This window comes from Vibrio vulnificus CMCP6, assembly GCF_000039765.1.
Taxonomy (GTDB): Bacteria; Pseudomonadota; Gammaproteobacteria; order Enterobacterales; family Vibrionaceae; genus Vibrio; species Vibrio vulnificus_B.
On sequence record NC_004459.3, the window covers coordinates 2,017,545 to 2,132,887 of the forward strand.

At 45.0% G+C, this 115,343-nt stretch carries 93 protein-coding genes (2 of these 93 cut by a window edge); 50 read left to right on the forward strand and 43 right to left on the reverse strand.

Annotated features, from left to right (window positions below; all coding sequences use genetic code 11):
- The 3 genes in view from VV1_RS09580 to VV1_RS09590 are tightly spaced (each overlapping or abutting the next) and all read right to left on the reverse strand, a layout consistent with a single transcriptional unit that may run on beyond the window.
- Positions 1–181 carry the 5' portion of an SAVED domain-containing protein gene (locus tag VV1_RS09580; protein ID WP_011079919.1) on the reverse strand. Its footprint begins 941 nt before the window's first position, so 181 of the gene's 1,122 nt are visible here — the first part of the coding sequence; its start codon is at positions 179–181; its stop codon lies off the left edge, out of view.
- Positions 181–672, reverse strand: coding sequence for a type II CBASS E2 protein (locus VV1_RS25580; RefSeq protein ID WP_011079920.1), 492 nt, complete (start codon positions 670–672; stop codon positions 181–183). The genes VV1_RS09580 and VV1_RS25580 overlap by 1 nt, the downstream gene beginning before the upstream one ends.
- A complete protein-coding gene (locus tag VV1_RS09590) occupies positions 673–1,929 on the reverse strand; it encodes a nucleotidyltransferase domain-containing protein (RefSeq protein WP_043920957.1) in 1,257 nt (418 codons plus the stop codon).
- A 173-nt stretch (positions 1,930–2,102) separates the two neighbouring features.
- Here VV1_RS09590 and VV1_RS09595 point away from each other — a divergent pair, with 173 nt between their 5' ends.
- Positions 2,103–3,005, forward strand: coding sequence for a BrxR family helix-turn-helix transcriptional regulator (locus VV1_RS09595; RefSeq protein ID WP_011079922.1), 903 nt, complete (start codon positions 2,103–2,105; stop codon positions 3,003–3,005).
- A 265-nt stretch (positions 3,006–3,270) separates the two neighbouring features.
- Here the strand turns inward: VV1_RS09595 and VV1_RS09600 are convergent, their stop codons facing one another.
- Together VV1_RS09600 and VV1_RS09605 are read right to left on the reverse strand one after the other, a co-directional pair.
- Complete coding sequence (locus VV1_RS09600) at positions 3,271–4,953, reverse strand: restriction endonuclease subunit S (protein WP_011079923.1); 1,683 nt, start codon at positions 4,951–4,953, stop codon at positions 3,271–3,273.
- Positions 4,953–6,443 (reverse strand): N-6 DNA methylase, encoded by a 1,491-nt coding sequence (locus tag VV1_RS09605; protein ID WP_011079924.1) that lies wholly within the window; start codon positions 6,441–6,443, stop codon positions 4,953–4,955. Before VV1_RS09605 ends, VV1_RS09600 begins: the two co-directional genes overlap by 1 nt.
- Before the next feature lie 163 nt (positions 6,444–6,606).
- On the opposite strand from VV1_RS09605, the gene VV1_RS09610 reads away from it, so the two are divergent.
- Positions 6,607–7,005, forward strand: a complete 399-nt coding sequence (locus VV1_RS09610; RefSeq protein WP_011079925.1) for a hypothetical protein — start codon at positions 6,607–6,609, stop codon at positions 7,003–7,005.
- A 167-nt stretch (positions 7,006–7,172) separates the two neighbouring features.
- Here VV1_RS09610 and VV1_RS24905 read toward each other — a convergent pair whose 3' ends face one another.
- Positions 7,173–7,322 (reverse strand): hypothetical protein, encoded by a 150-nt coding sequence (locus VV1_RS24905; protein WP_017790133.1) that lies wholly within the window; start codon positions 7,320–7,322, stop codon positions 7,173–7,175.
- A gap of 75 nt (positions 7,323–7,397) precedes the next feature.
- Here VV1_RS24905 and VV1_RS09615 point away from each other — a divergent pair, with 75 nt between their 5' ends.
- A complete protein-coding gene (locus VV1_RS09615; protein WP_025612556.1) occupies positions 7,398–7,766 on the forward strand; it encodes a translation elongation factor Ts in 369 nt (122 codons plus the stop codon).
- 82 nt (positions 7,767–7,848) lie between these two features.
- On the opposite strand, the gene VV1_RS09620 is transcribed toward VV1_RS09615, so the two are convergent.
- The 4 genes from VV1_RS09620 to VV1_RS09635 form a co-directional block, all read right to left on the reverse strand.
- Positions 7,849–9,177 (reverse strand): MATE family Na+-driven efflux transporter, encoded by a 1,329-nt coding sequence (locus tag VV1_RS09620; RefSeq protein ID WP_011079927.1) that lies wholly within the window; start codon positions 9,175–9,177, stop codon positions 7,849–7,851.
- A 3-nt stretch (positions 9,178–9,180) separates the two neighbouring features.
- Positions 9,181–10,467, reverse strand: a complete 1,287-nt coding sequence (locus tag VV1_RS09625; protein WP_011079928.1) for a nucleotidyltransferase domain-containing protein — start codon at positions 10,465–10,467, stop codon at positions 9,181–9,183.
- A 56-nt stretch (positions 10,468–10,523) separates the two neighbouring features.
- Positions 10,524–12,968 carry an EcoAI/FtnUII family type I restriction enzme subunit R gene (gene hsdR, locus VV1_RS09630; protein WP_011079929.1) on the reverse strand — a complete coding sequence of 815 codons (2,445 nt, stop codon included), beginning with the start codon at positions 12,966–12,968 and terminating at the stop codon, positions 10,524–10,526.
- Positions 12,969–13,158: 190 nt separating this feature from the next.
- A complete protein-coding gene (locus VV1_RS09635) occupies positions 13,159–13,389 on the reverse strand; it encodes a helix-turn-helix domain-containing protein (RefSeq protein WP_011079930.1) in 231 nt (76 codons plus the stop codon).
- Positions 13,390–13,530: 141 nt separating this feature from the next.
- On the opposite strand from VV1_RS09635, the gene VV1_RS09640 reads away from it, so the two are divergent.
- The gene (locus tag VV1_RS09640) at positions 13,531–14,055 is read left to right on the forward strand and encodes a hypothetical protein (protein WP_011079931.1); all 525 of its coding nucleotides are present in this window, start codon (positions 13,531–13,533) and stop codon (positions 14,053–14,055) included.
- Positions 14,056–14,595: 540 nt separating this feature from the next.
- On the opposite strand, the gene VV1_RS09645 is transcribed toward VV1_RS09640, so the two are convergent.
- Together VV1_RS09645 and VV1_RS09650 are read right to left on the reverse strand one after the other, a co-directional pair.
- A complete protein-coding gene (locus tag VV1_RS09645) occupies positions 14,596–15,387 on the reverse strand; it encodes a hypothetical protein (RefSeq protein WP_011079932.1) in 792 nt (263 codons plus the stop codon).
- Positions 15,388–15,400: 13 nt separating this feature from the next.
- Positions 15,401–15,703, reverse strand: a complete 303-nt coding sequence (locus tag VV1_RS09650; protein ID WP_419445054.1) for a helix-turn-helix transcriptional regulator — start codon at positions 15,701–15,703, stop codon at positions 15,401–15,403.
- On the opposite strand from VV1_RS09650, the gene VV1_RS09655 reads away from it, so the two are divergent.
- Positions 15,698–16,882: a helix-turn-helix domain-containing protein gene (locus VV1_RS09655; protein WP_011079934.1), complete on the forward strand. Its 1,185-nt coding sequence runs from the start codon at positions 15,698–15,700 to the stop codon at positions 16,880–16,882. The two genes, VV1_RS09650 and VV1_RS09655, sit on opposite strands and share 6 nt — an antisense overlap.
- 1,247 nt (positions 16,883–18,129) lie before the next feature.
- Here the strand turns inward: VV1_RS09655 and VV1_RS09665 are convergent.
- Together VV1_RS09665 and VV1_RS09670 are read right to left on the reverse strand one after the other, a co-directional pair.
- Positions 18,130–19,437 (reverse strand): HNH endonuclease, encoded by a 1,308-nt coding sequence (locus VV1_RS09665; protein WP_011079936.1) that lies wholly within the window; start codon positions 19,435–19,437, stop codon positions 18,130–18,132.
- Positions 19,438–19,445: 8 nt separating this feature from the next.
- A complete protein-coding gene (locus VV1_RS09670; protein WP_011079937.1) occupies positions 19,446–21,254 on the reverse strand; it encodes an AAA family ATPase in 1,809 nt (602 codons plus the stop codon).
- Positions 21,255–21,846: 592 nt separating this feature from the next.
- Here VV1_RS09670 and VV1_RS09675 point away from each other — a divergent pair.
- Both VV1_RS09675 and VV1_RS09680 read left to right on the forward strand, forming a co-directional pair.
- Positions 21,847–22,086, forward strand: a complete 240-nt coding sequence (locus tag VV1_RS09675; RefSeq protein WP_011079938.1) for a helix-turn-helix domain-containing protein — start codon at positions 21,847–21,849, stop codon at positions 22,084–22,086.
- The gene (locus VV1_RS09680; protein WP_011079939.1) at positions 22,080–23,408 is read left to right on the forward strand and encodes a type II toxin-antitoxin system HipA family toxin; all 1,329 of its coding nucleotides are present in this window, start codon (positions 22,080–22,082) and stop codon (positions 23,406–23,408) included. The genes VV1_RS09675 and VV1_RS09680 overlap by 7 nt, the downstream gene beginning before the upstream one ends.
- A gap of 191 nt (positions 23,409–23,599) precedes the next feature.
- On the opposite strand, the gene VV1_RS09685 is transcribed toward VV1_RS09680, so the two are convergent.
- Positions 23,600–24,922, reverse strand: coding sequence for a tyrosine-type recombinase/integrase (locus VV1_RS09685; RefSeq protein WP_011079940.1), 1,323 nt, complete (start codon positions 24,920–24,922; stop codon positions 23,600–23,602).
- Positions 24,923–25,729: 807 nt separating this feature from the next.
- Here VV1_RS09685 and VV1_RS09690 point away from each other — a divergent pair.
- From VV1_RS09690 to VV1_RS09720, 7 genes are all read left to right on the forward strand, one after another.
- The gene (locus VV1_RS09690) at positions 25,730–26,365 is read left to right on the forward strand and encodes a magnesium transporter (RefSeq protein WP_013571359.1); all 636 of its coding nucleotides are present in this window, start codon (positions 25,730–25,732) and stop codon (positions 26,363–26,365) included.
- Positions 26,366–26,502: 137 nt separating this feature from the next.
- A complete protein-coding gene (locus VV1_RS09695; RefSeq protein WP_011079943.1) occupies positions 26,503–27,555 on the forward strand; it encodes a GGDEF domain-containing protein in 1,053 nt (350 codons plus the stop codon).
- A gap of 202 nt (positions 27,556–27,757) precedes the next feature.
- On the forward strand, positions 27,758–28,222 hold the full coding sequence (locus tag VV1_RS09700; protein WP_011079944.1) for a DUF2846 domain-containing protein: 465 nt from the start codon (positions 27,758–27,760) through the stop codon (positions 28,220–28,222).
- A gap of 219 nt (positions 28,223–28,441) precedes the next feature.
- Positions 28,442–30,313, forward strand: a complete 1,872-nt coding sequence (locus tag VV1_RS09705; RefSeq protein ID WP_011079945.1) for a methyl-accepting chemotaxis protein — start codon at positions 28,442–28,444, stop codon at positions 30,311–30,313.
- 304 nt (positions 30,314–30,617) lie between these two features.
- Positions 30,618–32,192 (forward strand): lysine decarboxylation/transport transcriptional activator CadC, encoded by a 1,575-nt coding sequence (gene cadC / locus VV1_RS09710; protein WP_011079946.1) that lies wholly within the window; start codon positions 30,618–30,620, stop codon positions 32,190–32,192.
- An 805-nt stretch (positions 32,193–32,997) separates the two neighbouring features.
- Positions 32,998–34,335 (forward strand): cadaverine/lysine antiporter, encoded by a 1,338-nt coding sequence (gene cadB / locus VV1_RS09715; protein ID WP_011079947.1) that lies wholly within the window; start codon positions 32,998–33,000, stop codon positions 34,333–34,335.
- A gap of 113 nt (positions 34,336–34,448) precedes the next feature.
- On the forward strand, positions 34,449–36,584 hold the full coding sequence (locus tag VV1_RS09720) for a lysine decarboxylase CadA (RefSeq protein ID WP_011079948.1): 2,136 nt from the start codon (positions 34,449–34,451) through the stop codon (positions 36,582–36,584).
- 114 nt (positions 36,585–36,698) lie between these two features.
- Here the strand turns inward: VV1_RS09720 and VV1_RS09725 are convergent, their stop codons facing one another.
- Positions 36,699–37,685 (reverse strand): sensor domain-containing diguanylate cyclase, encoded by a 987-nt coding sequence (locus VV1_RS09725; RefSeq protein WP_011079949.1) that lies wholly within the window; start codon positions 37,683–37,685, stop codon positions 36,699–36,701.
- Between the two features lie 195 nt (positions 37,686–37,880).
- Between VV1_RS09725 and VV1_RS09730 the strand changes: the two genes are divergently transcribed.
- The 3 genes from VV1_RS09730 to udp all read left to right on the forward strand — a co-directional run bounded on the left by VV1_RS09730 (position 37,881) and on the right by udp (position 41,767).
- The gene (locus VV1_RS09730; protein WP_011079950.1) at positions 37,881–38,297 is read left to right on the forward strand and encodes a CBS domain-containing protein; all 417 of its coding nucleotides are present in this window, start codon (positions 37,881–37,883) and stop codon (positions 38,295–38,297) included.
- Positions 38,298–38,444: 147 nt separating this feature from the next.
- Complete coding sequence (locus VV1_RS09735; protein ID WP_043920959.1) at positions 38,445–40,757, forward strand: zinc/cadmium/mercury/lead-transporting ATPase; 2,313 nt, start codon at positions 38,445–38,447, stop codon at positions 40,755–40,757.
- A 251-nt stretch (positions 40,758–41,008) separates the two neighbouring features.
- A complete protein-coding gene (udp, locus tag VV1_RS09740; protein WP_011079952.1) occupies positions 41,009–41,767 on the forward strand; it encodes a uridine phosphorylase in 759 nt (252 codons plus the stop codon).
- Between the two features lie 109 nt (positions 41,768–41,876).
- Here udp and VV1_RS09745 read toward each other — a convergent pair whose 3' ends face one another.
- Together VV1_RS09745 and VV1_RS09750 are read right to left on the reverse strand one after the other, a co-directional pair.
- Positions 41,877–43,037, reverse strand: a complete 1,161-nt coding sequence (locus VV1_RS09745; protein WP_011079953.1) for a DUF1887 family protein — start codon at positions 43,035–43,037, stop codon at positions 41,877–41,879.
- Positions 43,038–43,201: 164 nt separating this feature from the next.
- Positions 43,202–45,193 carry a methyl-accepting chemotaxis protein gene (locus VV1_RS09750; protein WP_086016920.1) on the reverse strand — a complete coding sequence of 664 codons (1,992 nt, stop codon included), beginning with the start codon at positions 45,191–45,193 and terminating at the stop codon, positions 43,202–43,204.
- Between the two features lie 240 nt (positions 45,194–45,433).
- Here VV1_RS09750 and hinT point away from each other — a divergent pair, with 240 nt between their 5' ends.
- The 7 genes from hinT to VV1_RS09785 all read left to right on the forward strand — a co-directional run bounded on the left by hinT (position 45,434) and on the right by VV1_RS09785 (position 51,592).
- Positions 45,434–45,784 carry a purine nucleoside phosphoramidase gene (gene hinT / locus VV1_RS09755; RefSeq protein WP_011079955.1) on the forward strand — a complete coding sequence of 117 codons (351 nt, stop codon included), beginning with the start codon at positions 45,434–45,436 and terminating at the stop codon, positions 45,782–45,784.
- A 65-nt stretch (positions 45,785–45,849) separates the two neighbouring features.
- Positions 45,850–47,244 carry a COG3014 family protein gene (locus VV1_RS09760; RefSeq protein WP_165386340.1) on the forward strand — a complete coding sequence of 465 codons (1,395 nt, stop codon included), beginning with the start codon at positions 45,850–45,852 and terminating at the stop codon, positions 47,242–47,244.
- The gene (locus tag VV1_RS09765) at positions 47,244–47,633 is read left to right on the forward strand and encodes a YcfL family putative periplasmic lipoprotein (RefSeq protein WP_011079957.1); all 390 of its coding nucleotides are present in this window, start codon (positions 47,244–47,246) and stop codon (positions 47,631–47,633) included. Before VV1_RS09760 ends, VV1_RS09765 begins: the two co-directional genes overlap by 1 nt.
- 18 nt (positions 47,634–47,651) lie before the next feature.
- A complete protein-coding gene (gene lpoB, locus VV1_RS09770) occupies positions 47,652–48,242 on the forward strand; it encodes a penicillin-binding protein activator LpoB (protein WP_011079958.1) in 591 nt (196 codons plus the stop codon).
- 17 nt (positions 48,243–48,259) lie between these two features.
- Complete coding sequence (gene thiK / locus VV1_RS09775; RefSeq protein ID WP_011079959.1) at positions 48,260–49,135, forward strand: thiamine kinase; 876 nt, start codon at positions 48,260–48,262, stop codon at positions 49,133–49,135.
- Between the two features lie 180 nt (positions 49,136–49,315).
- Positions 49,316–49,858 (forward strand): alpha/beta hydrolase YcfP, encoded by a 543-nt coding sequence (gene ycfP, locus VV1_RS09780; protein ID WP_011079960.1) that lies wholly within the window; start codon positions 49,316–49,318, stop codon positions 49,856–49,858.
- 444 nt (positions 49,859–50,302) lie between these two features.
- Positions 50,303–51,592: an NAD(P)/FAD-dependent oxidoreductase gene (locus VV1_RS09785; RefSeq protein ID WP_011079961.1), complete on the forward strand. Its 1,290-nt coding sequence runs from the start codon at positions 50,303–50,305 to the stop codon at positions 51,590–51,592.
- 85 nt (positions 51,593–51,677) lie between these two features.
- Here the strand turns inward: VV1_RS09785 and VV1_RS09790 are convergent, their stop codons facing one another.
- The 4 genes from VV1_RS09790 to VV1_RS09805 form a co-directional block, all read right to left on the reverse strand.
- Positions 51,678–52,226 carry a GNAT family N-acetyltransferase gene (locus VV1_RS09790; protein WP_011079962.1) on the reverse strand — a complete coding sequence of 183 codons (549 nt, stop codon included), beginning with the start codon at positions 52,224–52,226 and terminating at the stop codon, positions 51,678–51,680.
- Positions 52,227–52,340: 114 nt separating this feature from the next.
- Positions 52,341–53,108 carry a peptidoglycan binding protein CsiV gene (locus tag VV1_RS09795; RefSeq protein ID WP_011079963.1) on the reverse strand — a complete coding sequence of 256 codons (768 nt, stop codon included), beginning with the start codon at positions 53,106–53,108 and terminating at the stop codon, positions 52,341–52,343.
- 7 nt (positions 53,109–53,115) lie between these two features.
- A complete protein-coding gene (gene mfd, locus VV1_RS09800; RefSeq protein ID WP_011079964.1) occupies positions 53,116–56,577 on the reverse strand; it encodes a transcription-repair coupling factor in 3,462 nt (1,153 codons plus the stop codon).
- Positions 56,578–56,586: 9 nt separating this feature from the next.
- Complete coding sequence (locus VV1_RS09805) at positions 56,587–57,156, reverse strand: hypothetical protein (RefSeq protein WP_011079965.1); 570 nt, start codon at positions 57,154–57,156, stop codon at positions 56,587–56,589.
- A 265-nt stretch (positions 57,157–57,421) separates the two neighbouring features.
- On the opposite strand from VV1_RS09805, the gene lolC reads away from it, so the two are divergent.
- From lolC to lolE, 3 genes are read left to right on the forward strand one after another with little or no spacing between them, the layout of a single operon-like run.
- Positions 57,422–58,627 carry a lipoprotein-releasing ABC transporter permease subunit LolC gene (gene lolC, locus VV1_RS09810; RefSeq protein ID WP_011079966.1) on the forward strand — a complete coding sequence of 402 codons (1,206 nt, stop codon included), beginning with the start codon at positions 57,422–57,424 and terminating at the stop codon, positions 58,625–58,627.
- A complete protein-coding gene (lolD, locus tag VV1_RS09815; protein WP_011079967.1) occupies positions 58,620–59,303 on the forward strand; it encodes a lipoprotein-releasing ABC transporter ATP-binding protein LolD in 684 nt (227 codons plus the stop codon). The genes lolC and lolD overlap by 8 nt, the downstream gene beginning before the upstream one ends.
- A gap of 11 nt (positions 59,304–59,314) precedes the next feature.
- Positions 59,315–60,559, forward strand: a complete 1,245-nt coding sequence (lolE, locus tag VV1_RS09820; protein ID WP_011079968.1) for a lipoprotein-releasing ABC transporter permease subunit LolE — start codon at positions 59,315–59,317, stop codon at positions 60,557–60,559.
- Between the two features lie 195 nt (positions 60,560–60,754).
- Here the strand turns inward: lolE and VV1_RS09825 are convergent, their stop codons facing one another.
- A complete protein-coding gene (locus VV1_RS09825) occupies positions 60,755–61,264 on the reverse strand; it encodes a DUF2062 domain-containing protein (protein ID WP_011079969.1) in 510 nt (169 codons plus the stop codon).
- 83 nt (positions 61,265–61,347) lie between these two features.
- Between VV1_RS09825 and VV1_RS09830 the strand changes: the two genes are divergently transcribed.
- The 6 genes from VV1_RS09830 to VV1_RS09855 all read left to right on the forward strand — a co-directional run bounded on the left by VV1_RS09830 (position 61,348) and on the right by VV1_RS09855 (position 68,188).
- Positions 61,348–63,522 carry a DNA internalization-related competence protein ComEC/Rec2 gene (locus VV1_RS09830; protein WP_225480605.1) on the forward strand — a complete coding sequence of 725 codons (2,175 nt, stop codon included), beginning with the start codon at positions 61,348–61,350 and terminating at the stop codon, positions 63,520–63,522.
- 32 nt (positions 63,523–63,554) lie between these two features.
- Positions 63,555–65,306, forward strand: coding sequence for a lipid A ABC transporter ATP-binding protein/permease MsbA (msbA, locus tag VV1_RS09835; protein ID WP_011079971.1), 1,752 nt, complete (start codon positions 63,555–63,557; stop codon positions 65,304–65,306).
- Complete coding sequence (gene lpxK, locus VV1_RS09840) at positions 65,306–66,313, forward strand: tetraacyldisaccharide 4'-kinase (protein ID WP_011079972.1); 1,008 nt, start codon at positions 65,306–65,308, stop codon at positions 66,311–66,313. Before msbA ends, lpxK begins: the two co-directional genes overlap by 1 nt.
- Positions 66,294–66,473, forward strand: coding sequence for a Trm112 family protein (locus tag VV1_RS09845; RefSeq protein ID WP_011079973.1), 180 nt, complete (start codon positions 66,294–66,296; stop codon positions 66,471–66,473). The genes lpxK and VV1_RS09845 overlap by 20 nt, the downstream gene beginning before the upstream one ends.
- Complete coding sequence (gene kdsB, locus VV1_RS09850) at positions 66,473–67,228, forward strand: 3-deoxy-manno-octulosonate cytidylyltransferase (protein ID WP_011079974.1); 756 nt, start codon at positions 66,473–66,475, stop codon at positions 67,226–67,228. The genes VV1_RS09845 and kdsB overlap by 1 nt, the downstream gene beginning before the upstream one ends.
- 171 nt (positions 67,229–67,399) lie before the next feature.
- Positions 67,400–68,188 carry a GGDEF domain-containing protein gene (locus VV1_RS09855; RefSeq protein WP_011079975.1) on the forward strand — a complete coding sequence of 263 codons (789 nt, stop codon included), beginning with the start codon at positions 67,400–67,402 and terminating at the stop codon, positions 68,186–68,188.
- A 35-nt stretch (positions 68,189–68,223) separates the two neighbouring features.
- On the opposite strand, the gene VV1_RS09860 is transcribed toward VV1_RS09855, so the two are convergent.
- The 6 genes from VV1_RS09860 to pflA form a co-directional block, all read right to left on the reverse strand.
- Positions 68,224–69,756 carry a SpoVR family protein gene (locus VV1_RS09860; protein ID WP_011079976.1) on the reverse strand — a complete coding sequence of 511 codons (1,533 nt, stop codon included), beginning with the start codon at positions 69,754–69,756 and terminating at the stop codon, positions 68,224–68,226.
- A 9-nt stretch (positions 69,757–69,765) separates the two neighbouring features.
- The gene (locus VV1_RS09865) at positions 69,766–71,037 is read right to left on the reverse strand and encodes a YeaH/YhbH family protein (protein ID WP_011079977.1); all 1,272 of its coding nucleotides are present in this window, start codon (positions 71,035–71,037) and stop codon (positions 69,766–69,768) included.
- Between the two features lie 43 nt (positions 71,038–71,080).
- Positions 71,081–73,015, reverse strand: coding sequence for a PrkA family serine protein kinase (locus tag VV1_RS09870; RefSeq protein ID WP_011079978.1), 1,935 nt, complete (start codon positions 73,013–73,015; stop codon positions 71,081–71,083).
- 364 nt (positions 73,016–73,379) lie between these two features.
- On the reverse strand, positions 73,380–73,880 hold the full coding sequence (locus VV1_RS09875) for a YfbU family protein (protein ID WP_011079979.1): 501 nt from the start codon (positions 73,878–73,880) through the stop codon (positions 73,380–73,382).
- A gap of 126 nt (positions 73,881–74,006) precedes the next feature.
- Complete coding sequence (locus tag VV1_RS09880; RefSeq protein ID WP_039469661.1) at positions 74,007–74,672, reverse strand: energy-coupling factor ABC transporter permease; 666 nt, start codon at positions 74,670–74,672, stop codon at positions 74,007–74,009.
- Positions 74,673–74,737: 65 nt separating this feature from the next.
- Entirely contained in the window at positions 74,738–75,478 is a 741-nt protein-coding gene (pflA, locus tag VV1_RS09885) for a pyruvate formate lyase 1-activating protein (RefSeq protein ID WP_011079981.1), read from the reverse strand.
- Between the two features lie 230 nt (positions 75,479–75,708).
- Between pflA and VV1_RS09890 the strand changes: the two genes are divergently transcribed.
- Positions 75,709–77,589 (forward strand): methyl-accepting chemotaxis protein, encoded by a 1,881-nt coding sequence (locus tag VV1_RS09890; RefSeq protein WP_011079982.1) that lies wholly within the window; start codon positions 75,709–75,711, stop codon positions 77,587–77,589.
- Positions 77,590–77,671: 82 nt separating this feature from the next.
- Here VV1_RS09890 and VV1_RS09895 read toward each other — a convergent pair whose 3' ends face one another.
- The 3 genes from VV1_RS09895 to VV1_RS09905 form a co-directional block, all read right to left on the reverse strand.
- Complete coding sequence (locus VV1_RS09895) at positions 77,672–78,652, reverse strand: lipid A deacylase LpxR family protein (protein ID WP_011079983.1); 981 nt, start codon at positions 78,650–78,652, stop codon at positions 77,672–77,674.
- Positions 78,653–78,879: 227 nt separating this feature from the next.
- Positions 78,880–81,156 carry a formate C-acetyltransferase gene (gene pflB / locus VV1_RS09900; protein ID WP_011079984.1) on the reverse strand — a complete coding sequence of 759 codons (2,277 nt, stop codon included), beginning with the start codon at positions 81,154–81,156 and terminating at the stop codon, positions 78,880–78,882.
- 288 nt (positions 81,157–81,444) lie between these two features.
- Positions 81,445–82,992: a DUF3360 family protein gene (locus tag VV1_RS09905; protein ID WP_011079985.1), complete on the reverse strand. Its 1,548-nt coding sequence runs from the start codon at positions 82,990–82,992 to the stop codon at positions 81,445–81,447.
- A 547-nt stretch (positions 82,993–83,539) separates the two neighbouring features.
- On the opposite strand from VV1_RS09905, the gene VV1_RS09910 reads away from it, so the two are divergent.
- The 6 genes from VV1_RS09910 to VV1_RS09935 all read left to right on the forward strand — a co-directional run bounded on the left by VV1_RS09910 (position 83,540) and on the right by VV1_RS09935 (position 91,311).
- Entirely contained in the window at positions 83,540–84,919 is a 1,380-nt protein-coding gene (locus tag VV1_RS09910) for a flagellar sheath protein A (protein WP_250698498.1), read from the forward strand.
- Positions 84,920–85,149: 230 nt separating this feature from the next.
- Positions 85,150–85,920 carry an ABC transporter ATP-binding protein gene (locus tag VV1_RS09915; protein ID WP_011079987.1) on the forward strand — a complete coding sequence of 257 codons (771 nt, stop codon included), beginning with the start codon at positions 85,150–85,152 and terminating at the stop codon, positions 85,918–85,920.
- A gap of 237 nt (positions 85,921–86,157) precedes the next feature.
- Positions 86,158–86,928, forward strand: a complete 771-nt coding sequence (locus tag VV1_RS09920) for an ABC transporter substrate-binding protein (RefSeq protein WP_013571389.1) — start codon at positions 86,158–86,160, stop codon at positions 86,926–86,928.
- A 90-nt stretch (positions 86,929–87,018) separates the two neighbouring features.
- Positions 87,019–87,759 (forward strand): ABC transporter permease, encoded by a 741-nt coding sequence (locus VV1_RS09925; RefSeq protein WP_011079989.1) that lies wholly within the window; start codon positions 87,019–87,021, stop codon positions 87,757–87,759.
- Positions 87,760–87,765: 6 nt separating this feature from the next.
- A complete protein-coding gene (locus VV1_RS09930; protein WP_043921090.1) occupies positions 87,766–88,443 on the forward strand; it encodes an ABC transporter permease in 678 nt (225 codons plus the stop codon).
- A 147-nt stretch (positions 88,444–88,590) separates the two neighbouring features.
- Entirely contained in the window at positions 88,591–91,311 is a 2,721-nt protein-coding gene (locus tag VV1_RS09935; RefSeq protein ID WP_011079991.1) for an ImpA family metalloprotease, read from the forward strand.
- An 86-nt stretch (positions 91,312–91,397) separates the two neighbouring features.
- Here the strand turns inward: VV1_RS09935 and xthA are convergent, their stop codons facing one another.
- Positions 91,398–92,204, reverse strand: a complete 807-nt coding sequence (gene xthA, locus VV1_RS09940) for an exodeoxyribonuclease III (RefSeq protein WP_011079992.1) — start codon at positions 92,202–92,204, stop codon at positions 91,398–91,400.
- A 215-nt stretch (positions 92,205–92,419) separates the two neighbouring features.
- On the opposite strand from xthA, the gene VV1_RS09945 reads away from it, so the two are divergent.
- A complete protein-coding gene (locus tag VV1_RS09945; RefSeq protein WP_011079993.1) occupies positions 92,420–94,537 on the forward strand; it encodes a methyl-accepting chemotaxis protein in 2,118 nt (705 codons plus the stop codon).
- A gap of 62 nt (positions 94,538–94,599) precedes the next feature.
- On the opposite strand, the gene rsmS is transcribed toward VV1_RS09945, so the two are convergent.
- Genes rsmS through dinG form a run of 4 tightly spaced genes read right to left on the reverse strand, consistent with a single transcriptional unit; the run spans position 94,600 to position 98,212 of the window.
- The gene (gene rsmS / locus VV1_RS09950) at positions 94,600–94,767 is read right to left on the reverse strand and encodes a pleiotropic regulatory protein RsmS (RefSeq protein WP_011079994.1); all 168 of its coding nucleotides are present in this window, start codon (positions 94,765–94,767) and stop codon (positions 94,600–94,602) included.
- Positions 94,767–95,312: a primosomal replication protein gene (locus VV1_RS09955; protein ID WP_011079995.1), complete on the reverse strand. Its 546-nt coding sequence runs from the start codon at positions 95,310–95,312 to the stop codon at positions 94,767–94,769. Before VV1_RS09955 ends, rsmS begins: the two co-directional genes overlap by 1 nt.
- Positions 95,309–96,091, reverse strand: a complete 783-nt coding sequence (locus VV1_RS09960) for a TSUP family transporter (protein WP_011079996.1) — start codon at positions 96,089–96,091, stop codon at positions 95,309–95,311. The genes VV1_RS09955 and VV1_RS09960 overlap by 4 nt, the downstream gene beginning before the upstream one ends.
- Positions 96,092–96,136: 45 nt before the next feature.
- Positions 96,137–98,212, reverse strand: coding sequence for an ATP-dependent DNA helicase DinG (gene dinG, locus VV1_RS09965; protein ID WP_043921091.1), 2,076 nt, complete (start codon positions 98,210–98,212; stop codon positions 96,137–96,139).
- A 514-nt stretch (positions 98,213–98,726) separates the two neighbouring features.
- Between dinG and VV1_RS09970 the strand changes: the two genes are divergently transcribed.
- Together VV1_RS09970 and VV1_RS09975 are read left to right on the forward strand one after the other, a co-directional pair.
- Positions 98,727–99,674 carry a porin gene (locus VV1_RS09970; protein ID WP_011079998.1) on the forward strand — a complete coding sequence of 316 codons (948 nt, stop codon included), beginning with the start codon at positions 98,727–98,729 and terminating at the stop codon, positions 99,672–99,674.
- 73 nt (positions 99,675–99,747) lie between these two features.
- Complete coding sequence (locus VV1_RS09975) at positions 99,748–100,371, forward strand: YccT family protein (protein ID WP_011079999.1); 624 nt, start codon at positions 99,748–99,750, stop codon at positions 100,369–100,371.
- Positions 100,372–100,408: 37 nt separating this feature from the next.
- Here the strand turns inward: VV1_RS09975 and VV1_RS09980 are convergent, their stop codons facing one another.
- A complete protein-coding gene (locus tag VV1_RS09980) occupies positions 100,409–101,113 on the reverse strand; it encodes an rRNA large subunit pseudouridine synthase E (RefSeq protein ID WP_011080000.1) in 705 nt (234 codons plus the stop codon).
- A 300-nt stretch (positions 101,114–101,413) separates the two neighbouring features.
- Between VV1_RS09980 and VV1_RS09985 the strand changes: the two genes are divergently transcribed.
- The gene (locus VV1_RS09985; RefSeq protein ID WP_011080001.1) at positions 101,414–103,639 is read left to right on the forward strand and encodes an NADP-dependent isocitrate dehydrogenase; all 2,226 of its coding nucleotides are present in this window, start codon (positions 101,414–101,416) and stop codon (positions 103,637–103,639) included.
- Between the two features lie 86 nt (positions 103,640–103,725).
- On the opposite strand, the gene cspD is transcribed toward VV1_RS09985, so the two are convergent.
- Positions 103,726–103,947, reverse strand: a complete 222-nt coding sequence (cspD, locus tag VV1_RS09990) for a cold shock domain-containing protein CspD (RefSeq protein WP_013571399.1) — start codon at positions 103,945–103,947, stop codon at positions 103,726–103,728.
- Positions 103,948–104,487: 540 nt separating this feature from the next.
- Here cspD and clpS point away from each other — a divergent pair.
- Both clpS and clpA read left to right on the forward strand, forming a co-directional pair.
- The gene (clpS, locus tag VV1_RS09995) at positions 104,488–104,808 is read left to right on the forward strand and encodes an ATP-dependent Clp protease adapter ClpS (protein ID WP_011080003.1); all 321 of its coding nucleotides are present in this window, start codon (positions 104,488–104,490) and stop codon (positions 104,806–104,808) included.
- A 47-nt stretch (positions 104,809–104,855) separates the two neighbouring features.
- Entirely contained in the window at positions 104,856–107,132 is a 2,277-nt protein-coding gene (clpA, locus tag VV1_RS10000) for an ATP-dependent Clp protease ATP-binding subunit ClpA (protein ID WP_011080004.1), read from the forward strand.
- A 150-nt stretch (positions 107,133–107,282) separates the two neighbouring features.
- On the opposite strand, the gene infA is transcribed toward clpA, so the two are convergent.
- The 3 genes from infA to aat form a co-directional block, all read right to left on the reverse strand.
- Positions 107,283–107,501 (reverse strand): translation initiation factor IF-1, encoded by a 219-nt coding sequence (infA, locus tag VV1_RS10005; protein WP_001040192.1) that lies wholly within the window; start codon positions 107,499–107,501, stop codon positions 107,283–107,285.
- Positions 107,502–107,580: 79 nt separating this feature from the next.
- Entirely contained in the window at positions 107,581–108,279 is a 699-nt protein-coding gene (locus VV1_RS10010; protein ID WP_011080005.1) for an arginyltransferase, read from the reverse strand.
- Entirely contained in the window at positions 108,276–108,989 is a 714-nt protein-coding gene (aat, locus tag VV1_RS10015; protein WP_011080006.1) for a leucyl/phenylalanyl-tRNA--protein transferase, read from the reverse strand. Before aat ends, VV1_RS10010 begins: the two co-directional genes overlap by 4 nt.
- 30 nt (positions 108,990–109,019) lie before the next feature.
- On the opposite strand from aat, the gene VV1_RS10020 reads away from it, so the two are divergent.
- Both VV1_RS10020 and aroA read left to right on the forward strand, forming a co-directional pair.
- Positions 109,020–109,481, forward strand: a complete 462-nt coding sequence (locus VV1_RS10020; RefSeq protein WP_043921092.1) for an outer membrane lipoprotein — start codon at positions 109,020–109,022, stop codon at positions 109,479–109,481.
- Positions 109,482–109,605: 124 nt separating this feature from the next.
- Positions 109,606–110,892, forward strand: a complete 1,287-nt coding sequence (gene aroA, locus VV1_RS10025) for a 3-phosphoshikimate 1-carboxyvinyltransferase (protein WP_011080008.1) — start codon at positions 109,606–109,608, stop codon at positions 110,890–110,892.
- A 201-nt stretch (positions 110,893–111,093) separates the two neighbouring features.
- Here the strand turns inward: aroA and VV1_RS10030 are convergent, their stop codons facing one another.
- Positions 111,094–111,342: a YciN family protein gene (locus tag VV1_RS10030; RefSeq protein WP_011080009.1), complete on the reverse strand. Its 249-nt coding sequence runs from the start codon at positions 111,340–111,342 to the stop codon at positions 111,094–111,096.
- Between the two features lie 414 nt (positions 111,343–111,756).
- Here VV1_RS10030 and topA point away from each other — a divergent pair, with 414 nt between their 5' ends.
- Positions 111,757–114,381: a type I DNA topoisomerase gene (topA, locus tag VV1_RS10035; protein ID WP_011080010.1), complete on the forward strand. Its 2,625-nt coding sequence runs from the start codon at positions 111,757–111,759 to the stop codon at positions 114,379–114,381.
- A 482-nt stretch (positions 114,382–114,863) separates the two neighbouring features.
- Positions 114,864–115,343, forward strand: the 5' end (the start) of a protein-coding gene (gene glgC, locus VV1_RS10040; protein ID WP_011080011.1) for a glucose-1-phosphate adenylyltransferase. It continues 738 nt past the right edge of the window; the window shows 480 of its 1,218 coding nt (coding positions 1–480); it begins with the start codon at positions 114,864–114,866; its stop codon lies beyond the right edge, outside the window.

Consider the following 115,343-nt stretch of genomic DNA (forward strand, 5'->3'; position numbering starts at 1 on the left):
AACCAGCAACGTCAAGGCTAATGAGTTGGCTAGCTGTTACGTATTGAACATTGAATGCTACGCCTCCCATCAATGTTATCGGGAAGAAATAGGCTCCTGTCCTGAAAATTAACAAGGCAGGAGAGCGTTTTCTGAATAGCCAGTTGATGGTCTGAACAACGATATAAGTCAAAAGGTTCATTACTTTCCTTTGTTTGCTGGTTGATGGTGAGAGTTGTTGATTTGATCCATATATTGCTCAATAGTTAGTTCACCAGGGTGAACACCACCACCACGCCATTCTCCATCTGATAACCAAAGCTCCCAGTACCACAGCCATTCTTGCGTCCATGGGATGATTGATTCAGCGATTAACATACTAGGCACCCAGTCTTTGGAGCTACCGTTGTTAAACATTAGGCAGGGTTTAGTATTCCCTTTGGAGAAGAACTCATGAGGTGAGCGCTTCCCTCCTGCTAGATCTCTTAGATTCGGGGACAACACCTCGACCTCAGGAATACAACCTAACCCAGCCCATTTAACAAGGATTAGGTATTCTCGGGTAAGTCGAGAAGGTTGTAGTACTTGTCTCCATTCCAGTTTTAGACCTGTTTTACCTTTGAGTATTCTACCTTTGCCACCATGGTAACGTTTTTGTAGCGCGTTAAGCTGCCTTTGAAGGTGATGGCACATCTATACATCACCGTAGAAGTTGTGTTTAGGAACGGGGGTGGCAGTGGCTGCATTGGATACTCCTAAACCAATAGAAGAAACTACCGCACGATTTTTCGCTCGTCGTTCAGTCAGAGTGTCCGCAAGTTTGGCTTGGATGCCTCTTGCTGCTTGAGAACCAAACATTTCTCTTGAGCGCTCAATGGTTTTATCAAGCCCTTGATCTAATTCAAGTAGTTTTGCTAGGTCTTCAGTAACCTGCGTATACCACGCTTTAAATGCTTGGGGTAACATCGGTTTCTCATGCCATTTATCTGCAAAATTCTCCGTAGGAAGTGCTGGGTTACGAATAGTGTACTTTAAAGTACCGTCAGACTGATATTGATGGGAAATGAAGTTTGGCATTTCTTCAAGTACATCTAACATCAGATCAAATGGGTTGTGGTATTCCTTGTTAGAGTTTGAGCACTTTTCATAAGCTAGACCTGCTAGAGTCGTAATAATTATGCTTATTGGTGCGCAATCGCCATAAGCGTTCTGCTTATTTTGTTTCCACATGTCTCTATGTCGCTTGAGAAGCTGAACTACAATCTGAAGTACAGTCTTTCGACCCTGACCAGGTAACGGTTCTACTGTCCCCGCATGTATATCATTATTAGATCTGTAGTTGCTTTTTCTATTCCAGCGAATCTCTTTACTACACGCGCTTCGGAACCACTTCCTATATCCGTATGGATGAGAAGGACTATTGGCATCCTTGATGTCTGCAACTCTCACTTTGCTCTTATGGTTTGGCGAGTCCATATCTTCAGGCATGCTAGGGGTGATGTCCATGTGGAACCCCTGGCCTTCGATACCTCCATATTGCAGAGTGACACATCTGCGTTTTGGCATATTCTCTATTTTGTCACCGTATCGTTGAGAGTCTTTCAGCACTCGTATCAAATTGAAGAGTAGCTCGTTGGCTTCATCAGTAGTTGTTGGATAGTGCTGACTTGGTAAGTGGAGCACCAGATCTATATCCATGTCTGAGTCTTCATCAATCGGTTTTACGGATGTGCCAATACCAACACTACCTTGAGCATAAATGTGGCATTCCGCTAGCTTGCCCCCCTGGTTTGCCAAGTAGGATCCGATTGCTCGGTAAGCCGTCTTCAATTGAGACAACTGTGTTTCGGTCAAGTCTAGGTTCGATGTGATATGAGAGATCATCTCGAAACAAAATTCTTTATCGCTTGCACTTAGTTGTCTTAGTGATTTGAAACCTTGATCTTGCACAGCTATCTCCTAGTGGTTTTGGTTGGTTAATAACCGATTATACCGATTGAGATTATTATGATAGATCGAAATGATACGTGTCAATGATCTTTTTGTGTATTTGTTTTGTGTTGTAATTACACGTGATGATTTTTTTGCTACGATCTGGCTAGATTGAACAATGGATACGCATCATGGAAAACAGTTCTCAAGCAGACATCACATCAGAGACAACCTCTATTAACGCTCGTTTAGCTTATATTGACTTTAAGTTGTTTTTTACAGGGCGTGTTAGTCGGGCTGATCTTAAAGATGCGTTTGGAATTGCAGAAGCAGCCGCTTCCCGAGTTCTTACTGAATACTCCAAACGTAGGCCAAACAACAAAACTCAAAAAACGAATACGATTATCAGGAAATCCTTCGAACCATTGACAGATATAGATGGTGAATTGGCGCTTGGCATGCTTGCCAATGGATTTAATAGCAACAAGATCTTCGGTGTTACTGAGCTTGCCTATGAAAAGATTGGCAAGTTTCCCAACCAAATGAATACCAATGAAGTCGCTATGATTACTAGGGCGATATCGGGTAAGTATGCGATTTCCTGCAACTATCTTTCTGAAAACAGCTCTAATCATCAAACTAGAACCTTAGTTCCGTTGGCAATTATGTATGATGGAACCAGTTGGATGTTCAGAGCATTTGATCGTTCAGAAGTCAAAAAGAATAAATTTAAAAACTTCCATTTTGCTCGTGTTAGGAATGTGGTTGAAGAACATGAATCTAAGGAGTCTAGGCAGCATGATCATGAGGCTTTAGCTCAAGATAAGCTGTGGAACTTAAGGTTACCTTTGATCTTAAAACTCCACCCCTCGTTGTCAGAGATGGACAAGCAAAAAGTAAGAACTGACTTTGGTATACCTGAAGATAAAGATGAGGTTTATGTTACAGAGAAAGCTGCATTTAGATGGATTGTTGAGAAAAAGTGGTATATCGATGCTCGGTCAAATGAAGAAAAGCGAGAGGATAAGCAAAGTCGTTTTTATAAGTTCGAGCTAAGCAACTTGGAAATGATAAAACAAATGGAACAGGCCTAAACCTAAACCACACTAATAAATTTGAATCCGATAACTTGAGATTGTTCGGTTAAAAACAACTTTTCGACCTGTTGATTGAATTTCTTTTTACTTCAATGGCTTTGGACTGGTTTGAATCTGTAAAAGCGTGATGCTGACTACTTTGTATCGGGGAATAGAGACGGTGGTATTGTTGCTAGATAGAAGTCTCTTGCAGCCGAGGGCTGCAAGAGTTGTCGATGTTAGCTTGAGAGGTTTTTGTTGGCGATATTGTAGAGACTCATAGTTATACTGCTCGCTCAACAATTGCATCGGTGAGGTGTAATTGGGTGATTTGAGACTCTCGAAGTCTGACTTTTAAGCGCTCACATATACTGAGCAAGTCACTAACTTTTTCTGTGATACGGACTTGTTCATTTAGAGGAGGAAGCGGTAAGTGCATTTCACCAACATCACTCAACCTAAAGCTATTTTTAATACCTCGTTGTGGAGCATCAAACTGATATTTAGCTAGTGGAGACCTCATAAAATCAGGGAAGTATTTTCCTTGGCATTCTGGCATAAATCGTAATAAGCACGTATGTTGGTTTATGTATGCTTCACCAAACTCTTCAGGAATTAATCCCAAGTTACCGACATCACCTGTTATGGAAATTAATAGATCTCGCGCCTCCAATTTAGTTCGAGAGCCTTCGCCCCCTTTAGGTGGGCGTACAAACCTTAAATTGTCTAAACGCAGCTCGTAGCTGCCTCGGGATAAATTGCCCATGGTGACAAATAGAGCACCAGAGTCAGAGTAATATTTAGCCCAATCTCGAGAACCCGATGTAGTAAATAGAGCTACATCTTGAATTCGACACCACTCCCAGCCACTCGGCAGTTCAAACGGCTTTTCATCTTCAGCAATCGGCGGCAGCGCTTTTTGCTTCTTGATTTTCTTATCTTTGACTAACTGCGCTTTTTCATCCGCAATTCTTTTCAGTAACTCAGCAGCAGGCTCATCGCTTGGATCTTGTGGAACCAACTTACCCATTACCGCCAGTTGTAAGATGGTTTGTTTAAGCTGGTCGATACTCTCTTCAGTGCTGAATAAGGTATCGAAATGCTCACTGATTCGCGCCCAGTTTTGCATTAACTCGTCAGCATCGGCAGAGTTGGTGAGTGTGTCCAACAGTGTTGTTACCAGCAATTGATGCGCTTCAATACTGGCTTCGGTTTGCTGCTCTAGTTGGTCGCAGAGCGCCATTAGCTCATCGACTTTGGCGACGATGCGGTGTTGCTCGTCGGAAGGGGGGATACAAACTACTAGCGCGTTAGCTTCATTTCTATTTAAGCCTGGTTTTATACCCTTTCCGAGTGAGTCTAACCCTAAAGTTTGTAAATGTAGAAAACAATACTTAAGGCTTATACCTACAGGTGGTATTAAGCTGTAGGCTACATCTGTAACCCAGCAAGGTTGGTCACTTAAATTAATTGCACCCGCAGATCCTTTACGACCGATAACGAGACAAGGGCTACCAACAGAAAAAAGATTGTGAGTCCCTACAGAACCATTAGAGCCATAGACTAAAAATTCACCACTTTCAGTACGTTTTGCTTTTGGGAGATTATCCCCATAAACCAAGCTATAAATATCACCAAAATAACAAGCTTGCCAACCTTCTGGTAAAGCAAACGTTATATCTTGTTTTTTAATAGCAGGGAGCTTTTTGGGCTTTGTAATTTTTTTTTCTTTAATTAACTGCGTTTTTTCCTCTGAAATCCGTTGAAGTAAAAAAGATGCAGGTTCATCGTTTGGGTTTTGAGGAACGAGTTTGCCGCGAACTGCTAGTTCTAAAATTAGCTCACGCAGCTTCTTAACACCGTAAAGCTCTAGTTTCTTGCTGCTACCGCGACCAGAGGTCGATTTGGTCTTTACTGCCGAAGTCCAGATATCAATATGCTCGGTAATCAGGTTTTCGACTGCCATTATTGTTCTCCACCTTGCTTTTTACCTTGAATGGTAGAGCTAAGAGCATCACCGAGAATGCTTTTCAGTTGGTCACGCAGTGCTTTGATGTCTTGTTGTTGCTGCTGATAGTTCGCCAGCAACTCTTCAGGGTCATGGCTGACGACTTCGTCCTGATACGGGTTTTTAATATCAAGGTTAAAGTTGCGCTCGATAATATCTTCAATCGACACTTTCCAAGCTTGCTTGGTCTCGATGCGGCTAGCGAATCCATCTGCCTCGTTGCCCCACCAATCGATCTCTTGCTGGAACTCCTCAAACTTCATCGGTTTGGTTTTGCTGTAGTTCTTCACGCCTTCTGGGTAAGGGTGCTCATAGAACCACACTTCTTTGGTCGGTTGGCCTTTGGTAAAGAACAGAATGTTGGTCTTAATACCTGTGTATGGGTTGAACACGCCATTAGGTAAGCGAACAATCGTGTGCAGGTTACACTCTTCCGTCAGCATCTTTTTGATTTTGGTTTTTACACCTTCACCAAACAAGGTGCCATCAGGCAACACTACACCTGCGCGACCCTCTTTATCCAATACTTCGACAATAAGTTGCAAGAACAAATCGGCCGTTTCACGAGTTTGCATTTCGGCAGGGAAGTTCTTTTCAATCCCGTCCTCTTCTGTACCGCCAAACGGTGGGTTAGTCGCAATCACGTTGATATTGCTATCCCAACTTGAAAGCGGCTTATTGAGCGTGTTGCCATGCTTAATCTGCACAGGGACTTCGATGCCGTGGAGCATCATATTGGTGATACACAGCAAATGTGGCAGTTGTTTCTTCTCTACACCATGAATTTGCTTTTGCAGTGTTTGGTGGTCGGCTGCGCTTGTCACGTAGTTCTCTTTGACGTGATCGAACGAGCAAGCTAAGAAACCGCCCGTGCCGCAAGCGGGATCCATAATTTGCTCACCTAGCTTTGGATCCAGTCTGTTGACGATAAAACGAGTCACCGCGCGAGGGGTATAGAACTCACCCGCATTACCTGCACTTTGTAGGTCGCGTAGGATTTGTTCATAGATATCACCAAACAGGTGGCGTTCTTTAGAGTCAGTAAAGTCGATTTCGTTGAGCTTGTTAATCACTTGACGAAGCAGTGTGCCATTTTTCATGTAGTTGAAGGCATCACTAAAAGCTTCTTTCACCACAAAACCGCGTGGGTTGGTGTCTTTCGGTGCGGTTAGGTTTTTTAACGTCGGGAATAGGTCATCATTGATAAATTCCAGCAGCTCGTCACCTGTAATGCCTTGGTTATCTGCCGCCCAGTTACGCCAAAGGTACTTGGCTGGGATGGGTTCGCGGTAATCATCTAACTCGAACTCTAGCTCTTCCTCTTGGGCATCAAACACTTTAAGGAATAAAAGCCACGACATTTGGCCTAGACGCTGCGCGTCACCATCAACACCCGCATCTTTACGCATGATGTCTTGAATAGACTTGATAACTGAACTGATTGACATGGAGTTCTACTGCTAATTGACTGAAAAAATTGGGGCTGATTATAGCAGAAATGGGTCGAAGAAAATGAACTTATCGCTATGAAACTATGTTTGTAATTGTGGTTTAATAATGAATCAGTGATATAAATTAAATAATAAAAAATATAATCAGGTTGTCTAGAAAATGAAGGTTGAGTGTCCCCATTGTCACACTGACAATGTTATTGAATATGCAGAGAATATCTCGTGTGAGAAGTGTGAAAAAAGCTTCAAAGGCTTTAAATTTAGTAAACGGAAACTGGTGTCTGCCAGTACGGCATTGGTCGTGGGCGTGGTTGGTGGTTATAAGGTGAATGGTGCTTTTGATGAAGAGCGTTACCCATTAGAAGTAGAGTATGCCATCGTTGATACCTGCATAAACTCGTCAAAAAATATGGTGTCGGTGAGTTGGTATGAGAGTAAGCGAGAAACGTGTTTATGCGCTCTTTCACAAACGGAAAAGTCTGTGCCGTATTCCGATTACAAATCTGATCAAAACTTGTTTTTGAGTAACTTCAAGCTGAATGCGAGAAGTTGTTCATAATAGAAAAATGAGGCAGCTAGACTGCCTCATTTATATCTAATGTGCTTAGCGTTTAGGTGTGTTGCCTCGACCTTTGCCTGAAGGCTTGCCAGTTGTGCTTGGGTAGTTTGGATTACCTTTCGGCGCAGTCTTTGGTGCAGAACTTGGTTTTGCCATGATGGTTACTCCTATTTACCTTGTTTTTGGTTGTTGGCAGCAGCGCGTTGAGCGCGAGCCGCGAATGAATCTTTAGAGACTTGTCCGCCATTTTGTTTTGCTTGATTCGCTTGAATACGAGCAGCGGCTTCAGGAGTCATTGGTGCTTTGTTTTTAGACATAGTATTTTCCTTTTCATTAATTGAATGCTTGTCTCCGCTGAGACCATTGCATAGTAACTAGTAGGGTAGGGACAAATGGGGACAACCCAAAAACAAAAGCAAATTCGAACTATGTTGGATGCGTTAGGCTGGAGCCATAAGCAACTGGCCGATGTTCTTTACGAAGAACTTCAGTGTTCTGAATATGAAGACATAGAAGATGCTTCCCCTCAGGAAATTCGGAAGTTTAGAGAGGTTCTCAAGAAGCAGTTACAAAGGGAATCTACCCCAGAAAGTCGGCTTGAACAGTACGTGAAAATCATTTCGGAACATCCAGATTTTGTTGCATTGGGGTTGGATGTCGTGGTTCCAAAATACGTTAACCATAGATGCTTGAATGAGGATTCGCTTGCAGGGCTAGCAGAGATATCCAGTTGGCTGGATGATAGGGAGCAGGTAGGTTAAAAAACGGCTAAATAGCCGTTTTGTTCTAATTTCTTGAGTTTGTTGGTTGGCCCAGTGAAGTCGAAAGTTAGACAAACTGTTGTCACGATTGGATTTCAGCAGCTTGTATATCATCCGCTTTGCTACGTAGAGCTAGGTACAACACCCAAGTGATTAGCGCATCAGCAGTAATGCCCAAGCCGAACATTATGGCGATTCGTTCAAGCGTAGGTACAAAGATACCGATTTGATAAAGCACAAAAGCACAACCGTAAAACAAGGTGTTTACGATAAGTGATTGATACAGCATTAAATCCGTGCGTCCAATACCATAAAAGTAACTGTCGATGACATTGTTTAAACTGAAAATGACATAGAACCCAACCATTAGCCAAACTAGACTGGTGATTGATTCTGGGTTCTCTATCCCCATGACATCGGCTATAAAGCTGTTCCAAAGCGGTGCGGTTAGTATCCAAATAGCAATAATTCCCAACGTTATCCAAAGGTAGCAATTGACTCGCTCCGATGTTAATCCATTATTTGTTGCAGCATCTTGCTTAACCAGTTGCCCTAATGTCAAAACGGGAAGTAGTAGCCAGCCCCAAATAAATTGATTAGCAACCCAGAATGTTCCCGCTTGTTGTACTTGGTTAATAAGCTGAAGAATCATGACAATAAAGGCAGTATTTCGCACGAGTGACTCAAGCCCTGACTTCCATCCAATCTTTGCCCATTCTTTGAGCCATTGCGACTGCTCTCCTTTAGAAAACTTGAAGCTCAGAGTGATCCCTGATTTAGATAAATAAATCAGGGCAAACAGTGCGAGAAGACTATTGACTACGATATTACTCAGAGCAATACCATTCACTCCAAACTGAAGGGAGTAAGGTAGTTGACTGACGAAGACGCTGTCACAAAGGACAGTCATGAGCATTTGTACTATTAGAAGGCCATACAGCGCCTTTCGTTCATTTCTTAGGACGAGAACCAAAGACAAAAAAGCATAGAAGCTGGAGAGCAAAATAGCGGCAGATTCCAATCGAATGTATTGGATCGTTTGGGTCAATAATTCAGCCTGTTGCTGCATAGCATCTACAAAATTCGGGGCTAGCCACAATACCATTAAGGTCACCACAAAGTAGCAAATTAAGGTAACCAAAAGAGATAGACTGGCTCGTTCGCGAAAAGCTTCATTACTATGAATAACTCTGCCTAGAATAAATGCTAGAGGGATAAGTAATGCTTCGCTGAGGACTTCATATCCTACATTTAGCCATGCAACTTGTGCTGCAATGCTAAAAGTCCATGGGCTAGGGATGCTGCCCAAGAAATGGATTCGTGTAGTTGAGTAGATTAATGGTATTAAGCTTGTCAGAATCAGCACTAGCCACAGTTGGTAGTTGATTGTTTTTATTTGATGATGTTTCAATTTTTAAGCCTTGTTATCTTCACTAGGGATCTCGTGGAGAAAGCAACTCTCCACAGAGAAATAGCCATTACTTTTAATCAGTTGTTTCTTTCTAAGCCGTTCGAACAGTGTGATTAGGTACTGATAAAGCTCAGTATATTGCGCTGTACTGATATGAGTTGCTGAGCAGTTAAATACTTGCCATGGGAAATTAATCAATGTTGTAGCGGCATGTTTGGGAAGGTAGTTGTGTTTAAACTCACTTAGCAATAAATGTTCTAGCTGAACACAATAGTGCTGGATGATAGAGCAGTGAAAGTGGTACTTGTAACTGTCGTTGTTAGCGATAAGGTTCGGTAAGGAGCAAAATAAAAAGTAAACCTGAGCGGCCAACTCTTTGGCTTGCTTTCGCTCGCTTGTATGTGTTTTGGTAACGGCGTCTAATTGTTCTGCAAGACCAAGCTCACCCTTTAAAATAGTGAAATGAACGTTGTAGATTTGTGACTCACGATAATAAAGAGAAATGTCAGACAGCGATTGGCCTATAACGATTTCTATAAGCAAACGGTCTTGTGTCCTAAGAGTGATTTTCGACCCCAAAATATCGGTATGAGCCACTTGTTCACCGAACAATCTAAGGAGTCTTTCATGCCAACCTTGAACCGAAATCGATGACTGAATAAATAAATCGATATCAGAGCGCTTTGTTAACTGATTAGCCCCCAAGCTTCCGTAAAGTAGAGCTATAGGTACGCTTGTATCTGTGCTCAATACTTTATTCAGCTTACTGACCCAAGTGTGTTGAGATAATGGGAAGGCCGTCCAGAAGGCATCAAAGTTATCAGAGAAGTCAAAACTGTAAGACTGCCAAATCTGTCTTTGCCAGTGAGTTTCTAGCTCTATCGGTATGATTTTATCTTCCAAAAATCTAATAGTTTCATCAACAGCTTGCAGTTTTTTGTAGGATGATGGGTAAGGGATTTCTGAGTATTTCTCGTCATCAATTGCATTGATGCTCTGCTCAATATCTCTAGTGCAACAGATTAATATGCCTGTTTTCCTATCTAATTGATTGGTAAGAAGGCTAGCTGTTTGACCGTATCCTGTAAATTCAACAATAGCGTTTTCCTGTTGTTTAACCGCAGCAAGGAAATGCTCACAAGCAAGTTGCTCACCTTGCTCGGTTCCATCGCCAAAGCGAATTCGATACTCATCTAAAGATAAATAAGGGAACTCAGGCAAACGTCCTTGTATTTGTTTACTTAACGTTGTTTTACCTGAATTTAGGTTACCAAAAATATAGATATGCATTGTGACTTGAGGTCGTTAACCAAGCTAAAGAAACTCTAGCTTGGTTTAAATGGTGATTAGGCTGATTGATAAATCTCAGCTTCCAACTCAGAAATTGCTTCTAAATACTGCTCTTTACCACCAAAGCACTTTTTGACGATTTCAGCAGGGCGTCCCATCTCGTCAAAAGGCTTAACTTTGAGTACATGAATATTTTCAATCTCTTGAACGCCTTCGTCTGCGTACTTGTCTAGTAAGTTGTTCAACACCTGCTGAGCCGTTTCACCGTACTTAGTGAAGTAGTTGCGCTTTTTGACGTTGTCAGCGCGTTCTTTTCTGGTGAGTGCTGGTTGGTCATACACGACATGACAAATCATGTCGAATGGGTCGAGATCTTTGCCTACTTCCAGCTCTAACGCTTCCCAGATAATGCCTTCCTCTGCCAGTTCATCAATGATTGCTTGCTTTTTATCGGCATCTTGCCAGCGCTTAACAAAGTCATCCATTGAGGTGAACTGTTTTGCCATCGTCTTGCGGGTATAGTCTTTGAACGATTCGGTTACGAGTTTACCGTCGGAATCGTAGTATTGAACACGTTCGGCAATGGCTTTCACCGTTACACCGTTGACATGGAACTTTCTAACTCGGTTTTCATCCTGCCAATCATCATCGGAATTGCTACCGTCAGAAGGAGATGAACCTGAGTCGTATGAAGCCTCTGGTTCATGGATGCTTTCAGGGTCAATATCATCCCCTTCAAATGGATTATCTTGTTCAAGTTCATCCTCATCATCGATGATCTCATCGAGTCCTTCATTGGTATCGAAGTCTTCTGGTTTTGTCTCTTTAACTCGCTCAGGTACACCATCAAAGCGCTCATCAGCGAACAGTTCAGTCGCCTTTTTGAAGTCGAGAATGGTAAACCATAGCTTTCCGTAACGATCATCAATACGAGTGCCGCGACCGATGATCTGCTTAAACTTAGTCATCGACTGGATGCCTTGGTCAAGAACAACCAGTTTGCAAGTTTTGGCATCGACACCTGTTGTCATTAGCTCTGAGGTGGTTGCGATAACAGGGTAAGCCTTTTTGGGATTAATGAAGTTATCAAGCTGAGCTTTGCCGATTTCATCATCACCTGTAATTTTCATTACGTATTTTTCATTTTTAGCAACTTGCTCAGGATTGCAGTTGATTAGCGCTCGACGCATACGCTCTGCATGGTCAATATCATTACAGAACACAATGGTCTTAGCCATAGGGTCGGTACGCTTGAGGTAGCTGGTTATGGTCTTTGCAACAAGCTCTGTTCGCTCATCGATGACCATGGTTCTGTCGAAGTCTTTCTGGTTGTAGATCCTGTCTTCGATAACTTCACCATGTTTATCGACTTGCCCTTTGGTTGGTCGCCAACCTTGTAAATCTACATCGATATCCACACGCACAACTTTGTAAGGGGCTAAGAAACCGTCTTCAATGCCTTGCTTTAGAGAGTAGGTATAAATGGCGTCGCCAAAGTACTCGGTGTTAGACACGATATCGGTTTCTTTCGGTGTCGCGGTTAGTCCTATTTGAGTCGCTGAACCGAAATACTCAAGAATCTCGCGCCATGCGCTGTCCTCAGCGGCACTACCACGATGGCACTCGTCAACGACAATAAGGTCAAAGAAATCTGGATCGACTTGTTTGTATGCTTTTTGGTGCTCTTCTGGGCCAGTCAGAGCTTGATACAGAGCTAGGTGGATTTCGTAAGCGGGATCGACGCTTCTCCCTGTGACTTTGGTCATAGCGGTGCCAAACGGTTGGAAGTCGTTGGTCTTGGTTTGATCGACCAGAATGTTTCTGTCCGCCAAAAACAGGATGCGTTTTTTGGCTCGGGACTTCCATAGTCGCCAAATAATCTGGAATGCAGTGTAAGTTTTGCCCGTACCCGTTGCCATAACCAAGAGTACACGGTTTTGTCCTGCTGCGACCGCTTCCACGGTTTTGTTTATCGCTTGTAGCTGATAGTAGCGCGGAGACTTACCGCTACCATCATCATGGTAATCTTGAGTAATGACTGGAAGGTGCTCGGTTTTGTAGCCTTTCCAAACGCAGTACTTGTCCCATAGTTGCTGAGGTGTCGGGAAGTCTTCAAGTCGAATTTCAGTTTCGAGTTGAGCTGGGTTGGTTTTGTCGTGGAAGATAAAACCGTCGCCATTTGAGGCAAAAACAAAAGGGACTTCAAGTAGGCTGGCGTAATCTAGTCCTTGTTGCATACCTTTGCCGACTTCATGCTTGTTCGCTTTTGCTTCGACAACGGCTAGAGGCATGCTCGGTTTATGGTAAAGGACGATGTCCGCAGACTTAACTTTTTTCCTCGCCGCTGCCTGACCACGAACAATGACCTTACCGTCACGTAGTTTTACCTCTTGACGGATTTGAGACATATCATCCCATCCAGCATCTTTGATAGCAGGAAGAATGAATTTCGTGATGATGTCGGTTTCAGATAGCTTTGATTTATTGATTGTCGATTCCATGCGATTAGCCAGCTCAGTACAAATGCATTTCATGACTATACCAAAGGATGCATAAAAGCAGAAAAGATACTGACTTATCAGTGAAGTGGATGGTGTTTTCTAAAATTGGCAAAGGAAATACACAGGTAGAAATCTACACTGCGAGAGCAGTGTAGTTGTTCGTGAAAAAGCTTAAGGGCTTAAGCTTCTCCTAATCCAGTAAGTCAGTTCGATCTTTGGGTAAAAGATCAGTCACTTCACAATCGAGGACTCGAGCTAGCTGATAAAGCTTTTCAACTGTGATTCGAACGCCATCTCTTTCTACCTTACCTAAGTAACCTCGACTAAAGCCCGCCTTGATACTCGCATCGGAGCTTGATAGTCCGATTTTTGTTCGTTTATCAATGATATTTTGAGCTATTTCTTTTGCTAAATTATTCATATCGTTACATGACGAAGTTTCTTTTCAGTTTACATCAGTGATTGAATTGACTCCATGATAATCACTTGACTTAAACACGGGCGGGTAATATATTACCCAATATGGATTGGATAATATATTATTCATTTGATAAGGAAGTATATGAGAGTAGGTACTAAAGAGTTGTACAAAATCGGTTTGGAAACTCTTCAGCATTATGAGCAAGAAGAGTACTTCAGCTTGTTTAGTTACCGAAAGCTTTTGAGGCCTTTTCTCGAGACGCATTACTGCATTGATGAACATATTGAGCGTTTTAATAATCAGTCTTATCGAATTTTGAAAATACTAGAACAGGAAGGGAAGGTTGTGCGATTAAGTCCCCCTCGAATAAATAACGCTCAATTTGTTGCAGTCGGAGGCACAAAAGTCACACAAGAAAAGCATAGAGTAGGCCAAGGGTATTTAGAGTCTGAGCTAGTTAGCGAAGAGCGACAATACCAAGATCAGTTGAACACTAAACTTGTTGAAATTAATGACCAAATAGTTGCGCATAAAGAACTGCTGGATCTATTTCCAGTTCATGGTGAACATTTGAACAACGAAATAGAAAAGCTAGAGCGTGAAGCATTACTTACTGAATATAAGAAAGAAATTATGGGGAAGATTATTAATCAAGAGAAACGCTAATCGTACATAAGGGTGGTTCTCGACCTGCGGTCCGCACTATAGGAACTAGCACCAGGTTCGGAATTGGACTCTCTTTGTAGTCATTCCCATGCGTGGGAATGAGCCAGCGGTTCGATAGTGATTTGTGAGATGTTATGGGATCTTGCTTTAGTGTGTGGGGTAAATTTCGCAACTTTCAATAAATAAGCTTTGTTCGGCTGCAAACTCTTCGAGAATTGAGTCGACGATGTTGACGTAGTTGGAATAGCGACTGAAAAAAACGAAACATGAGTCTTCTCACTGTTGAGCATAGCGCGAACCTTGTTCATTCCGTTGTCTACATAAAATTGACCTTTGCGATCTCACTGGACGACATTTTGTCCATTAAACTTCGTCCTAGATAAAACGTTCAGTATTTCACTTGTGTCCATCTGCGGGGGTGGGGCTAACTTCTTACGGCATTGAGGCATTGCTAATTTCAGTTATCTCGAATAGATAAGAAGATATCATACCTATTCCCAATCGTGGGAATAGGTTATCGTGATGCAAAGTGTATTATTTTTAGCTTGGATGCCGTTTGTTGGTAGTTTTAGAAAACTCGCCGCGCTCTTCTAAGCGACCTTCTAAGTTAGCTTTCTTGATAAGCGTTTCTTGCAAGAGGGCAGCAGTTCGCTCAAGTTCTTTTCTCATATTCTGATTTTCAGATTTAATCTTCGCATTGTTGTCTTCTAAAATCGCGTTTTCACGCTGTAAGGCAAATGAAGAGTCTGAACTGGCTTGCAAAGTTGAGGCTCTGTTTTCAAGTACGCTCACTTCGGTTTTTAAGCGCTCATTGTCGATCTTTAGTTCACTAAGTTGCGCAGGTAGTTCTTTCAGCTCATCAAGTTTGTCTTGAAGCTCTTCGACCAGCTCACTGGATTGTAATGCTTGTAGGCGTTTCTGTTCAGAACAGTGTTCAGCTATCTTTACTCGACTTTCTACAATACTAGCAATGTCACTCTCTACAGCTTGCCACAAAGCCGCTATGTCGAGTTTTAGTGCAGTTTCTAGCGGGCTGGAAAACCACTGGGGAACTTCTCGATTATATCGATTCGCATTAGGTTGAGCAGAATCGAGTATTTGAAATGCTATTTGAGCTTTTACATACCTCCCACCAACCGCGGCTTGTAATTGGGCTGGGTTCTCAAAACATTTTCCTTCCGCTTTTGCAGCTTCGTAAGCGTCAAGCATCACGTCGAAGGTAATGCCTTTATCGGGATCTTTGTTCGCGTTATGCATCTCTTGAATAAATTGCTGTTTAAGCTTGGTACGTAAGTCTGTAATGTAAGTGCGTTCGTTAGTTTGTATGTTCATTCACTTACACCCCTTAGTACGGTAGCTCTGTTGTTTGTTCTTCGAGCCATCTTTCAATAGTCTCTCGTTCCCAGCCCACAATTCGCGTGCTGATTGCACGAGCTGGCGGGAGACGACCTTCTTTGCGCCAGCGCCACACAGTCACTTTACTTATATTTAGGTACGTAGCTAAGTCGCTAACTCTTATAAATTTTCTATCTATCATTTTTATTATTCTCATTTTTGTTTTTATGTTTCTGTCTGATGTAATCGTATGAAAACAAACGCAAGTGTTGTAGATTAAAGAAAAGACACAATAGGGTTTACACTGATGGATAAGGTAGCTGCGGTAGTACTTGAAAAGAAACTGGAGGACAACCTTAAGAAACTTGAAGCACGATCTAGAAGTGAAAACAAAAAGCTAACTCAAAAGAAGAGTCCAAATGGTATATCTGTTATTGAAGCATTTGATGTTGATTTAGAGTTAGAAGTGTCTGAAGTGTTAATGTTAAATCTTCGTTTTCTTAAGACTTTTGCGGATCGAAAGCCGAATACCATTAAGGAGTTCGTTCGTTTTGCAGGAGGGTTGTCTGCATCAATTGATAAGCTTATTAGCTTCAGAACCCCAACATCGAATCTCTCACCAAAAGGATTACTTCAAGATCAAAACGATGAAGTTATCGAATACATTGATGTGATTGAGCAAATGCTCGTTAAAGCGAAGGGATTGACACCTCAAAGGCCATCATCTGACAATACTCAAACAAAACACACTACTTTGGCTTTACCTTTCTGTGCGCTTTGCTACAAACGAGTGAATCAGTCTCCATACTATTGTCGAGATCATCACTCTTCTAGGAGTGCTTTAGCATATAAGAAAGCCACAAGAAGATTGATTTCTGCCGTCTATCGCCATAGTGATGATGAAGATGCGCAAAGTAAGCTAGAAGACTATAAACAAGGTAAAGAACGCTTGGATGCAAGAACTCTTTATTCTTGGCTTAACTTATTCTCAGTAGAGCCGCGATTGGTGATGTCTGAGCTACTCAAACTGGATCGAGATAATGCAGGCTGGCAAAGCTATGCTGAAGCTGTACTTACATTTACACGGGAGCATTACCCCCATGCTTACGAGCAAATTAATGATATCGACAACATTACTTCTTGCTACGACGATTGGATTGTAAACGTTGCAAGGGTGCTAGGAGGGGACGTTGAGGCAAACTTGTGGAAAATTAAGGATGCTCTGATCTGGTTAAAGAGTGCGAATAACATTCAAAAATCGTTGACACTCCTAAACTGTATACGCAGATATGAAGCGTTTATGATAGTTAATAATTTCCCCGTTTTAAGCGGAGCGAAACAAGGCACCAATCCTAACATAGCGAAGCGTGAACAGTTGAAACAGCTATTAAAAGAAAGAGATGATGACCCATCTCTTACGATGAATGAGATTGCGAGAATATTAGGTGTGTCACGAACTGCTGTATACAAATTGAAGAATAAAATTATTTAGCACTAGAGGGTCAACTATAATAATTTGATTGCCAAATAGGTAAATAACTAAATGTATTCATGCTGGCAAGCAGCATGATTTTTCGTGGAATAGTGTCTCTATTAAATGCCTTGAGTTTTCTTGTTTGAATAATAATTGTTTTTATATTGTCGTTTTTATTCAATGGATTATTAATCCTTGGACCTAAATAAGGCTACATTCCCTCAAAAAAATATGTTATAACCATTATGACTGTTATAACTATTATGACTGTTATAACTATTATAACGGTTATAGCTTTAATATAAGGAGCAAGACTGAAAAATTAAAAACAAATGAGCAAAGTTTGCTCTTGTTGATTTTTTTTCGTTGTCGCAGAGAGCAATTGCTGTGTCGCAAAAGACAGTTTTAGTGCTTCGTGTGACACTTCTTTATTTGTTCGCACGTAGCGAAAGCTTTCGTGCAGAGACGTTTGTCTGCTTCGTCTGCAATGTAATTTTCGTGCATCAAAAAATTTCGCTTTGTAATTCAATGATTTTTTGGTTCGCTGTGGCTGTTTTCTGCTTCTAGAAAGCATTCATCCTGCCGATCGATTTGTATTGTTGTGGGGGATATAAAGGTTAAACTCAGGACTAAAATTTTCAGAACAGTGTTCAAACATAACTTGTTTTTTCATATTTAAAAAACAAAAAACAAAAAACAAAAAACAAAAAACAAAAAACAAAAAACAAAATTTAATGTAGTTATGAATTTATGAGAACAGTGTTCTTGATAACCGCGATAATTATTTAATCTGACCTTATCTTCACGGAATTTATTGAATGCATATACCCCATCATTTCAAGTGATACCATATCTATTTAAGAGAGCGGTTAGCTAGGCTACAGAGCTGTGCTCTGTAGATTTTCTATTAAGAGTGAACATTGCTCTACTTCGTTAGTCAGTTAATCCTAGCTTAGATTCAAACTCTTTTTTGGACAAAACCTTGTTAGATCATCTGCCCTAATATCGATAACTCGAATAATTTGAGGCATCATGAATGACTTACGATATCCCATCTCTAATGCATCTCTCACGCTTGATTTGGGTAGAAGCATGTATTCAAATAATCAGTTTAGTCATCTAAAACATTCATAAATATCGACATTTTATACGCCATCACAATCCGATTTCTTTGCGGACTTATCGCGTTTTTGGAAAAAATGCACTAAAGTACTATCGTCTAATTGAGTTAGTAAAATAGTTAATACAATTCCATTTTCATATCATCATATAAGATGCATAAGTAGTTCAGTGAGTATATCTTTTTTCAACTTTCCCAAGGTCTCTTCTTTTGCGTTTTCTGGAATAACCATTTGTAGCAATGAGCGTTTTAAATTTCCAATTGATTGAGGTGTTATAATCTGTTGTTCTCCTTTAAACAATTTAACGATAGACTCAATGGCAGTATCAGGGTACTTTCTAACCATATTTAGGCTGGTGATAAGCTCTTTATCATGATGACTATAATAACCTTCAAGCCCATTTTCAGTTGCCACGGCTAACTTATATATAGACAGGGAGTTAGTAACTTTGAAGGGTAAGTTAGGCTCAAGAGCTATCTGTAATTTTTCTTGAGAATTGTAATCAAAAAATATACCAATATCTTGGGCCTTATTTTTTATAGTAAATACTTTCCTTTCGCTAAGGTCATCTTCTACCAAATACGGATGTGATATGTTATAAGACAAGTTTCCTCGAGCGTCGATATTGATCACATTGTAGTTACCTTTGGTATGATTACAATTGTGGCAAGCAGGTATCAGGTTATAAAAAGAAACAGCAAACATCGGAAACAGTGACTTAGGAATAAAATGATCAAGCTCAGGTCTTGCCTCATCATTTTTATCTATGACAACAACTGGAGTAAAATTCCGATTACAATAAGGGCAAATCCTAGGCGCTACATACTTGGTCAATGAGTACGCACACCATTCCAAACTTTTTTCTCTAAACAGATCGTAATCAAACACTGCCTTACATTCCACATAGCAGGTAATTAGCCTTTCATTAAGGTAAGGATTTAATTTTGACGCAAGAATTGTTACTGTTTTTCCAGATCTAAGATTCTTACTTTTCCTCTTATATTCACTGAGTTTTTGGCGATTTAAAGTATGTATATCTAAGTGACATTTCAATTGATAATCAATGTTATCTAAAGCTTGAATAGCATAATCTATGTTGGCATTAGTTCCAAGATGGTTGTCCAGCGCATCCCAAAATGATCTTAGTGATATAGGGCATTCAAAAGTAAGCTCAACATCAATAATTTTTCCGCTTTTTTTCTTGATACCACTAATATGAACATATTTGTGTTTAAGTTGATCTGAGATAGGTAAACTGACTAAGTCATCTTTAATTTTGTCAAAAAAACCATTAAGAATTTTCAATAAAGTTTCAGGCGTGCCAGTTATTATTTCTTCAAAATTTCTAGATAAATAAACCGTATAGATATTTATTTGAGATGGTCGTTGATTAAAATGCGCTTTGTGTTTTTTTATTGCATCGATAATGGTTGCATTGTTAATAAGAAACATGATTATATTTATTCATCTATTGATTTGATACGAGCTAAAAGTTGCCTTTCGTCTAAGCCTTCATCCAGAAGAGATAAAATACGCCCTTTAATAGATCTAGGATGTATTTTAACTCGATCGAGTCGGGATTGTAATTCCCTTTTTAGCAGTGGGTCTCCGACTTGATCCACTACTAACTCTATCGTTTTAATAGTTTCTAAGTTGTACTCTTCACAACTGTTAGTATCTAAATCTTCTAATTGAACGGCTATCTTTTTTATAATATTTGCCGCATGCTCTCCGATTGAACGCTGTAAAATAAATTGAGACTTTAATATGTCATGAATATTTGCTGCAAATGTATTTACATTGATATCATTATGATTCCCTAATGAAAGTGTCTTTTTATTTAGGATGTCAGATAAAATAAACGGAGAATGCGTAGCTAACACCACCTGAGGTTGTACTCTCTTATTTTCGAACACTTTAATAAGTGTATTTATTAATAAGCGTTGCCACTCTGGGTGAAACGTGTGTTCAACTTCGTCAAAAATCACAATAGGCTGAATATTAGTAAAATAGTCGAGTTTCTCCTCAAGATTTCCAATGAAGTTGATGATATTCATTTCACCTGAACTCAAACCATCGATACAGACAGAGGAGAAAATATTATCACCGCTGATCTCGTAAGTTCCTAACTCTTCTAACTCATTTCCATCAACTAGGTGTTTAAGTAAATCAAGCTTTCCAGGCTGATTGAAGGGGATAATGATACAACCACCATAAACTTCGTTTTCTTGAAAACAATCAGAAATGAGATCTAATTTATGTCTAGTTTGGCCTACATACTTATGAAACTCAATATAATGGCTTTGAAGGCCGAGATCTTCCAAAAAAGATTGAGCTTTATCTTGGGCATTTTTAATATTATCATTATTAATACCAAATCTAAGTATTGTAAATAATAATGAAATGTCATCTTTGTGATATTTTAACTTAGTTCCATTAATTTGTTCTCTTTCAATGAATTTTGTAGCGAAAAGGAAAAAATAACAAATATAAAAGTAGTTAATGCTAAACTTATCATCATCTAATATTTTTCTCGTCTCCGTTTTGAGTTCTCTAAACCACTTATGTCTTATCGCATTGCCCCCAATCCCCATTGCAGATAAGTATGAACTAACCTTATTTTTAATTTCCTCATATTGCAGTACATAACTTGCGTGAGAGTTCTTGAAAATCTGTTCAAATATGTCGTAATTACCAATACTTTCTTTAAAACTTGCGAATTGCTTTACATTGTTTGTGGTACTAGAATTTTTGAACTTATTATGTACGGGATCACCTCCAATACGATATAGGTTTCTTCCATCTATCTTTATATTTATTGGCCTGTGATTTTCATCTATTGGATTGTAATAAATGGCTTTTTTTTCTGTAAAATTAATGTTATTTGAAATTTCACCATTCTTAAATGTGTAATCATTGTTATTAGTTATCATAACGAGATCCGAGTCACACCCAGAGTTATACCGTTCAATGATCAGAAAACCTGAGGCATTGTTCCCGTCTGAGGGGAACTCATTTAGACAAACTAAATGCGTAAGTACTTCTAAAACGTTAGATTTTCCTGAGCCGTTAGGCCCAACTATCGCACTAAAACCATCCAAACCTGAGAGCGGATTTTTGACAGGATCGCTTGAACCAAAGTCACTGGAGGTTACAGTGACACAGTGTTGGTCAATTTGGATGTTGTAGTCGAGTGTAAAGCGAATACCTTTGTTTTGAACATTTTTATACTGATCAATCCGAAGATAAATAAGTCGGTAGTCATTCATGTGAATTTTATTATTTATAGAGGTTAAGCCAATAAGGTAATATACCCAAATTTTTGTTTGTAGCCCAACAAAACAAATACCGTTGACAGACTATCAGCTCTACTACAGTGGGTAAAGAAGCACAAATATAGTTCAAATAGTGACTACTTGTCATTGCGCAATGTTGGCTCTCAAGCCCACCATCACTACATAATTTTAGGCATGACAAATCAACATGAACAGCCTATGAATGAGTCCCAACTCTAAACGACTTTGGGGCAAAGGTGATTTAGGCAACTAAGAAGGATCTCTTCTGAGTTGCGAACGATAGTGCGCTCTTGAGTTTTAGCATTACACCAGATATCGCAAACAATGTAGTTGACCTATTTACGACTGATCTATTTCACTAAGTCGTTTTACTTAAAACTCTTGGATGATATGTGCTCTGGACAGAGTTCTGACTAACTTCTGCTCATATACTGTTTAGAGTATAAATATTAAATATACTCTGTGAAGTATATTGCTTTAATATACCCCATAGAGTATATTTTTACTGTATACTCTATAGGGTATACAATGCACGCTGTCTCCATATCTAACTAAGGGTATCATAATGCTAGTTAACACACCGACAGTCCTCGGCAATGCGTTACGCGAAGCCCGAAAGGACAATGGCCTAAAGCAAACAGATCTTGGTCTGCGACAAGCAACAGTATCTAATTTTGAAAGCAACCCTGAAAAATCCACGATAGAAACATTGTTCAAGCTCCTGTCTATCAATGGACTAGAAATGCATATTGTGCCGAAAGGCAAGCACATTACTGAAACTAAAGGGGCTGTTGACGAATGGTGAATCGACTTCATGCTTACATGAATGGCGTAAAGGTTGGGGTACTTGAAAAGCGCACAAACGGCGCACATGTTTTCACTTACGATTCGGGTTGGGTTTTAGCACCAAATGGTCGTCCTATCTCGCTTTCTATGCCTCTCAGGAAGGATGCGTATACTGGCAGTGAGGTTATTAACTTCTTTGATAACTTACTGCCAGATAATCAGCAGATACGAGATAGAATAGCTGCTCGCTATAAAGCAGATACTAAACAGCCATTCGACCTATTAGCTAAGGTTGGTCGAGATGCTGTAGGTGCTATCACGCTAGTTCCAGAGGGCTTTGATGTAGATGATCATCGAACCATAACCGCAAAGGCGTTATCCGAAAAGGAATTGGTTAGAATCCTAAAGGGATATATGGAGGACGCTCCTTTGGGGATGCTGAAAGAGGAAGATGATTTTAGGATCTCGATAGCGGGAGCGCAGGAAAAGACAGCCTTACTGTTTCACGATGGAAGATGGATGCTACCACAGGGAATGACTCCAACTACGCATATTATCAAGCTGCCAATAGGTGAAATTGTTTCTCAGAACAATGTTATTGATTTGTCTGCTAGTGTAGATAATGAGTTGATTTGTATGAGGCTAGCAAAGGCGTTCGGCATTCAAACGGCAAACTGTGACATTATTCGTGCTGGTGATGTTCGTGCCTTGTCTGTTGAGCGATTTGACCGAAAATTATCTTCTGATAACAGCTATTACTTGCGCTTGCCCCATGAGGATTTTTGCCAGGCAAAAGGGATTCCCTCAGCTAGAAAATATGAAATTGACGGTGGTATCGGCATAGAAGAATCTATTGATATTTTGCGATACTCATACGAAATCAACGATACCGTTACTTTTGCACGTTCTCAGATATTGTTTTGGCTACTAGCTGCCATTGACGGGCATGGAAAGAATTTCTCTGTAAGTATAGCCGCATCTGGTCGATATCAGCTTGCACTACTGTATGACATTATCTCGGCACATCCACTGACAGGTGGGCGTGGTTTGAGTGAGCGTAAGATCAAGATGGCAATGAGCTTACGTGGCACTAGTGGGCGAAAATGGAAGTGGCACCAACTTCAACCGCGCCATTTCGAAGATACCTTTCACACTATGAACGTCCCGAACATAAGGCGAGAAAAGGTTCGCTTATTGCTTGATGAGTTTGAATCGACGGCAAGGGCGGTGATTGATTCTGTCGGAAACTCGCTACCACCTGATATTAATGAAAGCGTAAGAGATAAGATATTTAACGGTGTCTTAAAGACAGTTAAGAAGATTCAATTGACAAAAAAATAAATCAGTATTTAAAGAAAAGCCTCACAGTCGTGCAAGTTATTGCACGACTGTTTTGATATTTTTGGGGATGGTCAAGCTACCGCTCGCTTTGTTAGTTGTCAGCCACGCCTGTAACTCGAAAGGGCAATGGCTTGGTTGTGATTGAGCTATCGAGTCTTTCTTGGCAGTTATCGTAGATAAAATTAGTTGTATTAGGAGGTAAGGCTCTTTTTCTTCCAAGGAAGCTCTCTCTCAAAAAATACTAGCTTATAATCTTCAAGGCGTGAATTGAGCGCCTTTTCCCATAGTTCAAGTCCCAATCGTTTTTCATCAATGTACTCATACATATCATAGTGCCTACCAGATACATCATTGATAGCATGCCCCTGTATACGATCACGGTACTCTTTGGGAATCTTGATTTCCCCTCCCAATGTTTTTACTGTTCTCCGAAAGTCCCTAGCGACAAAAGGCCTAATTTTTGTAACTTTTTTGTAAGTTAGCAGTGCTTGAGCAATAGTGTTGGTAGGCATATGTTCATTTGAATTTGTTTTCTTAAAGAAAACAAATGGGCTACCAATAGTAGCCGTTTGTTCTCTGATTTCTTCTAGTATTTGGATTGCAGAGTTAGTCAGAGGAAGCATGTGATTTTTCTTTGTTTTTTGGAAAGCTTCGCTGACAAGAACAGTTTTTTGATCAAAATTTATGTGCGACCATTTGATCGTTACCACTTCGTGAGGTCGTTGCCCTCCCAAGTAAAAACAAAGCCTTAGCACTTGTCTGGTTTGGTATGCAAGGTTTAAATCATCAAATCTATGTTCCATGTCATAAAGTAATTGGGTTACTTCATTCCAAGATAGGAAGTGTGAACCAATTTTTTCAGGTTGTTTTGGTATTTTCGATATCGGATTGTGGTCAAGAGCGAATTTGGTTTCTCTTTTTCTGAATTTAGGGTTATTTTCGTACCCTAAAGCGAAGTTGAATGCCGCATGCAGAATGGAGCGAATTTTATTACTCTTGTCCACAAATCCTTCTTCAATTGGGATTGCTAATATGTCCAAAAAATCTTCAGTTTCAAAATCTTTCGCCTTTCGATGTATGTCGAGATGAGGGAACACATTTTTCACTATGAGCTGATATTCGTCTTCGTGACTACGATTTCCATTATCTTGTTTGTTCTGCTTATGGAACTCAATAAGTTGCTCAAAGGTGCCTAATTGATCTTTTTCACGTTCTGCTGTTTTCTTCTCTTCAGACTGCCTTTCTAGCTCATTTTTTGGATCTAATCCTTTAGAGAGCATTTCACTGTACTCGTTAGCTAGATCACGTGCTTTAGATAAAGTTAGAGCAGGGAACTTACCCAAAGCGATGAAAACTTCTTTCTTCTCTTTATGGTATTTGAACTTGAAGATCTTAGAGCCAGCAGGAGTGACTTGGACAGTTAAGCGGCCTGTGCCTCGCTCACCTGTATTGTCTGGCTTGTAGTAAGCGGTTTTTTTGGCAGGAAGCGCTTTGATTTGATTTACAGTTAACATATGGATCACCTTGGATGAACCGCTACTAGCTATATTTTGTAGTCGGCTACGTAGTCGGGTTACTGTTTAGTCCAGTGTAGCTAAATGTAACTATAAGTGATACAGTTATTTCATTGCTCATCATCAAGTTGTTGATTTTACATGGTAATGTAACTTTAGGTAATTGAGTGTAATTATGTAACCATATCACTTCTAAGGATGTGGTCGTAGGTTCGAATCCTACAGGGCGTGCCATTTATTCTAAGGCCTCAGCATCTCATGGTGCTGGGGCTTTTTCGTTTTGGTCATTTTTCCTTTCATATGGATTGTCCGGGCTTTGTCAGTAATGTCACGATGGTGTCAAAGCGGCCAGCTCATATTGACTTTACCGCGTCCAAAAAATAGCATGCCGCTCGTTTTTATAGCGCGATGGGCAGCACTCATCGTTTCCTTTTCATTTATTGAGGTACAACAGAAACCTATGGACTCGTCGAGTAGTCGAATATCACAAAATGGTTTTTTCGAGCCTTCGAAAATGCCAACGGTTTTCTGCTAGCCTGCCAATCTACACTGTTAGCTTGTGCTGGGTAGTCGATACCTATTGGCATAAGCGAATACTACTTTTCCTCGTTAATACCATCTCTTTATTGATATATGCCTTCGGCCGTTTGCCGCAGGAACGATACGCTTATTGATTTGCCTTAAGTGCTTTGTCGCATCGAGAGCAATAAGCGACGACATGTCATGCGTACAACTTTGCGTCCAATGAAAGGGCGGAGGTGGCTGCGTGGGTTTCTTTGTCCTGAGCGACACTCAGGAGAGATAACCATGACTCTATTACAGACACAAAAAATCGATAACGCGAACGCACAAGGCGTTTGTGGCGGTCACGCTGTTCACATCGATACTCACACTAACTTAAAAGATGCGTCTATTTCGATGATGTATCGCAAGCGTGTTTTCTGGTTGGTGCTGCTGGTTTTCGGCAACGTTTTTTCAGGCGCTGGGATTGCTTATTTTGAGGAGATCATCCAAAGCCATGTGGCACTTGTGTTTTTCTTACCCTTGCTTATCGACAGTGGCGGTAATGCGGGTTCGCAATCGGCCACTTTAATGGTACGCGCGCTAGCAACAGGAGAAGTGATGGCGAAGGATTGGGCGAAAATGCTCAGTAAAGAGCTTTGCATCGCCGCTCTTCTTGGTATCACTATGGCTGGTGCGGTGTCACTGCTGGGCTTTGTGAGAGGGGGGTATCACATCGCGCTTGTGGTGGCGATCACCATGCAGATTGTGGTGATTGTTGGATCTGTGGTGGGCATGTTGCTGCCGTTTCTGCTCAGCAAACTTCGATTTGATCCCGCCTCTGCAAGCGCGCCGTTGATCACGACCATTGCCGATGCGATTGGGGTGATGATCTATTTCTCTGTGGCAAGCGTGTTATTGGATTTACCTACCGTGGGTTAACGACCAAACGCCAGTGCAACGATTGAGTTTTTTCTGAATTTTCGACAAATTTTGCACGGTTAATAGGAATGTTGCATCAAGTTGAGTAGATTATTGGCTTAACTACTTTGGCTTGATGTAACAACCTGGACGTACCTGTGATCATTCGAGTAATTGAGAAGTGGCTTAACCTGAGCCGCTGGCATGAAGATTTTAGGGAGAGCTCATTTGTTTTTATTGCGCTCTCTTTTTTAACGGCGATATTTTCGTTTTTTCTCTACTACAACATTTTTATTGTCCCTTTTCCTCCGATGATTTTGCTCGATGGCCTAGGTGTGTTGGGCTGTTTGGTTGGCTTCTATTTTCTTAAAGATAATCGGCGTTCCCGTTTAGCGGGCATCATTGCGGTGGTTGTGATGATGGTGATCAGCTTGCTTTATATCGCTGATACGGGAAATGAGGAATTTGCCCTTGCATTTACTTTAAGTATTCCAGTGATCTCCATTTTTGTTGTCGGTTATCGCTTGGGGGCGACGTTTAGCGTACTCAATTTTGCTATCATCGCTTGGATCTGTTTTAGCCAAATGCCGAACTGGACGGCAGTGCCTTTCGACAACATCAGTTTTATCCACTTAACGGTCATCTATTTTACTTTGTTTGCTATCGCTTATTTTTACGATTCCGGCCGCAGGCAAACCATGGCGTTGCTCAAAGAGTCCAATGCAAAACTGCAGCAGATTTCAGTAACGGATGCACTCACTCAACTACCTAACCGTTTGTATATTGAAGAGTTTCTCATCAACTCAAACCAAGTGCATTGGATTGTGATTCTCGATATCGATGATTTTAAGAAAATCAACGATCGCTATGGGCACGATGTTGGTGACAAGGTATTGCAGATTGTGGCGCAGAAAATTGAAAGCTGTGTTGGTGGCAATGGCGTGGCTTGTCGCTGGGGAGGAGAGGAGTTTCTCATGGCTTTTTATCTGCAAGAGATTGACGTCATAGAGGGCAAGATTTTCCGTCTGCAGCAAGAGATCGCGACGTTTGAGTTTGGTTTACGTAGCCCGATCACCTTCAGTTGTGGCGGGGCGCCGCATCAGCCTAAACATTATCGCAAAGCGTTTCGTCAAGCGGATGAAGCACTCTATCGAGCCAAAAAAGCAGGGAAAAACAGCTTTGTTTACGATGTGATTGCCAGAGTTAGTTAGTGTATTGCGCTAATTTTTAGCGAATGGCGTAGTGATTTATCTTGTTCTCCAATATTTTTGCTGAACAAATTTGGTTTTTTTGTTGTTTTTTTAGTCCGATTGTTTTATAAATAATTGCGATGCGTCTCATTTATAAAATATGAAATTGTTATGAATTGATTGCATAAGCTATTCTCCAGCTTTATTTGGCTAGAGTAACTTTATGAAAACTAAAATCATTTTATGTTCAGCGGTACTAGCAGTACTTTCTGGTTGTGCGTCAGTACCTATGGTTGATTCTGAACTCTCCGATCAAGCGAAACAGTTTGAAGCGCCAACCGAAGGTAAAGCGGGTGTTTACGTTTATCGCCCAGAATCTGGCATTGGTGGTGCGCTGAAAAAAGATGTGCATATTGATGGTGAATGCATTGGTGAAACGGCACCGGGTGTTTTCTTCTACCACGAAGTGGATGGCGATAAAGAGCACATTGTCAGTACCGAATCTGAATTTTCTCCAAATGAAGTCACCTTGTTTACTGAGCAAGGACGTCTCTATTTTGTTCAGCAATACATCAAAATGGGGGCATTTGTTGGCGGTGCGGATTTAGTGGTTGTCGATGAGTCAACGGGTAAATCTGACGTTTACAAAACAAAAATGGCGATCAAGGGCAACTGCTCAGCCAAGTAATTCGACGCTCTCGTCTACAGACCCAAGCTTTGTGCTTGGGTTTTTTCTATCTACGATAAAGAGGCCATAGGTTCAGAGTTTATAGGCGAAGAGGTTATTTCTGTCGCATTCCGTCGCTTTTGTTTGTTATTCCTACTGTTTTTTATGTCTGGTTATTAAATCTTTTGCATTTGTTGCCGATAACAAGGTTTTCTAAGTGTCTGTTATATGGGGTAAGTTATGAAGTTTAGTCAAAAAGTCATACTGGCTTCTTCTGTGTTGTTGCTTATCAGTATCGTATTGCTGTCCGTTCAACAATCGCTATTGGTCAAAGACAAAGTCGAAAAATTGGTCGAAAGCAGCCTGATGGAGCTGGAGCAAGGGGTGCGAGATGCCGTCAGTGCGCAGATGGAAAGTAAACGCGCTTTGGCAAAATCTACGCAAGAAATCATTGAACTTGCGCCACTTGATCAAGGCTATGTGGCGGATGTGCTTGAAACCTCCGTCGTAAAACAAGGTTTTATCGCCGTGGGGCTTGGCTACGAGCGTGATGGTTTGGTGGTTGAAAATGACGATGCATGGGAAGTGGAATCCAGCTATGACCCAAGAACTCGCCCTTGGTATCAACAGGCAAAAGCACAAAATCGTTTGGTCGTCACAGAGCCCTATGTAGACTCAACCACGAAACAAGTGGTGATTTCTATCGGTGCCCCTGTGCGATCTCAGGGGCAGTTCATCGGTAGTTTGTTTTACGATGTGGATTTAGGTGGCTTAGCAAAATTGGTCAATCAAACCAATCTGTTTGATGCGGGTTACCTCTTCATTGTTACCCCAGACGGCACCACCATTGCGCACCCAGACGTCAACAAAAATGGTGAAAATATCTCCAGCTACCTTCCTCAGGTTCGTATTCAAGAAGGAGAGCAACGCTTTGAAAAAGAAGGCGTGTCCTACCTCGTGCGTTTAACCAAGGTTGGCAGTGAAGGTTGGTTTGTTGGCGCTGTGCTCAATGAATCGACGGTTTATTCAGCGATCAGCGAAATGCGCAGCAGCTCCTTGATTTACGTGGTAATCGCAGTGGTACTGAGTGTGTTGGCTCTTTCTGTGTTAATGAAAGCGTTAATGCGTCCTTTAGGGGCGTTGAACGCCGCCATTCAGGATATTGCCAGTGGCAATGGCGATTTAACTAAGCGCCTTGATACCAATACCGATCCAGAATTTGCGGAAATGGCGTGTGGTTTTAACCGCTTTACTGAAAATCTTCAGCAGCAGGTGATTCAATCGAAAGCGATCAGTGCCGACATTCTCAATGGAACCGAAATGTCGGTGATGGGGGCTGAGCGTGCTTCTTCCGCCGTTGGTAGCCAGCTTCAAGAACTTGAACAACTGGCGACAGCCATGCATGAGATGTCGGTCACGGCGCTCGAAGTGGCAAACAATGCACAAAGCGCGGCACATGCCGTGAAAGAAGCAGATCAAGTGACGTCGGCCGGGTCGAAAGTGGTCAGTGATACAACCAATGCCATCAGCCAACTGTCACTGAGAATCGATCAAGCGGTAGAGGAAGTGCAGGGCTTAGAAAGCGCGACCACCAATATCGAAACCATCTTGAAAGTGATTAATGAAATTGCCGAACAAACGAACCTCTTGGCCTTAAACGCCGCGATTGAAGCCGCGCGTGCGGGTGAGTCGGGACGCGGTTTTGCGGTGGTGGCTGATGAAGTTCGCACTTTGGCATCACGCACGCAAGAATCCACTACGCAAATTCGCAGCATGATTGAACAGTTGCAAGCAGGGGCGAGTTCAGTCTCTTCTGTGATGGGCGAGAGTAAAGCTACTACGGATGTGGCAGTGACGCACGCACAGCAAGCTGATCATGCCTTACAAGAAATCCGCGAGATCATGCAACGCATTACCGATATGAACCTGCAAATCGCGTCTGCCGCAGAAGAGCAAAGCCTTGTTGCGGAAGAGATCAACAGCAATACGGTGAGAATTAAAGATCTCTCAACCGAAGTGTCTCAGTTGGCGGCTCAATCGAACGACGCCATGGCGCAGCAAACGGTGTACGTGCGACAGCAAGATGCCCTGTTAAATAAGTTTATTGTTTGATGTCATTCTGAATCACTCTTTTGAAGATATGCCCAGCCCATAGCGGCTGGGCTTTTTTTGAAATCAAGTTTGGCTGAGTACGTTGGATAGCCAATGCCGGCCAAGTTCTTTCTCTTTAGCCATTTGCACATTTCGTCTTTGCGCTACGTCGCTTTTTCGCCTGATTAAACCGCGAAACTTAGTTTACGTTTTTCGCGGCTATCATTCTTAGGTGAACAGGCGTATCGGGCTTATAATCTCGCCCTCATTGGGTGAGAGAGCCTCTCTGTATCCAATGCTATCTGCCTGATACAAAGAGCGTTCTATGATTGGAATCTATTTTCAAATCAATGACTGGGTTTTGTGCATTGATGAGAACAAGCTGTATCGACAAGATAGGGAAGTCTCCGTCGAGCCACGTCTAATAAATTTACTGCATTTCCTTGCTGAACACGTTGGAGAGGTGTTTGGTCGCGAGGAACTGATCCAGCACGTTTGGGATGGGGCCATTGTCACCGACCAAGTGGTGACGCAATCCATTTTTGAGCTCCGCAAATTACTGCGTGATGGGCGAGAAGAAAATCTCAGCTATGTGGTGACCGTACCAAAGCGCGGTTACAAGCTGGTGGCCAATGTTGAGCGTTTAACGGCCAATCCTTATTTGTTGCGTCAGGCAGAACCTGCCGAGGTTGAATTGTTGGAGCCAGCAATGACCGAGCCATTAATCGCGGTGCCAGAAGCCCCCAGCGCAAATGAAATGGTTTTTCCAGCAGGGCCGCTCACACGCGCCATGTGCCACAGTCAGCAACAGAAAAAGCCGAATCGACCCAATATCTCTCGTTGGCGTGTGAACGCATTCAACGCGCTGTGGATTGGTTTGGTGATCATTGCGATGGGCTTTTTTACCATCAAACAATCACAAGTGCGCATTACGCAAGTCGTGGATACTCATCTGATTGAATTCATGTTTCAAGATGACTATCACGCCCAAGCGTTAAGCCACGATCTGGCCGATGGTATTGCACAGAAGCTGATGGCCGACATCACTCAAGTGACCGACTATCGCGTGATGTTGAGTAAAACCGCGTTTACGTCTGGCATTTTGCCCGGTAAATCGATCATGGTTCGAGTGAGCGATAAAGAAGGTCACGCCTTTATTGAACTGGAGTTAAAAAACAACTCCTCGGGCGCGGTGTTGTTTAGCCGCCAATACCCTTTGGACACCTCGCATCTTGCGTCGGTTTTGCACCGAGCGGAAGTCGACATTATGCAGGCGTTACGTTTGCCAAACGCAGAGCAACAAGCGCAAATCTTGTTGGTGGATTTTCCTCAGCAGCCAGCGGCGTTGGCCTTGTATGTGCGAGCGAATCACTACCTCAATCTCTCTGATCAACAGCAGGTACAAAAGGGGATTGATTTGCTTGAACAGGTGCTTAACTTAGAGCCGAACAATCATTACGTTCAGGCGGAGCTCTTGATTGCTTACCATGTTCAGCAAGCCTTGTCTGACATGCCGACGTTAAACCAAGAACGCATTTTATTGCTGAGCAGCAAATTGCAAAGCGCCAGTGAAGCACTGGACGCAGTGGTTCAACCCAGAATTTACGAAGCGTTAGCGCTGCAAGCGACGGTGGATGAAGATCTGCCCTCGGCTGAGCGGTATTTAGCCAAAGCGCAGCAATTGCGTGAGTCGGTGCTCTCTTATGTACTGCAAGGAAAACACGCTGAATTGCGTGGTGATCTTGATGGTGCCAGTGATGGTTACAGCGAAGCTTTTTATATGGACACATCACTAGAAACCTATTTGTTGTGTGAGAGGCTGGTATTTCAATCGAATCTAAAATCGATTGACTACGCCATGTATCGCTCAGTGCATCCTTCGGTGGTGCGTTTAATGTAGCGACCCAGTTTGGGTTTGCCTTTCACCTTTGCTCTCAGACATCGCTGCGTCTGAGAGCGGTTCATTTTCTTATCTTTCCCTTCTTTGCGTATGAACCTCATTGTGAGTTGTACGTCTTGTTCCATCGTCTATACCCTTTCTACTTGAAGCTGCAGCGGTGTTGGCTACGCTCGTTCACTGGCACGCCAGCCCGGCCCAATCACATAGTCTGTCTATGTTCATGGGGATGACCTCACTTGCCGCCTACCTGCAACTCCAAGTAGTTTGGGTATATTCTCTTATTCTTTTCCTATTTTACTCTTTTACTCTTTTACTCTTTTACTCTTTTCCTAGCTTCCTAGCTTCCTAGCTTCCTAGCTTCCTAGCTTCCTAGCTTCCTAGCTTCCTCGCTTCCTCGCATTTCGGCTTGGATAAATTCGATATCAACGCATTATCAACTTCCCCCTTAATGGCAAGTTGATTGACTTGATGGCTAACGAAAGAGCAGGTTGATAATTTTATTGCTATGAGTTTATGTTTTTAGGTTTTTTCTTAACTATCTGAAAACGTTGATTTATGTATTGGGTGTTTATCACCTTGATATCAAGAAACTCATTTTTGTCTCATCATTTTATTGATAATCGTAAGTTTATTTTTTTTATCTGCTTTGGGCGTAATCTCCACTTCGAACATTAACGGGGTCACGGAGAAAGTTTTCTCTCTATCGCGTTAATAACATCAAAAGAGCAGCGACAAGGTTGCTTCGCGTTGCGGTTATTTATTCGTTTGAGTTTTGTAACTTAAGTTGAATCGAGTTGGAGATGTTATGTCATCTAATACTAAGAAAATCGGCCTAATTGCCTGTACAGGTGTCGTGGCTGGTAACATGATGGGCAGTGGTATTGCCTTACTTCCTTCTACACTGGCGAGTGTAGGTTCTATCTCTATTTTTAGTTGGGCGATTTGTATTGTTGGTGCATTGAGCCTGGCATTCGTGTTTGCTCGTTTGGCAACCAAAAACCCTCAAGAGGGTGGCCCTATTGCGTATGCAGGTGAGGTGTCACCAGTGTTTGGTTTCCAAACGGGCGTGCTTTACTACCACGCGAACTGGATTGGCAACTTAGCCATTGCCATTACCGGTGTTTCTTACTTATCGGTTTTCTTCCCAGTACTGAATGACCCAATTCCAGCAGGCCTTGCGACCATCGCTTCTGTTTGGGTGTTCACGCTGGTTAACTTGCTCGGTGGTAGCTGGGTAAGCCGACTCTGTACCGTTGGTTTGGTACTGATTTTGGTTCCAGTATTAGGTACAGCGCTCTTTGGTTGGACGCACTTCGACAGCGCTATTTACAGCCAAAACTGGAACGTTTCTGCAGGTAGCGATGGCCATGCGATCATCACTGCGGTACTTATCTGTCTATGGTCTTTCGTGGGTGTGGAATCTGCGGCGGTATCATCAGGTATGGTTGAGAACCCAAAACGCACAGTACCACTTGCGACTATGCTAGGTACTGCGATTGCCGGTGTGATTTACGTGCTGTCTACTCAAATGATCAGCGGTATGTTCCCAGCTTCTGAAGTGGCTGCATCAGGTGCACCATTTGCGTTGGCGACCACTGAACTGTTCGGTAGTTGGACTGCGCCATTTGTCTCTGCGTTTACTGCGTTGGCGTGTTTCACCTCTCTTGGCTCTTGGATGATGTTGGTGAGCGAAGCGGGTAAACGTGCCGCAAACGACGGTAACTTCCCTAAAGTGTTTGGTGAAACCGACAAAAACGGCGTGCCTAAGAAAGGTTTGGTTATCGCGTCTAGCATGATGACGATGTTGATGTTGGTACTGATGTTCTTTAGCTCAGAAACCGCGCACGCTTCAGACATGTTTAACCAATTAACCACTGACGCAGTACTACTCACCATGCTGCCTTACTTCTACTCAAGCATTAACTTGATTCGCTTCGAAGGTATGACAACTCGCAATACATTCGTGATGTTGTTCTCGGGCATTGCTAGCTTGTTCTGTATGGTTGCCCTAGCAGGTGCAGAAGGTTCAACCCTCACCGCAACCTTCATCATGTCTCTCATCATCTTGATGTTCTACAGCAAGAAAACAGGCTTGGCACAATACATGGCTGCCCATCCTGAAGAAGCTTCGGCTCAACACTGATTGATTCCGCTGGCGGACTGCCACGCCAGCGCTTCCTAATTTCATCACGGCGCTCGTCTTACTCACTGTGACTAATCACAGAGAGCGCCCTTTTTCGTCTTGGAGATGTCCAAATGAATATTTTCGCTATCTTGAACCACATGGGTGTGTTCTTTAAAGAAGAGCCAGTTCGCCAATTGCATGCAGCACTTGAAAAAGCCGGTTATGAAGTTGTTTATCCAGTGGATGACAAAGATTTGATCAAGATGATCGAAATGAACCCGCGCATTTGTGGTGTGCTGTTTGACTGGGATAAATACTCGCTTGAGCTTTGTGAGCGTATTAGCCAAATCAACGAAAAACTGCCAGTACACGCGTTTGCTAACGAGCAATCAACGCTGGATATTTCGCTTACCGATCTACGCCTAAACGTGCATTTCTTTGAATACGCATTGGGCATGGCGGACGACATCGCCATCAAGATCAACCAAGCGACACAAGAATACAAAGACGCAATTACACCACCATTCACCAAAGCGCTGTTTAAATATGTGGAAGAAGGCAAATACACCTTCTGTACTCCAGGTCACATGGGTGGTACGGCTTTTCAAAAAAGCCCAGTCGGCAGCATTTTCTACGATTTCTACGGTCCAAATACTTTCAAAGCGGACGTGTCGATTTCTATGCCAGAGCTAGGCTCACTGCTTGACCATTCAGGTCCACACAAAGAAGCGGAAGAGTACATTGCGCGTACGTTCAACGCTGACGCATCGTACATCGTGACGAACGGTACTTCGACGTCAAACAAAATTGTCGGCATGTTCTCTGCGCCAGCGGGCAGCACGGTATTGGTTGACCGTAACTGTCATAAATCATTGACTCACCTAATGATGATGACGGACGTAACACCTATTTACTTCCGCCCAACCCGTAACGCTTACGGCATTCTTGGTGGTATTCCACAAAGTGAATTCAGCCGTGAAGTGATCGCAGAAAAAGTGGCTAAAACACCAGGTGCGAGCGCGCCAAGCTACGCGGTGATTACCAACTCAACTTACGATGGTTTGTTGTACAACACACAATTCATCAAAGAGTCTCTCGACTGTAAACACATCCACTTTGATAGTGCGTGGGTGCCTTACACTAACTTCAACCGTATTTACGAAGGCAAATGCGGCATGAGTGGCGAAGCGATGCCAGGCAAAGTGTTCTACGAAACACAATCCACTCACAAACTGTTGGCGGCGTTCTCGCAAGCGTCAATGATTCACGTAAAAGGTGAATTTGACCGTGAGTCGTTCAACGAAGCCTTTATGATGCACACTTCCACCTCGCCTCAATACGGCATTGTGGCATCAACAGAAACCGCGGCGGCAATGATGCGTGGTAACACGGGCCGTAAGTTGATGCAAGATTCAATCGACCGTGCGATTCGTTTCCGTAAAGAGATCAAACGCTTAAAAGGTGAAAGTGACGGTTGGTTCTTCGATGTTTGGCAACCAGAGAACATTGAGACAACCGAATGCTGGAAACTTGACCCTAACCAAGACTGGCATGGCTTCAAGAACATGGACGATGACCACATGTATCTTGACCCAATCAAAATCACTTTGCTGACTCCTGGAATGAGCAAAGATGGTGAGTTGGAAACCAGTGGTATTCCTGCTTCATTGGTGGCGAAATATCTTGATGAACGTGGCATTGTGGTAGAAAAAACAGGCCCTTACAACTTGTTGTTCTTGTTCTCAATTGGTATCGACAAATCAAAAGCGATGCAATTGCTACGTGGTTTGACTGAGTTCAAACGTGGTTACGATCTGAACCTAACGATTCGCACCATGCTGCCTGCGCTGTACCGTGAAGATCCTGCGTTCTACGAAGGCATGCGTATTCAAGAGCTGGCACAAGGCATTCACGATCTGACTCGTAAGTATCGTCTACCAGAATTGATGTACAAAGCGTTCGATGTGCTACCAGAGATGAAAGTCACGCCACACGCAGCTTGGCAACAAGAGCTTCGTGGTCAAACCGAAGAGATCTTGCTGAATGATATGGTGGGCCGCGTGAGTGCCAACATGATCCTTCCTTACCCTCCAGGTGTGCCTCTAGTGCTACCAGGTGAAGTGGTGACAGAAAGCTCTCGTCCAGTACTGGATTTCTTGGAAATGTTGTGTGAAATCGGCGCACATTACCCAGGCTTCGAGACCGACATCCACGGCCTATACCGCCAAAAAGATGGCCGTTACACCGTAAAAGTACTGAAAGACTGATTTGCCTGAAATTAGGTCAATGATTTAACGCAACGTGACTACCCCAATAGACGCGTGACCCAAAGAGAGCCAAACAAATGGCTCTCTTTTTTTTTGCACGGCAGATCCCAACGATTAATGAGAGAGGAAGTGAACGGTGCCTCGTTGGGTGTTTTTGGCGTTAAACAGCGCTTTATCCGCTTTGGAAATAAACTGCTCGAGGTCTTGGCTATCGCCCGTTAGGCTGGGATAAAACTGAATGCCGATGGTGAGGGTTAGGGTGTCGGCCACATGAGAATGTTGATTAGGAATGGCCAGTTTCTGAATCGACTGTTGCAGTGAATGCGCCCTAGACTGGCATTCCTCTTGCGAAATATCTTGGATGAAAACCAAGAACTCATCGCCGCCATAACGAAAGCAAATGCCATTGTGACCACTCCAGTTTTTTAGCGCCAGCGAGACCATGCGTAATGCTTTGTCGCCAGTAAGATGACCATAGGTGTCGTTGAGATCTTTAAAACAATCAATATCAACCATAAAGAGCGCGGCACTTTTGCCAGATTGTGCGGTATTGGCAATGGCGCTAGGAAGGTGCACTTCAAGTGCATAGCGATTGTAGAGTTGAGTTAAATGATCAAGGCAGGAGAGTTTCTCCAACTCCAGTTGTTGCCGTTCCAGTTTCTGCAGCGCCGTTTTGTATTCAGTGATGTTGCGCACGGTCCACAGCACCTTGTTTTCTCCAAATACCGGAATGACAAAGGCACTAAAATATTGCAACTCAGTCGGCCCCGCGACACCTTCAAAACAGTTGAGATCTTTCGGATGCAGCGCGTACTCCAACTCTTGTGGAGCTTGGGATTCGATCACTTGCGCGATCACGTCAGAAAACCATCGAGCTTTATCGTGAGGGAGCACTTCGAACTGATTTAAGCCAATCACATTGGCTGGGTCGTGGTGACGAGAAGTGTCGGTACCACCCCAAGCCTCAATGTAATAGCCATCGCCATTGATTAAGAAGGTTGGTTCAGGAAGCGCATCAAAAATGTGGTGAATGACCGCCGGGTTGTTGGCGATAACACGCGAAAAAATGGACTGTTCTACCATGCAGCGTACTCCTACCATTTCATTAACTTATAGCTCAATAGTGTGAGCGCCGCGTGACGGGGAACAAAATATTTGTCTTATTTGTAGTACAAGCTCGATCTAATCATTGATAGGTGAGGCCAATAAAGAAAATTGCCGATTCCTATTTAGTAAAAACAAGAAATTAGACGACACTTAAAGAAAGGGCAAAATGACACCGCAAAGGAGCACGCGATGAACTCACTCAAAGTAAAAGATTACATGACCCTACAAGCCGTCACCTTCACAGTTGACATGTCTTTAAGTGCCGCATTGAACAAAGTCATGAAAAGCGTGGTCATGGGTGGTCCGGTGATCAATGAAAAAGAAGAAGTGATAGGTTTCCTTTCAGAGCAAGACTTGCTGGATAAACTGGTGAAAGCCAGTTATCACTGCCAAGATTCGTACACCGTTGGTGAGTGCATGCACAGTGATGTGTTATCGGTTTCGTCTGATATGTCGATCATCGAACTGGCCGACATGATGAAAGTCGGCAAACCGAAAATGTATCCGGTGGTCGACAACAAAAAATTGGTTGGGGTGATCACCCGTCGCGATGTGTTAAAAGCGATTGGCCAAAGCCTCGATGATTGCTTCAAACATCCGGTTTAACCTTCATCTTAACCTTCCTTCTTACGATGAGCCCTCTAACGAGGGCTTACTTTTATAGCCGATTCCTTGCGGAGTGAAATAACGCTTGACCTTGGAGCTGACTCTAAGGTTTATGCTTACGCTGTACTCACCAATAAGGAAAATGTTATGTGCTCAAAACATACTGCTTGTCAGTCAAATAAAATCATTGCCAAACCGGCTGCGGTATCGAGCTGCAGCCCGAGCTTAGCCGCTAGCAAAATGACCGCAATTTCATCGGTAGCAGACAGTTGTTGCAGCTCAGATGCGTGCTCAAGCTCAGATCCGAATGAAGAGAGTGAGCGGCGAGAGGCCCCCTTAGCTCAAAGCGCGTCGGAGCGACAAAGTTGGCTCATCTCCGGTATGGATTGCCCGTCTTGCGCTCAGAAATTGGAAAAAGCCGTCTTGGGTGTGGCCGGAGTTCAGCAGGCGAAAGTGTTGTTTGCCACCGAGAAGTTGGTGGTGGATTTCGCTTCTACGTCATTAATGGCAGAGATTGAACAAGTCGCGGCAAAAACAGGTTTTCCAATTACGCTCGTTGGTTCATCGGCAGCGAAGGCAACTACGGCGCCTCAACCTCAAGGTTGGCTCGGTTTTGTTTACGCCAACTGGCACATTTTAGCCATTGCCTTTTCCATGGCTATCGCCGCTCTATTGGCGACGGTTTCCGAACCGTTAAGTAATGGTTTATTTGTTCTAACCTGTTTGGCGGGTTTATACCCTGTGGCGAAGAAAGCCGTGCGCCTTGCTCGCAGCGGAACCCCTTTCGCCATTGAGACGCTGATGAGCGTGGCGGCCATTGGTGCACTTTATCTTGGTGAAAGCGTGGAAGCGGCCATGGTTTTACTGCTGTTTTTAATTGGTGAGAAATTGGAAGCGTACGCCGCCTCAAGAGCAAGAAGTGGCGTTCAAGCGTTAATGGCCTTAGTGCCGGAAAACAGCATTAAAATTGTCGATGGTCAACGAGTAGAAGTGGCGGCAAGTGAGTTGATGCCAGGTGATGTGGTTGAAATTGCGCCCGGTTCTCGTTTGCCTGCGGATGGCTTGCTCCTTACGCTAACGGCCAGTTTTGATGAAAGTGCGTTGACGGGAGAATCGGTGCCCGCAGAGCATACCTCTGGTGCGAAGCTGATGGCGGGTGTGGTGGCTGTCGATAAAGTCGTGCGCATCGAAGTCACCTCAAAACAAGGTGAAAATGCGATAGATCGTATTTTGCATCTCATCGAAGAGGCGGAATCGCGCAAAGCACCACTGGAGCGTTTCTTAGACAAATTCAGCCGTTGGTACACACCATTAATGATGTTGGTGTCGTTGGCCGTGATCGTCGTACCGCCAATGTTCTTCGCCCAGCCTTGGGAAACGTGGGTGTATCGCGGTTTGGCTTTGCTACTGATTGCTTGTCCTTGTGCTTTGGTGATCTCAACGCCGGCAGCAATTACTTCTGGCCTTGCTGCGGCAGCCAAACGTGGCGCCTTGATCAAAGGTGGCGCGGCGTTAGAACAGCTTGGTAAAGTCGAAGCGGTTGCCTTTGATAAAACCGGCACACTTACACAAGGCAAACCGCAAGTGACAGATGTGGTGTCATTCCTCTATGACGATGAAACCTTGTTGAGTTTGAGCGCAGCGGTGGAAGTGGGTTCGAGTCACCCTTTAGCGGTTGCGTTGATTAATCACACCGAGAGTTTGGGTTACACCATTGCGGAAGCAACGGACAAAATGGCTCAAGTTGGGGCGGGCGTTTCCGGTTTCGTTGATGGTAAAAGCGTGGAGCTGGTGGCCCCTTCACGAGCCCAATTTCCACTCTCCTTGCAACTAGAAAGAGAAATTGTCCGCTTAGAAGGGCAAGGGAAAACCGTGGTGATTGTGCGTCATGATAGTGAGGCCATCGGGCTCATCGCATGGCAAGATACATTGCGCAAAGACGCAGCTCAAGCGGTGGTCGCGCTGGGTAAACTGGGCGTTTCTGCGGTGATGTTGACAGGTGATAACCCTCGCAGTGCTCAAGCCATTGCTCAGCAGATTGGCATTGATTACCAAGCGAGCTTATTGCCAGCAGACAAAGTCCACTATGTGGAGCAGTTTGCCGCAAGCAAGACCGTTGCCATGGTTGGAGATGGCATCAACGATGCGCCTGCCATGAAAGCGGCGAGTATTGGTATCGCCATGGGCGGAGGAACCGACGTCGCCCTTGAAACGGCGGATGCTGCGCTTACGCATAATCGCTTGGTTGAGTTGCCAAGCATGATAGAGCTCTCACGCGCCACAATGAGCATCATCCGTCAAAATGTCGCGTTGTCATTGGGTCTAAAAGGGGTGTTTCTTGTCACCAGCTTGCTTGGCATCACCGGGTTATGGGTGGCGGTATTAGCGGACAGTGGCGCAACGGCATTGGTCACACTAAACGCACTGCGATTGTTACGATTCCGTTCCTCAAATGAATAATAGACAGTGTGAATCTATAGAGCCCGCATTTATGATGCGGGCTTTTTGTTGGCATTTCTTATGCAATTTGGCTGAAAATTGCAGACAAAGTGTGATGCAAACCGGTTTTTCTAAGTAATAAGTTTTTGTTACATTCTTTCATTGTGACTCTGATCACTCCAAGTTGTGGGGAGGTTGAGTAAAGTGCATTTTTAGACCCCTACAAATTTATCTGAGCTTATTTTCAAGTAAGCCGCAATAAGGAGTGACTTATGTCTCAAGCTGTTTTCCACTTAGGTGTTACTGAAGCAGATCTTAACGGTGCAACGCTAGCGATCATCCCAGGTGATCCTGCGCGTGTACAAAAAATTGCTGAAGAAATGGAAAACCCAGTATTTCTAGCTAGCCATCGTGAGTACACCTTGTACCGTGCAGAGCTAGATGGCAAACCAGTGGTTGTTTGTTCAACGGGTATCGGCGGTCCTTCTACTTCTATTGCGGTTGAAGAGTTGGCTCAACTGGGTGTGCGTACTTTCCTACGTGTTGGTACAACGGGTGCGATCCAGCCGCATGTTAACGTGGGTGACATGATCGTCACGACAGGCTCTGTTCGTCTAGATGGTGCGAGCTTGCACTTTGCGCCAATGGAGTTCCCTGCAGTAGCTGACTTCGACGTGGCAACGGCAATGAAAGCGGCAGCACAAGAGAGTGGTGCAACGGTTCACACTGGTGTTACTGCGTCAAGTGATACCTTCTACCCAGGTCAAGAGCGTTACGATACCTTTACGGGGCGCGTAGTGAGCCGTTTCCAAGGCTCAATGAAAGAGTGGCAGGACATGGGCGTACTGAACTTTGAAATGGAATCAGCGACGTTGTTGACCATGTGTGCAAGCTCTGGTCTACGCGCGGGTTGTGTTGCGGGTGTTATCATCAACCGTACACAAAAAGAGATCCCAGATCACGCGACGCTAAAAGAGACGGAAGCTCGCTCTATCAAAGTGGTTGTCGAGTCTGCACGTAAAATGCTGTAATCACATTGCACTGATTGAATGAAGAAACCCCGAGGCAATCGCTTCGGGGTTTTTGTTTGTCGGTTGAAAAAACAATTGGTCTTTTAAGCCCCTCCAAGCAAGACGGGAATTAGATCCCGTCGCTACCACCTGCTTGTGCAAACCACTCTGTGAGATGCTTTTTCAAATCTTTCAATTCATCAGGGCCGATCAGCGCTAAGCCAAGATCCTCTGCACGGGTAATATCGTTGTGACGCAGTGGACGGAAGCTTACCAACATGGCTCTTGCTTGTAGGCCACCGAGTAGGTCACGCAGTGATTCAAGCTTATAAAGCGTATCGTCGCCGTCATCACGCATGCCCTTCGTCTTACATTCAATGATGTGCAGTTTATTGTTAACCACAGAGGCGACATCAAGCTCATTACGCACTTCGCGCTCACCAAGTTGACGATAGACCTGAACATTGAGCGAGTGGTCTTGAATGGTGGGCATGTCATCTTGGATCTGTTTGACGGTGCTGTGAACCAGTGTCTCTAACCATTCGCCATTGGAGAAACGACGAGCGTCTTCATTGGCAAAGGTAAGAATGCCGTTTTCGTAAGTGGCGATCTGCGCTTCCACCAAATCTGCCAGCAGCATATTCAGCTCGCGATAGCCTTGCTGCTTTTCAGATAACTCTACATCCAGCTTTTGCTCTTTGCGGCATGTCGTAGCGAGATAGTTTAAAGTCGCCAAACCAGGGCCTAATTCCAAAGCGTGACTGGCCCAACGCTCGCCGAGTTCATGCAATTTTTGGTCAAGTTGAGGTGGCAGTTCGACCTCATTGAACTCACCGCGCGCACCAAAGATAGTGAGATAATCAGCAACGGTAATGCGGTCTTGTACTTGAGTGTCTTCACGGCCATCAGGATAGAGCCAGCACAGTTTGTCGCTGTTTGGTTCAACCACAAAAATTGGCCAATGGTAAGTGCGGAATACCTCATAAACAGAAAGAAGGCGATGACGCAGGCCACAACTGGCGTTCAGTTTGACATCTTCCCCGCGGCTTTTGAGATCTTCAGCTAAGGCCTGAATAGATTGTTTGATCAAACGAGTATCGACGACAGAGGGGATGACAAACAGTTCGGAAGTGATATCACGCTGAGCAAGCACAGAATGAAGTCTTTGATACATATCGCGTTGAGACTCATCACCGATAAACACGATATGAGTGCTGACGGTACGCAGATCGAGGAGAGGAGTCACCAGTCTGACAGGGTCCTGATCAATGATACCAACGTGTACAGCCATAACATTTCCTTCTCAGTACGGCTTGCAAAAAATGAGGATGTGAAAGAGAGTGCAAGCGCCTGATCTCCATATGTAGACACAGCGCATAAAAAACAAGGGCAACTTTGTCAAAAGTTGCCCTTACCGGATGACTTTCCCCCGTTTGAGGGGATTTCTGTTGAAATTTAGAGCTTAAAGCGATGCACCAATTCAGTCTGTTGACTCGCTAAGCTAGAGAGGCTCTCGCTGGTGGCTGCGATTTCCGCCATCGCATGGTAACTACGGTCTGCGATGTTATTGATGTCTTCCAAGCTACGTGCAATAGAGGTTGACGTTTCGCTCTGTTCTGCGGCCGCTTGTGAAATGTGCGTACTCATTTGGCTGATTTCGATGATCAACGCCTGAATCTCTTCCATCGCGCCGTTGGCTTTCGAGGCTTGCTCTACCGACATCTCCATATCACTCATGCAACTTTGAATCACATGGCTTGCCGACTGCGAGCTAGACTGCAGATTGCTGATCATCGATTCAATTTCAGTGGTTGATTGGGTGGTCTTCGATGCGAGTACTCGAACTTCGTCTGCAACCACCGCAAAGCCGCGGCCTTGCTCGCCCGCACGCGCAGCTTCAATTGCCGCGTTGAGGGCAAGGAGGTTGGTTTGCTCTGCAATGTTGCGAATCACATCGAGAATCGAGCCAATTTGACCACTCATGCGTTGCAATTCAGAAACCGCGCTGACCGACTCGTTTAGGCGAGTCTCCAATTGATTGATGGTGGAGATATTGCTACTCATGATGGTACGGCCAGATTCAGATGCCGATTCCACTTTTTGCACCATTTCCAACGAACCTTGCGCGCTCTGGGCCACTTCTTGAACGGAGTGACTCATTTCGGTCATTGCAGTGGCTACGCTGGCGGTTTGCTCGCGTTGTGCATTCAGTTGGTTTTGCGCGTTGCTCGAGGTACGTTCATTGTTTGCTGCGGTGTCGGTCAGATTTTCTGCCGCATCATTCAATTTCACCAAAATGTCGTGCAGGCTATCTGCCAGTGTATTGATGTGGCCACTCACTCGACTGAACTCGTTGTTGTAACGAATTTCGATACGCTGCGTCATATCACCGTTGGCAAGCCCTTCCAAAGTGGAAAGAATACGTGTTAACGGCTCACGAACGCTGTGGGCAATGTGATAGCCCACAGCGGCGGCAAAAATGGTCACCGCAATGCCAATCACAATCGCTTTGAGCAAGCCTTGGTCGTACACTTCGCCTGCTTCAACCAAAGAGGTGTTGAGGTTGTCGGTTGCTGTTGTAGTAAAGGTTTCCAACAATCGCATCGCAGAGTCAACTTTGACCGCTAGGTTGGCGATGTTGTCATACAAAGCAGCTTTGGCTTCAAGGTAGCTGGCGTGTTTATCCAACACCCCGCCTTTTTGGCCCACGTCCTGAGTGAACTGCTCGACAGATGCATTGAACACATCTTTCAGTGATGGCAGTTGGGTAGTGAGGCCACGATAAGCGTAATTAAGGTGAGTGACCGCTTTCTTGTTTTTGTTCACTGCCTTTTTCACAAACTCAAGGTCTGAGCTAGCCAAGGCGTCTGAGGTGATCACTTCAGCATCTTTTAACTTAATGAAATAGCTTTTTGCCATCACTTTGACAGAAATGCTGGATTGGTCATCGACGTACTCTTTCATACCAACCGTCAGTTCGGTGTGAAGTTTTTGGAAGCGACGTGACGATTTTTGCACTTCTGCTTGTGCAGCAAACATCGCTTCATAGTTGTTCATTGCTTCATTGGCTTCCGCAAAGTAGCTGTTTTCAATTTCTCTGAGTTGAGCTAAAGACTCTGCGAGTGCAGGGTAGGCCTTGCTCGCGTTTTCCAGTTCGTTGAGCGTTTGGTTAAACTCAGTTTGCGATCTACCAAATTCGCTGCGCATCTGCGTCATGCGATCTTGGTTCTGCGTGGTGAGAAAATCTTTAAAAGATTTATCCGCAGATAACAACTCAACACTGGTTTGGTTGGATAACGAAACCAAAGGCAGTGAATTTTTCGAAACGGTTTCGAAGTTGGAATGAATTTGATTCATGCCATTGGTCATAATGGTGACTGTAACGGCAAACAAGACGATTATCAGCGCGAAGCCGGCATACATCCTTTTAATGACTGAGCCTTGCATACTTTGAGCCCTCTCCCACATGTAACAAAAGAAAAAAAGAAACGGAACCCGTCTCAAAAAACTAACAAAATTGTCATCATTGTATTGAGATTGAGATGAGCATTTTGTGGCGAGGGCTGCAAAAAAGACTTTATAGCAGGATGTTCTGTTGATAATGTTACGTGAACACTGTTTTTTATTGAGATGCACACAACGTTGGCGCATACTTATCCGGTTAAACAGCGACGTTATGGAGTACACATGGCCGAAGAAACTATCTTTAGCAAAATCATTCGCAAGGAAATTCCTGCTCAGATCCTTTTCCAAGATGATCTTGTCACCGCATTTCGTGACATCAACCCACGAGCACCGAAGCACATCCTAATTATTCCAAATAAACTCATTCCGACAGTGAATGATGTTGAGGCGGATGATGAAGCGATGATGGGCCGCATGTTCACTGTCGCAAAACAGTTGGCCAAAGAAGAGGGCATCGCGGAAGAGGGCTACCGTCTCATCGTGAACTGTAATGCGCATGGTGGCCAAGAGGTTTATCACATCCATATGCATTTAGTGGGTGGTAAGCCACTGGGTCCAATGTTATTGGGCTAAATGTCAAACAGCGGCCAGTGATTATCTGGCCGCTTTATTTTCGATGCATTCTCTTGGAGTTACATGTGAAGCAATACCGGAAATTAGTCGGAGTATTTGCCGCGACCCTGATCATGTCGGGATGCGCCAATATGTCCGCCGGTAACCTTTTCAGCCACTATAGTGAACAAAACCGCTCCGTCTATCAGGCTGTAAAAAGCGGCGATTACGCGCAAGCGCAAGAATTGCAAAGTGAGGGTGTTGCTGGCGACATTCTCGATAATATGGAAAAAGGACGCATTGCGTTCTTATCGGCAGATTACCCCGAAAGTAAGAAAGCGCTAGAAGCAAGCGACATGGCGGTGAGAAAGTGGCAAGATTTGGCCAAAGTGTCTTTATCACAAACGGCAACCAGTGTGGGTTCGCTGGCGGTCAACGATAATCTCAACAACTACACACCGGCAGATTACGAACTGGGCTTTCTCCATTTGTATCTCGGTTTGAACTACCTTCAGCAGAACAGCTTGGAGGGTGCATTGGTTGAAATGCGTCGTGCCAACCAAGTTCAGGAAGCCGCGCGTAAAGCGCGTGAAGACGATCTCCAGTCTGCTGAGCGTGATATGCAAAAAAATGGCATGTCGACCAACTTGGGCAGCGTGTTGGCGAATTACCCCGATGCGGGGAAAACCTTACAATCGGTGCAAAATGGCTATCTGTTTTTCCTCTCGGGTCTTTTGTATGAAGCCTCAAAAGATCTCAATGGTGCTTATGTTGACTACCGCAGAGCCTTGGCGGTGAGTCCTAATAACCCTGCGGTTATTGAAAGAACCATGCTGGTGGCGAAAAAGCTGGGCATGCGTGAAGATTTGGCCAAATTAGAAAAACGCTACGGTAAGCAAAACGACACCTTGGCGGGTGAACAAGGCCGCGTGATTGTTATTGAAGAACAAGGGGTTGTTGAAGCGCTCCAAGGCTGGCGAATAGATTTACCTGTCTATGACAGTCGAGGCGTTGGAGCGCTGTATTCTCTCGCGCTACCTTATTACCCAAGCCAAAATTATCAGCGCTTTTCCCCATTACGTTTGAATCAACAGAAACTGGAAAGCCAGTTGTTGGCCGATGTCGATCAGATGGCGAAGTACGACTTAAGTAAGCGTTTGCCTTCGATGGTGATTCGCCAGGCATTGCGTGTGGTGGCCAAAGATCAATTGCGTAAAGAAGCCGCCAAGGGCGATGACGTCGGCAATCTGTTGTTTAATGTTTGGAACGCGTTAACAGAGCAACCGGATACTCGTAGCTGGCAAACTTTACCAGCAAGAGTCAATGTAATGAGTGAAGTGGTCTCATCGGGTGAGCAAACATTGACATCCGGTGACAAAGATTACCAGTTCATGGTCGCAGACAAACAGACGACTTTGGTCTGGATTTCCCGTCAGGGAACTCACCAAACCATATGGCACAAACAATTAGGGAGGCTGTAATGAGAGCTTGGATTATTTCGGCATTGGTTTTGCTTGGCTTAGCAGGCTGTGCAGAGAATACGGCGGGAATGCGAGTCGATGGTGAAACGCAACACGTCTTTTTCCATGACAATGTATTGGGTGGCAGACTATTGGTCGATGACATCGCCACGACGCAAGTGGATGATCGCGCCCGTGCGGTTGTGCGTCTAACCAGCAATTTTAAAGGCGATCAGAACATCCTTTATCGCTTTGCTTGGTACGATGACAACGGCCTAGAAGTGAACACCAAGCCAGGCCCTTGGCGTCAAGCCATTGTGCGTGGTTTTGAATCTATTACCCTTTCGGAAGTAACGGTGAATCCGAATGGCACTCAATATCGCTTGCAAATCCGTGCAGCAAATGAATAAAAAATGTGAGGACTAAAAATGAATAAAGGTGTTGTCGCCTTACTAGGCTTAGCTGTTTTACTGGGTGGTTGTTCTAACCGAGTTTCTTATGGTGATGCGCAAGCTACTGAAACCACTACCATCGACTTTGGTTCGACGGACTTACAAACCATCGCCGGTCAAATGGTGGATAGTATGATGATGTCTGGCTCTGTGGCGGCGATTACGCGCGACAGTCGCCCAATTGTGTTTGTTGAACGCATTAAAAACAAAACCAGTGAGCATATTGATACGGAATCCATCACCGACACTATTTCAACCAAAATGCTTAACTCAGGTAAGTTCCGTTTTGTCGACATGGATCGCGTAGAAGCGGTACGTGAACAACTGAACTTCCAAAACAATGATGAGCTTGTGAACCAATCTACCGCGATTCAGTTTGGTAAAATGGTTGGCGCTCAGTACATGTTATACGGTAATTTGTCGAGCATCGTGAAAAACGACGGTAGCGACAAAGACGTGTACTACAAAATGACCATGCGCTTGATGGATCTGGAAACCGGTTTAATTGAGTGGGCGGATGAAACTGAAATCCGTAAGCAGCAGTCTAAGAGCTTGTTAGGACTATAAACAATGTGAGGTCACCTATGGCATGGTTTTCTTGGCAACAGGCAAAACAACTGGATCCGAGTTTAAACGCGGTAGGTGACTTTTTTGTACCCGCACCCATGCAGGTACAAACAGTGACTGGTGGTTTAACCAACCGATGTTGGAAAATCAACGATCACGCAGGCAAATCTTACGTTTGGAGGCCGGCAAGCAAAGTTTGTCAGGCCTTTTCTATCTCTCGCTACAGTGAATACCAAATTCTCAATGCCATTGCCGATTTAAAACTCGGCCCCAAGCCTGTGCTGGTCAATGAGCATGGCGTCTTAGTGGAATGGCTAGAAGGTGAGACGATGCGTGATGGGGTTGCGCCCGACACCTTACTCAAAACCGCGATCAAAATTCATCAGTTTGATGCTCACACCTTACCTTTAGCACCGTTTAGTTATACCGCTCGAGTGGATCACTATTGGATGCAATTGGAAGGGAAATATCTGGGCAGCGAATATGAAAACCTTTACCAACAGTGGCGCAGTGCTCCATCTGTCACTCCACTTCCCGTTGCCCTTTGTCATTTCGATTTAGGTGGATACAACATGGTGAAAGGGCCGGACGGGGTAAAAGTGATCGATTGGGAATACGCGGCATTGGCGGATCCTCGCTTAGATTTAACTCTGACGATTCAGCTATCCGGTGAAGATTGGTTCGAAATGGTCTGCCGTTACTGCCAACTTCGCGAGATTGACGAGGTTGAGGTGTGGATTGAGGGGGTTAAAGCATGGCAACCAAGAACCACTATGATGGCCATGTTGTGGTATCTGCTTGCACACAAAATCTGGGGTGATGATGAATATTTGCTCACTGCCAAACAAATGCTTCACTCATTATGCCATGAGGATCACTGTTTGCACGGTTGAGACAAGTTCGCACTTTAAACCCTTGTAATTCGTGGTAGATTGAAAGCATTAATCAAGTCACTCCAAGATGCACTGTTTGCGCTGCGTGTTATCGCCCGTTGCCCACACTGTGTTGCTGTTTGCGAAGGTATGTTGAAGTCACTTGGGATAAGTACCAAGAATAGTTAGGGAGAGGTACACATGATTATCTACCTTCACGGTTTCGACTCAACAAGCCCAGGTAACCACGAAAAAGTATTGCAGCTGCAGTTTATCGATCCAGACGTGCGTTTCATCAACTACAGCACGCTTCATCCGAAGCACGATATGCAGCACTTGTTAAAAGAAGTTCATAAAGCGATTGAACAATCAAACGATCCTGAACCGATTATTTGTGGCGTTGGTCTCGGTGGTTATTGGTCAGAACGCATCGGTTTTCTTTGCGGTATCAAGCAAGTCATTTTTAACCCTAATCTTCATCCAGAAAACAATATGGCAGGTCGCATTGACCGTCCGGAAGAGTATGAAGATATTGCAACCAAATGTGTCGAACAGTTTCGTATGAAGAACAAAGGGCGCTGTTTAGTGATCTTGTCACGTGATGATGAAATCCACGACAACAGTAAAACAGCACAAGCGCTTGAGAATTACTACGAAGTGGTTTGGGATGACAAAGAAACCCATAAATTCAAAAAGATATCTCAGCACTTGCAGAAGATGAAAGCATTTAAAGAAAACAACTGAGCGCTTTTATCGCCTCATTTGAACCTCTAAATCCGACACACAAGCACCTAGCGATAGGTGCTTTTTCTTTATCTGTTATAGGGGCTACAAAAGCGCCATGCGATGTCGATGCTTTGTTTTGAGGTGAGAGCAGTAGAAAACATCACCATTCCGTATGGGTAGTAAGGATTTTTGTTGCGGTTGTGATTTCGCGCTATATAATGAACCACTATAAAATAATTTGATAAATATCAAAAAAAATTGAGAGCGAGTAAAAAAACTTGCCCAATTCGTATTGTCGAGGTGATCTCCAATACGCTTTTATCCAAACGTTAAATGCCCTTTGATAACCCTGAACAGAACGTTCACAAGCACAAGATTTCTCTGTAGGACGCGTTACTGGTGATAACACCGAATGACCCGTCGTGCAGGACCCTTTTTATTATTTTGTAGAGGATTATCACTGTGACACGAATTATCGTTGTTGGTGGCGGTGCTGGTGGCCTAGAGTTGGCAACCAAATTAGGTCGCACATTAGGTCGTAAAAGACGTGCTCAAATCACCCTAGTGGATCGCAAGGCGAGCCATTTATGGAAGCCATTGCTGCATGAAGTGGCGACAGGCTCTCTGGATGAAGGGGTTGATGCGCTAAGCTACCGTGCTCATGCCAAAAACCACTGTTTCGATTTCCAAATGGGCAGCCTAGAGAACATCGACCGTGAACGTAAGGTTGTGATTCTAAGTGAATTAAAAGACGAGCACGGTGAGCTATTGATGCCAAGCCGTGAGCTCGAATACGATCTCTTGGTTCTCGCGATTGGCTCAACATCAAATGACTTCAACACCCCAGGTGTACGTGAGCACTGTATCTTCCTTGATAGTCCAGAGCAGGCGCACCGTTTCCGTCATGAAATGAACAACGAATTCCTTAAGCTGCACGCCAAAAATGGCCATGGCACCGTCGACATCGCGATTGTTGGTGCTGGCGCGACGGGGGTTGAGCTTTCTGCGGAATTGCACAATGCCATTAAAGAGCTGCGCACTTACGGTTTTGGCGATCTCGATTCCAGCAAACTAAACGTCAACCTTGTCGAAGCGGGCGAACGAATTCTTCCTGCATTGCCACCGCGCATTTCCTCCGCGGCACACAGTGAATTGGTGAAGCTCGGGGTGAATGTTCGTACCGCAACTATGGTGACAAAGGCCGAAGCGGATGGCTTGACCACCAAAGATGGAGAGAAGATCCCAGCGCAAATCATGGTTTGGGCGGCGGGTATTAAAGCGCCTGATTTCATGAAAGACATTGCGGGCTTGGAAACCAACCGCATTAACCAGCTCGTAGTGAAAAATACGCTGCAAACTACGCGCGATGACAATATTTTCGTGATCGGTGATTTGGCTCAGTGTACTCAAGCGGATGGCAAGTTTGTGCCGCCACGTGCGCAAGCTGCGCACCAAATGGCGAGCCATGCGTTTAGCAACATCATCGCCAAACTCAATGGCCGTGAGCTGAAAGATTACGTGTATAAAGATCATGGTTCATTGGTTTCACTCAGCCGCTTCTCTACCGTGGGCAGCTTAATGGGCAACCTGACCAAAGGTTCAATGATGGTGGAAGGCCGTATCGCGCGCGTTGTGTACATTTCGCTGTACCGCATGCATCAAATGGCGCTACACGGTATTTTCAAAACGGGTTTGATGATGTTGGTTGGTCGTATCAACCGCGTATTACGTCCAAACTTGAAACTTCACTAATTGAAATACGAAGTGACGAACTGACCCAAAAGGAGCCAACGAGCTCCTTTTTTAATGGCTGATATTTCTCCCATTCGTGTCAGTATTAATGCATATCTTGGGGAATCAATGAATAGACCAAACCATCTTGTGGTTTGTCGTGGAAAACAAAGCGATTACGGGCGATGGTCTCTTGTTTGGCATGGCAAGATTCAATCAGTTTCTGGCTAGCTTGGTTATCAATTGCGCACACAATTTCCAATCGAGTTAGTTTGAGTTTGGCAAAGCAAAACTCCGCCAGCGCCCACATGGCTTCTTTGGCTAGCCCTTGGCGCTGATGATCGTCGGCGATCCAATAACCGAGACTGGCCATGTTGAAGGTGTGGTAAAGCTCATTGATGGCCACCATGCCAACCAGTTCATCACTGCCTTTGAGAAATATGCCAAACCCATACGCGTCAGCTTTCACCCAGTTCAATCGGGTCATGAGAAGAAAGCTTTGCGCTTCTTTTTCGCTGTAATTCGGGTGACACCAATCGATCCATTGATGGAGAGAAGTTGAACGACGAATTAACCTCGCCAACTCACTCGCACGCTCGGCTTCGATTAAACGTAAGGTCACTCGTTGGGTTACGATATGGAAATCGGGACTCATGGCAATTCCGTTATAAGCATTTGAGTTAAGTATAAATGATAACTTTGTGAATTGGTTGAGAAAAACAAAGCCCCCGACACAGTCGAGGGCTTATGAGCAAAGGGCGTGTAGAGGTTATTCTACGCGACGCACTTGAATCACCATTCCAAGCAGTGGGTGATCGAGGTAGTGAGTTTCACCGCTACGCATACGGCGTTTTTGATCCATTCGATAGCTCTTTAAGAACTGCTCAACCGTCACTGTTGGTGTTACTTCGGTTAAGTTACCCAGCTGGACGTTGCCATCAACTTGACCTAACTGTTCGGCATTTTCTTCAAGCGGTGTGGCCTCTAGCGTAATTTCACGCACGCTTGGCTCTTTAAGATCCAACGCGGTTTCGATGAAAAGATAATGCTGAACATAAACCTGTAGCGTGCCGTCTAACTCGTAAAGCGGGTTGTCGATGCTCACTTCTGTAATGCCATCTAACGGTGCTTGCACAGCGGCCTGTTTTTCAGAACCGTCTGGGTTGTACTCTTTTGAGTAGTCTTTTCCTGCGCGAATACGGAAGATCGGCGCTGAACCTTTTCCTCGGTCACCTTGACGCCACGCTTTGTGCAGCAACACTTGGAAGCCAGCATGCTTCTCTAGTGCTTCTTTCTGCGATAACAGCTGGTAGCTAGAGTAAGGCAGCATAGAAACGCCTTTGCTCTGGCGGAACTGGGCATCCTGAAAATCGCCGGCATAAGTCATGGTGATCTCTGGCAATTGATTCGGCCAGGACTCATTAGTTTGCTCTGCATCTACGGCGCGTTTAAAGATGATCACTTCAACATCAAATTGTCTCTGTGCCCAAGAAGGCATTGAAACACAGAGTAGTAACAGAGGAATGAGAAATCTCATGGAATAACTAGCTCACTGGTAATAAATTCTGGTTAAACTCATTCAGCAAATCTTGGATAAACTGAATACGTTGGCGTCTGTCCGTCAATGGTACGCTAAACTTAAACTTAGTTGGACCTTCCATTGCAAATTTTTTCGGCTGAGATTGCAGTAGTCTAACCAAATAAGCTGGGTTTATGTCAGCGTGTGGATAAAACTCGATAAATCCACCTTTGTCGTGAGCCTCGATCTTCTTCGCCTTGATTCGGTGGGCACTCAGTTTGAGCTCCGCGACAGCAAGAAGATTTTTCGCCGCCTCCGGTAGTAAGCCGAATCGGTCGATGAGCTCGACTTTGACTTCGTTTAGCTCTTCTAAATCGGCCACACTGGCGACGCGTTTATACATCGACAAACGTGTGTTGACGTCTGGTATATAATCGTCTGGCAGCAAGGCTGGGATACGAATTTCCACCTCAGTTTGCTCGCGAAGTAGATCATCCAGCGCAGGTTCTTTGCCTTCTTTCAATGCTTGCACGGCTTGCTCAAGCATCTCCATATACAGCGTAAAACCGATCGATTGAATTTGACCACTTTGCTCATCACCGAGCAGTTCACCCGCACCGCGAATTTCTAGATCGTGCGTGGCGAGGGTGAAACCGGCACCCAGATCTTCCAAAGAAGCGATGGCATCCAAGCGTTTAATGGCATCTTTGGTCATGGATTTCGGGTGTGGCGTGAGCAAGTACGCGTACGCTTGGTGGTGCGAGCGACCCACACGCCCACGGAGTTGGTGCAACTGAGCAAGCCCGAGATTGTCTGCGCGATCCATGATGATGGTGTTGGCGGTTGGCACATCGATGCCCGTCTCGATGATGGTGGTACACACCAATAAGTTAAAGCGCTGATGGTAGAAATCGTTCATCACACGCTCCAACTCGCGTTCTCTCATTTGACCGTGAGCGATGGTGACGCGTGCCTCTGGCACCAGTTTGGTCAGGTCCTCTGCAACTTTCTCAATGGTTTCGACTTGGTTGTGTAAGAAGTACACTTGTCCACCACGCATGATTTCACGCAGAATCGCTTCGCGGACCACCGCATCGTCACTTTCGCGGACAAATGTTTTGATGGCTAAACGGCGAGCGGGTGGGGTGGCAATAATCGACAAATCGCGCATGCCACTCATCGCCATGTTGAGCGTTCGCGGAATTGGGGTGGCCGTGAGGGTGAGAATGTCGACATCGGCTCTCATTGCTTTCACTTTCTCTTTTTGGCGCACACCAAAGCGATGTTCTTCATCGACGATCAACAATCCAAGATCACTGAACTTGAGGTCGGAAGAGAGCAGTTTGTGCGTGCCCACTAAGATATCGACCTTGCCGTTGGCCACATCTTCCATGATCTGCTTTTGTTCTTTTGCCGACTTAAAACGCGACAGTACTTCGACGCGAATTGGCAGGTTGGCAAAACGATCACGGAAGTTTTCGAAATGCTGTTGAGCAAGCAGGGTGGTCGGGACCAAAACCGCCACTTGCTTGTCGTTATCGGTGGCAACAAACGCAGCGCGCATCGCCACTTCGGTTTTACCAAAACCTACATCACCACACACTAAGCGGTCCATGGCTTTGGCTTGACACATGTCAGACAGCACCGCGTTGATGGCCATTGATTGGTCATCAGTCTCTTCAAATGGGAAACCCGATTTAAAGGTCGCATATTGGCCACGATCCAAAACAAATTTGTAACCCGGTTTGAGTTCACGTTTGGCATAAACGTCCAAAAGCTCAGCGGCAACGTCTCGCACTTTCTCAGCGGCTTTGCGACGTGCTCTGGTCCAAGCATCGCTGCCCAGTTTGTGAATCGGCGCGCTCTCTTCTGCACCACCAGAGTATCGACTGATTAAGTTAAGGGAAGCAACGGGCACGTAGAGCTTAGCTTCGTTTTGGTACTCAAGCATCACGTATTCAGCCTTGATCCCGCCAGCTTCAAGGGTTTCCAGGCCAATATAACGACCAATACCGTGGTCGATGTGTACCACAGGTTGCCCAGGTTTCAGCTCCGCCAGATGACGAATCACGGTATCGCTGTTGACGTTGCGCTTATCTTTTTTGCGACGTTGGATAACGCGATCGCCAAGCAAATCGCTTTCACAAATAAAGGCGAAGTTCAGCGTGTTGTGAATAAAACCGTGCTCACTGGCGCCAATGACCAAAGTGAATTTATGGTTATGTGCAAGGGCTTCACTGACTGAGGCACAAGCGTGTGGCTTGAGCTTAACGCCCTGTAGCAACTCACTGAGCGCTTCGCGACGCCCTTCCGATTCAACGGAAAAGATGATTTTGCCTGAGAAACTTTCACTAAACTGACGCAACTGCGCCAAAGGCTCTTTATTTTGCTGTTGCACCGCGAGAGTCGGCAGTGGGCTCAATGGCTGGTTGGAACGCCCGGCTTTTTCGTCGATGGCGTCAACACACAGCCAGGTTTGGCCAAAATTTTTCAGATGCGCATACAGTTCATCTTTTTTAAGCCAAAGTTGCTCTGGTTTCAGCAGTGGGCGCAGCGGGTCGACTTTTTTCTGATCGTAGCGGTAATCCACATCCTTTAGGAAATGATCGATGGTGGGTTCGATATCCCCCAACACCAGCAGTTGTGAATCACGATTGATGTAGTCAAACAGCGTTTCCGTTTGTTCAAAGAAAAGGGGTTGCCAGTATTCAATCCCCGCAGGCCAAACGCCTTTGCTCACCTGCATATAGACCGATTCTGGCTCACGGCGGGCATCAAATTGGCTGCGCCAGCGGATACGAAACTCTTCTATTGCCGCCTCGGTGGTTGGGAACTCGTGCGCAGGCAGTAGGCGGATCTGCTGGATCTCTTCAATTGAACGTTGATTCTCAGGGTCGAACGTGCGAATGGTGTCGATTTCATCATCAAAGAAATCGATACGGTAAGGGTCACGACTGCCCATCGGAAAGAGATCAAGAATCGAACCGCGGCTAGCGTATTCCCCAGGGCCAAATACTTGATCAACATGACGGTAGCCAGAGTTATCAAGTTGTAGGCGCAGTTTTTCGAGCGAGTAGCGATCACCAACATTGACCATCAAAGTATGTTGCAGCAGAAAATCGCGTGGAGATTGACGTTGCAGTAGCGTGCTCACCGGCACAATGGTAATGCCATCGGTCTGAGAGGGAAGCTGATATAACGTGGCGATACGATCGGAAATGATCTCTTGATGAGGAGAGAAGTTATCGTATGGCAGCGTTTCCCAATCGGGGAAAATCGTCACGTGAGCGGTGTAAAACTGCTCGATCTCGCTTTGCAACTTCAGCGCGGTTTGAGGATCTGGAACAATGAGAACCGTGTGGTTGGCATGGGTATTTGCCAGTTCGGCCACAGAAAGGGCCAGTGAGGCGCCAGGCAACTGGCCCAAGTATTTTTTGTCTCCCGCCCCTTTGGGCGTGGAGACTTGTAAAATCGGTTGATAAGTCATAATCGAATGTTATTTGGTATCTCTTTCTAGCGAACGTTGACGCAATAGACGTTGTTGTTGGTGTAAGGCCGCTTTGATTAATAGGTCTTGGTCTGAATCGCGAAGCAATACGTACTTCATTGTTACTTCATGTTGTTGATCTTTGGCTTCGCAACTGGCGACTTGCGCGTAGCAATAAATAGCCGCAGCGGGGCTTTCTAAGAACAGTTTCACACGTGTAGAGCGACCAATCGCCATAGTGTCGGTGGACAAAAACGAAACCTGACTGGCACCAAAACGGGTGGTTTTGAAGCGAAGGTTTTCTTGGTCTTGCTGCGATAACATAAAGCTCAACAGCAAATTGAGTTTCGAATTTTGCGCATCCAGCAGGTTGATGACGTTTTTGAGATCGCTATTTTTCAGTTCAAGTCGTGCGCTTTCGGCTAACTGATCTAATTGGCTAAATTCACTCGCCACAATAAAAGGGGCTGGAATTTCCGCTTCAAAGGCCTCTAGGGAAGGCAGCAAATAGTGTTCAGGTAACAGCTCAACGTTGATCGTCAGCGTTGAATTTACGGTAAAAAACTCTTGTTCTGTCATGCTGTTATTCCCTTTTTGCCGATGGGATTCTAAATAAGAATCTACAAGCTGTTGATTATCGCCAACTGGCGACGCTTGGCAAGCGATGTTATTTCGCACACCGTGATTTTCGCAAATTCGTTTTTTAAACCGAGAGCCCTATACGTTCTGTAACACGTAAATGGGCAAATTTGCTGTTAAATCTCAGACATATGAAATATTTTAGCTATATTCGTGCCAGTTTTCTGGTTACATTAGCCCGCTGAACTTATTGACGGTTTTTAGAATGTTTCATCCTGTCTCTATATTTATTGGATTGAGATACCTGCGCGGACGCTCCGGTGACAGGTTTAGCCGATTTGTCTCCTATATGTCGACAGCTGGCATCACGGTTGGCGTGATGTCATTGGTCACGGTGTTATCGGTGATGAACGGCTTTGAGGCGCAATTGAAAGAGCGCATTTTGGGTGTGTTGCCGCAAGCGGTGGTGTCGATGGATGGTGGAAAAACGCCGCACACCACGCCGCCTGACTTTGTACGTGCCTTGTCTCCTCACTATCAACCCACACCTTTGGTACGCAGTGAAGCGGTGATTCAAAGCCCTTCACAACTTTCTGTGGGTTACTTGATCGGTATTGAGCCTTCGGCAGACGATCCGATTGAAAACCATCTCATTGCCGGCCGCTTAAGCCAATTGGAAGCCGGCAAGTATCAAGTATTTCTCGGCCACTTTTTAGCACGATCATTAAATGTTTCAATGGGCGACAAAGTCCGTTTGATGGTGACCAGTGCCAGTCAGTTTACGCCATTAGGCCGCATTCCAAGCCAACGAAATTTTACCGTTGCAGGGATGTTTAATACCGGTTCGGATATTGATGGGCAGTTGATGGTGACGCACATTGAAGACGCGGGGCGTTTATTGCGTCTTCCGTCAAAGACCATTTCTGGCTGGCGACTCTATTTTGATGATCCTTTCCAAGTGACCGAAGCGGCCAATACGCCATTGCCTGATGGTTGGCAATGGAGCGATTGGCGAGCGCAACGTGGAGAGCTTTTCCAAGCGGTAAAAATGGAAAAGAACATGATGGGCTTAATGCTTGGACTCATTGTTGCTGTGGCGGCCTTTAATATCATTTCAGCGTTGATCATGGTGGTGATGGAGAAACAATCTGAAGTCGCGATCTTAAAAACTCAGGGTATGAACAGCTTTGGCATTATGGCCATCTTTATGGTGCAAGGTGCCAGCAGCGGTATAATTGGTTCGCTCTTCGGTGGAGCCGTTGGTGTGCTCTTATCGCAAAATCTCAATACTATTCTCGAAACCGCAGGGGTTGCTTTGTTCACCTTTGGTGGTAGCTTGCCTGTGCTGATTCAACCATTTCAAATTGTCGCTGTGGTTGTGTTAGCCGTTTTATTGAGCCTGTTGGCGACGCTTTACCCTTCTTACCGTGCATCTTCTGTTAAACCTGCTGAGGCCCTCAGATATGAATAAGCTTTTACAATGTCACCAAGTTAGCAAAATCTATCGAGAAGGGGAGTTTGAAACGGAAGTCCTCAAAGGGGTTGATTTCGAGCTAGAGCAAGGCGAGTTGGTCGCGATTGTCGGTACATCGGGGTCAGGCAAAAGTACTCTGCTGCATATTTTAGGTGCGCTTGATGATGCCACTCATGGTGAGGTCGCGTTTCTTGATTATCAGTTGTCTGCGTTAAGCGGTAATAAACAAGCACAAGTGCGCAATCAGCATCTGGGTTTTATCTATCAGTTTCACCATCTACTGGCGGATTTTACTGCAGTGGAAAATGTGGCGATGCCGTTACTGATTGGAGGGAAAAGTCCGAAGCAAGCGAAGTTAGCCGCCGAGGCATTGCTGGAAAAAGTGGGTTTGCAACATCGTATGCATCATCGTCCGTCAGAGTTGTCTGGTGGCGAACGTCAACGTGTCGCAATTGCGCGGGCATTGGTCAATAAGCCTGCATTGGTGCTGGCGGATGAGCCTACGGGCAATTTGGACCACAAAACCGCGTTGCAAATTTACGATTTGATGCGCGAGCTCAATCGAGAATCCGGCACCGCGTTTTTAGTGGTGACGCACGATAACGAGCTCGCGGCAAAAATGGATAGAATCCTGTATATGCAAGATGGTGTGCTTGCGTCGGACAATCGTTAGGAGACGGGTCGATGTTTTCATCTTTGGCACTGTTGATTGGCCGTCGCTTTAGCCAAGCCAAACAACGTAACAAAATGGTGTCGTTTATTTCTCTCTCCTCGACCATCGGTATTGCGGTGGGCGTGGCGGTGATTATTATTGGTCTATCGGCAATGAATGGCTTTGAGCGCGAGTTGCAATCTCGCGTGCTGTCGGTCATTCCACACGCGGAGCTGGAAGGCGTTCGTGCACCGGTGGAAAATTGGCAATCGGTGATGACTCAAGCGGTGGCCAACCCCAAAGTGGTGGCTGCGGCTCCTTATGTCAAATTTACCGGTTTGGTTGAGCGGGGCAACAAGCTCAAAGCGGTGGAAGTGAGAGGTGTCGAGCCAGATTTTGAACAAGCGGTCTCGACCATGTCTCAATTTATTGACCAGCAAGCGTGGAGTCAGTTTTTACCGGGGCAAAATCAGGTCATTGTCGGGCGAGGCGTAGCAAACGAGCTGGGTGTGGACGTTGGCGATTATGTCACCTTGTTGATTCCTCAAACCGGTGAAAGCACTAAAGTTCAAGCGCCTAAACGCGTTCGAGTCAAAGTGACGGGTATGCTGACACTCAATGGTCAAATTGATCACAATTTAGTGTTGCTGCCGATGGCGGATGCACAGCAATACAATCATCTGGGTGAAGGTGTCACTGGCATTGCGCTGAAAACCAATGATGTGCTTAATGCACAAGCGATTGTGCGAGAAGTAGGACGACAGATTGACGTTTATGTCTACCTTCGTAGCTGGCAACAGCAGTTTGGTTTTTTGTATCGAGACATTCAACTCGTCAGAACCATCATGTACTTAGTCATGGTGCTAGTGATTGGGGTGGCGTGCTTTAACATTGTTTCCACCTTGATGATGGCGGTGAAAGATCGTGCGAGCGAAATTGCCATTTTACGCACCATGGGGGCTGGCGATGGTTTGATTAAGCGCATTTTTGTCTGGCAAGGGGTGTTTTCTGGCGTGCTTGGCAGTGTGTTAGGCAGTGTTGTCGGTGTCTTAGTGGCGCTGAATCTTACCACTCTCATTAAGGGCCTTGAGCGAGTCATTGGTCATCAGTTTTTATCCGGTGACATTTACTTTGTCGATTTTTTGCCTTCTCAACTGCGTGTAGATGATGTGTTATTGGTGTCTGGCACGGCCATTGTTCTGAGTATTGTTGCCACTTGGTACCCAGCAGCACGGGCGGCAAAGCTTAAACCTGCCGCTGTACTGAGCAGCAAATAGCCGACAACAGAATGATAGATAAACAAAAGGACCAGAATGGTCCTTTTGTTTTAGGTGTCCGGTTAGCGATTGGCAACCTTGGTGTTTTTTCGTGGTCCACGAGATAAATCAAACTTTGATTACCCGACGTTGCAATGGAAGTGGCATTTCTATCGGAAAATCACACTGACTCTCTGCAATGGAGGGTGAAGATCGTTATCTTGTTTGACGCTTTTGCCAACTTCTTACCACGGAATAACGCCACAAGCCTCGTATGCCAAAGTAGCCGACGATGGCAGAGACAACACCACAAATGGCGCAACCCAATAAAAATGGAGGACCAATGGTACTCATTTGGTCGAGAATGAAATCCCAAGAGAGCTCAAAGTGAAATGGCTGCGGAGGCACGTTCATCACAAAGGCGCCGAGCTTATACGCAAAGTAGAACAGCACGGGCATGGTGACTGGGTTACTTACCCACACGAGAGCGACAGACAGTGGCAAATTTACGCCAAGAAAAATGGCTAACCCAGCAGACATGATCATCTGGCTCGGCAGAGGGACAAACGCCATAAACAAACCAACGGCAAACGCACCCGCAGCGGAGCGACGATTCAAACACCATAGATTAGGGTTGTATAAAACATTGCCGAACACTTTCAGCGCTTTTTGGCGTTTGATTACTTCATGGTCAGGCATAAAGCGTTTAATTAGCTTTCTAGGCATGGGACAACATGACTCTCTTAGGTAACAATTGGTTATTGGCTTCTTTTTCAGCAACCCTTATTTCGGCAAGCTACTGGCCGCTTATGCCTTCCTGGCCTTGGTTAATGCTAATTGTTGTTGCCATCTTTATCATTATTGTGCGCAAAACGTGTCGTTACTTGCTGGGGGTGACCATCGCACTTTTGATTGCCATTTCGGCTGGTAACCTTATGCAATGGCAAGTAAAGACCCTATTTCAGGCAGGGGAGAATATTACCATAAATGGCGCCGTTGACAGCCCTTTTAAGCAAATAAGTCACGGTTATGAAGGTGTTGTTAGCATCACAGCAATAAATAATAGTCATTTAGTGTGGACCCTGCGACCTAAAGTGCGTTTGATCTCACCCATTCCTCTTGGGCAGGGGGATCAAATCGTAGCGCATGTGACTCTAAAACGAGTCTATGGGTTACTCAATGAAGCAGGGTTTGATGCCGAACGTTTTGCTGTCAGCCAAGGCATCGTTGGACGGGCAACTATTGATGATTCTCGCTCTTGGCGTTTGGTCTCCGTGAAGGGAGGGCGACAAGCGCTGATCGAAAAAGCTCAGCAGCTACTGGTTCGTAGCGATCATACCGGTTATTTACTTGGCTTAAGCTTTGGTCTTCGCGACGACATTACCGACGAGCAATGGCAGCAACTCAAGCAAAGTGGTTTGATACATCTACTTTCTATCTCAGGGCTGCACATTGGTATGGCTTTTGGTATCGGTTACTGGCTCGGGCATTGGTTGCGTTTTGGACGGCTTACTCTTGTTTGGCTGCCGTTGGCTATTGGACTGAGTCTCAGTTGGAGTTATGCGTGGCTGGCTGGTTTTACTCTGCCAACGCAAAGAGCCATTGTCTTTGTCACGTTAGTCGCCTTGTTCTCGTTTACGTCGGGGCAAGTCGGTCGTTGGACAGTCTTGCTGTTGGCACTGGCCTTTTGTCTTGCGATGTCGCCATTTTCTGCCCTTTCTACCAGTCTCTGGCTCTCGTTTCTTGCTGTCAGTTGCGTCTTTCTGGTGGTTGATCTCCGTGAGTCGTCTTCATCTTGGATTGGCAAAATGAAAAGCGTATTTTGCATCCAAGGTATGCTGCTGCTTTATCTCGCACCTGTGACTGCTTACTTCTTTTCCGGTTTGAGTCTGGCCGCCTGGCTGTATAACTTCCTGTTTATTCCCTGGTTTAGTTTGGTGGTGGTGCCTGTTATCTTTGTTGCACTCGTGCTGACTGCGCTGGATATGATGCCTGTAGCCAGTATGCTATGGCAGTTAGCGGATTTAAGTTTATGGCCATTAACTTACGCTATGCCTTACGCCCACTTAGGTTGGTGGGGGCTGTCTTCTTTTCAGGTGGTGTTGGTCGCGTTGTGCGCGCTCGCTGTGATGCTGAGACATTTTATTCGCTGGCAACTTTCTGTTGTTCTGATCATTTTGCTCAGCATTTCTTCACTATCGGTTCACTCTCTTTCTCGCACCCGAATTGACGTTTTAGATGTTGGCCATGGGCTCGCCGTATTGATTGAGAAAGACGGTAAAACGCTGCTTTATGACACTGGAAAGTCTTGGCATGGTGGAAGTATTGCGCAGCAAGTGATTGAGCCTATTTTATTGAGTCGGGGTAGTAGAAGCCTTGATGGGGTGATCATCAGCCATCAAGATGACGATCATGCAGGCGGCTTGCCCTATTTGCAGCAAAACATGCGCCCACAATGGGTAAGGAGTAGTCATTACTTGAGTGATTTTCCGTGTGTTAAAGGTCATGACTTTGAGTGGCAAGGGCTTAAAATGACCGTGCTTTGGCCGCCAAGGCAAGTGACTCGTGCCTACAATCCCCACTCCTGTGTGATTCGTATGGAGGATGAGGAAAATCAGTTTTCATTTTTGATGACTGGTGATATTGACGCTTTGGCTGAGTGGATTCTGATTCGTGATCCTGAACAGCTAAACAGCGATGTGGTATTGGTGCCGCATCATGGCAGTCAAACTTCGTCGATTGAGCCTTTTGTGAACGCCGTCCAGGCAGGTGTGGCAATCGCCTCGTTGGCAAAAGGAAATCAGTGGGGGATGCCACAACCGAAAGTGGTCGAGACTTATCGACGACATCGCACGCAGTGGTTTGATACTGGTGAGCTGGGTCAGATAACGTTGTATGTGGAACAGAGAAACTGGCGAATCGTCTCAAGACGCGACACTTTCAACGCTTGGTATAGGCAGATGCTGCGTAACCAAGTAGAATAGCGGCCTACTTGAAGAAAAAGAATCATTCATTTATGTCAATTAATACCGATGAATCGACTTGGCGTACCTTTAAACGCTTGTGGACTTTTATCCGACTGTACAAATCAGGATTGGCCGTTGCCGTTGTGGCATTGATCATCAATGCGGTTTCAGACACCTACATGGTCTCTTTATTAAAACCGCTTTTAGATGAAGGATTTGGCAGCGCTGAATCTGATTTTCTCCGCACTCTGCCTCTCCTCGTTTTTGGTTTGATGTTCATTCGAGGTATCAGTAGCTTTGTTTCTACTTACTGTTTGAGCTGGGTTTCTGGCAATGTCGTAATGCAAGTACGTCGCATGGTATTTAACCACTACATGCAGATGCCTGTTTCTTACTTTGATAAAGAAAAATCTGGCAGCTTACTCTCTCGCATCACTTACGATTCCGAGCAGGTTTCAGCGGCAACGAGCCAAGCATTGGTTAGCATTGTTCGAGAAGGAACGAGCATTATCGGTCTGTTGGTTTTGATGTTCTACAACAGTTGGCAGCTTTCTTTGGTACTCATTTTAGTGGCACCGGTTGTCGCTTGGGCAATTGGCTTTGTTTCCAAGCGCTTTAGAAAAATCTCTAAAAATATGCAGACCACGATGGGCATTGTAACAAGTTCTGCTGAGCAGATGCTTAAAGGTCATAAAGTCGTATTGAGCTACGGAGGGCAAGAGGTAGAAAAATCTCGCTTTGATGTAGTGAGTAACCAAATGCGCCAGCAAAGTATGAAGCTTATCACCGCCCAAGCCGCGGCTAACCCAATCATTCAAATGATCGCTTCTATTGCCATCGTCGTGGTTTTGTATTTGGCCAGTGTCGATACTATTAAAGATCAACTGACCCCAGGTACCTTTACCGTGGTTTTCTCCGCGATGTTTGGTCTAATGCGTCCACTTAAAGCATTGACCAATGTTACATCGCAGTTCCAACGTGGTATGGCGGCGGCACAAACCCTGTTTGCTTTGGTCGATCTAGAGCCAGAGAAAAATACCGGTACATACAGTGTTGAACGAGCAAAAGGTGAGGTTAATGTCAAAGACATCTCCTTTACCTATGAAGGCGCTGAAAAACCTGCCTTGTCGCATGTCTCTTTTGACATTCCGCGAGGGAAAACGGTGGCATTGGTTGGGCGATCAGGCTCTGGTAAGAGTACCATCGCTAACTTATTTACTCGTTTCTATGATGTCGATTCAGGTGAAATTCAGCTCGATGGTGTAGATGTTCGTGATTATGAGTTGAAAAACTTACGTACACAATTTGCGCTGGTGTCGCAAAATGTGCACCTATTTAACGACACCATTGCCAACAATATCGCTTACGCAGCGGGTGATAAATACAGCCGCGAAGACATCGAACGCGCCGCAGAGTTAGCACACGCGATGGAGTTCATTTCGAAGATGGAAAATGGACTCGACACCATGGTTGGTGAAAACGGTGCAAGCCTATCGGGTGGACAGCGTCAGCGCGTTGCGATTGCTCGTGCCTTGTTACGTGATGCCCCTGTGCTGATTCTTGATGAAGCGACCTCTGCACTGGATACCGAATCAGAACGTGCAATCCAATCGGCATTGGATGAGTTGCAAAAGAACAAGACGGTGTTGGTGATTGCTCACCGCCTGTCAACCATTGAAAAGGCCGATCAAATCTTAGTGATTGACGATGGTTCCGTTGTTGAACGGGGTTCGCACTCTGAACTTATCGAAAAAGATGGCGCTTACGCGCAATTGCATCGCATTCAGTTTGGTGAAGGGTAGTGATTGAAAAGATCTGGTTTGAAAACCATCCTGTAAAATACCTTTTATGGCCACTGTTGTGGCCATTATCGCTGTTGTTTGGTGCGATTAGCCGTCGTCAGAAAGCAGCGTATCAGCGAGGTGCAAAAGCGTCTTTTCAAGCGAGTATACCTGTCATCGTGGTCGGTAATATTACCGCTGGTGGCAATGGCAAAACTCCGGTCGTCATTTGGTTGGTCGAAAAACTGCAACAGCTTGGCTTTAAGCCGGGTGTGGTCTCTCGTGGCTATGGTGCAAAAGCACCAGTGTATCCGATGGTGGTGGATTCAGAGAGTTTAACCTCTCACTGTGGTGATGAGCCTAAACTGATATTTGAACGAACGGGGGCTTTGGTTGCGGTTGACCCCATTCGGCCCAATGCAGTAAAGCGCTTGATAGAACTTGGGGCCAATATCATTGTTACAGATGATGGACTACAGCATTACGCGCTGCAAAGAGACATCGAAGTGGTGGTTGTGGATGGTCAACGTCGATTTGGTAACCAACAGTTGATCCCGCTCGGCCCACTGCGCGAGCCAACGTCCCGTTTGCAAAACGTGGATTTTATTATCACCAATGGCGGGGATGCCCACCAAGGTGAAATCGCGATGAGCTTGATGCCAGATATGGCCGTTAATTTGATGACGGGTGAGAAAGTCACGGTGAATGAATTGGCGTCCTTGGTCGCTTTTGCTGGTATTGGTCACCCCCCACGTTTTTTTAAAACGCTAGAACAATTGGGGGCTGATGTCGTGGTCAGCCAAGGTTTTGCCGATCATCAAGACTTCGACCCAGAAGCCATCGCGAAGCTGGCCCATCAGGGCAAAAATGTCATTATGACGGAAAAGGACGCGGTAAAGTGTCGTCGCTTCGCACAAAATAATTGGTGGTATTTACCCGTCTCTGCTCAGTTTTCGTCACACGATCAGCAGAGAATATTGCAAAGAATAACAGAGGTAGTAAAAGAATATGGATCATCGACTGCTTGAGATTGTCGCGTGCCCAGTGTGCAAAGGTAAACTGACTTTTGATAAAGAAAACCAAGAGCTGATTTGCAAGCTCGATCGCTTGGCTTATCCAATTAAAGAAGGCATTCCTGTTTTGCTTGAGCCGGAAGCTCGCAGCATGGGAATGGATGAGGGGCGCTAATGTCATTTACCGTTGTCATCCCAGCGCGTTACCAATCAACCCGTTTACCGGGCAAACCGCTGGCAGATATTGCTGGTAAGCCCATGGTTCAGTGGGTGTATGAACAAGCGATTCAGGCGGGCGCGCAAGATGTAATTATTGCCACCGATGATCAACGTGTCGCTGATGCTGTTGCTGTGTTTGGTGGTAAGGTGTGTATGACCTCGCCAAACCATGAATCTGGCACAGAGCGTTTGGCGGAAGTGGTCCAATTAATGGGCATCGCTGACGATCACATTGTAGTGAATGTTCAAGGCGATGAGCCGTTAATCCCACCTAGCATCATTCGCCAAGTCGCGGAAAATCTGGCAGCAAGCTCTGCACCAATGGCCACATTAGGGGTGGCGATAACTTCAGAAGAAGAAGTGTTTAACCCGAATGCAGTTAAAGTGGTGACAGACAAAGAAGGCTACGCGCTTTATTTCAGTCGCGCGACGATTCCTTGGGATCGTGATGCCTTTGCACGTGGTGAAGTTCTCACAGAGCACTCTCTGATGCGCCACATCGGTATCTACGCCTACCGTGCGGGTTTCATTAATACCTACGTTAATTGGCAACCGAGTAGCTTAGAGAAAATAGAGTGTCTCGAGCAACTGCGAGTACTTTGGTATGGTGAAAAAATCCATGTTGAGCTAGCCAAAGAAGCACCTCCAGCGGGTGTTGATACGCCAGAGGATCTAGAGTTGGTTCGTGAGCTCATCGCCGCTAAGAGCTGATTAGGGCGAGATGCGTTAGATGAACGGAATGGCTGGAGTTTGGGCTCTGGCCATTTTTGTTGTTAGTATTCCCAAATTTTAGCGTCACCTCTGGCGCAATTGGACGGTTGGCGTCTCTGTTAGCGTCTATGCTTTAGTTAAGCGCAGTGATCTTGCTAAGAGCGATGATAGATGGCCTCTAAAAATTACATCAATGTTTCCAGACGAGCAGTGTACCTCGCTCTTATCACCTTTCTTTGCCTAAATCTGACCAGTGTTACCCCTTTCTTTTATGTCGAGCATCCTATTGATGTGCTAACCGAATCTGCCTATTTTGCGGTACTGGTGTATATCCGTGCGGCGATCAGCCGCTCTATTACATCGACACGCTCCATTACGGTTGGTGTGAATCTTATCTTATTTGTCGCATTGTACGATGTATTGACCGAAGTGGACTGGCTGGCAGATTGGAGTAATCGGCACGAAGTATTGGATAACATCATTGAGCAAGGGGGAATGTTGGTGGCTGTGGCGAGCATTGCCTTTGGCATTGATAGGCTGATCAAAGCCAAAGATCATGAAATCCATCGAGATTCCTTAACAGGGTTATACAATCGCCGCTATTTGGAGCGATTTAGCCAAGAACAGCTCAATTTGGTTTACATCGATCTCAATGACCTCAAAGTGGTCAATGATACGCAAGGGCACGATGCAGGAGATGAGCTGATCATCCAGTTTTCCCAATTGCTCACCAAAGCAACCAAAGACGATGAATATGCTTTTCGTGTCGGTGGGGATGAATTTATTTTATTGTTGCAGCCCAAACGCACGTTGTTGGTGATGGACGCGTTACACACCATGTGCGCTAAACGCGACATCCACTTTTCTTATGGTCTGTCAGAGCTTGGTGAAGGGGATCTTTCGACACGCGCCAAATTGGCAGATGAGCGTATGTATCAGATGAAGAAAGCCCACCGTTAGGTGGGCCAATCGGTAAATGCTCGCTAACGGCTAAGTTAGATCTTACTGTCGTACTCAGTACGTTGAGGGCAGGTTGCCAGGATTTCTTTGTGGCCCGTCTCTTTTACTTCTTCCAAAATAACGTCAAACCCCCACAAACGATATAAGTGCTTCATCACCTCGTTGTAGCTCTTGTCCAGAGGAATGCGATTATGCGGGACGTATTGCAGGGTTAAAGAGCGATCGCCACGCACATCGACTTTGTAGACTTGGATATTAGGTTCTAGGTTGGCTAGGTTGTATTGCGCAGCCAAGGTTTCCCGAATTTTTCGATAACCCATATCATCATGGATAGCATTCACTTCGATGAAGTTTCTTCGGTCATCATCTTGAATCGCAAACAGTTTAAAATCGCGGATGAGTTTGGGAGATAAATACTGACTGATGAAGCTCTCATCTTTAAAGTTGCGCATGGCGAAATGCACCGCATCGAGCCAGTCGCTGCCTGCCAAATCAGGGAACCACTCTTTGTCCTCATCTGTCGGTTCTTCGCAGATGCGCTTGATGTCACGGAACATCGCAAAGCCTAACGCATAAGGGTTGATGCCGCTAAAGTAAGGACTGTTATAGGGCGGTTGAGCAACCACACTAGTATGGCTGTGCAAAAACTCTAAGATAAATTTGTCTGAGACAATCCCTTCATCATAAAGATGGTTGAGAATGGTGTAGTGCCAAAACGTTGCCCATCCTTCGTTCATCACTTGCGTCTGTTTCTGTGGGTAAAAATATTGGCTTATCTTGCGCACGATACGTACGATTTCGCGTTGCCAAGGTTCGAGCAGTGGCGCGTGCTTCTCAATGAAATAAAGGATGTTCTCTTGTGGCTCACTCGGGAAGTGAATTTTGCTTTGTTCTTCCTTCGATTTGGCCTTAGGCACCGTTCTCCAAAGCTCATTGACCTGAGATTGCAGATAGGCCTCTCGCTCTTCTTGTCGAGCTTTCTCCTCATTGATGGATATCTTCTCTGGGCGTTTGTAACGATCAACCCCATAGTTCATCAGGGCATGGCAAGAATCGAGTAACTTCTCGACTTCGGTTTCGCCATATTTGGTTTCACAATCGGCAATGTATTTCTTCGCAAACAATAAGTAATCAATGATCGAGCTGGCATCGGTCCAAGTTTGGAACAGGTAGTTACCTTTGAAGAACGAGTTGTGTCCGTAGCTGGCGTGAGCAATCACTAACGCCTGCATCGTAACGGTATTTTCTTCCATTAAATAGGCAATACAAGGGTTGGAGTTAATGACGATTTCGTATGCGAGCCCCATTTGGCCATGTTTGTAATTTTGTTCGGTCTGGATGAATTTTTTACCGAAAGACCAGTGATTATAATTAATCGGCATACCGATACTTGAATACGCATCCATCATCTGCTCAGAGGTAATGACTTCGATCTGATTAGGATAGGTATCTAGGCGGTAATGCTCAGCGACACGTTTGATCTCGGTATGGTATTTTTCCAACAGATCAAAGGTCCAGTCTGGCCCATCTGGCAACATCTTGCTTTTTTTCTTTGTCTTGGTTGTCATACGGGCCTCCTATGCCGTTTCCTTGTGAAACAGCTCTCTGAATACCGGGAAGATGTCTTCAACGCTGCGAATATTCTTCATCGCAAAATTATCAAAGCTCTCCTCAAGCTTTTCATATTCATGCCACAGCGTTTGGTGTGAACGTCGAGTAATTTCGATATAGGCGTAGTATTGGCAGTTAGGTAACAACTTGCTGGTTAACAACTCTTTGCAACGAGGTGAATCGTCAGCCCAGTTATCCCCATCAGAAGCTTGTGCAGCGTAGATGTTCCATTCGCCAACGGGATAGCGAGCTTTAACAATTTCATCCATCAATTTCAGAGCACTGGAAACGATGGTGCCCCCGGTTTCTTGTGAGTAGAAAAACTCGTGCTCATCGACCTCTTTTGCTTGCGTATGGTGACGTATAAACACCACTTCCACGTTTTCATACGTACGATTAAGGAACAGATAGAGCAGCACATAAAAGCGCTTGGCAATGTCTTTAGTCGCTTGATCCATGGAGCCTGAAACGTCCATCAGACAAAACATGACGGCTTGGCTTGAAGGAACGGGCTTGCGCTCATAGTTTTTGAAACGTAAGTCAAACGTATCGATAAAGGGCACGCTTTCAATCGCTTTACGCAGTTCTGCGATTTCTTGTTTAAGTTTCATTTCCTCCAGCTTTTGTGCGGGCTCTTGATTCTGGATGCGTTCCAACTCCAGCTCTAGCTCGTGCAATAAACGCTTTTTGCCCGCAGACATTGCGGTGCGACGCGCAAGGGATTGTTGCAAGGAGCGCACAATAGAAATGTTGGAAGGCATCCCTGCGGTTTGATAGCCCGCGCGGTGTTTCTTCCACTCGGTAATTTTGTTCACCTGATTTTTCTTTAGATTTGGCAAAGCCAAGTCTTCAAATAACAGGTCTAAGTACTCATCTTTGGAAATTTGGAAAACAAAATCGTCTTGCCCTTCGCCATCAGCACTGGCATCACCGTCTCCAGCGCCACCGCCTCCTTGGCCACCTTTGGGTCTTTCGATTTTATCGCCGGTAATGAACTGGTCATTGCCAGGATGGACACGTTCTCTTAACCCCCCTTTACCTTGATGGAAAAGAGGCTCTTTGATGTCTTTGTGCGGAATAGCAACGTCCTCACCCGTCTCCGTATTGGTGATCGAGCGACGATTCACCGCGTCCGCTACCGACTCTTTTATCTGCTCTTTATAGCGTCTCATGAAGCGCTGTCTGTTGACAGCGCTCTTGTTCTTGCCATTGAGCCTACGGTCTATAAATTGCGCCATGAAATTCCCCTCTCATGTTCCACAGACCTAACTCACATCCGGGTTAGGACGATTTACGTACGCGCAGGTACCACTCAGAAAGCAAGCGAACTTGTTTCTCGGTGTAGCCTTTTTCCATCATACGAGCGACAAAGTCATCGTGTTTCTTCTGGTCTTCAGAAGAGGTTTTTGCGTTAAAGGAGATAACAGGAAGAAGATCTTCGGTATTGGAGAACATTTTCTTCTCGATCACAGTGCGAAGTTTTTCATAGCTGGTCCACACAGGGTTTTGACCGTTATTACTGGCTTTCGCACGAAGCACAAAGTTAACGATTTCATTACGGAAATCTTTTGGATTAGAGATGCCCGCTGTTTTCTCAATTTTCTCCAACTCACCGTTTAAGGCCGAGCGGTCAAACAGCTGCCCCGTTTCTGGATCGCGGTATTCTTGATCTTGGATCCAGAAGTCTGCGTACGTGACATAGCGATCAAAGATGTTCTGACCATATTCGGAATAAGATTCAAGGTAAGCGGTTTGAATTTCTTTACCGATGAACTCGACGTAGCGAGGCACCAAGTAGCCTTTCAAGAATTCCAAGTAACGTTCAGCCGTTTCTTGCGGGAACTGCTCACGCTCCACTTGCTGTTCGATGACATAGAAGAGGTGGACAGGGTTAGCGGCCACTTCAGTTTGGTCGAAGTTAAACACACGAGAGAGAATCTTGAACGCAAAGCGCGTTGAGAGCCCCTTCATGCCTTCGTCCACGCCCGCATAATCGCGGTACTCTTGATAGCTCTTGGCTTTTGGATCGGTATCTTTCAACGTTTCGCCATCGTATACCCGCATTTTAGAGAAAATGGACGAGTTTTCCGGCTCTTTGAGGCGGGAAAGAATACTGAATTGAGCCAACAGTTCTAGCGTACTGGGTGAACATGGCGCTTTGGAAAGCTCAGAGTGCTCTAGCAATTTCTGGTAAATTTTCACTTCTTCAGAAACGCGTAAACAGTAAGGGACTTTGACGATATAGACGCGGTCCAAAAACGCTTCATTGTTTTTGTTGTTACGGAAAGTCTGCCACTCGGATTCATTGGAGTGAGCCAATATCATGCCTTCAAATGGAATCGCAGAAAGTCCCTCAGTACCGTTAAAGTTGCCTTCTTGAGTCGCCGTCAAGAGAGGGTGGAGCACCTTGATGGGTGCTTTAAACATCTCTACAAACTCCATCAAACCTTGGTTTGCTTTACATAACGCACCAGAGTAGCTGTACGCGTCGGGATCGTCTTGCGAATAATGTTCGAGTTTGCGGATGTCCACTTTACCGACCAATGATGAGATGTCTTGGTTGTTTTCATCGCCCGGTTCGGTTTTTGCGATACCGATTTGATCGAGAATGGAAGGGCGAACCTTCACGACTTTAAACTGACTGATATCCCCACCAAACTCATGCAGACGTTTAGCTGCCCAAGGTGACATGATGGAGCGTAAATAACGTTTTTCGATGCCATATTCTTTTTGCAATATTTCGCCATCTTCATTGACGTCAAATAAGCAGAAAGGGTGGTCGTTTACAGGGCTGCGTTTCCCGTTGGCGGTGAGCACGTAAATCGGCATTTGTTGCATTAATGCTTTGAGCTTTTCTGCCAGCGACGATTTACCACCGCCCACAGGGCCCAGTAGGTAAAGGATCTGCTTGCGTTCTTCCAGCCCTTGAGCGGCGTGTTTTAGGTAGGAGACGATCTGTTCAATCGCTTCTTCCATTCCATAGAAATCTTTAAAGGTTTTATAGCGTGAAATCACACGGTTAGAGAAAATACGGCTTAATCGTGGATGCATCGACGTATCGACTAACTCAGGTTCTCCGATGGCCATAAGAAGTCGTTCAGCGGCATTCGCATAGGCACTTTTGTCATCTTTACAAAGTGCAAGAAAGTCCTGTATCGACATCTCTTCATCTTTTGCAGCTTCATAGCGCGCTTGATAGTGGTCAAAAATACTCATGTCACATTCCCCTTCTTATTCGGTCTGCTGACGAACGTTGGCAAATATCGTCCCTTCTCATTGATAAGCCTAGACGGGGATTTTCAATTTTGCCCAATAAATTATGCATTTATTTAAGATAGGTGAGAGTTTGTTGCTTACTGTTCTGGCGGGTTTTTTTCCTAATCAAAGAGTTTGAACCAAGGTGAGACAAGGAAAGTTAGATAATTGAAAGAATGGATACTGCTAACTTAGTATTGAAGTTTTTTGTCGTGTAAATTGGGATTTTTTTGTCTTGAATACGCAAAAAAGGCTGACGCTGGTCAACCTTTCTATTTGAAATCAATCTGTTTGTCCGCGAAGCGTTAAACGCTAAGCGCTCAAACTAGGCATTAAAAATTTGGCGCAGTTCTGTCGCACATAAGTGGTATTGACGAGGGCACTTGCGCCAAGTCGCCAACATGCGGCGGTATTTTTCCAGCATCGGCATTTGGCTGTTGAAGTGGTGGTCGCCTTTGTCAAATTGAGGGTAGAGACCTTCAGATTCGGTTAAGAATCGAACGTAGTGAACCAATTGTGCTTCAGAGGCAATATCAAAACCGAGGAACTGAAGGCGACGCTGATCAACCTGGGTAGATTCATCCGCATCGAGCATGCGGAAAGACTCTTGCATTGCATGGTACATTTCCATCACATCGATAATTTCTTTACAAAGTGCTTCAGTGATGCAGCCGTAATCTTTGTTCAACTCACGCATTTGCAGCTCATAGCCACGCTCAACGATGGTCTGAAAACGTTGATATTTTTCGGCATTTTCAGGGTCGAGCTGAGACATCAACTTGTACTGGTTGGATAGGATCAATCGTTGTGCATTCGACATTTCCATGGTGACCTCACTATATATTCTCTAATTGTGTTGTTGACGTTAGGTTAGCGGAACATCACACGATGAAACATGATCTCAACACAGTTTTAATGGGAAAAATGGAAAATTTGTTTGTTGATCTGAGCACTATTTTCGGTAGTGGTTGTAAATGTAATCACGGTCTGAAAAGACGCGTAGCCACTCTGGTTTAAAGACGCAGAGCACGGCCAAAGACATCCCATTGAGTAGCGCTTCAGGAAAGGCGAGCAGAGGCATAAAAATGAAATAGTTGTGCCATATGGTTTGCCAGTCGTAATGGCCAACATAGAGATGATAAAGGGCATTAATGAGAAGGTGAACGCTGCCAGTCAGCCCTGCGTTGAAAAAACCAGCAATAAAAATAAACACAAAGATGTTTCTCGGCAAATAGTGATAGCTGAGTACGAAAACCGCGTAAGAAAACAGAATTGGGGTGAGGGAAGAGAGGAGAATCGTACTTGGCAACTGCTGTATCGTTAGATCACCAAATGCGATGAGTAACGCGTAGACAGGAAGAGTGAGCAAAAATGCCATTCTCCAGCCGAACATCATGGTGAGCGTGGTCAGTGCAAGAAAATGGATGTATAACCCTTCTTTGACTCCTGCTTGAGCATTCCAAAGCAAAAATAGCAGCAACATCACTGCAAACGTCATGTGTTGGAAAGGCTTGTCTGCCACTAGCTTCGGGAGAAAGGTTTTGAGGAAGTCATCTTTGCAACCAAACCCAATCACCAGCAAGATAACGCCTAAGCAAAGAAAGGCAAATACATCCATGTCATTCATACCTGTAGATAAAACAATACCCACTTAAAGTGGGTATTGAATAACGAATACGGTGCTTAGTATTTCACATTGCTATGGTATTGCGAAAGGATAGAAACAATATTATCCATCGTCTCTTTTGGTGGTGGGTTCACCCCTTCCAGTGGATACTCTAGACCCAACGCTTCCCATTTGTGAGCACCAAGCTTATGGTAAGGAAGCAATTCGACCTTCTCGATGTTGTCCATGTCTTTGATGAACTCGCCAAGCATATGAGCCGCTTCAGGATCATCCGTGTAACCCGGTACCACAACGTAGCGAATCCACGTTGTTTGCCCAATCTTATGCAAGTAGCGAGCAAAATCGAGAGTACGACGGTTGGAAACGCCGATGAAATCATGATGGATTTCATCTTTCATGTGTTTGATATCGAGCATCACCAAATCGGTTGCTTCTAATACTTCGTCAACAACGTCAGTGTGCTTACGGATATAACCGTTGGTATCCAAACAAGTGTGAATACCTTCAGCATGCGCCGCGCGGAATAGATCGCGCACGAATTCAGGTTGCAGCATCGCTTCGCCACCGGAACAAGTGATACCACCACCAGAGGCGTTCATAAAATGACGATAAGATTTCGCTTCCTTGATGATCTCTTCTACGGTGACCTCTTTACCGTCGTGCGTGTCCCATGTATCGCGGTTGTGGCAATACATACAACGCATCAGACAGCCCTGCATAAAAACAATAAAACGAATACCTGGTCCGTCAACCGTTCCGCAGGATTCAAAAGAGTGAATACGACCCGTTGTTGTCATGTCTAGCTCTCAATTCTTATCAAATTTCGGCTGTTATTTTATTACAAAAACTGGGGTTAAAACAGTATACAAAACACGGGAATCAGCGTCTGAGCAAGAAAAGTGACTTAGCATGATGAGAAAAACCTGATGGCAGGCTAATGACATTTGAGTTGATTGTGATTATTGTTATAAATGTAAACATAACGTTAATTATTACAATAAGAAAATGTGCTGTAGGGAATTAGACCATGGATATGCTTGCGCTCTCTCAGAAACGTAAAATTCAGCTGTTTTTGAGTATTTTGACTTTGGGTTTTGTTGCTCTTGCTGCTTATACCTCTAACCAACTCACCTCATTGACCGATCAGTATTCGCAAAGTAGTCGAGTATCGACTGGGGCAGGGCAGATCGCTCAAACCCAAGTAGAGCTTTTACAGTTAACCGGGAAACTGGGTCAACTGACCGCCACTCAAGTGAATGCCATTCAAGCGGATGTGACGCATTTGGAGCAAAACGTTCGCCAAGCAGGTGAAACTCTCGTCCAGTTTGACCTCACTACACAAGCTGACAACATGCAGCAAGCGGTGAATGCGTTAGCCAAGTCGCTGGCTCCGTGGCTCAGCGTTAAATCAGAACTTGGTTTTAATGTTGATGAAGGCAAATTAGGCCAGCTAAAAGATCTGGCGAAGGTTATCGAACAGAAGATCGAAGAAACAGGCATGGTGACGATTAACTCCGACTTTCAAGCCATGATCAAAACCCAGCAAAATTACTTGTTGCAGCCAAATGAACAGAACATGAAATTGTTTAATCGTGCAATGGCGATGTTCGTTAACGTCTCAAACAGTTATGGCATGTTGGATATCTATGAGAAAGAGATCGAACAGTTTAAACAAACGTTTATTCGAGTCAGTGAGCTTTCTCAGCAATTGGGTGCGCTTGAACAGCAGTTGAAAAACAACCAGCGTGAGGCGATCAACTTAATCCAACAAGCTTCAGAGCAGTTGAATGCGGTCGCGGACGATCAGCAACAGCGAGCCGCATCTTCTGCGAGTGAAACACAGTGGTCGGTATTGATCGCATTGGCGGCACTTGCGGTGTTTACCATCGTGATTTTCCTCAGCATCAGTGTGTCGCTAACCCGCTCACTTGACCGCATTAGCCAAGTGATTAAAGCCGTTTCCAATGGCGATTTGTCTCGCCGATTGACACTCAGTAGTAACGCGAACGATGAGTTTAATCAGTTGTCCCAGTCGGTCAATGAGAGTTGTGAAAACCTCGGCAAACTTGTCTCTGAAGTGCAAGAAAGCAGTCATTCACTGGCTGGACATGCAGGAGAACTGCGAGTCGGGCTCGATAAATTCGCGCATCACCAAGGTGAGATCCTTGGCCAAACCCAACTGCTTGCCTCAGCAACCGAAGAGGTGAGCGTGACAACGCAAGAGGTGTCTAATTCACTGGAATTCGTGACCCAAATTAGTCGAGCGTCAAACCAAGCGGCAGAAGATGGCGGAAAAATCATTTCAGAAGCGATTGGCTCACTTGAGCAAGTCGCACACATTCTCAACTCGGCGGCTGGACACATCAGTCAATTAGAAGAAGCGTCCTCAAAAATTGACTCGGTGATGGACATCATCAACGGCATCGCTGAACAGACTAACCTACTGGCACTCAACGCTGCCATAGAAGCCGCCCGTGCAGGGGAGCAAGGACGTGGTTTTGCTGTTGTAGCCGATGAAGTTCGTAGCCTCGCGGTCCGTACCGTCGATGCGGTGAGTGAAATCACTGGCACCATTCAAACCATGAAAAATGAAAGTGCTGAGGTTATCCAATACATCAGTAGCTCGGGTCAAACAATAGAAAAAGGCCAACAAAAAGGGCATGAAGCGATGGATGCGCTCAAACACATTACTGCCAAAGCCGATGAAGCTAACCATCAAACAGAGATTATTCTTTCATCGATCAAAGAACTGGCCACCACCAGTCAATCTATGGCAGATAGCATGACGCAAATCTCTCAAGCGATGCGTGAGCTGGAAAGTAACAATGGTGAGCTGCGAGACGTCAGCCAGCTTGTTGATGACAGTTCACGTCAGTTGAGTAATGAATGTCAAAAATTCACGATTTGATCTGACCTTGAAAAGCAAAAGCGGGATAACTCAATGATCCCGCTTTTTTTAAGTCGAACTTTTGGCGTTGGAAAACCTGTCGTTAGAAAAAGGCGTAGAGAGAGAGTGCACCATTGCCGTAGATTCGTTCTGGCGCTTCTTTGTATTCAGGGGTCTTAGCTGACAGCGCGAAACTCAAGCCAACACGACGGTTATACAATGCCACACCCGCTACAGCAGTACTCTGCCAATGTTGCATGGTCACATCATATTGGTCGGAAGGCTCTGGCAATCCAGAGCGCTCACCTTCTAATGTGATGTCATTAAAGCGATAACGAGTTGAAAGCCCGGTATAGACAAACCAACCGTATGGCGAATTCCCCATCATGCTCGCGTGAAAAGGATTCTCGGTTGAAATGCTTGCTGCACCAAGCGTATTGGCTAAATCTGAACCGTAGCGAAACATCACACCAGACGCGACATCTGTGCGGAAATTACCTGCGTTGGCCTCGAAAATATGACTCATTTCCCAATTCGACTCCGTGAGATTTGCAGAGCGCATCAGCAGGTCATGGCGTTGATAACCAACACTACCAGCAAAATAATCATCCACTTGATACTCCCAACCATTTGGATCCGTGGAGCCTGTAATGCTATGCACCAGCTTTTGCGCTTTTTCGGATAGCGCATTTTCGCCAGTGGTGCCTAATGTTAGGTTGTAACGCACGGCTTGTTGTGGATGGAGAGAAAGGTAGTTGAGCTCTGCGTGAAAGTAGCCCGCATAGGGGCGATCATTTGGAGTGGGGGTTGTCTGAGAAATATCAGAAGGGGTCCACATTTTGTGGCCAATGGAAAACTCCCACTTATCAATAGACCCACCTTGTTTATCCGCCAAACTCAAACGTTTGACTTGGTGTTCTGAACTTAGAGCTGGTGAGGCGTAAGCAAAGAAAATACCGTTGGTGTAATCTTGGTCTACGCCAAAAATACCATCGTTATCGAGACTGAACGAGGTTGTTGATTTGACCGAAGCAAAAGCCATCGGTGAGAGCAGCAATAAAAATAGGGACTTGGACAACTTCATACTAAATCCGTGTTTTTGGCGACATCATACAGCAAAAGCGTCTCTCTGAGCGAAAATATATCGTCAATTATAGTTGGAATAATGATTTGACCATGACTCGCTGAAGAAAACCATTTTCTATGACAGAGTGAGCGAGCGAGGAAGGAAGAAAGTAAGGTAGGAGGTTCTACTCCCAAAAAAATAAAAAACCGGCAACTGAGTGCCGGTTTTGCTAACTGAGCTCTAGATTATAGAGATTCAGTGAAAGTACGTGCGATAACGTCAGCTTGTTGCTCTGCAGTTAGAGAGTTAAAGCGAACTGCGTATCCAGATACACGGATAGTTAGCTGAGGGTACTTCTCTGGGTGCTTAACTGCGTCTAGAAGCGTGTCACGGTTTAGAACGTTTACGTTCAAGTGTTGACCGCCTTCGATGCCAGCTTCGTGGTGGAAGTAACCATCCATCAGACCAGCAAGGTTAGCGCGTTGAGCGTTCTCATCTTTACCAAGTGCGTTAGGTACGATAGAGAAGGTGTAAGAGATACCGTCTTTCGCGTGAGCAAATGGTAGTTTACCTACTGAAGTTAGAGACGCTACAGCACCTTTCTCATCACGACCGTGCATTGGGTTTGCACCTGGTGCAAATGGAGCACCTGCGCGACGACCGTCTGGCGTATTACCTGTCTTCTTACCGTATACCACGTTTGATGTGATAGTTAGGATAGACTGAGTAGGAACAGCATCACGGTAAGTCTTAAGCTTACGGATCTTGTTCATGAACACTTCAACAAGTTCACAAGCGATGTCATCTACGCGAGCATCGTTGTTACCGAATTTAGGGTAGTCGCCTTCGATTTCGAAGTCGATAGCTACGCCATCTTCGTCACGGATTGGTTTCACTTTCGCGTACTTGATTGCAGATAGTGAGTCAGCTGCGATAGATAGACCAGCGATACCACAAGCCATTGTGCGGTAAACATCACGATCGTGTAGTGCCATTAGTGCAGACTCATAGCTGTACTTGTCGTGCATGAAGTGGATTGCGTTTAGTGCAGCAACGTATTGCTTCGCTAGCCAGTCCATGAAGTGGTCTAGGTTGTTCCACACTTCGTCGAAGCTTAGGACTTCTGAAGTGATCTTAGGCATTACTGGGCCAACTTGCATTTTCAGCTTCTCATCAACACCACCGTTGATTGCGTAAAGCATCGTTTTTGCAAGGTTTGCACGAGCGCCGAAGAACTGCATTTGCTTACCAACAACCATTGGAGATACACAACATGCGATTGCGTAGTCGTCAGAGTTCATGTCTGGACGCATTAGGTCGTCGTTTTCGTACTGGATTGAAGAAGTATCGATAGATACTTTCGCACAGAACTTCTTGAAGCCTTCAGGTAGTTGCTCAGACCAAAGTACAGTGATGTTTGGCTCTGGAGAAGGACCCATTGTGTATAGGCTGTTTAGGAAACGGAAGTTTGAACGCGTTACTAGCGTACGACCGTCAAGACCCATACCACCCATAGATTCTGTTGCCCAGATTGGGTCGCCAGAGAATAGATCATCGTACTCAGGAGTACGTAGGAAACGAACCATACGTAGTTTCATTACGAAGTGGTCGATCATTTCCTGAGCTTCAACTTCAGTGATCTTACCAGCAGCGATATCACGCTCGATGTACACGTCTAGGAACGTAGAAGTACGGCCTAGAGACATTGCAGCACCGTTTTGAGACTTAACAGCCGCTAGGTAGCCGAAGTAAGTCCATTGGATAGCTTCTTGTGCAGTTTCAGCTGGGCGAGAAATATCGTAACCGTATTTCGCTGCCATCACTTTCATTTGACCTAGAGCGCGGTGTTGCTCAGCAATCTCTTCACGAAGTTGCATAGTCATTTGAAGATCTTCACCGTTCTCAAAACGCTCTTGTAGAGACTTGAATTGAGCCAGTTTGTCCTTCATTAGGAAGTCGATACCGTAAAGTGCAACACGACGGTAGTCACCGATGATACGACCACGGCCGTAAGCGTCTGGAAGACCAGTTAGAACACCAGACTTACGACAAGCTAGGATATCTGGAGTGTAGATATCGAATACGCCAGCGTTGTGTGTTTTGCGGTATTCAGAGTAGATTTTAGAGATTTGAGGATCGAGTTCACGACCGTAAACTTTACAAGAACCCTCAACCATGCGGATACCACCGTTAGGGATGATAGCGCGTTTTAGAGGTGCGTCAGTTTGTAGACCAACGATAGTCTCTAGATCTTTTTCAATGTAGCCTGCATCGTGAGCAGTGATGGTAGAGATTAGGTCAGTATCGAAATCAACTGGAGCGTGAGTTGAGTTCTCAATTTTGATACCTTCCATTACCTTAGCCCAAAGCTTGTTGGTTGCTTCAGTACCTTCAGAAACTAGGAAAGATTCGTCGCCTTCGTACGGAGTGTAGTTCTTCTGAATGAAATCACGAACGTTTACTTCGTTTTGCCAGTCACCTGCTGCAAAACCTTCCCAAGCTTTAGCAAATTGCTCTGCCATGACATACCTACCTTTTTAGTAGAAAAAACACGTACTGTTGTGGCTGTTGAGCCAGCCATCCTCTCATTAAAGAGGAGCAGTACACTCTTATGAATAACAATATGTATCGATTTGCGAACTGTTCATAAAACGATACATATTGTCACTGAGTTTCATGTCTTGCCTTATTAACTTTCCTTCAGGGTATACTAAAATTTTTTTGCAAACCTTAAACTAAATCAATAAAAGCTAAAAAAACTCAATAAAATTTGGGTGGTGACCAGCACCACCCAAACTTTTTTTGAACGCTTATAGCCAAGCTTTGATGCCGTACTGGCTTTCTAGCATACCAACTGCAAGCATAGCAACTAGACAGATAATAAGAACACCACCAGGAATCACTACTTTATCTACAAAAGATAGTTTAGATGCGCGCTCTTTGTCACCAATCAGACCATTATTATCTAGTAGCATGGTCAATGCCCAAGCTAGAACTGGGTTCACAACCGCAGAACCAAAGATACAGATACCCGCTGCTTGCGAATCTTTTGTGCTACGAACCATCTGCATACCCGCTTCAAGTAGAGGTAAGAATACACCTACTAATAGCGCACAACGCATTACTGGTGGCCATACCGCGACATCCATTGGGAAGCCAAGAATCGCAATCGTCATTACCAAACAGCCTAGGATAATTGCACCACCAGGAATTGGACGCTTCGCAATCGCGGCTGGGATCATGTATGTACCCCAAGACGATGTGATGTTACCGCCACCAAGTGCAGTACCCACCATTTGACGAATAGAACACATGGTCATGGTGTCATCGACATCCATCAGCACTTTTTCTGTCTTCTTAGGATAGTTCAATTCTTGGAAAATACGGTGACCAAGGAAATCTGGAGACCACATTGCTACCGCTAGAATCGCAAATGGTAGAGAAGCGATAAAGTGTTGTAGCGTTGGTAGGCCAAGTTGCCAACCAGTCTCAGTGCTGCCCCACCAGTAAACTGGGTTCAGGTTAGGTAGGCCCATTTCCGTTTCGAACTTAAGATCAAAACCTGCACCTAGCGCAAGTGCAATCACCAAGCCAGTAAACGCACACACAGGGATTGCCAGCCAACGTAGGTTGAGTTTAGCAAGCAGTGCGTAAATAACGATGTTAATGCCAAGCACAACCAAACCAATGTAGCCTAGGCTGCCAGCTGCAACGTCAGCAGATTGCAGGCCAACGGCCCATTCTTGAATGGAGGTAATTTGACTCATCGTCCCGGTAAAACCGAGGAAGATCAACAAGCCACCTGCGGTACCTTCGGAGGTCAGGTTCACCAGTTTAGAACCACCTTTAAAGTAGCTCAGTAGGAGACCAAACACGCCAAGTAGAAGTGCCAATGCAAGAGGGTGAGCACCAGCGAGAGCAATCGCGCCGATAAGAGGGATCATTGGACCGTGGTTACCGGCTAAGTTAGCTCGTGGGTTCACAAAGCCAGATGCGATAACACAGAAGAATAACGCTGGGAACAACATTTCCACACGCGCCACTTCGATAGCAAATTCTTTACCTAAATTGATGTGGTCCCAAGCTTGGGTTAGACCGTCTGCCCAAGACATCATTACTGCAGAGTACATCGCGATAATACCGATAGTACCAGCAAGCGCAGGAACAAGGTCCTCAAGTTCAAAACGGAAGTCACGACCAGGAAGGTTCAAACCGAAACGGCGCGGTTTCATAATTTGCAGTTCGTGGTCTAGGTAGTCTGAGCGGCTGGCAAATTCAGAAGCTGGACGATGAAGCTCACTGTAGCTCTTCGTTTCAATATCTGAATCAGAATGCACTTTATTCACTGCGTCTGACATAGATTCCTCATATATTTAAAAAGTTAGTAATTCGATCTGAATTCTATAGTCCGCATCCTGCGGGTTCTTCCTGTTATAGCCGATGCTAGGTGTTAGGGTTATTGTCGCACGAATACCACGTGCCTAAGCATAGCTAAATTTCACTAATTTTGACGGCTGAGATCAGCCTCAACTTTACGGCCGAGTCTAGCAAGTTAACCCTTTGGGGTGATTGATTTAGATCACTTTAAGAAAAGATGTGAAAGAAAACTACAGAAAGTAGCTGGCATGCGAAAAGTCCTTGGTTTTTATGTGTAATTTGCTTTCATAGCACGTCTGTTTTTAGAAAATTTAAAACAAATATGCGTCTAGGTGAACACTTCTGTTTGTATTGTGATCAGCAGTTAACATAAGTTGGCGTTATTTTTGCAAGGATGCTGCCAGTGACTTTTAATTGGCGAAACTTTGCCGTATCAGGATGAGAGAATGACAAAATTAAAAATGATGCCGCTAGTGGCAATGATTTCTGCGGGGTTAGTCGGCTGTGGTGGCAGTAGTGGTGGTGGTGGTGGCCGGTGGTACTCCATCAACATCATATAGTTTTACGTTTGTAACGCCGGTAGAAAAGGATTTATCAGCCAATGGAAGCTGCACAGTTTTTGCTAAGTATCAGAAAAACTCGGTTGATAAAGTTCTTAATTATAATGTCGTTGGTACGTCATTAGATAATAAGATTATTGGCTTTTACTCGAACTCTGCTGGTGAACAACAAGGGGACTTGGTGAGCACCAAAAATGGTAAGCTATCCTTGGTATTGCAAAGTATTCCTGATGGCGGTTTTTTTACAGTGCAGGAGGCTAACGGTACAGTAATTAATGCAATTACGTTTTCTAAAGAGGTGTTGGCTTCTGACGATTCGCTGAGAAATGTCTATTTGTCTGTTGAATCCATCGTCAATGATTCTACCTGCGTCACAGGTAATAACGATGCAATTATTACCAAGAGCTCGCTTCAATATTTGAATGCTGATGATGCGACGGGTAATCCGGATGTTACTTATTACTATGATTCACAAATTGAAACTGTTACGGGTACTAACCCACAGTTGACTGGTGGAAAAACGCTCAAAGCGATCTTTGGAGAACAAACGATGATCGCTCAATATAGAACAACGAACCGTAGTCAATTGTTCCAATATGGTTTTGAAGATTGGAATCAAGGCATGATGAAGTTTGCCGGGTCATCTTCTACTCCTTCAATTGGTTCTTCGTTGATCAACTTTAGTGACATCGAGATTTACTCTAATTACAAGTCGTTCCAATATCTTTTGTCTACGATCAGTAAGGGAAGTACTTTCTATCATCCAACAGCGACAAATGGCGATACTTGGTCATTTAAGGTAAATGGAACGATCGCGACTGCAGGGTGGGATGCCACATATTTTGATGAAATAAGCTCGGCTTGGGAGCTTGTTGTAGATGATAATTCATTGTTTATGCTATCAAATACGAACGATGCGAAACCTTCTGTGGCAAATCAAACCATCGATATTACCAGTAGTATCGGCTTGTCTAATGAAAATGGTTTACAGAGAATCAGCTACCAGCAAGGTGCTACATCTGGCTCTACTCCTTATGTATTAAGGCATACCTTGTATACACTAATTACACCTTCGTTGAGAGTACCGAATCTCAATTACGATAGCGTTCCAGCAAGTGTCGCTGATTATCTTGTTATTTCATCCACCTCTAACCTTACGCAAGACTATATGTTAGCGGAAGATCTTGATTCGTTATCTTTGAAAGAGTTTATGACTCGTTTTGGTAATGGTGATGGGCTAGATACTTCTAAAGATGTCATGGGTATTGCAGCAAATCTGAAAGAAGTTCGTGCTGCTTACAATAATTCATCAACAACACGCTCATTGCTTTTAAGTAGAGATAATTAACATTTTTGTATCTTATAAAGCCTCCCCTTGGAGGCTTTTTTTATGTCTTCTATGCATCGATAAAAGAATATATTGCTAAATTGTGAATATAAATCTACTTTTCGTTTTTAACTATGCCAAAAATGCAGGTTAATAATTTGTTGCAACTCAATTGATAGGATGCTAGTTTGTATCCATTCAAGGGGCCGGAGTGCCTTGGCAGTGACAAAAAACACAGGGAGTACAAGCGCATGCATGACGTACCAGCGCTGGATATCAAACAACTGCACAAAACGTTTGGTCAGAATGAAGTGCTAAAAGGCATTTCACTTGCTGCACACAAAGGGGACGTTATTTCCATCATTGGCTCTTCCGGCTCCGGTAAGAGTACCTTCCTTAGATGTATCAACTTACTAGAAACGCCCACCGCAGGTGAAATTTGGGTTAATGGCGAATTGATCCAGATGAAAAACAACCGTGCGGGTGAGGCGGTTCCAGCCAATGAAAAGCAAGTCCAGCGCATCCGTTCGCGCTTGGCGATGGTTTTTCAGGGCTTTAACCTCTGGTCTCACATGACGGTGCTACAAAATGTGATTGAAGCGCCTGTTCATGTACTGGGTGTGCCCAAAGCCGAGGCGATCGAAAAAGCAGAAATGCTGCTGAAAAAAGTCGGCTTGTATGAGCGTAAAGATTACTACCCAGGTCACTTATCTGGAGGTCAGCAACAGCGTGCTGCGATTGCTCGCGCCCTTGCGGTTGACCCTGAAGTGATGCTGTTTGACGAGCCGACATCGGCGCTTGATCCAGAGTTGGTCGGTGAAGTGTTGGGGGTAATGCGAGATCTGGCAGATGAAGGCCGCACCATGTTAGTGGTGACGCATGAAATGGCGTTTGCTCGTGATGTCTCTAACCACGTGATGTTCCTACATCAAGGATTGGTCGAAGAACAAGGCGCACCGTCAAAGTTGTTCACCAATCCTGATTCAGAGCGCTTAAAGCAGTTTATTTCATCGATTTATTAAAAAGGTGATGGGTATTCTATCGTACTAGAACCTAGAACCTAGAACCTAGAACCTAGAACCTAGAACCTAGAACCTAGAACCTAGAACCTAGAACCTAGAACCTAGAACCTAGAACCTAGAACCTAGAACCTAGAACCTAGAACCTAGAACCTAGAACCTAGAACCTAGAACCTAGAACCTAGAACCTAAAAACGAAACACAACATCGCAATACAAAAACAATCACAGGAGTATGGATATGAAGAAGTGGTTACTTGCAGCAACATTGGCCGCAACCGCTGTGTCGGGCATCGCTCAGGCGAAGGAATGGAAAACGGTTCGCTTTGGCATTGAAGGGGCGTACCCTCCATTTAGTTGGACAGAAGCCGATGGTTCCCTAAAAGGCTTTGACGTCGATATGGCGAATGCCTTGTGTGAAGAGATGAAAGTGCAATGTAAGATCGTCGCGCAAGATTGGGACGGCATTATCCCGTCACTATTGGCTCGTAAGTACGATGCAATCATTGCCGCTATGTCTATCACAGAAGAGCGCAAGCAAAAAGTCGATTTCACTGGTAAATACGCGCTGATCCCAAACAAATTCATCGCGAAGAAAGGCGCAGGCTTGAATTTTGACAAACTGAGCGGCGTAAAAATCGGTGTTCAACGCGCAACCACTCACGACAAATACCTAACCGATAACTATGGCAAGAACGTTGATATCGTACGCTACGGTTCATTTGATGAAGCGTATCTTGACCTAGCCAATGGCCGTATCGCCGCGGTTTTGGGTGATGCTTCGGCATTGGAAGAAGGCGTGCTGAACAAAGCGGGTGGTGAAGGCTACGAGTTTGTTGGCCCATCACTAACGGATCCAAAATGGTTTGGTGAAGGTTTTGGTATTGCGGTTCGTAAGCAAGATAAAGATCTTACCAAGCAATTGGATGCCGCTATTCTATCTCTTCGTGAAAAAGGCATTTATCAGCAGATCGCAGCAAAATACTTCAAATACGACGTATATGGCGAGTAATCACTGTTGAACTCTCTCCCTAATTGCCGGTTCGTTCCTGGATGTACCCGGCAATTAGGATTCTAGATTCTAGGGATTAGGAACTGACCTATGCTGGATTTACAAGGATATGAAGCCTCTATCTTTAAAGGGGCCGTGTTAACCATTGAAGTGGCATTACTTTCCCTTGTGCTCGCCATGTTACTTGGCATGTTGGGCGCGCTTGCCAAAATGGCGCCTTATCGTTGGGCGCGTGCTATCGCCACACTTTACACCACCATCATCAGAGGGATTCCTGATCTTGTCTTGATGATGCTGATTTTCTTCGGTGGCCAGATTTTTCTTAACAACTCTCTCTATGCCGTCAATGAATGGCTCAACGAGTGGTTTACATCAAGTGATCCCACGCATGAATGGGTCTCCTACCTTCCTGACTATGTAGACGTGAGCCCTTTTATTGCCGGTGTTCTGACCATAGGCTTTATCTTCGGCGCGTACATGGCGGAAACCTTCCGCGGTGCCATCATGGCGGTCGATAAGGGGGAGCTTGAGGCGGCAAAAGCGTACGGCATGAGCTCGGCGTTGGCGTTTCGCCGCATATTGCTGCCGCAAATGATTCGTCACGCGTTGCCTGGTTTTGGTAATAACTGGCTAGTGTTACTCAAAACGACCGCGTTAGTTTCCATCATCGGTTTAGAGGATATGGTTCGCGTCGGCGCTTTAGCCGCAGGATCAACCAAAATGCCATTTACCTTTTATATGGCGGTGGCGCTGATTTTCCTCTTCTTTACCAGCGTTTCTACGGGCTGTTTGAAAGTCCTAGAACGTAAATTCAGCATTCATACGAGGTAGATGATTATGGACTTTTCATTAATCGTAGAAAGTTTTCCTATCTACCTTGATGGTTTATGGACAACCGCTTGGCTGGTGGCTGTGTCACTGGTGATTGGTTTAGGTATTGCCATACCGTTGGCAGTGGCAAGAAACAGCCGCAACTATGTGGTGAGTTTGCCTGCTTGGGGCTACATCTACTTTTTCCGTGGTACGCCGTTGTTGGTTCAGCTATATCTCATTTACTACGGTATGGATCAGTTTTTCCCCGTGAAAGATACGCTTTGGGAAAATGCTTGGTTCTGCGCTTTGGTGGCGTTTGTTTTGAATACCTCTGCGTATACCGCCGAAATCATTCGTGGCGCGATCAACGGTTTGCCAAAAGGGGAAGTGGAAGCGGCAAAAGCCTATGGCATGAGCCATTGGATGACATATCGCCGTATCGTGTTGCCAAGTGCGTTGCGCCGCGCGCTGCCTGCGTACAGTAATGAAGTGATTTTTATGCTTCACGGCAGTGCGGTCGCCGGTATTGTGACGATTATCGATCTTACTGGTGCAGCTCGATTGGTCAACTCGCGTTACTACGCACCTTTCGAATCGTTTCTAACCGCGGGCCTATTCTACATGTCGCTGACGTTTTTGATCCTTTGGGTCTTCAAAAATGCGGAGAAACGCTTCCTCGCATACCTCAGACCATTGAGCTAATTTAGATGGTTCAACAAACTTATGAACGGCACCTATAGGGTGCCGTTATGTTAGGTTAGTTCAAAATCAATCATCGCAATGAGCTCGTTGGTTGTTGTTCTGAAGTCATTAATTACACTAAGAAAAACAAAAAGAACGAGCGAGAAAATGAACAAGATCTTTTATTCCAGCTTGCTGGCGCTTGCGGTGACCGCGTGCGGTGGTGGTAGTGGTGGCGGTGGTTCAACAGCACAAGTCAAAACGGATGTAGAGCGGGCGATTGAAAGCGGAAATGCCTTGCTGGTATCCGATCCAAATGAATTTATTCAAGCCAGTCAGCGTTATGTTGCGCAGACTCAACAACGAAGCGATGCATTGTGGCAGCAATTAGCGGCGAACACGTCCTCTCTTCATTGGGACCCTACCCACGATGCCGCCATTCTTCAGTCCACCTACGGCTTTAACCAAGCGGTTTTACAGACAAACAAAGCAATGTCTGATGGATACAAAGACCAAGTATTGACGCTTGGTATTGCGGGAACAAGTTCATCTGGTCAGCGATACGCGTTTTTAGGGAGCAACCCATTTCGCACGGCTCAACGTTTCCCGACATCCGTGAACAGTGACATGGAGATTTGGCTGGATAACCTGTTGGTCTGGCTAAATGGTGGCTCATTGAAGCAAGGGGCCAACGCGGTGATCGCGCAGATGGATCAATCGCATTATTTCCCCGATGAGCAAGCAACAAGAAATTGGTTAAGTAAACGATATGGCGAAGCGGTTAGCTTTAACGATGCCAACCAGTGTGATGGCGAAAAGCTGCTGGCGTGTGTCACGGCAAAGCCTGATTTGCTGATTTTATCCCAGCATACGAACAGTGGGGATTCAGTGGCGACTGTCAAAAGTGCCGTTGAGAAAGCGCAGGCTGACGGTATTCCCATCCTTTATTTGCATTGGGATGGAGGCATGACGGAGCTAGGTAACGCGTTGTTTGACCTTTTCCATGTCCGTTATGTCGGTGATAACTATTGGCGAAAATTGGGTATTAGCCAATGGAATGCCGTATCGCTTAAGGGCTCAATTCCTCAAAAGATTGTTGACCAACAAGCGTTGCTCACCCGTTTGGCCAATGACAGTTTCACTGTGGATCTTACGCAGTGCGATGATAAATCATGCCCAGAGAGTGCCAAGATGGACAGCGAGTTCTACCTTGCGGCAAACTCTATTCGCAACCATTTATTGTCTTTGGATCGAAGCCAAGTCGATCTGTTTAAAACCGCAGACTACCAATACGAGAAACTGATGGTGCTGCTGGCGGATCGTTATCGTCAGGATGTGGTGTTTCCGATGGATAAATCGACCACCGCATCGCTTGAGTTCCTAAAATCCTATTTTGCCGATTATGTCCAATATCATTCTCGCTCGATCAACCCTAAACAGCCGAATATGGGTAATTTTAGCCGCAGTGAATTTGGTGCTGAGATCGCGCGGATCAGCAAAACGGTTCAGTTGGAATCGAAACGTAACTTCCGCTCTGCAGGCGTGTACGCCTTGCCTGGCGAAACGTTCCAAATCACGCGCCGTGATAACAGCGCGGTGAAGGTGTCGATTGCGATTAACTCACTCCGCAGTGGGGCAACCCACGAGTTTTCAACAAACGGTTATAGCCGCCCTAAACACCTCACCTCAACCACTTATGAGATTAAGAGCGGTGAAACGATTCGTTTGACCTCTGCTTACGGCGGGCCGATTCAAGTCCATTTTGATACCAACGATCTCCCCGTTGAATTGCGGTTCACCAATGTGGCGCAACATCCCGTTTGGCGAAGTGCTGAGGATAATGAACCGTTTGCCGCGCAACTGAATCAAGACCAATTTGATTGGGCAGAGCTGATCACTCCGGGATTTGAAGTCCACTCAAAACGCGACAAAATGCTGCAGTCGATCTCAGCAACAGAGTGGGCGGGAAGTGCTGCTGCCATGGCGCAGGCGACAGAGCGGTACATGCACAATTTCCCGCATGCGTTAGCAGGCTTTAAAGGTCCGGGGATTACGGTGTTTGAACAAGTGCAAACCTACGGTGAAAACAAAGGTTGGCAGGTGGAAACTATCGATATGGTGAAACACATGAATGCCGATCAAGCCACCTGTGGGTCTGGTTGCTCTGGCAATCCTTACGATGCCTATTGGGCATTTAGCCCTGTGGGTCATGGCGATTTGCATGAGCTTGGCCATGGGTTAGAAAAAGGCCGTTTTCGTTTTGCTGGTTGGGAAGGGCATTCCACCACCAACTATTACTCTTATTACAGCAAGTCTCAGTATTTTATAGACATAGATACAGGCAAGGAGTCTCAGTGCCAGTCTCTAGATTTTAAAGGACAGTATGAGCTGTTGCAGCAGAGCCGTCAGCAGGCGGATCCCAGTGCCTTTATGGCCGCACAAAATCAAACCGGTTGGAGTTGGGGGGCGCGCGTTTACATTCAGATGATGATGGCGACTCAGCAACAAGGCATCTTAAACGATGGCTGGCACCTATTGGGTCGCTTGCACTTGATAGAGCGGGAATTTAATCGCTTGAAAGGAAGTGCTGAGTTGTGGGACGCGAGGAAAGAGTCCATCGGTTTTAGCCAGTATTCGTTGGATGAAGCCAATGCGATTAGTAACAATGATTGGCTACTGGTCGCGCTGAGCTACATTACCGAGCGAGACATGCGGGCGTATCTCAATATGTGGGGGTTCACCTTCAGTGATAAAGCGAAGCAGCAAGTGATTACTCACAATCATCCTGCGATGCCACTGAACTACTTTGTCTCCTCCAACACCGGTTACTGTACAACTGACTTTGCGAAGCAATTTGTGCCAGTCGATGGTGTAACCTCTTGGCCGTAGAATTAGCCAGCAGTGAAAACCGTAGAGGAGCCTTAGCTCCTCTATGATTTTAAGTCGATTGCTTTATGTCGATGAACGAATACGGGTTACTCAAAGGTTGCCCAAATAGGCGCGTGATCTGAAGGTTTTTCAATGCCGCGTAGCTCGTAATCGATATCGGATTCTCGGCACTGGGCCGCTAACGATGGTGTAGCAAGAATCACATCAATGCGCAGGCCACGATTATCGTCAAAGCCTTTTGAACGGTAGTCAAACCACGAGAACTTATCATCCACACTTGGATGCAATTTGCGGAACGTATCTTCTAACCCCCAATCCAGTAAGGTTTGTAACCACTCACGCTCCTCAGGCTGGAACGAACATTTGCCCGTTTTTAACCAGCGTTTGCGGTTCACTTCACCAATACCGATGTCGGCGTCGATCGGGCTGATATTGATGTCACCCATCACAACCACTTGCTCACCGTTGTCTCTGTGAGTGGTTAGGTACCCCATCAGATCTTTGTAAAACTGGCGTTTATAAGGGAACTTGGTTTCGTGCGCAATGTTGTCCCCTTGCGGAAAATAGCCGTTCAACACCGTCACTTTTTCACCCTTCTCATCAAGAAAAGTCCCGATGATCATGCGCTTCTGATGTTCGTCATTATCGGTTGGGAACCCTTTTTGGATTTCGATTGGCTCTTGTTTACACAGCAGAGCCACGCCGTAATGCGCTTTTTGCCCGTGGAAATAGACTTTATAGCCCATCGCTTCGACGTCTTCGACAGGAAAGGCTTCGTCGTGGACTTTGATTTCTTGCAGACCAATAACATCAGGTTGATGTTTGTCGATCAATGCTTGCAGTTGATGAAGGCGAGCTCGTAACCCATTGATGTTGAAGCTGACGATTTTCATTCTTTATCCTGATTCGTGTTGTTTGACTTGATGTTACCACTCAACTCAATGACTTCAAGAAGAGATAAGTAATCACAGCGATTGATCACATTGATGGTTCGATAGTGTGCTACAACTTCGTAACATTTCTAATTGATATCGAGGTGAATTATGCTTTAATGGAAAGCAAATAAAACGAAAGTTTAGCTCTATTTGTTTGCGAATAAGGATGTACTATGCGAACTCTTTCTGTTCAGTGGAAGATTACCCTGCTGTCGGGTTTCTGCTTGCTAATCACTTCTCTCTCTTTAATTGGCTTTTCTGTCTATAACGCGATTGCAAATCAACAGACGTTGAAGCAACAAAGCACCGCATCTGTTACCTCCAAATCAGAGCAATTAGTGAAAACTCGTGCATTACTCAATGCTACTGAGGTTTCCGAGTTTCTGAATGAGTCGCTATATCGTGCTGAAATGTTAGCGGCGAGTGCTTTGTTTTATAAGACCAATAGTGAAGAGAATTTTGGTGAGAGCGAAGTATTGCGCACTGCACTGGATGAAATGGTTCGTAAATCGGTCGTGAATTTCAAAACCATGCAAGGGGCTTATTTGGTTTTTAAACCCAATATGCTTGATGGTGAAGATGCCAATTATGTGAATGCAGAGTATGTGGGGTCTAATGAACGAGGCCAGTTTGCTCCTTACTGGGCCACGGCTAATAATGGCGAGAATGTCGTTGCGAATGTACTTTCGGAAGCGACTTTGAAATCGGATGAAAACGCTGAGCGTTTTTTGTGTCCTCTGAACTCAGCACAAGCGTGTATTACTTCCCCTCGCAAAATGACACAAGATGGTGGCAGCTTTTTGACCACCTCTTTGTCGGTTCCTATCCTCGTTGATGGTGATCCAATCGGTTTTATGGGTATTGATGTGCGACTCGATTCTTTACTGCAAATCGCAAACGATTCCGATAGCAGCCTTTTTAATGGGCAGGGACACATTAGCATTGTGAGTTTAGATGGCACTTTGATCGCCAGTGACGATCGCTCAAAAAGTATTGGTAGTGCTTTTGCCAGCTCCTACGTTTCAGCGAACACATTAACGGATTGGCTTTACAGTGGGGGAGAGCAAGTTTCATGGAGTGACGATGGCGAATGGCTACTTGTCTTTGCTCCCGTCGTCGTTGCCAACCAAACTTGGGGCGTGATCTTCGAAATGCCAAAATCGGCCGTACTCAAAGATGTCGAGACATTGGATCAAATCATCAGCGACAAGGTTTCCTCAGGCATTCAATTTGAGTTGCTGGTGGGGCTTGTATTAGTGGTGCTAGGGCTGTTTACCATCGCCTTTTCCGCCGCCAAGCTAGTGAAGCCGATCAAAGCCGTGGTGGACAGTTTACGTGACATTGAATCTGGTGAAGGGGATCTCACTCAGCGTTTAGTGGTGGGCAACAAAGATGAGATTGGCCAACTGGCAGAGAGTTTTAATGCTTTTTTAGAGAAACTGCAGCGAACCATTGGCAATGTGGCAAAAACGTCGCAACAGCTTGCTGAACAAACAGTGGGAGCCAAACGAGCAGCAGTGGCAACCCGCACTAGCAGCGAATCACAATTTAAAGAAGTCGATATGGTGGCCACGGCGGCTGAAGAGATGACACAAACCGCAAGTTTGGTTGTGCAAAATGCGGAAGTGGCGGTTGAGGCAGCGAATCGAGCCAGTCAATCCGCGAATAGTGGCCGTGAGGTCATTGAGCGTTCTGAACACGAGATGCTGAAGCTAGTGGAACAAATGACCCAAGCCGTTCCTGTGGTGGAAGAGTTGGCCCGCAACAATGGCAATATTACTGAGATCCTGACAGTCATTGAAGGCATTTCAGAGCAAACCAATCTTTTGGCACTCAATGCGGCGATAGAAGCCGCTCGCGCCGGCGAACAAGGCCGTGGCTTTGCCGTGGTTGCAGATGAAGTTAGAAAATTGGCGAGCAGCACTCAAGATTCTGTAGCAGAAATTCGCACTGTGATTGCTCAAGTACAAAATGGCACCACAGCAGTGGTGGATGCCATCAAGCAAGGTAACGTGTTTGCTCAGCATACCGCGACAGAAGTACAAAATGCGGTTGAGCAACTGCAAAGTGTCTTTGAGTCGATCTCTGCAATTAATGATATGAACAGCCAGATTGTAAAAGCGGCTGAAGAACAGATGGCGGTGTCTGCGGAAGTGAATCAGAGCGTGGTCAACATTCGCGATCTCAGCGGCCAGATTTTATCGCAAGCGCAAGAGTCACAATCGGCTGGTGAAACGATTGAAGCACTCTCAGCAGAGCAGCAACAATTGATGGGTCAGTTTAAAGTGTGATGAAAGGAATCAAGCCTCTCGATCGACAGTGCCAGTCATCTCGTTGACTGGCACTAACGTGTTTACGCTTGACGATTGAGCTTTGACTCTAAATCTTGCTGGACAATTTTCAGTGCTGCTAGGGCCGTTGCAGCATCAACGTCATTGCTTTCCAATAGATAGATCAAATCGACCGCCAGTTTAATTTCATCCGGTGCTTGTTCCAGTGGTGGAGGGGAAAGGTCATTCATTACTGATTTTTCTCTCTGTATGTGATCTGATTTTCTATCTTTAGCATCGCTGCCTGGCAACGCGCTAATCGTTGCTCTGTTACCAATAACGCCTGTTGAGCTTGCGTACGAAGAAATGCAGGTGCGGTATCGAGTTCTTTCTGCTTTTCCAACACCATTTCTTTTAGTCTACGCGTCCACTCTTGATGCTGTGCCAACTCTTGATACAACACATTGATTGGTTTGCGATAATGGCTAGCATGTTTGATTTCATTCTTGCGAATGGTGGTTGTAGAGAGCTCACGTTGAATCGCAGAGAACTGAGCAACCAACTGTTCTGTTAGATATTCAGCACGTTGGGTTGTGAGTCTCTGATCTTTTTGCTCTCTCAGTAACGCATCCAAAGTGGCTTTGGTCTCTTTAACGCAGGGCACTAAGAGGCGCGCTCGGCAAGCAAACAATCGCTCATCAAACAAAGGGGTGTGATGTTCGCCTCTTTGTCTGTCTAACTGAGCGGCCTGAACAGCAAGCTTATCAAGCCGCTGCGCAATATCTTGTAGTTTCATAGCGTGACAAACCAAGCTTCATAGGCCAGTTTCATGGCAAGAATACTGACGACAGTAACAAAAACCGGACGAATAAACTTTGCGCCAAATCGAATCGCAGAGTGAGCACCCACAAATGCCCCTGCCATCAGGCAAACGCCCATGATTAATCCAAGCCCCCAGTTGATGTGCCCTAAGAAAGCGAACATGACCAACGAAGTTATGTTACTGGTAAAGTTCATGGCTTTTGCGAGGCCTGAGGCCAGAAGGATATTGAGTTTATAGAGTGCCATTGAGCTGACGGTCCAGAAAGCGCCAGTGCCTGGTCCCGCGACACCATCATAAAATCCTAGTGTGGCACCTTGCACAAATTGCTTTTTATTCAGCATTGGGCATGGCTCGGGAGTGGTGCTGTTGTGTGCCGATTCGGGCGTTTTATGCCAAATGGTATAGATGGCTGCCGCTAAAATGATCAGTGGCAGTATTTTCTCTAACCACTCGGTGCTGATGGCATCGACAAAGAGTGTGCCCAATGTGGCACCTACCAAAGTAGCTGCAAATGCGCGAAGCCAGCACTGAGGCTTAAACAGGCGTTTGCGATAGTAAGTAAATGCGGCAGTAGAAGAGGCAAACGTCGCGGCAAGTTTGTTTGTTCCTAGTGCAATATGTGGCGGTAAGCCCAGTGAAAGAAGGGCTGGAACGGTGAGCATTCCCCCTCCACCTGCAACGGCATCGATAAATCCAGCGATGAAAGCAACCAAAGCAAGGACAACAAGCATGGTTGGTTCTAATAATTCCATAGGGTTAACGTTCTTCTAGTTATTAATTGTGTAATGCAGCAAGTTCTATTTTTCAATGATTCGTTTAAAAGGAGGCAGGGAGTCCAGAATCGCTTTACCATACCGCTTCGAAATCAACCTCTTGTCGAGGATGGTGACTGTACCAGAATCTCGCTCTTTGCGCAGTAATCGTCCTACCGATTGAATCATCTTCTTACTCGCCTCTGGGACAGTGATCTGCATAAATGGATTACCTCCACGAGACTCAATATATTCTGAATGCGCTTGTTCTACTGGTGAAGTTGGGACAGCAAAAGGTATTTTGGTGATCACCAAGTTTTCCAGAAGCTCGCCGGGCAAATCCAGCCCCTCTGAAAAGCTACCTGTACCAAAAAGAATGCTTGTTTCACCTTTTTCTACTAGTTCTTTATGTTTTTTTAGAATTTCAGTGCGTGATGTTTCGCCTTGCTTTTGCAAAGCCCATCCTCTTTTTACCAATTCTGTTGCTAAACCTTCCGCAACTTGGTTCATTTGCCAATAAGAAGAGAATAAAACCAAGTTTGCCTGTTTGTCTTTTAAATACTTAGGCAAAATCTCGATAAGATATTCCGTAAACTGCGGTGCTTGCGGTTCGTATTTGAGGGCAGGTAGGTGCAACTCTGCTTGGTTTTGATAATCGAAAGGTGAGGCCAAAGCTAGGAATTGGACTCCCGATTCCTCACGCATATCAATGCCTGCTTGATGACAGAAATATTGAAATGAGTTCAGTGCTCTCATGGTTGCAGAAACCAACAATGCGCCGACGCAGCGACTCCAGATTTGTTGGTCCAGCTGCCAGCCTACCTCTAAAGGAGAGACACTGACGATAACATCACCTTCGCGATCCGGATGTTTTTCAAGCCAGCGAGCAAGAGGCGCTCCTTTTTCACGGGTCGGTTCTGCCATCAATCGCCACACTTGTGACAGATTTTCAGTTCGTTGAATATAGAAACCCAATTCAGCCAAAGCGGGCTCGGCAGTTTTTGCGGAAAGTTCACCATCTTTAACACGTTCGGCGACGAGATCGGCAATTTTAGCGACCGCTTGATGGGCTTTCTGGCTGAAAATTTTGAGCTCTTTTGCCTGCTCTTCTAGCCACGAAGGGAGTTGGCCATGCTCAAATCGATAGGTGCCTTCCTCAAAATTCGCTGGGTCGAACTGTTTTGCAAGCTGTAGTAAAGAGGGAATCACTACTTGCACGGATTCTTGAAGCTCATTGCGAAAGCGGCTAACGCGTTTTTCATCCGCCAAGGCTGCAAACTTGCTGCTGTTTTGGTTTAAACGTTCTAACCAAGCGGCCGCGCCTTTAAGGCTAGATGCGGCAGAGGCATGATCTCGAGCAACGTGAGGAAGGTGGTGCGCTTCATCAAAGACATAAATGGTATTTTCCGGTTCAGAGAGGATAACGCCGCCGCCCAAGTCTGCATCAGCCATGACTAAACTGTGATTGGCAATAATGACATCGTGCTTGTCGAGCTCTGAGCGTGCTTTTTGAAAAGGACAGTGGCGATGAATCGGCAGATTGTTGTTACAGCTATGTTTGTCGCTGACAATCAATTGCCAGAGGCTGTCATCAATCGGTTTTGGCCAACTGTCTCTATCGCCATCCCATTTCCCCTTGGCTAAGCTCTGATACATCGTGGTTAACAGCTCTATGTCTTTCTTTTTGGGTTTTGTTTCAAACATCGCTAGCTGGCCACCGTCGACGCCACTGGCGCTAGCGAGTTTTTCGGCACAGCAATAGCGTTGTCTGCCTTTCGCTAAAACAAAAGAAAAGTTTAAGTCTGAAATTCTTCTGTACAAAGGCAGGTCTTTATTCAGCAATTGCTCTTGTAGAGCAACTGTTGCAGTTGAAATCACCACTTTACGGTTGTTAAGTACTGCCACTGGGATTGCAGCCATAAGGTAGGAGAGTGATTTCCCGATCCCCGTCCCGGCTTCCGCAACAAGAATGCGATTTTTTTTGTGATAGGAACCACAAAGTGTTTTTGCCATCTCCGCAACGAGATAGTTTTGCGCTCGGCGAGGAATAAAGTTTTCAAGCTGGTTTTGAAGGTTTTGATAGCTGGTGCGAATAGAACTTTGAATTTTACTGGTTAGCATACTGTGACCCATGTTCAGACCCACGGATTCTAGCACACATCTCTAAGCGAGGCGTATCTCACGAAATTGGATCCTTTTAATTTAAACCTAGATCTCCTTCACAAAAAAAAACTGAACCTTCATAAGGTTAGATTTAATTCATCAAATAAAAAATATAAACCGCCGCTCTGGGGGATTGTTAAGGGTTTTATTCTTAAGTTTGCCTTTATTTTTTAATATTTAAGGATTTTATTCCGAATATTTGCTTGTAACGATTTGTGTAAATTAGGCATATTTTGCTTAGAAGTTACTCGAAAAAAAGCATGTAAACAATGCAAGTTGCTGTTTTTAAATGATTTGATATTTTTTTATGTTTGTTTTTTAGGAAATTTGACAGTCAGAATAATCTTTTGCAATCTAACAATCGAAATTTACAGGTGCTGGTTAGCTTTCTCAGGATAGGTAAATCAGTATCAAAAAAACAAAAGGGAACCGGGCAAGGAACTCCCAAACTAAGAAAAGGCAGTGGATTATTATGAAAAAGACTCTAGTAGCTCTAGCAGTTATGGCGGTTGCAGGCTCTGCAAACGCAGGTATCGAACTTTACAAGAAAGATGCTGTTTCTGTAACAATGGGTGGTGACATCGAAGTTGTTTACATAAAAGGTCTTAAAGATGGTTCTGAGCTTCAGCAAGAAATCCAAGACGCTGACGTAAGTTTTGATGTTCGTTACGCAGTAAACGACCAAGTACAGTTTGGTGGTTTCTGGGAATTCCAAGACTTGGGCGATAACAAAGGCGACGCATACGTTGCTGCTTACGCTGGTGCACACACTTTCAAAGTTGGTAAACTATGTACCTCTCTTGACGACGCTGGCATTGGTAGTGACTACCAATTTGGTCTAGAGACATTCTTCTCTGAGTCAGAAGTATACTGTGACAAAGAAGTTATGCGTTACGACTTCGATTCTGGTGATTTCTACGCAACTGCAGCTCTACGTCAGTTCCGTTTATCTGAAGATCTAAATAAAGATTCTAAATACTATGATGGCCGTATTGGTTACCGTGGTTTGAAAGATTTTGATTTCACTGCGTTTGTTGGTTCAGCTGACCTTGTAACTCATGATGAAACACTTTGGTCTCTACAGGCTCGTTACAACGGTGTAGAAAATCTTGGTTTAGCTGCAGCTTACTACTCAATGGATAACGACACTGTAACTACAAGCACTATCGCTTTTGCAGCGACGTACAAACTAGATGTTGTTAAGTTAGCAGCTGGTGTTGCAGTTTCAGATTCAGATGAAGCTGGTGCAAAAGACGTTACTGGTTGGTACGTGAATGCTGGTTATCCTCTAGCTCCTAACGCAACTCTATATGCAGAAGTTGGTGCTAACGATGCTTACTCAAATGTAGGTACAGAGCAAGCTCCAGTAATGAAGCAAAACGGTACTGGTTTCGCATTTGGTGTGAAAGCATCATTCTAATCCAAATGGATTTATTTATACTAAACACCCTCGAGAGAGGGTGTTTTTTTTTGGATAATAACCGGAGATAGTTATGCTTAGAGTACTAGGTTTAGCAGGCATGCTGATGTCGTTCAATATTCACGCAGCGATGATCTCGCCAGTTTCTGGCGTGAAGATTCTATTTGCTAATGGAACGGAAGTGGATGAGCCTTTAGAGCCGATGGAAGTGGATGCCAAAAGCGCTCAACTTGTTGTTCGCTATGCAGCAGAGCTTGGCTCAGGTAGTAACCAAAAGGTTTTTGACTCCGCTCCTTTCGTCATAACCATTGACAATCTCAGTGAAGATATCAAGTTGTATCCACCGAAAGTATTTAGTTATGAGCAAGCAAATCGTGAGTTCAACACATCACCTAAATGGCGCATTGAAGGCGTAAGTGGTAAAGAAATTTCCTACAGCCAAGAGAAGCTAAAAGGGAATGAAGGATTTATGCCGTACTATGGCATGGAAGCTCTAATCGCCAAGCACAATGAAGAGCGAGGAATCGTATTTTCAGCAGGGGTTGTAAAAGCAGAGGTAGTAACAACGGATAAGATGGTCGAAAAGCCCGCTACCACTAAAAATGCAGATGCATTAGTCCAACTCCAACACTGGTATAAACAAGCATCGACTGAAGAGCGCAAAGCTTTCCGCAAGTGGATGGTGGATCAAGAGTAATCGTATTTACGTTACTGCTTAAGTTAGGGCATTAGCCCTAACTTGGTAAGGAAATTTCCTTCCACTCGCCGGGTTGAAGATCTTGTAACGTCATTCCTCCCATCGAGTAACGAACTAGCCTTAAAGTCGGGAAGCCAATATGGGCCGTCATGCGTCGCACTTGACGATTTCTTCCTTCAATAATCGTAATGGCTAGCCAAGTGGTGGGGATTGCAGCACGAAATCGGACAGGGGGATTTCTTTCCCACAACTGAGGATCTTGGATAATCTCCACTTGAGCGGGTAACGTCAGCCCATCTTTCAGCTCAACACCACGGCGAAGAGGTTCGAGTTGTGCCTCGGTCGGAGCGCCTTCTACTTGTACCCAATAGGTTTTAGGCGATTTGGATTTTGGCTGAGTCAGTTTGGCTTGCAGTATGCCATCATTGGTTAACACCATCAGGCCTTCACTGTCACGATCTAATCTTCCCGCAGCGTATACTTCTTTGACAGGAATAAAGTCTGCTAACGTTTTTCTACCTTCACCATCGGTAAATTGGCTGAGCGTGTCATATGGCTTATTGAAGATAATGATTTTACGTTCTGCTAACGACAAAGATTTTTTGCTCTGTTCATTGTTCTTCCGCTTTACACTATGTCTTTTTGGCGAGCCAACAGATTGAGCTTGTCCGCTTTGTTTAAATCGCTTGGTCGCTGTTTGCTTGTTCGAGCGTGGAGAAGTGCTGCTAGAACGGAATGACATGTTAAGTACCTTGCAAAAATGTAAATGAAGTGTGTGTATAAGTTTTAACTTTCGACGGAATCGGATATGATCTGCGCGCCTTATACTAACAATAGCGCACAGAATAATAGACTATTTTGCGTAATTTGTTTAATTATAAACGTGCACTCATGGATTTAGAGAAACTAACTCAAAGAGTAACAACAAAGAGTGCCAAACGGCGGTTTGCACTAGGGGAGATACTGATACTCAGTGAAAGTGCAAAGCGCGTCAATTCCACTCATCTCAGCTTGCTGAGGTGTTCAAAAATAGGGAAATTTCATGCCTACAGAAAAACCTACAATTATTTACACCATTACTGATGAAGCACCAGCGCTAGCAACGTACTCATTGCTGCCGATTATTCAATCTTTCACTGCTTCTTCAGGCATTAACGTTGAAACTCGCGACATTTCTCTAGCAGGGCGTATTATCGCCAACTTCCCAGAGCACCTAAAAGAAGAACAACGTATTGGCGACGCGCTTGCAGAACTTGGTGAGCTGGCTCAGACGCCAGAAGCGAACATCATCAAGCTGCCAAATATTTCAGCCTCAATTCCTCAGTTGAAAGCAGCGATTAAAGAGCTCCAAGACAAAGGCTATGATCTGCCAAATTACCCAGAAGAGCCGAGCACTTATGAAGAAGAAGCAATTAAGGCGACTTATGACAAGATTAAAGGCAGTGCGGTAAACCCGGTACTTCGTGAAGGTAACTCGGATCGTCGTGCGCCGCTGTCAGTGAAGAACTATGCGAAGAAAAACCCGCATTCAATGGGGGCTTGGAGCTCAGACTCGAAGTCTCACGTCTCGAGCATGACGGAAAAAGATTTCTTCGGCAGTGAAAAGTCCATGACAGTAAACGGTGCAACAAATGTGCAAATTGAATTTGTTGCTGAAGATGGTTCTAAGAAAGTCCTAAAGAAAGCATTTGCGCTGCAAGATAAAGAGATCATCGACTCTGCCGTTCTAAACAAAAATGCACTTGTTGCGTTTTTCGAGAAAGAAATTGCAGAAGCTAAGCAACAAGATGTTTTGCTTTCGCTTCATATGAAGGCAACCATGATGAAGGTGTCAGATCCTGTCATTTTTGGTCATGCGGTCAAAGTTTACTATAAAGACGTTTTTGCTAAATACGGCGATCTTTTCGCTAAGTTGGGTGTTGATGTAAACAACGGACTTGGTGATGTATACGCGAAAATTGCAGCCTTGCCACAAGCACAAAAAGAAGAGATTGAAGCTGCAATTGCTGCGGTTTACGAATCTCAACCAGCGTTAGCAATGGTCGACTCTGACCGTGGTATTACCAACCTGCATGTCCCGAGTGATGTGATCGTTGATGCATCTATGCCTGCAATGCTGCGTGCCTCTGGCCAAATGTGGGGTCCTGATGGCAAGCAAAAAGACACCAAAGCACTGATTCCAGATCGTTGCTATGCTGGCGTCTATCAAGCCGTTATCGATTTCTGTAAAGAGCATGGTGCATTTGACCCGACAACAATGGGCAGTGTGCCAAACGTTGGTTTGATGGCACAAAAAGCAGAAGAGTACGGCTCACACGACAAGACCTTTATCCTCGATGCCGCAGGTACTGTCAAAGTCGTTACAACAGACGGCACTGTTCTGCTTGAACAAGCAGTCGAAGAAGGTGATATCTTCCGTATGTGCCAAGTTAAAGACGCTCCAATTCAAGATTGGGTGAAACTGGCTGTCACGCGCGCAAGAGCAAGTGGTGCTCCTGCGGTATTCTGGTTAGACGAAAATCGAGCTCACGACGCCGAGCTTATTAAGAAAGTGAATGCCTACTTACCGAATTATGATACAGCAGGTTTAGACATTAAGATCTTAGCACCGGTAGATGCGTGTAAGTTCTCACTAGAGCGTATCAAAGCAGGTCAAGACACCATTTCTGTGACTGGTAACGTACTACGTGACTACTTAACCGATTTGTTCCCAATTCTAGAATTAGGTACATCGGCAAAAATGCTCTCTATCGTTCCACTGATGAACGGTGGCGGCCTATTTGAAACCGGCGCTGGCGGTTCTGCACCTAAGCACGTACAGCAAGTTCAGAAAGAAAACCATCTTCGTTGGGATTCACTCGGTGAATTTTTGGCGTTAGCGGCTTCACTGGAACATTTAAGTGTGGTGTCTGGAAACGCTAAAGCAAAAGTACTGGCTGATGCATTAGACGCTGCGACAGGCGAGTTTTTGGATACAAACAAGTCTCCGTCTCGTAAAGTGGGTGAGTTAGACAACCGTGGTAGCCATTACTACTTGGCTGCGTACTGGGCGAAAGCGTTGGCAGAGCAAACCGCAGACGCTGAATTGGCGGCTGAATTTGCTCCAATTGCAAAAGCACTTGCGGAGCAAGAGGCAGTTATTGTCGCTGAGTTAAATGGTGCGCAAGGTGCACCAGGTGATCTTGGCGGTTATTACCTATTTGACGATGCTAAAACCTCGGCTCTGATGCGACCAAGTCAATCCTTAAACCAAGTGATTGAAGCTTAATGCAAAAAACAAAACCCGCCGAAAGGCGGGTTTTTCAATAAGAGCTAAAGCGTTGCTTAAAAGTGAATTTTGTCGCAATACCAGTCTTACTTCGTTGCTTGTACTTCGAGTGGAACGACGCTGCTAGCGTGACACCCTTTCGGACCTTTCTCAATCTCATACGTGACTTGTTGGCCCGCTTTCAGTGTACGATAACCGTCCATCTGAATCGTTGAGTAGTGGGCGAAGATGTCGCCTTCCTCTTGATCTGAACAGATAAAACCAAATCCTTTGGCGTTATTGAACCACTTTACTGTACCTGTAGCCATGCTATACATCCCTCATGCATTTTGTTACTGATGTTGTTAGCCAATCTTTAGCCTGTGTAACAGACTGATGGCAAATTTGCTTTTAAGCTAAATTTAAGAATTTCGTGTGATGGATTTTTGGCAGTTAAACTTTTTTGCAAGTTTCGCGTTTTGCGAAGCGAAGCACTAAGTGAAGAAAAATTCATCAACACCAACCAATGTAGTCAATGATTTTGGCTAGTCAATAGTAAAAATGTATTAATAACAACATAATCGCAAACAGATCACTTTTGGGTTTAACATTTTTGCAAAAGTTTCTTTGTTGAGTGATTGAGCTTTTCCCTAAAATGAGTTGACGTCTGATGGCAAAAGCATCAAACAGTTGCAGATAAATAGCCTTGTCTCATCTTTTTATTTGCAGCCTGCTGTGGCGTGAATTAGTCTCTAAGTAAGGGAAATTACACGCGAAGGCTAACTGACTACACCGAGCTTGGTGCTTATGGTAAAGTGTTTGCAGGTATCTGACTCTTTGTTGAAAGTCCCAAGTGTTTAATAGAAGCCATGAGTAAAAATTTTGAATGGATCACTCCAGATTCGGATTTACTGGAGAAAGAAATAACCCAGATTCAACCGCCCAAGAAGTACAACGTGGTGCTAAACAACGATGATTACACCCCGATGGATTTCGTGATTGATGTTCTTGAGCGTTTTTTTTCGCATGATTTAGATAAAGCTACGCAGATCATGTTGAAAGTTCACTACGAAGGGAAAGCAATTTGTGGCACGTATAGTGCAGAGATTGCTGAAACGAAAGTAGCGCAGGTAACGATGTATTCAAGGGAAAATGAACATCCGTTGCTGTGTACGATGGAGCAAGCGTAAAGATAAGACTTGCTCGAGCAACCAAGTTGTTCTCACAGGAGGTACTTATGCTTAATAAAGAATTAGAGTCGAGCCTGAATGGCGCTTTCGCTCGTGCTCGTGACAAACGACATGAGTTCATGACTGTTGAACACCTCCTACTCGCATTGTTGGAAAACAATGCTGCGAAGGAAGCTCTTTTGGCGTGCAAAGCCGATCTCAATGCTCTGCGATATGAACTGGATGTGTTCATTGATCAGACAACTCCTCTTATTCCAGACAATGATGAAACTCGGGAAACTCAACCTACGTTGAGCTTTCAGCGAGTGCTTCAACGAGCTGTGTTTCATGTTCAGTCTTCCGGTCGCAGTGAAGTAACTGGCGCAAATGTGCTGGTTGCTATCTTTAGTGAACAAGAATCGCACGCTGCTTATCTATTGAAAAAAAATGATATTTCACGATTGGATATCGTGAATTACATTTCTCACGGTATCACGAAAGCATCTGGCGCGAGTGATGACTCTTCCTCTTCTTCAGATTCCTTCGGCAGCGATGCGAGTAGTGAAGAGAACAGCTCAGAAGAGCGCTTAGAAAGTTTTGCTACCAACCTCAATCAAGTTGCGAAAGATGGCCATATTGACCCTCTAATTGGCCGAGATAAAGAGTTGGAACGTACGATACAAGTACTTTGTCGCCGCCGCAAAAACAACCCACTTCTCGTTGGTGAAGCTGGGGTTGGTAAGACAGCCATTGCAGAAGGATTGGCGTGGAGAATTGTCGAGGGCTCGGTACCAGACGTTATTAAAGACAGCGTCATCTATTCCCTAGATATTGGCTCATTGCTGGCGGGAACCAAATACCGTGGCGATTTCGAGAAGCGTTTTAAGACCATTCTTAAGCAATTAGAGAAAGAAAAAGACGCCATCTTATTTATTGATGAAATTCACACTATCATTGGTGCTGGCGCGGCTTCTGGTGGCCAGGTTGATGCCGCAAACTTGATTAAACCGTTATTAAGTGGCGGAAAGCTACGCTGTATCGGTTCTACTACCTATCAAGAATACAGCAACATTTTTGAGAAAGAGCGTGCTTTGTCTCGCCGTTTCCAAAAAATCGACGTTGTCGAGCCTTCGCTAGATGATACAACGAAGATTTTGATGGGTTTGAAATCTAAATACGAAGCGCACCATGATGTCCGCTATACCAACAAAGCGCTGAGAGCTGCAGTTGAACTCTCTGCGAAGTACATTAATGAACGTCATTTGCCGGATAAAGCGATCGACGTGATTGATGAAGCGGGTGCGCGTAGTCGCCTGACGCCAGCGAGTCGTCGTAAGAAAACGGTTGGTGTGGCAGATATTGAAGCCATGGTGGCTAAAATGGCTCGTATCCCAGAAAAATCGGTATCCTCTTCGGATAAAGATATTCTCAAGAGCCTTGATGACAAGATGAAAATGTTGGTGTTTGGGCAAGATGCGGCGATTGACGTACTTTGTGAAGCCATCAAGCTCAGCCGTGCGGGATTAGGCGCAGAAAACAAACCGGTGGGCTCTTTCTTATTTGCTGGCCCTACTGGTGTTGGTAAAACGGAGGTCACTGTTCAGCTGTCGAAGCTACTTGGGATTGAGTTATTACGCTTTGATATGTCCGAGTATGGTGAGAGACATTCAGTGAGCCGTTTGATTGGTGCGCCTCCAGGCTATGTTGGCTACGATCAAGGTGGTTTGCTCACAGATGCGGTGATCAAACATCCTCATGCCGTTGTGCTGCTGGATGAAATCGAAAAAGCGCACCCAGATATCTTCAACCTACTGTTGCAGGTGATGGATAACGGCACGCTAACCGATAACAATGGTCGTAAAGCGGATTTCCGTAATGTCATCTTAGTCATGACCACCAATGCTGGTGTCGCAGAGACAGAGAAAAAATCGATTGGTTTGATTCAGCAGGATCATAGTCATGATGCGATGGCGGAAATTAAGAAAGTCTTCACTCCAGAGTTTCGCAATCGTCTCGATAACATCATTTGGTTTAATAGCCTTGATGAAGCGATTATTCATCAGGTTGTGGACAAGTTTATTGTCGAGCTACAGGTGCAATTGGACGCGCGTGGCGTTTCTTTGGAAGTGTCTGAAGATGCACGTCACTGGTTAGCAAACAAAGGTTACGATAAAGCCATGGGTGCCCGACCAATGAGCCGAGTTATTCAAGATAAACTGAAAAAACCGTTGGCAAACGAGCTGCTGTTTGGTTCGTTAATCGATGGCGGTACGGTGAAAGTAACGTTAGAGAAAGATGATTTGAAGTTTGAGTATCTGACAACGCGTGAAGAAGCGGTTCATTAAAAGTAAATAATAAAGCGAGCTAAGGCTCGCTTTATTATTGATAGCTTACAAAAGCGCGCGACTTAGGCGCTTCTGTAAGCGACATGATTCTAGTCAAACAAAAAGCGGAGCATAGCGCTCCGCTTTTTGTTTGACTGCGATAATCAGAGATTAACGAGCACGGAAGACGATGCGGCCTTTCGATAGGTCGTATGGAGTCATCTCTACAGTTACTTTGTCACCCGTTAGAATACGGATGTAGTTTTTACGCATTTTGCCTGAAATGTGCGCAGTTACAACGTGGCCGTTTTCAAGCTCAACGCGGAACATAGTGTTTGGTAGAGTATCAAGAACAGTGCCTTGCATCTCAATTACGTCTTCTTTAGCCATTTAATCCTCTTAGAAACTTGGCGAATCTTGACGGTTACATAAGCCGTCAAAATGTAAAAAAGTAAAGTTGGGGCGTATTCTACCCTTGCCAACGCTGATTTACTAGTTTTTGGTGGCGATGAAAGCGAACTTTATAGTTCATCGCTGGGCACTCGTCAATCTGATAGCCCAAATAGAGCCACTGCTTTTTCTCTTCTTGACAGAATTCCAATTGAAATAACACGGCCAGTGTCCCCAAAGATAGCTCATGTTCTGGTTCGAAAAAGGTGTAAAAAGCACTGGCGCAATGATCCATGATGTCTGTCACTGCGACAGCGATTAAGCGTTGTCCTTCATAAATGTGGAGAAACTGCGTGGTTAGCCATTGATTACGAGAAAAGTGAGCAAAGTCATCTTTTTTCGGGGGATACATGGTTCCGTTACGATGTCGAGCAACAATGTATCGACTGTAGAGATCGAACCAGTTTTCATCCATATTCCGCTTCATCGACCAGCTAAGGGAGCGTGCTTTGGCCAGCAAACGCTTTTGGCTGCGTGAAAGTTCAATGTCGGGTACTGATATGCGAATGGGTTGGCATGAGTGGCAGCTATCGCAATGAGGCTTGTATATGGTATTGCCACTGCGACGAAATCCATTGGCTAACAGAACTTCATAATTGTCAGCCGTGTGCATATCCGCCTCAAGTGCCACGGCGACTCGTTCTTTTCTCTCGGGCAAATAACTGCAAGGGTGATTGTCTGTGAGCCCTATTTTAATTTGATGGATATCTGAACTCATGCATTGTGCCTCTTCAACCATTGGGGTGAGAAACAACCCGACGTTACTCTCTGTTGTTTTAAGCATAGCAGCCGTTGGAGAAATTCCTCTCTCGGCAACGTAAAAGCCCCCAATGAGTGCAAATGAGAATTCATCACCTGGCAATCGATCAGCTTGCCACCATGCTCGCTGAAATGACGGCAAAAATACCATAATGCAATTTTAGATGCGTTGGTTTCGAGGCTAAACATCGATTCGCCACAAAACAATTCTCCTATGCTAAGGCCATAGAAACCGCCAATGAGTCTTTGATCTTGCCAAACCTCAACCGAGTGACAGACACCTTGCAAAGCTAATGAGATGTAGGCCGCTTGCATCTCTTCATTTAGCCAAGTTTCTTCCGCTGGTCGTGTGTTGCCACATAGCTTAATGACTTCTGGCGTCGCATGATTAATGCTGACTTGGTATTGAGCCTTTCTCTGGAACTTTTTAAGGCTTTTAGCGGGTAAGAAGGTGTTTGGATCAAAAACGGCTCGCGTTGATGGACTCCACCACAAAATCGGCTCTCCCGGCCCATACCACGGGAAAATACCGTGGTGATATGCTGCGATCAGTCTTTCTGGAGTGAGGTCACCACCAAAGGCCAATAAGCCATTTGGATCGGCTAATGCATTTTCTGCAGGAGGAAAGTCTAAACTTTTACTATCAAGTTCTGTCAGATAGATCGCCATGTGAGAATATCTATAGTCCGGTTTGAGGAGATGTTTATGAAAAAATGGTTGTATTGCCTGCTGTTTATGTCGTTTCTCGTGCACGCAAACTATGAGAGGAATGTAGCAAAGCCAGTGAATAAAGTCATTTATGGCGAAGTGGAATCGGTTCGATACATTTCTCAACAGGAGATTATGCGCTCTCAAGCCGAAGGATGGAAAACATTACTCGGTGCCACGATAGGTGGTTTAGTTGGAAATCAGTTTGGAGGAGGGACAGGAAAAGAGGTCGCAACAGCCATTGGCGCAGTAGCGGGCGCTGTCATAGTACAAAACCAAGGTCAAAGTGAATACCGCATTGAATATCAACTGGTTGAACTGTTGATTGAGACTGAAAAAGGGCAGTTGATTAATGTTATTCAGGATGTTGATAAGAATATGTTATTCAACCGTGCGGATAAGGTTCGGATACTTTATTTTGATGATGGAGTTAGGGTTGATTTAGCACTTTAGATTTGAGTAATTATTCACTCATTTACACTGGTTTTATCGGTTCTTTTTCGTTAGTCTGAAGTCACGAAGAATAAGTTGAAGTCCCCATTTTAAGGAAAACGGGACTCAAGGATTAACTCAATTAATGGAAAGCCTTACGTTACAACCGATTAAAAAAGTCAATGGTGAAGTGAACCTGCCTGGTTCAAAAAGTGTTTCTAACCGCGCCTTGTTATTGGCTGCCCTTGCTAAAGGCACAACGCGACTCACTAACTTGTTAGATAGTGATGATATCCGTCATATGCTGAATGCGCTAACGAAGCTTGGCGTGCATTATGAGCTCTCTGCCGACAAAACCGTTTGTGTTGTGGAAGGCTTAGGCCGTCCGTTTACAGCAACTGAGGCTCAGGAGCTGTTTTTAGGCAACGCCGGTACAGCGATGCGCCCACTTGCCGCAGCGCTTTGTTTGGGCAAAGGGGAGTTTGTACTGACGGGCGAACCACGAATGAAAGAGCGCCCTATTGGGCACTTAGTGGATGCCTTAAGAGAAGCGGGTGCTCAAATCGAGTATCTTGAAAACGAAAACTACCCACCGTTGAAAATCAACGCAACAGGCTTACAGGCGGGAACTGTCAATATTGACGGCTCTATTTCTAGCCAATTCTTAACTGCATTTTTGATGGCGGCACCGTTAGCACAAGGTGAAGTGAAAATTCATATTGTCGGTGAACTCGTTTCAAAACCTTACATCGATATTACACTGCACATCATGAAGCAATTTGGTGTGGATGTGGTCAACAATGCCTACCAAGAATTTATTATTCCAGCTGGTCAAAGTTATGTTTCGCCTGGGCAATTCTTGGTGGAAGGTGATGCCTCGTCTGCGTCTTATTTTCTTGCTGCTGCCGCAATTAAAGGTGGCGAGATCAAGGTAACGGGAATCGGCAAAAATAGTATTCAGGGAGACATCCATTTTGCTGATGCTCTTGAGAAAATGGGGGCCGAAATTGAGTGGGGAGAAGACTACGTCATCTCTCGCGTTGGTCGTCTAAAAGGCATCGACATGGATTACAATCATATCCCTGACGCGGCAATGACCATTGCAACTACGGCTCTTTTTGCTCAAGGCACAACAGCCATTCGCAACGTGTACAACTGGCGTGTGAAAGAAACCGATCGATTATCCGCAATGGCAACTGAGCTACGTAAGGTGGGCGCGGAAGTGGAAGAGGGTGAGGATTATCTAATCGTTAATCCGCCACAACAACTCAGGCATGCCGCCATTGACACTTATGACGATCACCGTATCGCAATGTGTTTTTCATTGGTAGCGCTGAGCGACACTCCTGTAACGATTAACGATCCGAAGTGCACGTCAAAAACATTTCCGGATTACTTTGACAAGCTGGCTTCACTGAGTGAGTTAGCGTAAGAATAAAAGCCTTGGTGAAAAGCCAAGGCTTTCTTGTATCTCCGTTGAGCGTGAAGTTGTCGCGGTGTTGGCTAAGCACGCTTGTTGGAACGTTAGTCAGAGTTGGTACATAGTAAATCTATGCTGATGGAGATTGACTCGCTTGCCGGCTAACTTCAACGCCAACTCGTTTATGGAAATGTTGGCGTATCAGTGGGAAGATTATTTGTCGAGAGTAAACTCTTTCGACAAATGGTGCGCGAGGTACTTAAACATGTTGAAAACCGACGTGGTTTTGGCTGTTGGTAGGCCGTTATGGTCTAAGAAATATTCCCCTTTAAACACCAGCACGTCATCTTTTTCTTCGACGCTGGTTGCTCTCATTCCCTCTATATAATCGTCATGCTCTTGGATGATGTGGTTGGCAATTAATAGCAGTTCAAATTCAGAAATGGATTTCTTGTCACTCATTTTCTTAGTGCCTTTACTATGATTTACGAGCGATAGTCTAGAGTCTTGACGGGCGAATTCAATCGCTATTAAAGAATTCGAGACAAAAAGCAGACGGTTGCTTGATGCTGATCAGTAAACGTTTTGTGACATGCAACAGAAAAATTAGGTTTTTATTAGCAACAAAATTCATCCGTTGCTTAGTATACGGCGGTCTACAGTTTCCGCATTTTGTCGACATGAGTAAAAATCGTTGTCTATTGTTTAGCGATGAATTGTCGAGCAAACAAATTCGAAATGTAAAAAAGCAGTTGATCTTCTTTTCATCTCGCACAATAGTAAAAAAAGAAGCAATGAAATAGTACAACGTACCGATTACTTTTCTCGTCAAAACGAAAAGTAATGTGATCATTTTTTAAGGACGTTAGAGTCAATATGGGTAAATCGCTCGTTATAGTGGAGTCGCCAGCTAAGGCTAAAACGATCAATAAGTATCTTGGAAAAGACTTTGTGGTTAAGTCGAGTGTTGGTCATGTACGCGACTTGCCTACAGCAGGTCAGAGTACAGGCGAAAAAGCGGCTGCCATTTCTACTAAGGGTATGAGCGTAGAAGAAAAGGCTCGTATCAAGCAAGAGAAAGATCGTAATGCACTGATCAAGAAAATGGGTATAGACCCATATCATGATTGGGCTGCAAATTATCAAATTCTGCCAGGCAAAGAAAAAGTTGTCAGCGAATTACAAAAGCTAGCTAAAGACGCTGATTTTGTTTATCTCGCAACCGATTTGGACCGCGAGGGGGAAGCTATTGCGTGGCACCTTCGTGAGATCATCGGTGGCGATGAAGCACGCTATAAACGAGTCGTTTTTAACGAAATTACTAAGAATGCAATTCAGCAAGCATTCCAAAAACCTGGCCATCTCAATATGGATGGGGTTAACGCACAACAAGCGCGTCGATTCATGGACCGCGTTGTGGGCTTTATGGTGTCCCCATTACTGTGGAAGAAAGTGGCTCGCGGTTTGTCTGCAGGTCGTGTGCAATCGGTCGCTGTGAAGCTTTTGGTGGAACGTGAACGAGAGATCAAAGCGTTTGTACCGGAAGAATTTTGGGACATTCACGCCAACACACTGACGCAAGAAACGATGCCATTTAAGCTTTTGGTTGCTCAAAAGTCTGGTGACACGTTCCGCCCAGTCAATGAAGCGGAAACTAATGCCGCTCTGGCGGTTCTGCAAAAAGCACAGTTTGAAGTTTGCAAGCGGGAAGACCGTCCTACTAAGAGCAAACCTTCAGCGCCGTTTATTACGTCAACGCTCCAACAAGCGGCAAGTACTCGCTTAGGCTATGGCGTTAAGAAAACCATGATGTTGGCTCAGCGTTTGTACGAAGCAGGTTACATCACCTATATGCGTACTGACTCGACCAATTTAAGCCAAGAAGCGGTAGAAGCAGTTCGTGGGTACATCAGTGATGAATTTGGATCTCGCTACTTGCCAAAAGCACCATTGGTTTATGGTAGCAAGCAAGGGGCACAAGAAGCACACGAAGCGATTCGTCCTTCAGATGTCAACGTCAAAGCAGATGCTCTAGAGGGTGTTGACGCTGACGCACACAAACTTTATGCCTTGATTTGGAATCAGTTTGTCGCCTGTCAAATGACTGAAGCTGAGTACGACTCAACGACGGTGAGCGTTAAAGCCGCAGAATATACCTTGAAAGCAAAAGGTCGCATTCTGAAATTTGATGGTTGGACTCGCGTGCAGCGCCCACTGGGCAAAAATGAAGATACGATCCTTCCAGCGGTTCAAGTGGGCGATAAGCTAAACCTTGAGTCCTTAGAGCCGAAACAGCACTTTACCAAGCCGCCGGCTCGTTTTACCGAAGCTGCTTTGGTTAAAGAGCTAGAGAAGCGCGGCATTGGTCGTCCTTCAACTTATGCCTCCATTATCTCGACTATTCAAGACCGTGGTTACGTAAAAGTGGACCAGCGTCGTTTCTACGCCGAGAAAATGGGTGAAATCGTGACTGACCGTCTTGATGACAGTTTCAACGATCTGATGAACTACGACTTTACTGCTCGTATGGAAGAGAAGCTGGATAAAATCGCCGAAGGCGATGTTAACTGGAAAGACGTTCTGAATCAGTTCTTTGCAGACTTCACCACAGATCTTGGCCGAGCCGAAGAAGACGAAGCACATGGCGGTATGAAGCCAAATCACATTGTTATGACGGATATTCAATGTCCGACCTGTTCGCGTCCAATGGGCATTCGTACTGCGTCTACTGGGGTTTTCCTTGGCTGTTCTGGTTACGCATTGCCAGTGAAAGAACGTTGTAAGACGACCATTAATCTTGGTGATGAAGAAGGCATCATCAACGTGCTTGAAGAAGATGTTGAAACTGCTGCGCTTCGAGCAAAGAAACGTTGTCCTATCTGTGAAACCGCGATGGATGCATACCTGATCGATGATAAACGCAAGATGCACGTATGTGGTAACAATCCAAACTGTGAGGGTTACTTAGTCGAGCATGGTGAGTTTAAAGTCAAAGGTTATGACGGCCCTGTGGTTGAGTGTGACAAGTGTGGCAGTGACATGGTGCTCAAAAACGGTCGCTTTGGTAAATACATGGATTGCACGAGTGAGACCTGCAAGAACACGCGTAAGATCCTGAAAAACGGTGAAGTAGCACCACCAAAAGAAGATCCAGTGCATTTCCCTGAATTGCCATGCAGCAACTCAGATGCGTACTTTGTTCTTCGTGATGGTGCTGCTGGCTTATTCCTCGCCGCGAGTAATTTCCCGAAATCTAGAGAAACGCGTGTGCCGTTGGTTTCTGAGCTGGCTCGATTTGCTGAGCGTCTGCCAGAGAAATACAAACACCTTGCACAAGCGCCGACGCAAGATCCTGATGGTGTCGAGGCGGTTGTTCGTTTTAGCCGTAAAATCAAAGAAAACTATGTACGCACTGAAGTCGATGGAAAACCGACAGGTTGGACAGCGCTCTATGTTGATGGTAAATGGGAAGTGACGGATAAACGTAAAAACGCGAAATAACCGAGTTTGATGAAGCAGCCAACATTGGCTGCTTTTTTTATCTCTATCACTCACCAATTGGCTCTGCTTGTCTCCCATGACGAGTGCTGGTGACACAGGCGATATCTATGAGATCTCTTTGTCATCGCTCTTTCATATGTCTGACTTATTCTGTTCACATGCGCTTAAGAATGTGCGTGTCGGAAATGTGTAACACAGCTGTTCGGGATATGTAAATAAACACCTGTTTGAGTGTGACTTAGGTAACGACTTCCCAACGCAACAAATGCATGCAGCACACAATACCCTATTTGAAATTGTAATTTGTTGGAAGTGCGATAACTTATACGAAACTTGTGCAATATTAATGTAATGCCTTGATCAACAATGATTCGGCTTAAAGAATTCAAGGTTTTGCACAAGGGATAACAATTTGAGCTCAGTGTCCCCCCACATAGTGAACTCACTGAGTCTTCTAGCTATAACGAAATGGAGAACAACGAATGGCTGGTGTTTTGGGAATGATTCTTGCTGGCGGTGAAGGTTCAAGGCTACGTCCTTTGACGGAATCTCGTAGTAAACCTGCGGTGCCTTTCGGCGGTAGTTACCGCTTAATCGACTTCGCGTTAAACAACTTTGTGAATGCTGACTTGATGCGTATTTACGTGTTAACGCAGTTTAAATCTCAATCTCTGTTCCATCATATGAAAAAAGGGTGGAACATCAACGGTATTACTGATCGTTTTATTGACCCCATTCCCGCACAGATGCGCACTGGCAAACGTTGGTATGAAGGTACTGCCGACGCTATCTACCAAAACCTACGTTTTATGGAGCTGTCTGAACCAGAACAAGTGTGTATCTTTGGTTCGGATCATATTTACAAGATGGACATTAAGCAGATGCTTAGTTTCCACAAAGAGAAACTGGCCGCATTAACCGTTTCTGCTTTAAGAATGCCATTAGCAGAAGCGTCGCAGTTT

Coding starts and splice junctions, on each gene's coding strand:
- VV1_RS25580 (WP_011079920.1), bottom strand. CDS start 672: ATGTGCCATCACCTTCAAAGGCAGCTTAACGCGCTACAAAAACGTTAC.
- VV1_RS09595 (WP_011079922.1), top strand. CDS start 2,103: ATGGAAAACAGTTCTCAAGCAGACATCACATCAGAGACAACCTCTATT.
- VV1_RS09600 (WP_011079923.1), bottom strand. CDS start 4,953: ATGGCAGTCGAAAACCTGATTACCGAGCATATTGATATCTGGACTTCG.
- VV1_RS09605 (WP_011079924.1), bottom strand. CDS start 6,443: ATGTCAATCAGTTCAGTTATCAAGTCTATTCAAGACATCATGCGTAAA.
- VV1_RS09610 (WP_011079925.1), top strand. CDS start 6,607: ATGAAGGTTGAGTGTCCCCATTGTCACACTGACAATGTTATTGAATAT.
- VV1_RS24905 (WP_017790133.1), bottom strand. CDS start 7,322: ATGTCTAAAAACAAAGCACCAATGACTCCTGAAGCCGCTGCTCGTATT.
- VV1_RS09615 (WP_025612556.1), top strand. CDS start 7,398: ATGGGGACAACCCAAAAACAAAAGCAAATTCGAACTATGTTGGATGCG.
- VV1_RS09625 (WP_011079928.1), bottom strand. CDS start 10,467: ATGCATATCTATATTTTTGGTAACCTAAATTCAGGTAAAACAACGTTA.
- hsdR (WP_011079929.1), bottom strand. CDS start 12,968: ATGGAATCGACAATCAATAAATCAAAGCTATCTGAAACCGACATCATC.
- VV1_RS09635 (WP_011079930.1), bottom strand. CDS start 13,389: ATGAATAATTTAGCAAAAGAAATAGCTCAAAATATCATTGATAAACGA.
- VV1_RS09640 (WP_011079931.1), top strand. CDS start 13,531: ATGAGAGTAGGTACTAAAGAGTTGTACAAAATCGGTTTGGAAACTCTT.
- VV1_RS09645 (WP_011079932.1), bottom strand. CDS start 15,387: ATGAACATACAAACTAACGAACGCACTTACATTACAGACTTACGTACC.
- VV1_RS09655 (WP_011079934.1), top strand. CDS start 15,698: ATGGATAAGGTAGCTGCGGTAGTACTTGAAAAGAAACTGGAGGACAAC.
- VV1_RS09665 (WP_011079936.1), bottom strand. CDS start 19,437: ATGTTTCTTATTAACAATGCAACCATTATCGATGCAATAAAAAAACAC.
- VV1_RS09670 (WP_011079937.1), bottom strand. CDS start 21,254: ATGAATGACTACCGACTTATTTATCTTCGGATTGATCAGTATAAAAAT.
- VV1_RS09675 (WP_011079938.1), top strand. CDS start 21,847: ATGCTAGTTAACACACCGACAGTCCTCGGCAATGCGTTACGCGAAGCC.
- VV1_RS09680 (WP_011079939.1), top strand. CDS start 22,080: ATGGTGAATCGACTTCATGCTTACATGAATGGCGTAAAGGTTGGGGTA.
- VV1_RS09685 (WP_011079940.1), bottom strand. CDS start 24,922: ATGTTAACTGTAAATCAAATCAAAGCGCTTCCTGCCAAAAAAACCGCT.
- VV1_RS09690 (WP_013571359.1), top strand. CDS start 25,730: ATGACTCTATTACAGACACAAAAAATCGATAACGCGAACGCACAAGGC.
- VV1_RS09700 (WP_011079944.1), top strand. CDS start 27,758: ATGAAAACTAAAATCATTTTATGTTCAGCGGTACTAGCAGTACTTTCT.
- VV1_RS09705 (WP_011079945.1), top strand. CDS start 28,442: ATGAAGTTTAGTCAAAAAGTCATACTGGCTTCTTCTGTGTTGTTGCTT.
- cadC (WP_011079946.1), top strand. CDS start 30,618: ATGATTGGAATCTATTTTCAAATCAATGACTGGGTTTTGTGCATTGAT.
- cadB (WP_011079947.1), top strand. CDS start 32,998: ATGTCATCTAATACTAAGAAAATCGGCCTAATTGCCTGTACAGGTGTC.
- VV1_RS09720 (WP_011079948.1), top strand. CDS start 34,449: ATGAATATTTTCGCTATCTTGAACCACATGGGTGTGTTCTTTAAAGAA.
- VV1_RS09725 (WP_011079949.1), bottom strand. CDS start 37,685: ATGGTAGGAGTACGCTGCATGGTAGAACAGTCCATTTTTTCGCGTGTT.
- VV1_RS09730 (WP_011079950.1), top strand. CDS start 37,881: ATGAACTCACTCAAAGTAAAAGATTACATGACCCTACAAGCCGTCACC.
- VV1_RS09735 (WP_043920959.1), top strand. CDS start 38,445: ATGTGCTCAAAACATACTGCTTGTCAGTCAAATAAAATCATTGCCAAA.
- udp (WP_011079952.1), top strand. CDS start 41,009: ATGTCTCAAGCTGTTTTCCACTTAGGTGTTACTGAAGCAGATCTTAAC.
- VV1_RS09745 (WP_011079953.1), bottom strand. CDS start 43,037: ATGGCTGTACACGTTGGTATCATTGATCAGGACCCTGTCAGACTGGTG.
- VV1_RS09750 (WP_086016920.1), bottom strand. CDS start 45,193: ATGCAAGGCTCAGTCATTAAAAGGATGTATGCCGGCTTCGCGCTGATA.
- hinT (WP_011079955.1), top strand. CDS start 45,434: ATGGCCGAAGAAACTATCTTTAGCAAAATCATTCGCAAGGAAATTCCT.
- VV1_RS09765 (WP_011079957.1), top strand. CDS start 47,244: ATGAGAGCTTGGATTATTTCGGCATTGGTTTTGCTTGGCTTAGCAGGC.
- lpoB (WP_011079958.1), top strand. CDS start 47,652: ATGAATAAAGGTGTTGTCGCCTTACTAGGCTTAGCTGTTTTACTGGGT.
- thiK (WP_011079959.1), top strand. CDS start 48,260: ATGGCATGGTTTTCTTGGCAACAGGCAAAACAACTGGATCCGAGTTTA.
- ycfP (WP_011079960.1), top strand. CDS start 49,316: ATGATTATCTACCTTCACGGTTTCGACTCAACAAGCCCAGGTAACCAC.
- VV1_RS09790 (WP_011079962.1), bottom strand. CDS start 52,226: ATGAGTCCCGATTTCCATATCGTAACCCAACGAGTGACCTTACGTTTA.
- VV1_RS09795 (WP_011079963.1), bottom strand. CDS start 53,108: ATGAGATTTCTCATTCCTCTGTTACTACTCTGTGTTTCAATGCCTTCT.
- mfd (WP_011079964.1), bottom strand. CDS start 56,577: ATGACTTATCAACCGATTTTACAAGTCTCCACGCCCAAAGGGGCGGGA.
- VV1_RS09805 (WP_011079965.1), bottom strand. CDS start 57,156: ATGACAGAACAAGAGTTTTTTACCGTAAATTCAACGCTGACGATCAAC.
- lolC (WP_011079966.1), top strand. CDS start 57,422: ATGTTTCATCCTGTCTCTATATTTATTGGATTGAGATACCTGCGCGGA.
- lolD (WP_011079967.1), top strand. CDS start 58,620: ATGAATAAGCTTTTACAATGTCACCAAGTTAGCAAAATCTATCGAGAA.
- lolE (WP_011079968.1), top strand. CDS start 59,315: ATGTTTTCATCTTTGGCACTGTTGATTGGCCGTCGCTTTAGCCAAGCC.
- VV1_RS09825 (WP_011079969.1), bottom strand. CDS start 61,264: ATGCCTAGAAAGCTAATTAAACGCTTTATGCCTGACCATGAAGTAATC.
- VV1_RS09830 (WP_225480605.1), top strand. CDS start 61,348: ATGCCTTCCTGGCCTTGGTTAATGCTAATTGTTGTTGCCATCTTTATC.
- msbA (WP_011079971.1), top strand. CDS start 63,555: ATGTCAATTAATACCGATGAATCGACTTGGCGTACCTTTAAACGCTTG.
- VV1_RS09845 (WP_011079973.1), top strand. CDS start 66,294: ATGGATCATCGACTGCTTGAGATTGTCGCGTGCCCAGTGTGCAAAGGT.
- kdsB (WP_011079974.1), top strand. CDS start 66,473: ATGTCATTTACCGTTGTCATCCCAGCGCGTTACCAATCAACCCGTTTA.
- VV1_RS09855 (WP_011079975.1), top strand. CDS start 67,400: ATGGCCTCTAAAAATTACATCAATGTTTCCAGACGAGCAGTGTACCTC.
- VV1_RS09860 (WP_011079976.1), bottom strand. CDS start 69,756: ATGACAACCAAGACAAAGAAAAAAAGCAAGATGTTGCCAGATGGGCCA.
- VV1_RS09865 (WP_011079977.1), bottom strand. CDS start 71,037: ATGGCGCAATTTATAGACCGTAGGCTCAATGGCAAGAACAAGAGCGCT.
- VV1_RS09870 (WP_011079978.1), bottom strand. CDS start 73,015: ATGAGTATTTTTGACCACTATCAAGCGCGCTATGAAGCTGCAAAAGAT.
- VV1_RS09875 (WP_011079979.1), bottom strand. CDS start 73,880: ATGGAAATGTCGAATGCACAACGATTGATCCTATCCAACCAGTACAAG.
- VV1_RS09880 (WP_039469661.1), bottom strand. CDS start 74,672: ATGGATGTATTTGCCTTTCTTTGCTTAGGCGTTATCTTGCTGGTGATT.
- pflA (WP_011079981.1), bottom strand. CDS start 75,478: ATGACAACAACGGGTCGTATTCACTCTTTTGAATCCTGCGGAACGGTT.
- VV1_RS09890 (WP_011079982.1), top strand. CDS start 75,709: ATGGATATGCTTGCGCTCTCTCAGAAACGTAAAATTCAGCTGTTTTTG.
- VV1_RS09895 (WP_011079983.1), bottom strand. CDS start 78,652: ATGAAGTTGTCCAAGTCCCTATTTTTATTGCTGCTCTCACCGATGGCT.
- pflB (WP_011079984.1), bottom strand. CDS start 81,156: ATGGCAGAGCAATTTGCTAAAGCTTGGGAAGGTTTTGCAGCAGGTGAC.
- VV1_RS09905 (WP_011079985.1), bottom strand. CDS start 82,992: ATGTCAGACGCAGTGAATAAAGTGCATTCTGATTCAGATATTGAAACG.
- VV1_RS09915 (WP_011079987.1), top strand. CDS start 85,150: ATGCATGACGTACCAGCGCTGGATATCAAACAACTGCACAAAACGTTT.
- VV1_RS09920 (WP_013571389.1), top strand. CDS start 86,158: ATGAAGAAGTGGTTACTTGCAGCAACATTGGCCGCAACCGCTGTGTCG.
- VV1_RS09925 (WP_011079989.1), top strand. CDS start 87,019: ATGCTGGATTTACAAGGATATGAAGCCTCTATCTTTAAAGGGGCCGTG.
- VV1_RS09930 (WP_043921090.1), top strand. CDS start 87,766: ATGGACTTTTCATTAATCGTAGAAAGTTTTCCTATCTACCTTGATGGT.
- VV1_RS09935 (WP_011079991.1), top strand. CDS start 88,591: ATGAACAAGATCTTTTATTCCAGCTTGCTGGCGCTTGCGGTGACCGCG.
- xthA (WP_011079992.1), bottom strand. CDS start 92,204: ATGAAAATCGTCAGCTTCAACATCAATGGGTTACGAGCTCGCCTTCAT.
- VV1_RS09945 (WP_011079993.1), top strand. CDS start 92,420: ATGCGAACTCTTTCTGTTCAGTGGAAGATTACCCTGCTGTCGGGTTTC.
- rsmS (WP_011079994.1), bottom strand. CDS start 94,767: ATGAATGACCTTTCCCCTCCACCACTGGAACAAGCACCGGATGAAATT.
- VV1_RS09955 (WP_011079995.1), bottom strand. CDS start 95,312: ATGAAACTACAAGATATTGCGCAGCGGCTTGATAAGCTTGCTGTTCAG.
- VV1_RS09960 (WP_011079996.1), bottom strand. CDS start 96,091: ATGGAATTATTAGAACCAACCATGCTTGTTGTCCTTGCTTTGGTTGCT.
- dinG (WP_043921091.1), bottom strand. CDS start 98,212: ATGCTAACCAGTAAAATTCAAAGTTCTATTCGCACCAGCTATCAAAAC.
- VV1_RS09970 (WP_011079998.1), top strand. CDS start 98,727: ATGAAAAAGACTCTAGTAGCTCTAGCAGTTATGGCGGTTGCAGGCTCT.
- VV1_RS09975 (WP_011079999.1), top strand. CDS start 99,748: ATGCTTAGAGTACTAGGTTTAGCAGGCATGCTGATGTCGTTCAATATT.
- VV1_RS09980 (WP_011080000.1), bottom strand. CDS start 101,113: ATGTCATTCCGTTCTAGCAGCACTTCTCCACGCTCGAACAAGCAAACA.
- VV1_RS09985 (WP_011080001.1), top strand. CDS start 101,414: ATGCCTACAGAAAAACCTACAATTATTTACACCATTACTGATGAAGCA.
- cspD (WP_013571399.1), bottom strand. CDS start 103,947: ATGGCTACAGGTACAGTAAAGTGGTTCAATAACGCCAAAGGATTTGGT.
- clpS (WP_011080003.1), top strand. CDS start 104,488: ATGAGTAAAAATTTTGAATGGATCACTCCAGATTCGGATTTACTGGAG.
- clpA (WP_011080004.1), top strand. CDS start 104,856: ATGCTTAATAAAGAATTAGAGTCGAGCCTGAATGGCGCTTTCGCTCGT.
- infA (WP_001040192.1), bottom strand. CDS start 107,501: ATGGCTAAAGAAGACGTAATTGAGATGCAAGGCACTGTTCTTGATACT.
- VV1_RS10010 (WP_011080005.1), bottom strand. CDS start 108,279: ATGAGTTCAGATATCCATCAAATTAAAATAGGGCTCACAGACAATCAC.
- aat (WP_011080006.1), bottom strand. CDS start 108,989: ATGGCGATCTATCTGACAGAACTTGATAGTAAAAGTTTAGACTTTCCT.
- VV1_RS10020 (WP_043921092.1), top strand. CDS start 109,020: ATGTTTATGAAAAAATGGTTGTATTGCCTGCTGTTTATGTCGTTTCTC.
- aroA (WP_011080008.1), top strand. CDS start 109,606: ATGGAAAGCCTTACGTTACAACCGATTAAAAAAGTCAATGGTGAAGTG.
- VV1_RS10030 (WP_011080009.1), bottom strand. CDS start 111,342: ATGAGTGACAAGAAATCCATTTCTGAATTTGAACTGCTATTAATTGCC.
- topA (WP_011080010.1), top strand. CDS start 111,757: ATGGGTAAATCGCTCGTTATAGTGGAGTCGCCAGCTAAGGCTAAAACG.